Here is an 83,540-nt window from a genome sequence, read left to right as displayed (position 1 = left end):
CCGTCACATCGAAACGCGCCACACCCGAGTTCTACCAGCCCCACCGAACCCATCAGCGAGCGTCACGAAGATCCGAACCTCGAACAGCTCCTAGGTCACTAGGTGCGTCGCGGTGTTCGACATTGGACCAGCGGACGCCGTCGGCGTCGGTCGTTGCGCGGGCCGCGAGGTCGGCGACGAGGATGTCGGCGAACTCTCGGGTGTCGCCGCGTTCGACCTGGCGGTCGCAGGCGAGGGCGAGGACGCCGGCGGTGCCACAGCAGCGGCCGTTGTTGTCCCAGAAACCGGGGCGGATGCGTCGTGGGATGCCGGAGTTGACGACTGTGTGCCAGCAGCGGTCAGCGAGGGCGGGCCAAGCGGGATCGTCGGGCATCCCGTCCCGCGTCACCTCCGGGCGGCCCGGTTGCCCGGTTGTCAGTGCGCGCTGGTAGAACTCCTGCGTACCGACCCGACCAGCAGAGGAGACCCGTGGGCACCTGGGGAGCCGGCAACTTCGAGAACGACACGGCCGCGGACCACTTGTCGATCCTCACGGACCGGCTCATCACCGAGGTGGCGGACGCGATGGCCGGTGATCCGGTCGAGATCGAGCCCGACGAGTACTGGGGAGTCGCGGTGCCGGCCAACCTGGAGCTGCTGAGCCTTCTGGCGCGGCAGGGCCATGTGGGGGCGTCGCTGCCCGAGGCCGAGGTGATCGAGGAGTGGAAGAGGACGTACATGGCGGTGTGGGAGGGCTCCATCGACGGCCTGATGCCCTCACCGGGGCACAAGGACGAGCGACGCACCGTCCTGATCCGTACCTTCGACGAACTGGCGACGCTCAGGAGGAAGGAGGACTCGGACTGAGGACCGTCTCCGAATGAACGCCCACACGGCGTACAGGACGAGCGGCCTCTCCGCTCCACCAGCAGGTGCACCGTCTCCTGGTCCCGTCGGACCGGGCGTCGGACGTTCTGATCCCGCTGTAGATGCGGCGGGCTTTCCGCGATCTCGATGAAGAGGCCCATTCCTTCGGCCGCAGTACGTGTCAAAGGTCCAGCGGTAGCTGTTGGCCGCGGCTGTGCGGTCCGTGCGGCGGCTACGGCGTGGGTTTCCCGGCACCGCGCGGCCCGGCTGCCGCATCCCCTCCGTTCATGTGTCTGCCGGCGCCGTCCGCGACCGCGAGCACCTCTTCGTCAGGAGAGAAGGCCATGGCGGTGATTCCCCATGGGGTCAGATAGTGGGCTGCAGCGGGACCGCATGCTCTGGTGTCGCATATGCGCCTTCAGTGCTGGTCGACGGTCACTCTGTGTCGGTGCTCTACGGCATGATGCTGCTGTGAAAACCGAGATACTGATAGACGTCTGGCAGCGGCTTCTCGCCGACCCCCGCAAGTCGTGGGTACTGTTCGAACAGGGCACATGTGTCGTGCTGACCGCTCCGGACGGAGAGCTTGCCGAACAGGCCACCGAGATCTTGAAGGGGTTCGGCCCGGCGCATGCCGGCTCTTCGGCAGGGGACTTCGGGGTGATCGACCTCAAGGACGTCGAGGGATGGGTCGTCACCGGGCACCACAACGACGTCCTCACCTATGTCGGCCCTGATGAGCCGCAAGGTCAGTCGGAGATCTCTGTCGGGCTGTTCGGACGTTCCAAGCGCCATCAGGACGCCACCGAACTCCACGTCGTCCACGTTGAGGACAAGCGAGGCTCGGCGGACCCGGCGTGAGGTGGCTGCGCTTCACCGTCGATGGCCGCCCGGGGCGTACCGACTCCCGGTTGCGCTGACTTCCGTGACCAGGCGGGCGGCGGTCTAGTCGTGGCAGCCGAGTGCCCTTTGCAGGCTGGGGCTTAGACGTGTTCGGAGCGGGTCGGGGTCAGCTCAGTCGCAGGGCGAGGAGGGCGATGTCGTCGTCCTTGTCCCTGCCGAGGGCGTGGAGCAGCAGATCGCACAGCTTCTCCAGGTCGTCCGGACCGGAGACCACCATGGCGCGGAAGTCCTCAAGGCTCTCGCCGATGTTCCGATTGCGTTCCTCGACGAGGCCGTCGGTCATCAGCACCAATCGCGTGTTCGGCGCGGTGTTGTGAACGGTCGCGGGCGAGTGGGAAATCCCGAGGCCCAGCAGAGGGCCGTGCTCGACGAGGAATGCGGCGGTTCCGTCCGGATGGACGAGCAGCGGGGGAATGTGGCCCGCGTTGGAGACATGGATCCGGCGTCCACCGGGCTCGATCAGCACGATGCAGAGGGTGACCGTGACCCCTGGTCGCGAATGGGCCAGGAGCGTCTCGATGCGGTCCTGGATGTGGTGCGGCGGATGGCCTTCGAGTGCGTAGGCGCGCAGTGCGTGGCGCACCTCGCCCATGACCACTGCGGCGGCGAGCGAATGCCCCGCAACATCGCCGATGGCGACGAGGAGCCCGTCCGCGGTCTCCAGCGCCTCGTAGAAGTCCCCGCCGATTTCGGTCTGTGCGCTGGCGGGGACATAGCGGAAGGCCATCTCGACGCCGGCTACCGTCGGCAGCCCTTCGGGCAGGAACGTCTTCTGGAGGGTGAGCGCCAGCGAGTGTTCCTCCGCGTAGGAGCGCAGCGATTCGAGGGAGAGTGCGCAGGCGTTGGCGAGTTGCTGGATCAACTCCAGGTCATCCGTGCCGCGCACCGAATCGGTGGGGACGGCGAGGCAGAGAGGCGGGCGTCCTCTCTTGGTGCGGGCGACGATCAGTGTGACGTCTTCGCGCAACTGGTCGGCGGGCAGCAGTGTCCGCCAGAGCGCCTGGGGGATCTGGGCGCTCTCGGCTCCCGTACCCGTGCCCAAAGCCTGGGTGGTGAGCAGGTAGAGCGCATGGGGGTGGGAGGGGAGCAACCGGCAAGTCGCCTCGGGTCCCTCGGCCATGCTGTGCACAACCTGGTTCTGCGGTGTCAGGAACACCAGGGTGGCCGGGCAGGAGAGCAGTTCGGCGGCGCCGGTGGTGGCCGCGGCGGCGAAGGAGTGGAAACCCACCGCCTTGTAGACGTCGAGCGTGGTGTGGTTCAACGTCCGGAGCCGGTTGGCCAGCCGCTCGGCGCGCTGCCACGCCCGGGTGTAGCGCAGGGTTGCGGTAAGGGTGGCCAGTAGTTCATCGCGGTCGATGGGTTGGTTGAGGTAGGCGTCGGCACCGCCCTGGAGCCCCCTGGCGTGGTCCTCGGGGCTCATGATGGTGGCCGATACGTGGATCACCGGCACACCGGCGGTACGGGGGTCGGCCTTGATCCTCTCGCAGACCTCGAAGCCACTGATGTCCGGCAGGTTGACATCGATGATGGAGGCTTCCGGGAGCGGTGCGCCGGGCGTGGCCAGCAGTTCCAGCCCGCTGGTGCCGTCCGGCGCCTCGATGACGGTGTGACCCGCGCGTCGGAGCCAGCTGGTCAGGATGTAGCGGGTGGTTTCGTTGTCATCGATCACCAACACCGTGGCGGGCGCACCGTCGAGACCCATGTCGTTCATGCGATGGGCCCGTTCCGCTCCGGGCGTCGGGATGCAACGCGGTGCAGTCCGTCCTGGGGCATGTGATCGGTGCTGCGGTCGGTGAGGGGCTCCGGCCGGGTCGGACCGACAGGGATCTCGCTCGGGTCAAGATCGGGGAGACGGACCTCGACCCGGGTTCCACGGCCGGGCGTACTGGTCAACTCCATGGAGCCGCCGAGCAGTTGGGTGAGCGTACGGGCGTAGGGCAGACCCAGTCCGGTACCGGGTCTGCCCCGCTGGTGGGGGCCCGGTACCTGGTAGAACTCTTCGAACACCCGCTGCTGCTCTTCCACGGGGATACCGACGCCGGTGTCGGTGACGGTGAACGACAGCCAGGGTCCCGTCTGCTCCTTCATGGTGCGGACTTCGAGGTCGACCTCGCCCTCCACGGTGAACTTCAGTGCGTTGGAGAGCAGATTGCGCAGGATGCGGGTGAGCAGCACCTCATCGGTCACCAGGACCGGTAGCTCGGCCAGTGGCGGCAGCCGCAGGGCCACCGACTCCGTACGCATCGTGGAGGCAAGGGCGCCGCCGAGTTGCCCGATGACCATGTGCAGATCAACGGGTGCGAGCTGGGGCTCCAGTTGCCCCGACTCTGCCTTCGCCACATCCAACAGATCGTTCACCAGGGAGAGCAGCGTCTGGCCGGAGGATGCGATCAGCGAGAGCTGCCGGTGTTGATCCTCGTCGAGGCGGGCGGACTGAGGGTCGAGGAGCAGCCGGGACAGGGCGACCACCGCGTTGACGGGGGTGCGCAGCTCATGGCTGACATTGGCCCAGAAACGGGTCTTCGCCTCGCTGGCCGCGCGGAGCTGGCGGGACTTGTCCTCCAGTTCCGTGTGGAGTGCGACCACACCGCTGTTGGTGGTCTCCAGCTCCTGGGACAGCTCGGTGTAGAGGGCCAGCACCCCTCGGTTGGTTTCCTCCAGCTCCTCGTTGAGTCGGCGCAGTTCTTCGCGCTGGGCGCGGGTCTCCTCCAGTGTGGCGATCAGGTCCTGCGTCTGGGCCCGCAGTTCCTCGGCCATGGTGGCCGGAGCGGTGTGCCGCAGGGCGTCCCGCAGCTTTTCCTTGCGTACGGCGAGTCCGTCGCCGGCGGGAACCGGTTGCTCCAGGACGATCCGGTGGGGATCGCCGGGCAGATGGCGGACCTGGTGCAGCAGCCGGGACGCGAGCTGCATCGCCTGTTCCGACGGTGCCAGGCCGTGGGCCCACTGGAGCGTCACGGTGAGGAAGGTCTGCCCGTCTTCGTGCAGTTCGAAGGAGGCGGTCAGCTCGGTACTGCCGAGTCTGTCCCTGCCCAGTTCGCTGAGTGCCGTGGCCAGGCGGACTTGGTCCTGCCGTTCCATGCGAAGCGTCTCGGCAGCCACCTGGCCACTGCGCCGGAGGGAGAAGACATCCTGTGCTGAGGTGATGCCGAGCGTCACCAGGGCCGCAGGACTGTTGGCAGGCTTCACCACTACCACGCTCCCTTGGCGACCACGATTCCCGCGTCGTCCCGTCGCACGGCTGCTTCGCGCAGCAGCTGACCGGCAACCACGGAAGGAGTGTGTTGGAGAAGCCCGGGGAGGGCGTCCATGGTCCACCGTTCGGTCAGCCCGTCGGAGTGGAGGACCAGCGCGCTTCCCGGTATCAACGGCAGGTCGAAGGTGCGCAGCGTACGCATCTGGTGGCCCACGATGCCGGGCGCGGACAGCAGGCTCTTGCGTGTTCCCGGTGCGATGAGGAAGCCGCTGACGTTGCCCACGCCGCAGAACAGCACGCGCTGACGGTCGGGTTCGATCCGTACGACGGCGACCGCGCCACCGCGGGTTCCGCGCAGTGCTCCGTGGATTTCACGCAGGATCGATTCGGGGTCACGGACCGTCGTACGACGGAACGCGCCCACGGCTGCTTCGCTGGAGCGGGCCGCCAGAGGGCCGTGTCCCAATCCGTCGCAGAGCATCATGAGCAGCGCGGGTCCGGTCTCCGATGCGGTGGTGTCCACACGCGCCGCCCAGGCGTCACCGCAGACGGTCTCCCCGCTGATCGGCCGGGTGAGTCCGGCCACGACCGGTCCGGTGGGCACCGGATGTCCGGCGGCGGGCCGACTGCGCGGCCAGAACTGCGCCGCCATCACCGTGCCCCGACCCGGCAGCGAGTGGATGTCGAAGCCGTCAGCGAGTCTGGCGACCGCGCCCAGCCCGATGCCGAGCGTGCCCGCCGTGGAGACCCCGTCGGCCATCGCAGCGGACACATCGGCCATTCCCGGTCCCGTGTCCACGGTGACGAACTCGACGGCCGCAGTGTCACGGGTACGCAGTACGCGCAACAGCAACGCCCCGTCGGAGGCATGGCGTTGGAGGTTCGTCGACGCCTCACTGACGGCGAGCGCCACCTCGGACGCCCGATGGGTGTCGAAGCCGATCCGCCGGGCGAGTGCGGCAGCGGCTCCGCGTGCGGCTGCGGGGAACGCGGGATCGCTCCGGAACCAGGCGATGTCTTCGCACTCCAGCAGGGTCAGCGCTGTCACCGGACCCACTTGACCAGCGACACGGTGGTGCCACGCCCCACTTCGGTGTCGAGTGAGAACTCATCCACGAGGCGGCGCGCACCGCTCAGCCCGAGACCGAGGCCGCCGCCGGAGGTCCACCCATCGGTAAGTGCCAGGTCCACATCGGGGATTCCGGGCCCCGAGTCCTCGAATGCCGCGAAGGCTCCGGCCCGGCCGTTGCGGCGGACCAGTCCGATGCGTGCCAGTCCGCCGCCCCCGTACACGAGGGTGTTCCGAGCCAGCTCGCTGGCTGCGGTGATGAACTTCGTCTGGTCCACCAGTGAGAGTTTGCAGCGCTGCGCCAGCTCACGGGCGAGCCGTCGCACCCGTACCACGTCCTCGTTGGCCACGATGGGGAGCGACTGCGGCTCTTCGTCGTGCGTCCAGGGCGCGGTCATGGCCGGCCCGCGTCGCCCCGGCCCAACATGGCAAGCCCCTTCTCCAGATCGAGGGCGGTGCGCACGCCTCCCAGGGACAGTCCGAGTTCCACCAGGGTGATGGCGACCGCAGGGCGCATTCCCACAACGACGGTCTCGGCGTCCAGCATGCGCGAGATGGCCGCGATGGTCGCGAGCATGCGCCCCACGAAGGAGTCCACGATCTCGACGGCGGTGATGTCGATGACCACACCGCGGGCGGAACGGGCGACGATCTGCTCGGCCAGGTCCTCCTGGAGGTTCATCACCGTGTCGTCCTCCAGATCCACCTGGATCGACACGAGTAGGACATCCCCGATCCGCAGGACAGGTACGCGATCGGTCACGGCTGCCCGCCCTTGCGGGCCACCATCTCGACACCGGACCGGCGAAGAGCGAGCTGAAGCGCGTCCGCGAGGCTCGCCTTGGTCACGATGTCGCCGAACTCGATGCCCAGCGCCACGATGGTCTGGGCTATCTGCGGACGAATACCGGAAACCGTGCACTCGGCACCCATGAGGCGGGCCGCCACGATGGTCTTGAGGAGGTGCTGAGCGACCTGGGTGTCGACGGCCGGGACGCCGGTGATGTCGATGATGGCCTGCTCGGATCCGGTGTCCACCAGGGCTTGGAGCAGCTTCTCCATGACGACCTGCGTCCGCACGGAGTCGAGGGTGCCCACCAGGGGAACGGCGATCACTCCGTCCCACAGTTTGACCACGGGGGTGGAGAGTTCCAACAGCTGGTCGGCCTGGGCCGAGATGATTTCCTCCCGCGCCCGGGTGTAGGTCTCGATGGTGAAGAGCCCCAGGTCATCCAGGAGCCGACTCAACTTGAGATACGCACGTACGTCCTCCGCGGTGCCGCTTTCGAGTACGGGCTCCAGGACCTGCTTGAGGGCGAAGACACTCAGCGCGGTCTCGCTCGGGGTGAACCCCTGACGGGCACGGTTGCGCGACAATTCGGTCAGAAGGGCCCGCAACTCCGACAGGGCCTCGCCATGGGCATCCTCGGCTCCTGCCCGGAGGGCCTCGACGAGCGCCGCGTACAACTCGTGCAGTTCCCGGTCCAACTCGGCCCGGCTCACCCGGCCGGCTAGCCCCTCGGAGACCCTGGTGCCCCACTGTGCGGCGAAATCTTGACCATCCGCCGACAACAAACTCACCAGCCTGGCCGAACCACTCTGCTTCGCCACCACGGCCACTCCTTGAAAATCACCTGATGAGATCAGTTAGCGCTTGAGCAGCGTACGGCATGGAGAATGCCCGTTTGGATCCAGAACCACGATCCAGGAGCCCATGGCTGTCCGCTGCGCGCCCAAGGCAGTCGCAGGGTCTGATGACCGGTGGTGCGAAGGGCATCTCACGCATTCCCCGGTATGCGCAGCGCACCATGTGACGGTGCTCACGGCTGCGTCTGTCCTTCTGCACCCGTCACGCAGGCACGGGCCGTTCCGTGCCTGCGTGACGGGTGCAGAGGCTCAATGGACGCCCGACGACCGCTTGCCGCGCAACCGTGGCCTTGTCATGGCTGTTGTTTGCCACCGCAGGTGCTCTCGGCCTTGTGTCCGGTGCGCAAGAAGGTGAGGGCCTTCTCGGCGCAGGGTGTGCAGGGCAGGTCGACGTGTCCGCTGTTCGGGATGGTGAGCAGGGTGCCTCCGGTGGCGTGCCCGGCGTGTTCGGCCCATAGGTCCCAAGGCCCCATAGGTAGGGGACCCCCTGATGGAGGTGTCCGGAGGTCTGGAGCGCGCTGTTGCCGTGGGTGGCTTGCCTGTTCGGCGGTGGCTGCCAGGGGTGCCGGTTCGGGCCATGGCTCCTGGTCACAGGGGATGCCGTCGCTGAGGCCGCTCCACCCGCGCCGGGGGGCGAACCAGTCGCGGATGCTCGCCCATCAGCCCATCAGCCCGCTCGGCCGCATCCGGATAGACCTGGAGAGACCTACTGCCTGGTCAAGTTCCTATGGTCCGTCGCGTCCCCCAGCGAAGACGAGGTCGTCGACCGCTGGGGGGTGAAGGTGACCGGGAGGGTCCGGGGGCCGCGGAACGTCGGGGCGTAGCCCCAGTCGACCTCGTCGCTGGGGATGTCCAGGGTCAGGTCCGGCAGGCGGCCAAACAGGGTGGTGATCGCGATTTCCGTCTCCAGCTTGACCAGATGGCTGCCCAGGCAGGCGTGCGGGCCGTGGCCAAACGCCAGGTGCGGGCGGGCATCACGGGTGAGGTCCAGGGCGCCGGGGTCGGGGAAGCGGTTCGGGTCGTGGTTCGCCGCCGCCAGCGACAGCAGCACCACGTCCCCCTTTTCCACGTGGGCGTCCCCGATCGTCATGTCCTCGCCCGCGTACCGGTACTCCGCCACGTGGTCCGGCGAGTCCAGGCGCAGCAACTCGTTGATCGCCTGGGACCAGTTGATGTCGCCGCGGAGCAGGGCGGCTCGCTGGCCGGGGTCGCCGAGCAGGCGCAGGATGGTGGTACCGAGCAACTGGATCGTGGTGATGTGACCGGCGCCGATCAACGTCATGACCATCACCTCCAGCTCGTCCCCTGTCAGCGCGCCCGACTCGATCAACCGCGTCGGCAGGTCGTCCCCCGGGTGCGATCGTTTGTAGGCCGTCAGCCTCCGGACGTAGTCCAGCACCTCGGCCAGCTTCACCTCGTCACGCGGCTGCTGGAACTTCCCGCGGTACCACATGTCCAGCACGTCGGCGGCGGGCGCGCGCTCGGCTTTCGGGATGCCGAGCAGATCGTGCACGACGGCGACGGGGAGCTCCCGGGTGTACTCGGCGACGAGGTCCGCGTGCCCCCGCCCGGCGAACGACTCGACGGCGTGCGTGCAGGTCCGGGCGATGCGATCGCGCAGGCGGGACACCGCGGCGGGGGTGAACGCCGCGGCGATGAGTCGGCGCAGCCTGGCGTGTTCGGGATCGTCCAGATTGGACAGACCGGGTGGGTGGGGGTCGGGGTTGACCGGGGCGCCGCTGCCCAGGCGGCGGTCCGCCAGGCAGGCGCGGACGTCGTCGTACCGGGTCACCAGCCACATCCGGCCCGGGACGTGCGGGTCGTCGATGGGGCAGACCGGGTCGTGCTTGCGCAACCAGGCGTAGCCCGGGTACGGGTCGGCGGTCACGACGGCCGACCGGCGATCAGCAGCTTCTCCAGCGGGGACCCGGCGAGCGGTACGGCCCGCGTCTCGGTGAGCCCGGCCTCGCCCAGCCATGCCGCGAGGTCGGTGTACCGGTGCACGCCGCCGCCGTGGCCCTGCCACAGGGTCAGGTCGAACATGCCGAGGTACCCGGCCGCGGCCGGGCCCAACCCGGCCGGTGGTTCCCGGTCATGGTCGAGGATGGCGATGCTTCCCGTGGGGGACAGTGACTTCGCCGCGCGCTGGAATAGCTCGCGGCATTCCTCGGGGCGGTGGCCGTGCAGGACGTTGAAGAGCAGCACCAAGTCGTAGCCGGAGCCCAGGTCGTCGGTGAGGTAGTCGCCTGCCTGCGCCGTCACCCGGTCCGGCGGGGCGTCGTCACGGAGGGCCGTGATCGTCTCGGGCAGGTCGAAGACGGTGACCCGCACGTCCGGGCGGCGGCGGCACAGTTCGACGGCGTGGTCGCCGTGGCCACCCCCGATGTCCAGGACGGTCGCCGCAGGAGGCAGCGCGGCGGCGATGTCATCGGCCAGGTCCACGGCGGCGCCTGCGAGCATCCGGCGCAGGCGGGCCCCGGAGGCGGGGCGCTCGCTCAGCCAGGTGTAGAAGCCGCGGCGGGGGGTGCCGGTACGGATGGTGTCCTCGATGTCGGCCCAGTGCTCGAACAGGACCTCGTGCCAGAACAGTTCGGAGTCCACCGGGCCGGGCGACACGGCGGTCGTGACCCGTTCGGAGTCGCCGTCACGCCGCAGGTATCCGAAGGTCACCAGGACGTTCACCAGGCTGCGGACCCCGGCCGGGTCACCGCCGATCGTGGTGGCCAGCTCCTCGACGGACTGCGGGCCGGCTTCCAGGGCGGTGAAGACCCCGAGCCGGACACCGGCGATCATGGCCCGGTACCCGGCCGCGCCGAGCCGGTCCAGTACCGGAGCCGGGACACCAAGGGATTCTTCGGGCAATGGCATGATCATCCACTTCCGGAAAGCGCGCCGACACCGGTGAGGAAGTCCAGGTGCCTGCGCAGCATTCGCTCGTTGGCAGGGGGGAACCCCACCCCCGCCTCGGCCGCAGCGGCCCAGGTGCGGGAGCAGTCGAACCGCGGGTGCGGGCGGGGGCGTTCGGGCAGGGAGAAGGCGAGCGGGGCGAAAGGCCCGGCCGGGTCGGCGAGCATCCGCTCCCGCCATCGGTCGTACGGCACCACGTCGGTCGGGTGACCGGCCGAGGTGAGGGCGGCGGCGAGGGCGGCACGGGTGAGGCCGCCGTCGCCGTGGTAGTGGTGGTCCCGGTAGAGGTGGTCCGGGGCCTGTGAGAGCGCGACGATCGCCGCGGCCACCGTGTCCACGGGCACCATGTCCAGTACCTCGGCGGTGTCCGGGACGGCGCCGGCGGCGATGCATCCGATGAGCCAGCGGCTGAACGCGGAGCGCGGGTCGGCGGCGCCGGTGGCGGTGTCGCCGACGATGGCCGCGATGCGGTGGATCGAGACGGTCAGGCCGTGGCGGCGGGAGGCGGCGACCATGGCGTCGGCCACCCATTTGCTGAGGTCGTAGCCGCTGGTGAGACCGCTCGGGTCGGTGGGAGCGTCGGCCTCGGTCACGACGCGGTCGTCATAGGCGTCACCGAGGAAGACGCCGAGGGTGGAGATCAGGTGCAGGGGGGCGCTGCTGTCGCCGGCCAGGCGCAGGATCGCCGCGGTGGCGTCGACGTGCGCGGTTTTGAGGGCAGTGTAGGGCGCGGCGAAGTGCGGCACGGCGGCGTTGTGGTAGATCGCGTCCACGGTCGTGAGGGTGTCGTGATCCTCTGTGGACAGACCGAGGCCGGGTGCGGACAGGTCGCCGAGGACCGGGATCACACGGTCGGTGTCCGGCAGCCGATCGATCGAGCCCGGACGGACGAGGCAGTGGATCCGGGCGTCGGTCCGGGCCAGGAGCTGGCCGAGGAGGTGGCGGCCGAGGAAGCCGGTGGCGCCGGTGAGCAGGATCCGGCGCGGCGCGCCAGCCGAGGGGGCACCGGGTGGGTGGACGGTACGGAGCCGGATCTCGGGTGGGGGGACGGCGTCGGCGCGCAGCCGGTCGACCGTGGGCAGGTTCGCCGAGGCACCGTCATCGATGGCTGCCGCGAACGCCGCCACGGTGGAGGCGGTGAACAGTGTGCTCATCGGCACCGTGACGCCGAGGCGGTCACGGACGGCGGCCAGGACGTGGGCGGCGATGAGCGAGTGCCCGCCGATGGCGAAGAAGTCCGCGGCGCGGTCCACGTCGGACTGGTCGAGAACGGTGCCCCAGATGGCGGCGACGGCCCGCTCAGTGGCGGTCCGAGGCGGATCCGCCGGGGCGGTGTGGCTGGTAGGGGGTTCGGGGAGGGCGGTGTTGTCGACCTTGCCGTTGCTTGTGGTGGGAAGGGCGTCGAGGATGACCACGGTGTCCGGCACGAGATGCGCGGGCAGGCGGTCGGCGCAGAAGGCGCGCAGGCCGGGGACATCCGGGACGGCGACCAGCGAGTCGGGGGTGGTCGGATCGGGTGCGTTCCAGGTAGGTGTGGTCGAGGTCGGAGCGCCGACATAGCCGATGAGGCGGTCGCCCCTGGCCACCACCACGGCCTCCGCGACGGCCGGGTGCGCGGCGAGCACGGCGGCCACCTCCCCCGGCTCCACCCGGTTGCCGCGGATCTTGACCTGGTCGTCGGCACGGCCGACGAAGTCGAACGTGCCGTGCGGGTTCAGCCTCGCGAGGTCGCCGGTCCGGTACATACGGGCGCCGGGGTGGGCGCCGTACGGGTCGGCGAAGAACGCCGCGGCGGTCGCGGCCGGCCTCCCCCGGTACCCCCGGGCGGGCGCCAACCCTCCGATGTAGACCTCACCGACCACGCCGACGGGCACCCGGCGCAGCGCCCGGTCGAGGAGGTGGACGCGGACGTTCGGCAGCGGGCGGCCGATCGGCAGTCGGGTGGGGTGCTCGCGGCCGTCGACGGTGCGATGGCTGGTCGCGCAGACGGTGGCTTCCGTCGGGCCGTAGTGGTTGTGGAGGGGAATGCCGTGCTCCGCCCACGCGCGGACGGTCGCCGCCGGGACGATGTCGCCGCCGACCATCATGATCTCCAACGGGAGGCGTTCCCCGGCGAGATCGGCCACCCAGCGCTGCCAGAGGGGAGCTGCCGTGTCCACCGCGGAGAGTCGGTGCTCGACACAGAGCTTGAGGAGGTCCGGTCCGGTGAGGCCGCCCGGGTCGGGGTGGATGACCAGGGTGGCCCCGACCGCGAGGACCGGGAAGATGTCGCCGAACGCGGCGTCGAAGTGCGGGGGCGGGACCATGAGGAGCCGGTGCGCGGCGGTGAGGCCGTGCTCGGCGATGAACGCGGTGGTGAGGTTGAGGAGAGTGTCGTGCTGTACTTCGACGCCCTTGGGTTCGCCGGTGGAGCCGGAGGTGTGGACGACGTAGGCGAGTTGGGACGGGTGGATGGGCGTGGGTTCGTGGTGGCCGGTGGCGGGGAGGGTGTCGCGGGTCAGGACGGTCCGCGCGCCGCTGGCGGTGATCAGGGCGTGTTGGCGGGAGGGCGGCTGGGCGGGGTCGATGGGGACGAAGCATCCGCCCGCTTTGAGCACGCCGAGGATCGCGATGATCGCGTCGGCGCTGGACGGGATGGTGATCGCGACCGGGTCCTCGCTCCGGATGCCGGCCTCGCGCAGGTGGCGGGCGACGGCTGAGGATCTGCGGTCCAGGTCGCGGTAGGTGAGGGGAGCGGCGGCGAGGTCGAGGACGGCGGTGGCGTCAGGGGTCCGGGCGCTGCGGGCCGTAATGAGGTCCACAACGGTCGTGGCGGCCGGTCGAGTGTGGACGGGCAGGCCGGTGGACGGTGTGTCCGCTCCACTGGGAGGGGCCGGATCTGACCGGGTGTCGAGGGCGGTGTGGACGGCGCTGTCGGCAGGGGACAACAGGTCGAGGTGAGACAGCGGAAGACCGGGGTGACGGGCCACGGCCTCCATGACCGCCAACACCTGGTCGGCGATCCTGGCGATGGTGTCCGCCTCGTACCGGTCGGTGCGGTAGTCGATGAGGGCGGGCCAGTCGCCCTCGCGTTCCCTGATGTGGAGGGTGAGGTCGAAACGGCTGGTGGCGCGGTCGATCGGCAGCGGCGTGGTGGTGAGGCCGGTGAAGGTGACGGGGGCCGTCTCGCGGTTGAGGACCAGCATCGTCCGGAACAGGGGGTGGTCCTGCCGTGGGGTGGAGACCGTGGTGAGGATGTCGGCCAGGGAGATGTCGGCGTGGTCCATCGCGTCGACCACCATCCCGGTGGCGTCGGCGAGCAGATCTCGGGGGGTCGCTCGACGGTTCGTGCGGAGCCGGAGCGGGAGGGTCGTGACGAACATGCCGATCACGTCGTCCCCACCGGCCGGGCGGGTGCTGACCGGGGCGCCGACGACCAGGTCGTCACCGCCGTCCCGGGTGGAGGAGACGATGGCGAAGACGGTGAGGAGACCGGCGAAGGTGGTGGCACGCTCGCCCCGGCACCAGGTGGCGAAGCGGCGGGCGAGCCCGGCCGGGACGGTGAACCGGTGGGTGGCACCGGCGACTGCACCCGTGCGGCGGGGGTGAGCAGGACCGGATTCCGGGTGCGGCGGTCCGTCCGCCGTGGTGGCCCGGGCCGTGCCGTACGGGTGGTCCGGCGAGGGTCCGGAGGCAGGCGGGGCGTCGCGGAGCGTTTCAGCCCAGAATTCGGTGGTTCGTTGCCGTGGCTCCCCGGCTGCCGGCGCGGGGATCGGCAGTCCCGGTGCGCTGGTCTTCGTACTGAGCGCGGCCATCGGCCCCTGGACATCCGTGGCACCGGACCGGAGCGACGAGATCCGGTCCGCGGTGGTCAGGCTCGTCAGCAGGATCGATATCGATGTGTCGTCGCAGATGATGTGGTGCGCGGTGATCGCCAGGAGATGGGTCGTGGGGGAGGTTCTGATCAGATGGGCTCGCACCAACGGGCGCTGGGTCAGGTCGAAGGGGTGGTCGGCGTCGCGGGCGGCCAGGCGTTCGGCCTCTGGCCACGGGTCCGTGTGCGCGCTCAGGTCGGTGGTGCGCCAAGCCCTCGTCAGCAACTCGTCCCGGTAGGGCGCCGCGCTCAACTGCGGGGTGTCGTCATGGACGACGATCGCCGATCGCAGGATGGGATGGCTGGCCAGGGTGTGGGCGAACCTGGCGCGCAGGTCTGCTTCGTCGAGCGCACCCTCCAACCGGAACGCGGCGTGCACGACGTAGGCGCCGTTGTCCTGACCCGCCTGGTGGATGATCCACAGTCCGTGCTGCGGGCCGGACAGCCGTCCTGGTGCGGGCAGCGCCCCCGATACGTCTGAGCTGTCTGGGCTCTCCGGAACATCGGGATTGCTCTGGCCCGCATCGATCGCGGCGGCCAGGGTGGCGACGGTGGGGTTGCCGAACAGGGTTCTGATCGGCACCTCCACGCCAACCGACGCCTGGATCTTGGCGACGGCCTTCACTGCCGCCAGGGAATGGCCGCCGGACAGGAAGAAGTCGTCGTCGCGGTTCACCGGGCGAGCCAGCAACTGTGCGAAGATCTCGGCGATCGTGGTCTCCAGACCCGGGTGGGGAGCGGTGGCGGCGACACCCTCCGCAGGTGGGGGCAGAGCGCGTACGTTCAGCTTCCCGGAGCTGGTCAACGGGAACGCGTCCACGGACACCATCGCCGACGGCACCAGATAGGCGGGAAGGACGCGGCTCAGCCGCTCCCGCACCCTCGGCCAGCGGGGCCGCCCGGCGGCGGGGATCACATAGGCCACCAGGCGGTCACCGTCAGCGGCCACTCGGGCGTCGGCGACCTCCGGGTCCGCCCGCAGCGCCGCCTCCACCTCGGCCGGTTCCACCCGGTGACCACGCACCTTGAGCTGCGCGTCCACCCGCCCGACGAACTCCACGACACCACCCGGCCGGCGCCGCGCCAGGTCGCCCGTCGCGTACATGCGCGCGCCGGGGACCGGTGAGAACGGGTCGGCGACGAACCTCGTCGCCGACTGGCCGGGCGCGCCGAGATAGCCGCGCGCCAGCGGGAACCCACCCAGGTACACCTCGCCGACCACATCGTCGTCAACCGGTCGCAGGCCCGCGTTCAGCAGATACGCGGCCACGCCGTCGAGCGGGCCGCCGATGCCGAACCGGCTGCCTGGGTGCACCCGCTCGGCGGTCGACCAGATCGTTGTCTCGGTCGGGCCGTACGTGTTCCACAGCTCGGCCCCGCCCAGCGACCCGGCCAGCTCCGGCGTCAGCACCTCCCCGATCGACACCCGGACCCGCACGCAATCCGGCACGCCTCCGGCCGCCACCAGCACCGCCCACACCGACGGGGTGACCTGGACGACCGTGACCGCCTCGGCCATCAGACGCCGCGCCAGCGCGGGACCGTCCACAACGATCTCCGGCGGTATCGCCGCCACCCGGGCGCCCACGGTCAGCGGCCCGACCAGTTCCCACACCGAGATGTCGAACGCCGGGGAGACCATGGCCGCCACCACGTCCCCGGCGCCCAGCCCCACCAACGCCGTCGACCGGGCCAGCATCTCGGCCACCGCGCGGTGCGGCACACCCACCGCCTTCGGGCGGCCGGTCGAACCGGACGTGTGGAACACGTACGCCAGTGAATCGGGTGTGATTCCGGGATCGACGCGCTCGAACTCCTCCGGCAGGTCCGGGATCTCGGTCAGCACAACGCGGGCGGCGTCGGTGACGGCCCGACGCCTCGGCTCGGGCCACAACGGTTCCACCGGCACGTACACCGCGCCCGCCCGCCAGATCCCGAGGATGGCCACCACCAGGTCCGTGCCGCGCGGCAGGTCCACCGCGACCCATGCCTCCGGCCCGGCGCCCTTCGCCCGCAACACCGAGGCCAGCGCCGCCGAACGGCGCTCCAGCTCGGCGTAGGACAACTCACCCGCCGCAAGGCCGTCCGCGCCGAACCGGATCATCTCCAGCACGGTCGACGGCGCCGGAGCAGCGGCCGGCCCGGCCACCGACGCAGCCACCACCGAAGTCCCTGCCGTCAGTGCTGACAACCGGCCATCGGGGTCGGCGCACGCGCGCTCCACCAAGGACAGCAGCCGCCCCACGAAACCGTCGACCGTCGCACCGTCGAACAGGTCCATGTCGTGCTCGGTGACCACGGCCATCTCCGCGCCGCCGGACTCCACCATCAAGCTGAGGTCGACGTCTGCCGTGCCCGTGTCCGGCAGCATCCGGTCGACCCGCACGCCGGGGAACACCACCTCGGGCGGGTCCTGCATCACGAGGTGCGCCTGGCACAGCGGCGCGTGGCTCGGGTCGCGGGAGGCGCCGACCGCCTCGACGATCCGGTCGAACGGGACTGCCGCGCTGCCCAGTCCCGCCGCGACCGAGCGGCGGACCCTGGCCACCAGCTCGCGGAAGGTCGGATCCCCGCCGATCCCCACCCGCAACGGCACCGGGTTCACGAACATTCCGACGACGCCGGCGAACTCCGGCCCCGGCCGTCCGGACCACAAGGTGGCGACCACGATGTCGTCCTGACCCGCCGTCGTGCCCAACGTGGCGGCGTACGCGGCCTGCAGCACGACGAACCGGGTGGCGCGCGTGGCGCGGGCGAGGGCGTCGACCCGGGCGGTGAGGCCATCGGGAACGGCGTGGCGGCGCAACTCCCCCCGGAAGGCGCGCATCCTGGGGCGGGGCCGGTCGGTGGGCAGGGTGAGCAGGTCCGGCGCACCGTCCAGATCGGACACCCGGCGGGACGGGTCGTCGTCGACGCCGTCCGGCGGCGCTCCGGGATCCGGCAATGGCCGGGCCGGGTCGGCGTACAGGGCGCTGATCTCCCCGCACAGCACCAACAGTGACGTACCGTCGACGACCGCGTGATGCGTGTTGATCACCAGGACGTGGTCGGTCGGCGTGATCCGGCCCAGACGGATCCGGAACAGCGGCCCGGTGCGCAGGTCGAACGGCTCGCGTGCGGCCTGCGCGGCGAACGCCTCCGCGGCGGCGTCTGCGGATGCGGATGCGGATGGCACCGTCCGCACCACGACATCCGCGGCGCCCACCGGTCCCACCCGTCCGACCGGCTCGCCGTCGACCTCGTCGAATGTGGTTCGCAGCACCGGGTGCCGGGCCACCACCAGATCCGCCGCACGCTGGAGCGCGTCCACCGACACGGTGCCGGTCAACCGGAACACCGCCGGGTTGTTGTGCAGGGGTGCGCCGTCGGCGAACGCCTCAAGGAACCACAGTCGCCGAGCCCCGGGCGGGAGTGGGAACGTCATCGGTGCGCTCCCCGATCTCCGAACCGGCTCCGGTACGCCGCCAGATGCTCCGGGTTCGCCCGCAGGAAGGGTGCGTCGGCGGCCACCATGTGCCGTACCGCCAGCAACGGCAGCGGGCTGCGCAGCGGCCGGAAGTCCGCGTTCCACAGACCGGGCGCGGACGGCGGTCCCGGGTGGAACTCACCTATCATCAGGCCGCGTTCCACGAACCCGAGCTTCAGCTCCTGCTGCGTGCGGTCGATCTCCCCGGGCGTGACGTCCGGCAGCACCACCAGGACCGTGCGGTATCTGGCCTGCGGCCCCTCACGCGGCGGCAGGTCGGGGAACCAGTCGCGGTAGGCGGTCATCACAGCCCGCAGGTCCGGCCGTCCGGGGTGCACGGCGAGGAAGAGCCCGCCCCGTTCCAGCGAGACGGCCGTGTACGGGCAAACGTCGCCGCCCCGCCCCAGATCGGGGTGCGGTTGACACAGGTAGGACCGCGCCCAGGCCAGCACCACCTCGGCGGCGGCAGGCAGGTCCGGGTTCTCCGGCTCGAACAGCGCGACGTCACCCGCCGGGTGGCTCAACATCTCCCGCTCCGCTTCCGCCGCGCCGCAGCGAGCAACGTGACTGCGCCGAGCCCGACAAGTCCACCGAGGAGGCGGTCCTGGCGGCGGGCCCGGGCGAGCGCGTCGCCGTACGGGAGGCTGCTGTGGCTGATCATCGCGTACAGCGTCCGCCACCCGGGTAACAGGCGGCCGAGCGCGAAGTCGATCCGCTTGCGGGCCAGGAACACCGGTGACCGCACCTGGTCGCGCAGCTCCACGAAGTTGCGCGCGGACAACTCGGCGAGCACATCGGTGTGCGGGCGGCGGCGGGCCTCGAACGCGGCGAGTGCGTCGCCCAGGGAGTGCTCGGCGAGACACGCGTCGAGCACCGCGCAGTCCTCGAACGCGGCGTTCATCCCCTGGCCGTAGAACGGGAACACGGCGTGCGCGGCGTCGCCGACGAGGACGACACGGTCGTGCTGCCACGGCGCGGTGCGCACCGACACCAAGCTGCCCGGCTCGTGCGCGAGGAACTGCGTGACCAGGTCCGGTACGAGATCGGTCAGGTCGCCGAACTCCTCCGCCAGGAACGCCCCGGCCCGCGCCGGGTCGCGCAGCCCCGAGAACCCGGTGTCGCCGTCGAACGGCAGGAACACGGTGCCGGTCAGCGATCCGTCCGGGTTGGGGTGTGCCACCACCAGTCCCCGCCTGCCCGGCCACACATGCAACGCCTCCGGTCGGTCGACGGCCGGGATGGTGAACTCCCGGTAGCCCCAGTCCAGGTGCGTCTGGTGGAACTCGGCGCGCACCCGGCGGTGCAGATGGGTGCGGACGGTCGAGTACGCGCCGTCCGCGCCGACGACGAGATCCGCCGAGAACGTCCGGTCCGGGGTCTGCACCTCGGTACCGGCGAGGCCAGTGACGCGGTGCCCGAACCACAACCGCACCCGGGGAATGGATTCGGCGACGTCGAGCAGGGCGATGTTGAGGTCGTGGCGGCGGACCGAGTGCAGCACCTCGGTGTCGTCCGCGCCGTAGGGCTGGTAGGTGACCCGGCCGCTGTGATGGACGATCCGCCCGCTCATGGGGACCGATTTGGCCAGGGCCTCCTCAAGGAGCCCGATGTCGTGCAACGCCGCGCGTCCGCGTTCGGACAGCCCGACGCTGATCGACGCGGCTTCCGGGCCGTTCGTGCCACGCGGGTCGCCGCGCCGCTCCACCACGTCCACCCAGTGGCCACGGCGGGCCAGCCGGATCGCCAGCATGGTTCCGGCCATACCCGCCCCGACGATGACGATGTTCATGTCCGGCCCCTGGCCGAGTTCGCTGAGGCCACCGGGTCCATCGTGGACAGGGCTTTGGCGAGGTCGGCGAGTGTGGAGGCGTCGAAGATGGTGGCCACGGACGCGTCCACGGCCAGTTCGACCCGGATCCGGCTGACCAGCGCGGTGGCCATGAGCGAGGTGCCGCCGAGGGCGAAGAAGTCGTCGTCCGGCGCGACCGAATCCACCGACAGCACCTCGGCGAACAACCGGGCGAGGTCATCGGCGAGCGCGCCCGACGTCCGCGGCGCGGGCTCGGCGAACGCGGCCCGGTCCAGTTTTCCGTTGGGGGTCAACGGGAAGTGCCCGACCACCTCGATCATGTCCGGGACGAGGTAGGCCGGCAGCCGTTCGGCGAGGTGCGCGCGCAGGTCCGGCACGCGCGCCCCGCGCGGCACCACGTAGCCGACCAGGTAGGCGCCGAGCGGTCCGGAGCGAGCGACGACCGCCGCCCGCGCCACCGCCGGGTGAGCGCCGAGCACGGCCTCCACCTCGGCCGGTTCGACCCGGTGCCCGCGGATCTTCACCTGATCGTCGGCCCGGCCGAGGAACAGCAGATCACCGTTCGGCAGCACGCGGACCAGGTCGCCGGTGCGGAACATGCGCGACCCGGGCGGACCCCATGGGTCGGCGACGAACCGCTGCGCGGTCAGCCCGGGACAGCCCAGATAGCCCCGGGCGACCCCGGCGCCGCCGATATACAGTTCGCCCTCGGCGGCCGGGGCGCACAACTCGTCCAGCACCCGTAGTTCGGTGCCGGGGATCGCCGCCCCGATCGGCACCACCGGGCCGCCGGTGAGCGGCGCGCTCATGGTGGCGCACGCTGTCGCCTCGGTCGGGCCGTAGGCATTGATCATCCGGCGGGCGACAGACCATCGGGCGACGAGGTCCGGGCTGAGCGCCTCCCCCGCGACGATCAGACAGGCGACCGAAGGCAGCGTCATGTCCGGCTGGGTGGCGAGCGCGCTCGGAGGCATGCACACATGGGTGACGCCGTGCTTGGCGATGAACCGGGCGAACGGTTCGCCGGGCGGAAGGCCCTCGGGCGGCGCGAGAACGAGCGTGGCCCCGGTGAGCAGCGCCATACACAGGTCGGCGACGGCCACGTCGAAGCCGACCGATGCGTACTGCAACACCCGGGCACCCGGTCGGGCACCGAAGCGTTCCCGTTGGGCCGCGACGAGATGGGTGATCCCCGCATGGGGAACGACCACGCCCTTGGGCTTTCCGGTCGAGCCGGAGGTGTAGATGACGTAGGCGGCGCACGCCGGATCGGGATCTGCCACCGGGGCGGCGGACACCGCCGCGGCCTCCAGCGCCCGCAGCTCCCCCGGCGTCAGCACCAGGGCGGGACGGGCGTCGGCGAGCATGGCGGCCACCCGGTCCGGCGGTTGGGCGGAGTCGACCGGCAGATACGCGGCTCCCGCGGCGAGCACGGCGACGACGGCCACCACCATGTCCGCGCTGCGCGGGATCACGACGGCGACGATGTCTTCTGGCCCGACTCCACGGTCTCTCAGCGCGCCCGCCACCGAGGAGGCGCGGGCGTCGAGCTCGGCGTAGGAGAGCGTGCCGTCAGCGGCGACAACCGCGATCGACTCCGGAGCCCGGGCGACCTCGCGCCGGAACATACCCACCATCGTCTCGGCCGGTAAGGGATTCACCGTATTTAATCGCGCGTCCACTTTGGTTTCACACTCCGTGACCCACGGAAATCTATTAGGGGAACGAGGGGAACTCTGTCTCATGACACTGATCGGTGTCAACGCGAATCGGTGTCTCCGCGATGCTTACCTCGGTGCTCGTCCGATGCGCCGACCACAATGGCAATTATGAGAATTTGCTCATGGAAATTCTGTGACGTAGGTCTGTTCGGCGCTACAACCTGGCCAGTATCTTGTAGCCGCTTCCCGAGACCTGATCAGTTACGCGCTGCCGAGCGTGACCAAGTCATGCTCGGAAATAGGTTGGCCCATCTGGAGGAGTTCGGATGAGCGGGACATCGCTGGGTACGCAATTGAAGGACACGCCGCCGACGTTCGTGCCGGTCGACCAGGTAACCGAAACGCTTCTCGTGCGGGTCGCCGGCCCCAGTCCCGACCACGTCAGCGCCCTGGCACAGTGCCCGGACGACCTCCCGCCGATCCTCGTGCACCGGCCGACCATGCAGGTGGTCGACGGCGTGCACCGCCTGCGTGCGGCCAAGCTGCGCGGGGACGCCACCATCGGTGTGCGATTCGTCGACGGCACCGAGGAGGACGCTTTCGTGCTGGCCGTGAGCGCCAACGTGACCCAGGGGTTGCCGCTGGCGCTGGCTGACCGCACCGCCGCCGCCTCCCGGATCCTCACGTCGCATCCACACTTATCGGACCGTCTGATCGCGTCGACAGCCGGATTGTCCACCAAGACGGTGGCCGCGATCCGGCAGTGTTCAACCGGGGAAATGACTCAGTTGAACACCCGCCTCGGCCGTGACGGGAAAGTGCGGCCACTCGACGCCTCCCACGGACGCACGATTGCGAGTCGGGCGATTTCGAACAATCCAGATCTCTCTTTGCGAGCGATCGCCCGAATCGCCGGAATATCGGTCGGCACCGCCCGGGATGTCCGGGAAAGAATGCGCCGCGGCGAGGATCCCATTCCGCCGCGGCATCGCCTTTCCACCGGACATCGCACGGAAAGCAACGCACCGGAAAACAAGGCACCGGACAACGACATCGGCGGTGACAACGGTGGTGACAACGTCACCAACGGCACGCCTCGCGCCGAACGAGATCGGTTCCTGCTCTCGCTGCGCACCGATCCGTCGTTGCGGTTCTCCGAGATCGGCCGCGCACTCCTGCGACTGCTCGACGCCAACACCCTCGACGCCGCGCAGTGGGACCGACTCGCCGCCGCCGTCCCCCAGCGCTGGTCACCGGTCGTTGCTGACCTCGCCATGGACTGCGCTGCTGACTGGTCGGCGCTCGCCTGCCGAGTCCGCGGCCAGGTCAGCGTCAGCGCGTGAGTCCGGTGCGCACGCCACGGCGATCGCCGCCGCGGCCTGGACCACCGCGAACATCGCGAGCACCGGAAGCAGCGACGACGAGTCTCCGGTGATCGCGACCGCGATGAGCGGCAGGAAACTGGAGATCGTGACGCCCACTTGGTAGGTCACGGCGATCGCGGAGAACCGCACCATGGTCGGGAACAGGTCCACCAGGAACGCCGCCAGGCCACCGTAGATCGCGCCGTGCGCGATGGTCAGCGCGGGAATGAACACCAGGGCGACCAGCGTCGGATCACCCGAGGACAGCCAGGCGCCCGCCGGGATCATCGCCACCACCGCGACCACATAGCCGAAGATCATGACGGGTCGGCGGCCGAACCGATCGGACAGCGCGCCGAACACCGGCAGTGTCACGCACTCCGCCAGGGCCGCGATCATCAGACCGGTCAGCACGGTCGACCGCACCTCCGGCCCGGCCTTCGCCGCGTGCGCCACCAGGAAGACGGTGAACATCGCGATCACCGACCCGGTGCCGAGCGAAGCGAGAATGCCGATCAGCACGCGGCGCGGCCACCGCCGCAGCACCGTGATCACCGGTACCCGGGTGGCGCGGTTCTCCGCCTGGCCACGCACGAACTCCGGTGACTCCTCGACCCCAAGCCGGACCCAGATGCCGATGCCGACCAGGACGCTCGATGCCAGGAAGGGCAGCCGCCATCCCCAGGTCAGGAAGTCCTCCTCGGGCAGCTTGGAGATCAGCACGAAGGTCAGGTTGCTGCCGAACAACGCCACCGCGAAGCCCATCGCGGGCCAGCTGCTCAAGAAGCCGCGGCGCTCGGGCGGGCCGTGTTCGGTGCTGAGCAGCACCGCGCTTCCCCATTCGCCGCCGATGCCGATGCCCTGCGCGACGCGCAACGTCACCAACAGGACCGGCGCGAGGACACCGGCCGTCTCATAGGTGGGCAGCAGGCCGATGCCGAACGTGGCGATGCCCATGACGAGCAACGTCCACACCATCATCGACTTGCGGCCCACCCGGTCGCCGAAGTGGCCGAACAGCAGGCCGCCCAAGGGGCGTGCGACGAAACCGGCCGCGTAGGTGGCGAACGACGCGAGCACACCGCCGGCAGTCGACGTGCCCGGGAAGAACAGCGGGCCGAACACCAGCGCGGACGCCGTTGCGTACAGGTAGAAGTCGTACCACTCGATGGCGGTGCCGATCGTGCTCGCGACCAGGACCCGGCGGACCGAATGAGGCGCCGCGGTCACCCCTGGTGTCACGCGTCCTCATCGGACACGAGGACCCGCCCACCGAGCTCGTTGGGATCGGTGGCGAGGTCGTAGGCCCATACCTGTTGCCCGTCCGCCTCCCAGATCACCTTCCGCCCGTCCGCCCGCACCGCGTGCAGCGCCTTCAGGTCCGGGTAGTCGTCCGATGCGGCGGCCCGCTCCTGTGGGAAGTAGGTCTCCGAGTACGCCTCGCGGGATGCCCCGGTGCCGTTCGCGAAGAACTCGGTGAGCGAGGCACCGTCCGACGACCGCGGGTCAAGACCGAGATGGTCGAGCACCGTCGGCATGATGTCGACCAGCCGTACCTGGCTGTCCACGCTCATCCCCACCGGCACCCCGGGGCCGCTGATGATCATCGGCACATGTTGGGTCGCGTCGAACAGCAGACAGCCGTGGCCCTCCTCGTACGGGTGGCCGAGGTCGCCGGCGTGGTCGTTGGGGTACCACCCGGCCAGGTCCTCGCCGTGGTCGGAGAAGCACACCACCAGCATCGATTCGATGTCGTGGCCCATCTCGGCGATGCGGCGCAGCAGGAGCTGGACGTAGTGGTCGGTGTAGGCGACCTCGCCTTCGTACGGGTTCGCCACGTCGACGCCGACATCCTCCGGCGGCTCGTACGGCCAGTGCGCGTCGAAGAAGTGCGCGAACAGGAAGAAGGGGCTGTCGCCGTCCAGTGACTCAAGCCAGCGGGTGGCGCGGTCGACCACGACCGGCGCGCGCTTGAGCGCCAGCCCGCGCAGCTTCACGTCGCCGACCGACAGCGGGTCCCGGCCGTCCGGCAGCAGGGGGATCTCGTCGTCGTAGAAGTCGAACCCGCGGTCAATCCCGTACCACTTGTTGAGGCCGGGGCAGGAGACCACCGCGCCGCTCGTGTACCCGGCCGCCGACAGGCATTCCGCCAGCGTCGGCACTTCCTTGTTGAGCGATTCACGGAACAGGTGCCTGACCCCGTGGCGGGGCGGCTGGAGCCCGGTGAACACCGTGGCGTGGCTGACCGGTGTCAGGGGGCACGACGAGATCGCCTGCGTGAAACTGACCCCGTTCGCGCGCAGCCGCTCCACACCGGGGTACTTCCCCGAATAGGCCACGTCGGCGCGCACGGTGTCCAGGGAGATGAACAGGATGTTCGGCTGTGTGGTCAACGGGATTCCCTCTGTATTTCTCTGTCGACGCCAGCGGCACCGAAGGCTAACAACGGGCTCCCCGCGTACGACAACGATGAACAGTGCGGCTTGAACACCCGTGCCGAACAGCACATCCCGCCCCTACAGTTACCTGGCGGAGCGTCCACGACCATGACGCGAGGGAGAATTCACATGGCGCGCAAGTTATCCCTGGCCCTGGAGCTGTATGCCGACGCCAACGGCTCCGTCGACCAGCGCTACATCGAGCAGATGCGCAATCAGGACACAGAACCGGTGCCGGTCGATCCCACGCTGCCGAGGTTCACCCTCATCGTCGGGCCCTCGCCGTTCACCATGCCGCGCGGTTGGGAGTTCTTCCTCACCTCACCCTACGAGGGCGCGACGTACATCTCGACCGTGCTGCACAACGCCGGGTACCCGGTGCGCATCGTCGACGTCCGCTACACACCGAACCCGTTGCAAGCGGCGTACAAGCAGATCATGGAAGGCACCGACGTGCTCGGTGTGTGCACGTTCGAGGACAACTTCCCGTTCTGCCGCGAGCTGATGGCGATGGTCCGCGAGTCGAACCCGGACATGCCCATCATCTGCGGCGGCTCACTGGTCACTTCCCTTCCGGCGATCTTCATGTCGGACACCGCCTGCGACATCGCGGTGATCAGCGAGGGCGAGATCACCATCCTGGAGCTGATGGAGAGCTACGCCCGCGGCTCGTGGCAGCAGGATCTCCCGACCATCAAGGGCATCTGCTACCGGGACGAGAACGGAAAGACACGCCGCACGCCGCCGCGCGGCCAGATGATGGATCTGGACGCGCTGCCCAGGATGCGCCTCGACCTGTGGCCTCAGGCGCGGTCGCCGCTCGGCATGCAGCCACAGGTGATCTCGTCCTACAGCCGCGGCTGCAAGATGGACTGCTCGTTCTGCTACCGCACCACCCCGCAGGTGCGGGCGAAGTCGCCAGAGAAGATGGACCGCGACCTCGATTGGCTGAAAACCCAGTACGGCGTGGACTTCTGCTTCTTCGTCGACCTCACGTTCAGCTCACACCGCGGCCAGACCATCGAGATGTGCGATGTGATCTCCCAGCACGATCTGCGGTGGACCTGTCTGACCCGGTGCGCCGACATGGACGTACCGCGCATCGACGCGATGCGGGACGCAGGTGCCGACATCATCCTGTACGGCGTCGAGTCGCTGGGCCGCGAGGTGTTGCGCGAGGCACGCAAGGGCAGCAGCGAGAACCTGACCGTCCGCGCGATGCGCACCACGTTCGAGGGCGGCGTGCGGTTCGGCTCGCTGCTCATCGTCGGTCTGCCGAACGAGACCGAGGAGTCCCTGTCGGACATGGTGCAGTTCGCCGAGCAGTACAACCATGTGACCCGGGTGAAGTACCTGTCGGCCATGCCCGGTACGACGGTGTACCAGGACGCGAGGCAGAACAAGATGATTCGCTCCGAGATCGACCACCTGAACTGGCTGTCGGTCGAACAGGCGCTGCACGAGGACGAGTTCCTGAACGTGAGCGGGCTGCCCGAGCAGGTCTGCCGGGACGCGTACAAGCGCGTGTACGACGCCTATCAGCCCGGCCCGGTGATGGACTTCCAGCACTGGCCGGAGCACTTCGAGTACTTCCACCCGCAGCCGGCCGACGGCACCGAGCGGTCGACGTCGTACGCCGGGACCGGCTGGCGCACGGAGTGGAGTTCAGCCGCCGCGCCACTGGTTCCAGGCTCCGAACAGTACACACTGGACAAGGTCGCCGACCCGGAGGTGGCCGCGGTCGGGAGCACTCTGATGGACTGCGGCGCGAAGAAGCTCGCGGCCGGGGTCTGACCGGTGTCCACTCAGGACGGCCCGATCCTGATCATCGGGACCGAACGGTCCGGGTCGAACCTGCTGCGGCTGGTGCTCGACGCGCACTCGCGCATCGCGGTCCCGCACCCGCCGCACTTCATGCGGTACCTGTCCGGCATCCCGTACAACGGTGATGTCAACGCGATGGTGGGTGACGCGATGCGGTTGTTGCGCTACCACATCCACCCGTGGCCGCATGTGATCGACCGGGCCGCCGTGACCGAGGCTGCCGTGAGTGGAAAGACGCCGTCGCTGTTCGGGGTGGTGTCGGCGATCTACGACCAGTACCGCATCGCGGAGGGCGCGGCCCGGTGGGGGTGCAAGAGCACCTTCATGGTCGAGCACGTCGACGACGTGCTCGACCAACTCCCGGACGCGCGGTTCCTGTGGCTGGTGCGCGATCCCCGCGATGTGGTCGCATCGGCGAAGCGGGCCGTGTTCGGCTACTGCCACCCGTACCGCATGGCGCTGCGGTGGAAGGCCGAACAGGAGCTCGCCCGCGCGGCCCTGGAGCGGTGGGGGCCGAAAGTGGTGCACCTGGTGCGGTACGAGGACCTGGTGTCCGCGCCCGACCGGGAGATCCGGTCGATCTGCGACTTCATCGGTGAGGAGGTCGAGCCCGCGATGCTGGCGCACCACCTCAGTGGCAACGCCCGTGTGACCGCCTCGCTTTCGGCCTCCTGGCGCACTGCGGGCGACCCGATCACCACGACCAGGATCGGCGCCCACCGGCGGGGTTTGTCCGACCGGGAGCGGCGGCAGGTGGAGAGCGTGGCCGCGCGGGCGATGGAGACGCTCCGCTACCCGTTCGACGGGGCCTCGCTGGACGAACGGGCTCCCGGTCCGCTCGGCGTCGCGCTGCGCGGGTTCGCGGTGCGGCTGGCGGTGGAGGCGCGATCGCTGTGCACCGACCGCAATCACTTCCGGCGCTGGCGGCGCGACGCCGTCGTCCGCTGGCTGCGCCGTCGTGCGACGCCGGGCCATGCCCTGGTTCTGTCAGGAGAGAGCAGATGAACGAAATGGGAAGCGTCCGCACGCACTTCGCCGACCGCGCGAGAACCTACGACCGGTCCAGTTCGTGGTGCACCGACGACGCACTCGGCGAGCTGATGCTGTCCACGGCCGCGCCCCAGCCGGGCGATGCGGTCCTGGATGTGGCATGCGGTACCGGACTGGTGTCAAGGCTGTTCGCCGGGCGGGTGCGACGGCTGGTCGGCGTGGACATCACGCCGGAAATGGCCGAGCAGGCGCGCGACATGCTCGACGAACTGGTGATCGCCCCGGCGGAGAAGCTGCCGTTCGACGACGGCACGTTCGACCTCGTGGTGTGCCGTCAGGGGATCCAGTTCATGACGCTGCCGGACGCGGTACGGGAGATGGTGCGGGTGACCCGGCCGGGTGGGCGGGTCGTGCTGACCCACCTGTGCGCCTACGGGGACGACGACCGCGACGACTACTTCGAGATCCTGCGGCTGCGCAACCCGGCCCGGCGGCACTTCTTCCGGCCCGGCGATGTCGAGGCCCTGCTCGCCGGCGCGGGATGTGACCCGGTGCGGTCGCAGCGGTATGTGTCGGTGGAGGACGTGGACGTGTGGTCCGACAACGGCGCGATCGACGAAGACGCGCGGAAGGCCATCCGGGACCGCTACGGAAGTGCGTCCGCCGCGTTCCGCGCACGGCACGCGGTGGCCGAGGCGGACGGGCGGATCACCGACCACATGCTGTTCGTCATCGCCTCGGGAACGAGGGTCTGACATGGAACCTGAGCAGTCCCTTGCAAACGGCGTGCAGAGCGCGTTCCTCGCCGAGGCGGCCACCGCGGCTCGGTACACCTACTTCGCACAGGTCGCCGAGATCGAGGGTCACACCGAGGCGGCCCGGGTGTTCGGCGAGCTCGCCGAGAGTGTGGCCTGCGCCGCCCACGGGCACCTGGATGTGCTGCGTGACCTGCTGGGCGGCGACGATCCGAGCACCGGCCACGCGCTCGGCGACACCCGCCGCAACCTCGCCGCGGCGATCAGCGGCGACCTCGGGGAGGCCACCGAACGCTACCCCGGCCTTGCGGCACAGGCGCACACGGAAGGCGTGGCCGATCTGGCGAGCTGGCTGGAGACACTGTGCACGCTGAAGAAGACGCACGTGGACCGGCTGGAGCAGGCCCTCACCGGGCTGACCGAGCCGCGGTTCGCCGGAAACGGAGCGCCATGACCACCGAATACACCGCCGAGGCGATCACCGTCTACTCCGGGCTGGAGGCGGTGCGCCGCAACCCGTCGATGTACGTCGGATCGACCGGCTCGGACGGCGCCCACCACCTGGTGCTCGAACTGATCGACAACGCCGTGGACGAGGCCGCAGCCGGGCACTGCGGCGCGATCTCGGTGGAGTTGCACGAGGACGGCTCCTGCTCGGTCACCGACGACGGCCGGGGCATCCCCACTGATCCGCACCCGGAGGCCGGGATCCCGGCGTGTGAGCTCGTGCTCACCACGCTGCACTCGGGGGGCAAGTTCGACCACTCCTCGTACGCGACCTCGGCTGGGCTGCACGGCGTCGGCCTGGCCTGCGTGAACGCATTGTCGGAGTGGTTGCGGCTGGACGTGTGGCGCGACGGCGCGCACCACAGCGAGTCGTTCGCCCGGGGCTCGATCGAAACCCCGCTCAAGCGGGTCGGCGACAGCGTCCGCCGCGGCACCCGGGTGTGGTTCCGCCCGGACCCGGAGATCTTCTCCTCGTGCGTCCTCGACACGGACCTGGTGCACGCCCGGCTGCTCGACATCGCATACCTGCACCCGGGTCTGCGGGTCGATCTCACCGACCACCGCACCGGGCGGCACGAGTCGCTGTGCGAGACGACCGGGGTGCGGGGCCTGCTCGCGTACCGCGCCCGCGACGCCGAGAAGGTGCACGCCGAGCCGGCCACCATCACCTGGGCCGAGGACGGGTGCGTGATCGACGCCGCCGTCCAGTGGACCGAGGGGTACGCGGAGCAGATCTTCAGCTACGTCAACACCATCCGCACCGACCTGGGCGGATCGCATGTGGACGCCCTGCGCGGCGCGCTGGCCGGGGTGGTGGCCGACCACCTCGGCCCGTCCGCGGACAAGATGACCGTGGTCGACATCCTGGAGGGGCTGACCGCGGTGATCGCGATCCGGATCCCGGACGCGCGGTTCGACGGCCAGACCAAACGCACCCTGCGCAACGACGACGCGGGCGCCCGCGTGTTCGACGTCGTCACCGAGCAGGCGCGGCGGGCGCTGGCAGCCGACCCGGAGCTGGCCCGCCGCATCGCCGAACGGGCCATCGACGCGAGTCGGGCCAGGCTCGCCGCGCGGCTGGCCGGGCGGACGGCCCGCTCCCGGACCCGGGCGGTCGAGGTCGACTACGCGGTCTACCAGAAACAGTTCGGGATCCGCTCGAAGGACTGGCACGACTCGTGCTCCTGGCTCACCGACGAGGACCTGCTCGGCAAGCACGCGGAGCTGTGCGCGGTGCCGCAGGACGCGCGGATGCTGGACGTGTGCTGCGGCAGCGGTGTCGTCGGCGGCGCGTTCCGCGGCCGGGTCGGCGAGATGGTCGGGCTGGACCTCACCCCGGAGATGGCCGCGCTCGCCGCCACCCGGCTGGACGTCGTACACCAGGGCACCGTCTACGACCTGCCGTTCCCCGACGCCAGTTTCGACCTCGTGGTCACCCGGGAGGTGCTGCATCTGCTGCCCCAGCCGGAGCGGCCGGTGTCGGAGATCTTCCGTGTGCTGCGGCCGGGCGGCCAGTTCATCGTCGGGCAGATCGTGCCGTACGCGGACGTGGACGCGTTCTGGATGTTCCGTGTGTTCAAGAAGAAGCAGCCACTGCTGTACCAGATGTTCCGCGAGGAGGACTTCCGGGCGTTGCTCACCGGCGGCGGGTTCACCGACGTACGGATGGAGGAGTACTTCCTCTGGGAGTCGATCGACCGCTGGATCGATACCCACGAGACGACACCGGCGAGCCGGCAGGAGATCTACCGCCTCTACTACGACGCGCCGCGCGAGGTACGCGCCGTACACCCCTTCGAGGTGCTGCCGGACGGCTCGGTGCGCGACCGGTGGCGGTGGTGCGTGTACTCGGTGCGGAAACCCGATCATGCCTAGCCGCACCGTGGATCGCCCGGTCGCCGAGGTCGTGCGCGGGCTGGAGTCGCTACGACCGCTGCGGGGCACGCCGGTGCCGCACTTCCGTGCGAAGGTGCGCGATCTCGTCGTTGTCGCGTCGAGTTCGCGGGGCGGGTCGAGCATGCTCACCGAGCTGCTGCGGTCCTCGCCGCACCTACTGCACCTGCGCGCCGAGCTGAATCCGTTGCTGCGGCTGGTCGGCCTCGACCACCCGCACAGCGGCACGGGATCCGACGTGCTGGACGCGGCGCACTGGCACGGGCTTTCGCCGCGGTCCCAGGCGTTGTTCGAGGCAGAACTGGCATTGGACGCGGGCTCGCCCGGCACCGGCGTGGAGAACCTGGCGGTGGACGCGGCGTGGCGGCTGGTCATGCAGTGGCCGGGGCTGGGCCTCGATCCCGTCGACCTGGTGCGGACCGCCGAGGCGGTACTGGACCGTGATCTCCCCCGGTTCACAAGGGCGTTGATCAGTATGGTCGGCGTGAACCCGTGGTACTACGACCTTCTCGGGCAGTCACCGGGACCACGACCGGCCGGGCCGCCCGGTGACATGTTGCTCGAAGAGCCGCCCTTCGTCCTCCCCCGTCCGTGGCGGCCCGCGAACGAACACGATGTCGCCACGAAACCACTGGTGATCAAGACCCCGGGCAACGCCTACCGGCTCGACTTCCTGCGGGCGGCGTTCCCCAACGCGCGCCTGTGGGTGCTGCACCTGACCAGGAATCCGGCCGCTTCGATCAACGGTCTGGTCGACGGGTGGCTACACCACGGGTTCCACGCGTACCGGCTGGACGAACCGCTGCGCATCGCCGGATATGCCGACGTGCGGCCGGCCGACCGGCACTGGTGGAAGTTCGACCTACCACCCTGCTGGCCCGCGTACACCGCCGCCGCCCTGCCCCGGGTCTGCGCCCACCAGTGGTTGTCGAGTCACCGTGCGGTGCTCGCGCACGGGGCGGATCACACGGTGCGATTCGAGGACCTGATCAGCGGTCCGCACGCCCGTGCGGACGCCGTCGAGCGGATCGCGGACTGGCTGGGGATCCCGTTCGAAGGGCCGCTGAAGCAGGCCGCGACCGACGGCATCGCCGCCACCGTGGCCACCGCCGCGCCACGCCCCGGCCGGTGGCGGGCGCGCGAGGAGGAGATCCGGTCCGCACTGAGCACCGACGTGCTCACGATGGCGGAGAGGCTTGGCTATGTCGATGACGACCACTGGATCTGAGCTGAGCACCCACGGCGGCCCGGGCTGGGTCCCCCGGGTGGCGTCGCATGTGGACGAAGTCGCGGCCGGGAGTGTGTGGGCGCCGTGCGGGTACCGGTCCGAGACGGCCGCACTGCGGTCAGTGCTGCTGGTCCGCCCGCCGGACAGCATCGCCGCCGTACGACAACCCGGGGCATCGCTCATGCTCGGGCCGGTGGATCTCCCGGCGATGCGGGCGCAGTGCGACGCGCTGGCGGACCGCCTGCGGGACCACGGGGTCGAGGTACACCTGACGTCGCCCGCGGCGACGCCCAACGTGGTGTTCGCGCGGGACCTGTTCTGGATGACCCCGGCCGGGGCGGTGGTGGCGCGGATGGCGTCAGCGCAGCGTGCCGGCGAGGAGCGGCATGCCGCGCTGGCGCTGGCCGAGGCCGGGTTCCCGATCCTGCGCACGGTGTCCGGCACCGCTGTGTTCGAGGGCGCCGACGCACTGTGGATCGACCCGTCGACGGTGATCGTCGGTACCGGGTTCCGCACGAACGCGGCCGGCGCGGCAGAGGTCGCCTCGGCGGTCGCGGAGCTGGGGGCGCGGGTGGTGACGGTGCCGCTGGCGCCGGGCGTACAGCATCTGCTGGGGACGGTGGTGTTCCTCGACTCGTCCACTGCCGTCGTCCACCAGGCGGCGACCCCACCGGAGTTGGCGGCGTTGCTCGCCGAGTACGGCTATCGGGTCATCGCGCTGCCGCCGGACGAGGAACTGACGGTGCGGCGCGGGATGAACCTGCTGGTGCTCGCGCCGGGGCGGGTGCTGATGCCCGCGGGCTGCCCGGGAATCCGGCGGACGCTGGAGCGGGCAGGTATGGCCGTCGACGAGATCGACATCGGCGAGTACCTGCGGGCAGCCGGCGGGATCGGCTGCGTGACCGGGGTGGTGCACCGTGAGCACTGAGAGCCGGTCACTTGGCCGATTACTGAGGCGGGTACACCGTGGGGTCGTCCAGCGGCAGCTTCAGCCAGGAGATCATCTGCCGGAGCTGGTGGTACGCCGCGAGCCGCTGCTCGTCGGAATCGGCCTCCTCGGCAGCCGCGATCGGCTCCCACAGGCGCGGCACCATCACGGGCCCGAGTTCGAGCAGGCCGCCGCTGCCGCCGGTGGCCCACTTCGCCAGTACGTACCGGACGATCGCGCCGACCGGGATGTCCAGGTTCCGGGACATCCCGCGCACGGTCTCCAGCGGGTCGAGGAGCCCGTAGTCGACCACCTCAGCCTTGAAGTTGGCGTGCGGGTCCTCCGGGGACCAGCACCGTTCCCATTGGCGCAACCGAACCGCCGGCGTACCGGTCGCGTCGTAGGCCAGGTCATCCATGTCGCCATCCATGCCGCCAGCCTAAGGGCGGCACCGAGCTTGTCCGACCGGGCAGGGATGAACACCGAAGTGAGGGAAGGAGAATCCAGTGAACGAAAACCTTCGTGAGGAGCAAGTCGCACTCGTTCCGACCGACTCGGGCGCCGCGACCAGCGGCACCGTTACGGCCGACGACGAGGCGATCCGCCACCAGCTGCGTAGCCTCGGCTACCGCATCTGACCGAACCGCCCCGGCCCTCCCACAGGGGGCCGGGGCGTCCCCGTAAAGGAGGCCGAACAGGCCCGCCGTGCACTCGGCGAGGCCGTGGCGTTCGATGCGCAGCGGCAGCTGGGATGCCTCGGGCGGCTCGTACGGGTCATCCACCGCAGTCGCCTCGGCCATTCCGGCCATTCCGGTTATCCCGGTTACCCCGGTGAGCTGACCGGTGTTCGCCTTGGCGTGCTGTCCCTTCACGTTGTGCCGCACGCACACCTTCAGCGGCGCTCCCCTCACACTTCCCGTCACACTTCCAGGGAGCCGATTCCGGCCGCCGCGTGGGCGACGCCCACCTCGTCCCAGGCTGCCTGGTGTGACGCGATCACCGGTACCAGCACGATGACGCCTTGCCGGGCTGACATCATCGCCCGCCCCCGCCCGCCGGACGTTCTGGCTCCGGTCGCGTGCGCCAGCACCCGAGTCCGGGAACAGGTCGCGTCGTGGAACACCTCCGTTCAGCACCTGCGCCGGCCCGGGCAGCCGCGGACTTGCCCGAGCTGGGCAGGCCGGTGAACCAGTCGGACCTCCCCCACGCAGATGGCCCCGGACCACCTTTTGCGAGAGGTCATCGTGCTGAAGGGCGGGAGTGTTGACCATCCGGCGACGCGTTGTAAGGTGCGGCAACTGGGAGGCGGCATGGCTGAGATGACCAACCCGTTCGACGACGAGAACGGAGTGTTTTGGGTGCTGCGCAACGACGAGGACCAGCACTCGCTGTGGCCGGAGTTCGCTCCGGTGCCAGCCGGGTGGCAAGTGGTGCACGGCCCGGACGGCCGGGCGGCATGTCTGGCCCACGTCGAGGAGAACTGGACCGACTTGCGTCCGGCCTCCCTGCGCCGCGCCATGGACGACTCGACCAGGTGAGCTACCGGCTGGAGGCCCGTTCCTCACAGTGACGGCGGTAGTGAGCCGCTTCGCCACCTGCATCGCACTCCACGTCCGCCCGCCGTCGAAGAACACCTCGACGGTGGGCGTGCGCCGCGCCGATTTCCGCGGTTGAACGTCGGAGCCAGTTGAACAACCACATTTCACACGGTGTACGGCGTGCAATCGCCCGCGGAAACCTGGCGGCCTGGCGGCATAGGGGCAGAACAGTGAGTCAGTCCACACTTCCGTTACCACGACCACGACCACGACCACGTCCACGTTCAACGGAGAAGCGCGGGCGCGCGCTGATCGTGCAACAGGGCGCCTGGGACATGCCCAAGGAATCGATGCCGCTCGCCGCCGGATATCTCACGGCCGCAGCACAAGCCGATCCGGTGGTGGGACCCGAGTTCGACGTGCGCATACAGAACTTCCGCGGTGGAGAATCGCTCGGCTCGATGGCGCGCACGATCTTCTCCGGGGTTGTGCCGGACGTGCTGGCGTTCTCCGTCTTCGGCTGGAACTTCAACCAGTTCGGCGCGCTCGCCGAGACCTACAAGTCGGTGCGCCCGGACGGTTGGGTCGTCTTCGGCGGAACACACGTCGCGCACCAAGCGGAACGCGTCTTCCGACGCTTCCCCGAGGTCGACGTCGTCGCCAACGGCGAGGGCGAGTTCACTTTCCGCGACCTACTGCTCGCTGTTCTTGAGGAGAAGTCGCCGTACGACCTCGCGCAGGTCCCGGGAATCTCCTACCGCGACGAGGAAGGCACGATCCACACCACTGCCGAGGCACCGCGCATCGACGACCTGGACAGCATTCCGTCGCCGTTTCTCACCGGTGCCATCCCACTGCTCGACCACAACGGCCGGTTCCCCTACGACGTTGCGCTGATGGAGACCAACCGCGGCTGTCCGTACAAGTGCTCGTTCTGTTACTGGGGCGGCGCGGTCGGCCAGAGGATGCGCGACTTCTCCCGCGAACGGCTGCGCGCGGAACTCGACCTCTTCGGTTACCACCAGATCCCGACGGTGGTGTTGTGCGACTCGAACTTCGGTATGCGCCAACCGGACGCGGAGTTCGTCGAGGACCTCGTCAGGACGCGCGAGAAGTACGGGTTCCCGCAGTCGTTGGAAACGTCATGGGCGAAGAACAAGTCCAAGACGTTCCACAACATAATCCGCCGGATGAAGGCCGAGGGATTCCAGAGCTCGTTCACCGTGGCGCTACAGACACTGGACGACACGGCGTTGCGTGACATGGGCAGAAGCAACATGCGGCTCAACGAGTGGAAGGACCTGGCGGCATGGCTCGCGGCGGAGGGACTCGACGCCTACGCCGAGCTGATCTGGGGCGCCCCCGGTGAGACGGTCGACTCCTTCCTGACGGGCTACGACAGACTGTCCGAACACGTGTCCCGCATCGCCGTCTACCCACTGTTGCTGCTGCCCAACACGAGCTACACGGAGAACCGCGAGGTGCACGGCTTCGTGACCGTGCGCGGTGACAACGACGATTTCGAATACGTTCTCGCCAACCGCACCGTCACGGTCGCGGAGAACACGATGATGCAGCGATTCATGTTCTGGGCCCGGATGATGAGCGAGAACATGTACTTCCGGCACATCTGGGTACCGCTGCGGGAGCTCGCAGGGCTCACCCAGAGCGCCGTACTACTGATCCTGTCGGACTGGTTCCAGGACTCGACCGATGCCGCCGTCGCCGAGTTGCTCGGCCACGGCCGCGAGTTCACCGACTCCGGTCTGATCGTCGAGTCGCTGCACAAGCTCTACGCCGACCCGCGGTTCGCGCCGATCTTCCAGCGGTGGTGGGATGAGGCGATCCTGCCGAAGGTGCCCGGGCAGCACCGACCACTGCTGAACGAGATCTTCCGCTACGACAATGTGACCCGCCCGATCTACTCCGGAGCGGGTGCCGAGGACGCCGAGGTGCGCAGCATCGACGGCCTGCCGCACTACGTCCGCAGCGGGCTGCGGTTCCAGTACGCGATGCCGCACATCCTCGACGCCATCCGCGCGAGCCGGCCGTTCGACGACAAGCCCTCACCGGTCGAACTGACGCTCGCGTATCGCGTCGGCTTCGACGACTACCTCGACAACCACGAACTCGCGACCTACTACTCCGGTCGTTGCCTTGAGATCCGGGAGAGCTGACAGCACAACGGACGGGCACCACGTATGGCAACGCGTCCACCCGCTGATCCTGCCTTCCCGAACTCCAGCTTGGTGCCAACCAGGACTAAATGATGTGGGATGGGGAGCGGCCTTCTGAAGGGGTCTCAAGCGAGCTTGCCCAGTCGTGGCGAACGGCTTCCGGAGGGGCAACTGAGCTCTCACTCTCCGGCAGCCCGCTCCGAGGGATGGGGGCTCGCTCCCGGCCGCTCCAGTTCACACTCTCTCCGACATACCGGTACTGATGGCACTCATGCCCCTCGGGCTGCTGTCATCGCCCCGTGGGACACAACTCGATTCCCTTCGGACACCGCGCTCCTTGCGACGCATCGGCGACACCGCGCATTAGAGTCCTCGGTATGCGTGTATTGGTCACCGGAGGTGCAGGTTTCATCGGCTCGCACATCGTGGCTGCGCTGGCTGACCGCGGTCATGAGGCGGTGGTGCTGGACGCTCTGCTGCCGTCGGCCCACGACGCCCGGACGAGGCCCGGACCAGGGGTGATTCACGCGGACGTACGGGATCGGGTCGCGATGGCGGACGCCTTGCGCGGTGTGGACGCGGTGAGTCATCAGGCGGCCATGGTGGGATTGGGCGGCACGGGGTTCTCCGACGGGCCGGACTATGTCAGCTGCAATGACCTGGGGACGGCTGTGCTGTTGGCGGCAATGGCGGAGGCGGGCGTCCACGATCTGGTGCTGGCCGGGTCGATGGTGGTGTACGGCGAGGGGCGCTACGACTGCCCCCGGCATGGTTGGGTCCGGCCGGGTCCGCGCGCGACGGCGGACCTGGAAGCGGGTCGTTTCGAACCCCACTGCCCGGACTGCGGTGCGGAGCTCGTCCCCGGTCTGGTGGGCGAGGACGCGCCGGCCGATCCACGCAATGTGTACGCGACGACCAAACTGGCCCAGGAGCATCTGGCGGCGGCGTGGGCACGGGCGACCGGAGGGCGAGCCGTCTCGCTGCGCTATCACAATGTGTATGGGCCGGGGATGCCCCGGGATACTCCGTACGCGGGGGTGGCCTCGTTCTTCCGTTCGGCACTGGCACGAGGGGAATCCCCCAGGGTTTTCGAGGACGGCAGGCAACTCCGGGATTTCGTCCATGTTCGGGATGTGGCCGCCGCGGGTGCGGTCGCACTGGAGGCCCTGTCCGGTCGCGAGCCGGGGGCACTGTCCGTCTTCAACACTGGCAGCGGGGAGCCACACACGGTTGGGGAGATGGCACACGCCTTGGCCAGTGCTCACGGTGGCCCCGAGCCTGTCACCACTGGCGAGTTCCGGTTGGGCGATGTTCGGCACATCACCGCCTCCTCGTGCAGGTTGAACGGCGAGCTGGGTTGGCGGGCTCGGGTCGGGTTCGTGGAGGGGATGACGGAGTTCGCGCGCAGCGGCCTTCGGGAATCGTGCGGTGGGACACCACAAGACTCGTGGGTGAAATGACGGGAATGGTCATCATGGGTTCTTAGGGTGGGTGGGTGACCGAACCCAGCCCTGCGGCGGTGGATGTCGTCCTTCCTTGTCTGAATGAAGCGGCTGCGCTGCCCTGGGTGCTGGCGCGCATCCCACCGGGCTGGCGGGCCGTTGTCGTCGACAACGGCTCGTCGGACGGTTCCGCCGGGATTGCCGAGGCCCATGGTGCGACCGTGGTCTACGAGTCTCAACGAGGTTTCGGCGCCGCTTGCCACGCGGGGCTTGAAGCGGCCACCGCCGACGTTGTCTGCTTCTGTGATTGCGACGCCTCCCTCGACCCGGGACTGCTGCCTGCCCTGGTGCGCGAGGTGGAAGTGGGGCGAGCCGAGTTGGTGCTCGGGCGGCGACGCCCGACCGGTCAGGGTGTCTGGCCCGCGCATGCCCGGGTGGGGAACCTGGTGCTCTCCCGGATGGTGCGCCAGCGGACCGGGCTGCGGTTGCGTGATCTCGGACCCATGCGCGCCGCGCGCCGGGAAGCTCTGCTCGATCTGGGTCTGACTGACCGGCGCAGCGGCTATCCGCTGGAGATGGTGGTCCGTGCCGCGGATGCGGGCTGGCGGGTGCGGGAGGTGGATGTGCCCTATCTCCCCAGGGCGGGGAAGTCGAAGGTCACCGGGACCTGGCGGGGCACGTGGCAGGCGGTAGAGGACATACGGGCGGTGCTGGCCCTGCCGCCGATGCCCAACCGACGGGATGTCCCGTGACCACGCTCCTGGTGATCGCCAAGGCACCTGTTCCGGGCCGGGTGAAGACCCGGCTGACCCCGCCCTACTCCCCACGTCAGGCAGCCCTGCTCGCGGAGGCGGCTCTCGCCGACTCGCTGGCCGCGGTGGCGGACGCCCCCGTACGGCGGCGGATCCTGATCCTTGACGGGGTGCCCGGCAGGTGGCTCCCGGATGGTTTCGAGGTGGTGGCGCAGTGCGCCGGGTCGTTGGACGTCCGACTGGCTGCCGCCTTCGCGCTCTGTGCCGGACCGGCAGTGCTGATCGGCATGGACACCCCGCAGGTCTCCCCCGCTCTGCTCGCCCCGGCTCTCGCGAGGGATGCCTGGCGGGGGTGTGACGCATGGTTCGGACCGGCGGTGGACGGCGGCTTCTGGGCTCTGGGGTTCGCCGTACCGGAGCCCGAGTTGGTGCGCGGGGTGCCGATGTCCCGGCCGGACACCGGCAGGGTGCAGCGAAAACGTCTGGTCGACGCCGGTCTCACCGTGCGTGATCTGCAGGTCCTGCGTGATGTCGACACCTCGGAGGACGCGCTCGCGGTGGCCGCCGAGGCGCCGCACACCCGATTCGCCCAGGCCCTGGCCCGACTACCCCGGGCCGGAGGGAACGCACCGTGAACCGTGCCCGAGCTGTCGAGACCTCGACCCTGTGGACGCGGCAACCGCCGACGGTTGCACGGGGGACGCGCCCGGCGCATGCGGAGCCCCTGCCACGGGAGCAGGACTCGTGATCAGTGCACGCATCGTGCGTACCGGTCTGTTGCTCGCCGCGCTGGTCGCCGTCCTGGTCCTGACCATCCGCTACGACGGTTACCACGGCGATCCGGCGGGGCTGTTCTGGTGGTATGTGGCGTGCTGGCTGCTCTTTGCCGGAGCCCTGTGGTCACTCCGTCGGGTCTCCGCTCGGCATGCGGCAGCCGTGGCACTCCTCGGCGGCATCGCGGTGGCGGCCACCGGGTTGACGGCCGCACCGCGTACGAGCACCGACTCCTTCCGTTACGCGTGGGACGGTCGGGTACAAGCCGCCGGTATCTCCCCCTACGACCACACGCCTCGCGATCCGGCGCTGGTCTTCCTCCGCGACGGCTGGCTCTTCCCTTCCGGCGCCGCGTGCGCCGAGCCCGACATGACACGTATCGCGGGCCCCAGCGGTCAGGTCCGCTGCACTCGGATCAACCGGCCCGGAGTGCACACCATCTATCCGCCCGTCGCCGAGGGGTACTTCCTGCTGGTCCACTCCGTGTCGCTGGATGGTTCCCGGCACAAGCCGCTCCAGGTGGGCGGGGCCCTGCTCTCGATCGGGACCACGGCCGCCCTGCTCCTCGTGCTACGGCGGCGGGGTGATGTCCGGTGTGCGGCGTACTGGGCCTGGTGTCCGGCGATCCCGGTCGAGGCGGTCAACAACGCGCACATCGATGTGCTGGGCGCGCTGCTCACCGTTGTGGCGCTCGGTGTCGTTGCCCGGCACCGTGGCTGGGGCGGGGCGCTGCTGGGCGCCGCCGTCGCGACCAAGTTGCTGCCCGTGGTGGTGGTGCCGGGCGCGTTGGGCGGGGTGCGACGGGTGCGGGACGCAGCGGCCGTCCTGTTGCCCGCTGCTGTAGTGACCGCGATGGTCTATCTGCCGTATGTACTGGTGTCCCAGAAGTCGGTCCTCGGCTATCTCGGCGGATATGTGGCCGAGGAGGGCTACGACGACACGTCCTCCGCCAAGAACCGTTTCGCCCTGTTGCGTCTGGTGCTGCCGGACGACTGGACGCTGCCCGTCCTCGCGGTGGTGTTGGCGTCGGTGGTGTGGTGGGTGGTGTGGCGTGGTGACCCGGAGCGGCCGTGGAGCGGTGCCCTGCTGGTCACCGGCAGCGTCTTTCTGCTGTTGACGCCGGGCTACTCCTGGTACGCGCTCCTGCTCATCGCCCTCGTGGCTCTCGACGGCCGCTGGGAGTGGCTGACGGTCGCGCTGGCGGGTGCGGCCAAGTACGTCTTGGCGCCGGCGTTCGACGACGGGTACGCGGTGGGCACCACCGCCTATGCGATCGCGGCGTGCGCGGTACTCATGGGCTGGGCGGTACGCCGCTCCGATACGGGCGGGGAGTTCCGGGGCGGACGCCGAGCCACGGCGATGTCCATGGCTCCGGAACCGACCGGTGGACCCGGCCCATGCAGCCGGACGGGTGAAGGCTCCGAGTCCTGAGCGCCGATGCCCAGGGCCCACCCGAACAGCGCAGTTGGCTTCGCCGGTCCGCCACCCGGTGCGCACACTGGCCATGATGAGCCCTCCAGCCTCTTCCACACGGTGTGTCGCACCGCCCGGGCAGACCCGCTGCCCGCTGGCGCGGGGGCTGCCGTGAGAGATCCCTGGACCGGCTCCGCCTACGGTTCCGCGCTGCTGGCAGGCCGGGGTCGACTGTTCCTGCGCGGCGCGAACGGCTGGCTGCTGCCACTGGAGCTCGACCGTTGGTGTGCCCAGGCGGACTCGTGTGACCTGGCCGTCCTGCGGCGCTGCGAAGGGCCGGTGCTGGACATCGGCTGCGGCGCAGGACGGCTCGTGGAGGCGCTCACCGTGCGTGGCCACCGCGCCCTGGGCGTCGATGTCTGCTCTTCGGCCGTCGCCTCAACGCTCCGGCGTGGTGGGCAGGCCCGTCTCGGGTCGGTCTTCGATGCACTTCCCTGTGAGGGACACTGGGGTACCGCTCTCCTGATCGACGGGAACATCGGGATCGGCGGCTTCCCTCCCGCGCTTCTCGAACGGACTCGTCAACTGGTCCGCCCCGGTGGTCTCCTGCTCGTCGAGACCGCCGCCGACCACATCGACGCCCGGCACCGCGTCCACATCGACGACGGCATCGGGAGGCGCGGCGCGGCGTTCCCTTGGGCCAGCGTCGGACGCCGGGCGCTGGTCCGTTACGCACTCACCGCGGGGTGGACGGCCAGGGACCACTGGACCACATCCCGTGGACGTCACTTCTCCGCTCTGGCAGCCGTGCCCTGAGTCCGTACCTGGACCGCTCACTCCGGGCCGGCCGACCGGCGCATCCGGGTCAGCAGGCAGATCGCGGACACCGCGAACAGAGCGGCTGTGATCAGCAGCCATCTACCCAGGAACACGTCGGCGGGCAACCCTGTTGCGGCCGTGTAGTGGGGCACCCGGCGCAGGATCAGCGGCCACCAGACGAGCAGCAGCAGCCCTGAGAGGAAGACGGGTACCCGCAGGTAGTTCACGCTTAGACAGCGGCGGGCCGGGGCCGTGTCCGACGATGGGGCGTCGGACCCACCGCGTTTCGGCGCTCGTCGGCCCGAGCGCGGACGACACAGGCGCTGTGCCAGCCGATCGGTGACGGAGTAGGCGGGCAGAAGGAGCAGATCGTGGATGAGGGCGGCTCCGATGAACCAGATCAGTACGCCCAGTGTGTCGCCTTGGAGCAGCCGCACCCCCGCGTACAGGGCCAGTGCGAAGGACGCGAGAACCAGCAACAGGTGCAGCGGGGAAGCTCCGTAGCGGTCGCGGATGGAGCTCATACCGGTTCTCCGAAGGTGAGGCGGTTGACCCATTTGGTGTTGTGGACCCCGGGCGCGCCGGGGACGATGATCCGGGCCGGGTAGCCGTGATCGGGCGACAGCACCGCGCCGTTGACCCGCAGGGCGAGTAGTGATCGCCGGTCGCGGACCTGGTTGTCCCGGAGGACGGCCGACGCGAACGCGCCTCCCCGCTGGACCGACTCCACCAGGACCTGTGGTGGGTCCCTCTCCAGTCCGACCAGCGCGGCCAGATCGACGAGCCGTGCTCCGCGCCACAGCTGATCTGTCGTCGACCAGCCCTCCACGCAGGCGATCGGGAGCGCGGATTCGTACTGGGGTAGGGCGCGCAGCTCGTCGAGGGTGAGGACGGTCTGACGGCCGCCGCCGCGCACGGTCAGCCGCCAGGCGGCGCCGGTGTCGCTGGTACGGATACCGAGGGAGGCAGCGGTCTTGTTGATCTGAAACCCGTTCGGGCCCGTCCCGGGGTCCTGGCCGTGTGGGGCGAGCACCGCCGTCCTGCGGAACCAGCCGCCCACGCTCTGCCCCATCGTGACCAGCAGCAGCAACCCGGACCCCGCGCCGACCAGAGCCACGGCACCACGGCGGGACATGGTCGGCGCTGCCGGACGCGGCGACACGAGGGCGGCAGACCGGTCCACGGCAGCGGCGGTCCCCGCCCGGTCGGTGCGTACCGCACGCAGTGCTCTCGGCAGCCGGAAGGCCACATGGACCACGAACGCACCGATGAACACCCACGCGCCATAGAAATGAAGGGTGTAGAACGAACCCGGGAAGATGTAGTGGAGCTGCACGTTGAGGATGCCGGTGGCGAACTCGAACAGAGCACCGCCCACCAGCAGGAGCAGTGACAGCCGTTCCACCGCATGGCTGAGCGAGCGCACCGGCGGCCAGGAGAACAGCAGGGGGATGACGGACCACAGCTTCGCCAGCAGTACCGGCACGAGCACGATCCCCAGGGTGACGTGGATGCCCTGGGTCACCCGGTAGATCCAGTACGGCGAGGTCGGCCAAGGGAACAGATAGAAGCCGAGCAGCCCCTTGTCGGGCGTCTCGTCGTTGGTCCGGGCCAAGTCCGGGTTGTAGGAGGCGTACGACAGCAGCCCGGTCACGAACAGGACCGTCACACCGAAGAGCAGAATCAGCCCGAACACGGCCGTCAGCCACGGCCCCCGCAGCGGACTGCGCCAGAACTCGGGACGCGCCGGACCTGGCGGAGGCCCCCCAGCGGTGACGAACCGCGACATCAGCCGCCGTCCACCGCCCGGAGTTTCGCCGCCCTGCTTCCGGGACGACGCCCCTGTTCGCTCGGAGCCATCCGCATCGCCCAACGGCTCTCCTCGTCGCACAACCGCCTCCTGTTGAGCCGAGGCGGGAACGACGGATCCCCGTCGGCTGGTGCGGGCATTCGCTCCGTCCAGGTGTTCACCGGGACTTTGACGTTCCGGGGGAACGCCGAGCGCATCATCGTCAGAAGCCGGCCCTTCGCCAGGCGATGTGTCCCTCCTTGGGGACCTGGATTCCGGCTCCAAGGGCTCCTTCCCCTCCTCACTCCTGTCCACAGATGCCCTTCTTCTCTCGAACAGCCCGACGGCGATGTCGACCCACCCGGCCCACGCTGACGCATGAGCGGGCTGCCCGAGGACAGGCAGTCAGGCGTGCCCCGTCATCTGCCACCGATGTCACCCGTCCGCTCCCCCGGCTGACGACCATCAAGGTGCACGGCGGTAGGCAGCCGACGGAGGGATGGGGCGCCGGGCGTATCGGGTGTCGATGTCGCGGCGGTCGAAGCGGTGGAGCCCTGCCGTGACAAGTGCCGCGGAGGCGAGAGGGAGGGCGGTGGCGTCGGCAACCGCAGGGTCTCGCAGGAACGTACCTAAACACGTCACATCTGAGCGTCGGTCCGAGCGCCCTTTCTCAGGACCGTCCAAGCCCGTCGTGCGGGGTGACGTCCGGGCACAGGGGCACTCCACGGCCCGTGCGACGGATGTCCCCGGAGCAGTGTCACGGGGCCGGGATCGGGATCGGGATCGGGATCGGCTGAGTGAGGTTCACCGGGTTGCCGTCCGGGTCCTGGATGTGGGCGACGCGCTGTCCCCAAGGCATGTCGTTGGCACCGCCGCTGACCGAGCCACCGAGTGCCTCCACCCGGCCGAGCGTCTCGTCGACGTCGTCCACACCGATGCTGAGCAGGATCCGTGGCTCAGCGTCGGTCCCCGGGTCCGCCTTGGTCACCAGCCCCAGGTCGGTGTCGCCGATGCGCAAGCCGATGTAGAAGACCGGGCCTTCCGCCGGTACTCGGAAGATCTCCTCAGCGCCGAACAGCTCGGTGTAGAAGCCGAGCAGAACGTCCTGGTGGGCGGTAAGGATCACTGGCTGGATGGTGGACATGGCACTCCTGTCGAGAACGGTTCTGTCGCTGGGTAGACCGTTCCAGGACCGTGAACTCATCGGCGCAAACACCACGCCGGGCGATCCCAACACGGACAGCCGCGCACGATCAGCACGAGCACCCGCGCATCAAGGTCACACCACCTCGCCGGCCAGCCACTTCACGATGGCCGAGCTTCGCTGAAGCTCGCTTCAGTTGCCGCGTGATCGTCCTGCCCGAGGCTGGGAGTGTTCCGCCCCGGACCCGCCGTGTCCCACCAGCGTGGCCGCGCTCACCAGAGGCAACGGCTAGCGAACAACGTACGTCTTCTACCCTTGGGAACCAGTGCCTCCCGCCAGCCGTACCGCCCGGAGCGCGATGTACAACTCGGCACAGGAGTCCGCGTCCGTGGTCCGGCGACCGGTCAGGGCGGCGATCTGATTGAGCCGGTAGAGCACGGTGTTGCGGTGACAGTTCAGCTGTTCGGCGGCCCGCGTGGTCGAACCCCCGGCGGTGAACCAGGTCTCCAAGGTGTCCAGCAGCAGTGTCCGCTCGGCGTCGGGAAGGCCGAGCAACTGGCCGAACACCGTACGTGTCACCTCCGCCGCGATGTCAGGTGAAGCCGCTGCCAGCAAGGCGATCGGCGAACTGCCGTAGACGTGCGTTCCGTTGGTGCCGGGCGGCAGGCACTGGGCCGCCATCTGGGCCTCCCGCCAGGCGCTGGGCGCCTGCGCCGGAGAGGTGAAGGGGCGACTGACACCGACGCGGGACATGGCCGACCGGGCGAGCTGCTCGCCTGCCGTGGTCGCCGCGTGCTCGTTCGGAAGGGCGAGCAGCCCGACCCGGGTGCCGATCTGCTGGATCCACTCCGAGCCGATCCCCGCGGTCCGCAGTCGGGTGTCCACGGCGGGAAGGGGCTCGGTGCCGTCGTTGATCTCGGCGCACACCACCAGGAAGGGGCCCTGCCGGTCCAGGCCCAGTACCCGCACGGTTTCCCACGCCCCGGCGCCGTTCCCTGCGCTGCCGTCGAGGAGGGTGGTGAGCATGACACTCCGGGCCGCCGCGTCCCGGCGTGACTGCTCCTCCACGGTGGTCCGGTACGCCTCGGCGGCGGCGCCCGAGCACTCGTCGATCACCACCCAGATACCGGACGCCATGTGGAGCAGCTTGGTGGCGCTGTCCTCCGCCATGGCCATGGCGAGCAGTCGGTCCCAGATGAAACGCCCGGCCAGCCGGAAGGCATGCAGCAGAGCGGCGAGGGGGATGCCCTTCTCCGCCTTCAACCGACCGGCGGCGCGGGGTGCGTCCAGCGGCGTGGGGCGCCCCTGGAGCGCGGTGAGCATGGTCCGCAGATTGTCGTGCACGGCGTTGTGCAACTGATCATGGCTGAGCAGGGTGCTCTCGACGTACTGGTGTTCACCGCTGAGGATCTCGGCGGTGAGCTCGTCCGTGAGGTGGTCCACCGAGGCGAGCAGCCTGCCGACCAGCTCCGCGATGTGCTCGTCGGCACCCAACGCTGTCGTCATGGGATGAGCGTAAACCCTTGCCGATTGTGCACAGGCACAATGAGCGGCCCATTTTTCCCGCCCACCGCCTATGGCGGTGTGCCCGTATCGCAGCAAACATACCGGTCAACGACGCTCCCCATGATCCGCAGATGTGGCGTTCGCACAGTCGGAGCGGGATCAGGGGCCGGATCAGAGCTGGTCAAAGGAGATCGGATGAACACCTACGACTACGTCGTCGTCGGGGCGGGTTCCGCGGGCTGTGTTCTCGCCGCTCGGCTGTCCGAGGACCCCGGGGCACGGGTGGCGCTGATCGAGGCGGGCGGACCCGACACGGCCCAGGAGATCCATGTGCCTGCCGCCTTCAGCCAACTGTTCAAGAGCGACCTCGACTGGGACCTCGACTCCGAGCCCGAACCGGGCATCGGAGGCCGTCGAGCCTACTTGCCGCGCGGCAAGGTGTTCGGCGGATGCAGCTCGATCAACGCGATGATCTACATCAGGGGCAACCGGGCTGACTACGACGGCTGGGCGGCCGACGGTGCGGACGGCTGGTCCTACAACGATGTCCTGCCCTACTTCCGGCGCTCCGAGGACAATCTTCGCGGCGCAGACGCCTTCCACGGCACGGGCGGCCCGCTGACCGTCTCCGACAGTAGGTCGAACCATCCCCTGGCCACGGCCTTCGTGGAGGCCGCCATCAGCGCCGGGCACCGGCGCAACGACGACTTCAACGGCGAGAGCCAGCTCGGCGTCGGCCCGTACCAGCTCACCCAGCGCGACGGAATGCGGTGCAGCACATCCGTAGCCTTCCTCCACCCGGCCATGGGGCGTCCGAACCTCACGGTCCTGTCCGGAGCACGCGCCGACCGCGTGGTGATCGAGAACGGCCGGGCCACCGGTGTGGAGGTGACCCGGGACGGCGGCACCGAGGTGATCACCGCGGCGCGCGAGGTGATCGTCTCCGCCGGTGCGTACGAGTCCCCGAAGCTGCTGATGTTGTCCGGCGTGGGACCAGCCGACGCACTCGCCGCCTTCGGCATCCGCGTACGGGCCGATCTGCCGGTGGGAGAGGGGCTTCAGGACCACTACATGACCCTGTTGAACTTCCGCACCGACACGGAGTCCCTGATGACGGCGGCGAGCCCGGCCAACGTCGAACTCCTCCAGGGCCAAGGACGGGGCCCGCTGACATCGAACATCGGCGAGGCGGGCGGCTTCTTCCACAGCCGCGACGGCCTGGCCGCCCCCGACGTGCAGTTCCACATGGCCCCCGTCCTCTTCCACGAGGAGGGGTTGGGTCCCGTCACCGAGCACGGCTTCGCCTTCGGGCCCTGCGTTCTCGCGCCCACCAGCCGCGGACGGGTGACCCTGCGCTCCGCCCGTCCGGACGCCGCACCCCGCATCACCCACAACTACCTGACCACCGCCGAGGACCGGGCCGCCATCGTCGCCGGCATCCGCATCGCCCTGGAGATCGCGGCGCAGGCTCCGGCCGCGAAAGTCATCAGCGGCCCCTACGACGTCCCAGACTCCAACGCCGACTCCGACCTGCTCGCCTGGGCCCGGCGTTCGGGGATGACCCTCTACCACCCGACATCAACCTGCGCCATCGGCCGTGTCGTCGATCCGGAGCTGCGGGTGTACGGCGTGGACGGGCTGCGGGTCGTCGACGCGTCCGTGTTCCCGTCGGTGCCGAGGGCCAACACCAACGCGCCCACCATCATGGCCGCCGAGAAGGCCGCCGACCTCATCAAGGGAGCCGTGTGATGACGACATCGTCACCCGCAACCGATCAGCGAGCGGCGGCCGACCGTGCCATCGCCGACCTCGTACGGGGCGAGTCGGTGTGGGCCGCCCGCTCACTCGCCCAGCGCCGGGAGCTGCTGGAACGCGTACACACCGCGGTCGGGGAGCAGGCGGCGGCATGGGTGAGCGCCGCCGCCGCGTACAAACGGCTCCCCGAGGGCAGCCAGCTGATCGGCGAGGAATGGATCACCGGTCCCTACCCCGTACTGACCGGAACCGGGGCACTGGCCGCGAGCATCCGGGCGCTGGAGGCGGGCGGCAGCCCCGTCGACGCCTTCACGACCCGCCCGGCCCCCGGCGGGCGGGTCGCCGTACGGGTCCTGCCGCACAGCGTCTACGATCGGCTGCTGCTCAGCGGGTTCAGCGCCGAAGTGTGGATGCCCCCGGGCGTGACCACCGAGGAGATCCGGAGCCGCGCGGGCCTGGCCCTGCGCCGACCGGAGGAGACCGGCGGCGTCGGAGTGGTCCTCGGCGCGGGGAACATCACCTCCATCCCGGTCCTGGACGTGCTCTACGAGCTCTACGCCCACAATCGGGTTGTCGTCCTGAAGCTCAATCCGGTCACCGACGGACTGCTCGCGGTGTTCCGGGCGGTGCTCGCCCCGCTGATCGACATCGGTGCGGTCCGTGTCCTGACCGGTGGGCCCGACATCGGCGCCCATCTCGTCCATCACCCGAGCGTGAGCCACGTCCACATGACCGGCAGCGCGGCGACCCATGACGCGATCGTCTTCGGCACGGGCACCGAAGGCACGAACCGCAAGCGCGCCGGGACCCCACTGCTCGACAAACCGGTGACCAGCGAACTGGGCGGCGTCTCACCCACCATCGTGCTCCCGGGAACCTGGTCAGACGCCGATCTCCGCTTCCAGGCCGAACACGTCGCCACCCAACGGCTCCACAACGGCGGCTACAACTGCGTGGCGAGCCAAGTTGTGATCATCAGCTCCCAGTGGGCCCAGAAGGACCGTTTCCTGGTGCATCTGCGAGCGGCACTGGCCAAGGCCCCGGACCGGCCGGCCTACTACCCGGGCAGTGACGACCGGCTGGCGGGAGCGCTCGCCGAGTACAGCGGCGCACGCCGGATCGGTGCCCGCGTCCTCATCGAAGGGCTCGACGCCGGGGCGCCGGAACCCGCTCTGACCACGGAGTACTTCGCTCCGGTGCTGGGCGTCCTCGAACTGCCCGGCGCCCCGGGAGGATTCCTGGACGAGGCGGTCCACACCGCGAACGAGAAGTTCGCCGGAACCCTCGGGGTCAACCTCATCGCCCACCCCCGTACCATCGCCGCCCTCGGTCCCGCCCTGGACGATGCGATCGCCCGGCTGCGCTACGGGACGGTCGCCGTCAACGCCTGGACCGGTGTCGGCTATCTGACCGCCACCGCCAGCTGGGGCGCCTTCCCCGGGCACACGATCGACGATGTGCAGAGCGGCATCGGCGTGGTCCACAACGCCGTCCTCCTGGACGGACCGGAGCGCACGGTGGTGCGCGGCCCGTTCCGCCCTGCACCGCGCTCGCTGCTGACCGGTGAGCCATCTCTGTCCCCGAAGCCGCCGTGGTTCGTGACCAATCGGACCGCCGCGACAACCGGACGGCTGCTCGCGGAGTTCGCTGCGGCGCCCCGTTGGTCTGCCCTGCCCGCGATCTTCGCCTCCGCACTGCGCGGCTGATCCCCGTCCGTACTGCGCCAGACACCGAAGGAACACCATGCTCAACTTGGCCGTACTACTGGAGGACACCGCCCGCGAGCACCCGGATCGCGACGCCCTCGTCCTCGACGGCACCCGTTTGACCTACGCGGAGGTCAATGAGGCGGCAACCCGGGTCGCGGCAGGGCTCGCGGCCCGTGGGATCGGCCGCGGCGACCGGGTCGCCCTGAGCTGCCCCAATCTGCCCTCCTTCCCCATCGTCTACTTCGGCATCCTCAAGGCCGGGGCGACGGTGGTGCCCCTGAACGTCCTGCTCACCGATCGCGAGATCACCTACCACCTCCAGGACTCGGGAGCGAAGGCGTACTTCTGCTTCGAAGGCACCGACCGACTCCCAATGGGAAGGGCAGGCCGCACAGCCTTCGACGCGGTCCCCGATTGTGTGCACTTCGTTGTGATCGAAGCCGGCACGGAGGACGCTTCCGCCCCCGCAGCGGCGCCCACACTGGCGGAGTTCACCGCAGAGGCACCCGCCGGGTTCGACACCGTACCCACCGAGGAGACGGACACGGCGGTCGTGCTCTACACCAGCGGTACGACCGGCAGCCCCAAGGGCGCCGAGCTGACCCACAGCAACATGGTGCAGAACGCGCTGCTCTCCAATCGGCTGTTCGGTACCTCTCCCGACGATGTGCACCTGGTGGCCCTTCCGCTCTTCCACTCCTTCGGGCAGACCGTGCAGCTCAACGCGGGCTTCGCGAGCGGCGCAACGGTCGTGCTCCTGCCCCGCTTCGAGCCGGGTGCCGCACTGTCCGCGATGGAACGCGAGAAGGTGACCTTCTTCGCCGGGGTCCCCACGATGTACTGGGCGCTGCTGACCCACCAGACGGCCGAACCGTTCGATCCGACCGGCATCGCCCGGAACCTGCGGATCAGTGTCTCCGGTGGCTCCGCCCTACCGGTCGAGGTGTTGAAGTCGTTCGAAGAACGCTTCGGTGTGCCGATCCTCGAAGGCTACGGACTCTCCGAGACCAGCCCGGTCGCCACCTTCAACCGCCGGGACCAGGCCCGCAAACCGGGGTCCATCGGCCGTCCGGTCTGGGGCGTCGAGGTGCGGATCGTACGGGACGACGGAACGGAGGCCGAACCGGGCCAGCCGGGTGAGATCCGCATCCGCGGCCACAATGTGATGAAGGGCTATCTCAACCGGCCGGAGGCGACCGCGGAGGCAATCGACCGGCACGGCTGGTTCCGCACCGGCGACATCGGCCGCAGCGACCCCGACGGCTTCCTCTTCATCATCGACCGCACCACCGACCTCATCATCCGGGGCGGCTTCAACATCTACCCCCGCGAACTGGAGGAGATGCTGCTCACCCATCCGGAAGTGAGCCTGGTGGCCGTCGCCGGAGTACCGCACCCGAGCCATGGCGAGGAGGTGAAGGCGTACGTCATCCGTGCACCGGGAGCCACCGTCACCGAGGACGAACTCATCCGGTGGTGCAAGCAGAACATGGCCGCGTACAAGTACCCCCGGATCGTCGAGTTCCGTGACACCCTCCCGATGACCGCGACCGGAAAGATCCTCAAACGGGAGCTGTCGACCCCGCGCTGAACCCGGGCGGAGGCGGGCGCAAAGCAGCGCGCTCACCGGTGCCCGTCGTCCGCAGCGGCATCCGCTGCCCCGCGGCTGCCCGGTCGAACAGCCGGCGGGCCGCGGATCGCGAGCGACAGCGGAGTCCGTTGCGAACGGTGATCAGGTAGATCTTGGATCCGCCGTGGTGACGGGTGCAGGTCAGCTCGTGCCCGAGTCCTGTGGATGACTTCCGGGGCCGTCCTGTGGATGACTTCCGGGGCCGAGAGACGGGCCGGCAACGGCAAGCGGCGTGGGAGAGAGGGCGGCCTCCTCCTCTCCGGCCTCCAGGAGGGTATCGGCGGCACCCACGATCAACGGGTCCGGCCGCCCCACCGCCGAGTCGTCCTTGCGGTCGTAGTCGATGCGCGCCAAGAGGCTCCGGATCGCCTCCAGTCGTGCCCGTCGCTTGTCATTGCTCTTGACGACGGTCCAGGGCGCGTGCTCGGTATCAGTCGCCCGGAACATGTCGACCTTGGCGGTCGTGTACGCGTCCCACAGGTCCAGCGAGGCCAGGTCGGTTGGCGACAGCTTCCACTGCCGCACCGGGTCCACCTGCCGAATCGCGAAACGGGTGCGCTGCTCGGCGCGCGAGACGGAGAACCAGAACTTCACCAGCAAGGTCCCGTCGGCCACCAGCATGTGCTCGAACGCGGGGCACTGCTCCAGAAACAACTCGTACTCATCCTGGGAGCAGAAGTCCATCACCCTCTCGACCCCTGCGCGGTTGTACCAGGAACGGTCGAAGAAAACCATCTCACCGGCGGTCGGCAGATGGGCGACATACCGCTGGAAGTACCACTGGCCGGCCTCCTGGTCAGTCGGCTTGTCCAAGGCGACCACCCGAGCCCCGCGTGGGTTGAGCCGCTCGGTGAACCGCTGGATCGTGCCACCCTTGCCGGCGGCATCTCTCCCCTCACAGACCACCACCAGCCGAGCCCCCGTGCTCTTCACCCACCGCTGAAGCTTCAGCAGCTCGATCTGTAGGACCCGCTTGGTTTGCTCGTACTCGCGCCGCCCCACCTTCCGGTCGTACGGATAGTTCTCCCGCCAGGTCCGTATCGGGGCGCCCCCCGAGTCCAGCAGCACCGGCTGTTCCGGCCGCTGAACATCCACGCTCAGCCCCTCCAGCAGGTCATCGGCCTTGGGCTGCAACATCTCTCGCTCGTTCACCTCCCGCTCCTACCCCGCCTGAACGCAATACTCGTCCTGGCAATGGGGCATCCTGATGTCAGCGTTGTGCCGTGCCACGACCCGGCCACCGAGCCTCGGGTACACATCTCGGTCGATGTCACGACCGGTGCGCTCGGTGATCACGCTGCCAACTCCACAGCCACGCGGACCAGAACCTCACGGACCCCTTCGACAGCTACCCGACCGCAGCCCTGTACTACCAACGCGCCCGAACACTGACCGCACTCAAGACCACCCGGCAGCCGGCCGCGCCTATCACGCCTCACTCCGCGCCCCTCAGTGACGCCCCCGCCGAGGCCAATGCCCGGGAACTGGCCTGGCGGCCAGTCCGCCGTCAGGACCGGCGCCGCCAGGTGCGGCGGGAGTACCCCCGCCCGGCTCACGCCTGTCGCGGGGCCTGCGGTTTCGGGTTTGAGTGAGGACAGGACACACGGCAGTTCTGCGGACGAGAGCCGCCTGCACTCGGACGAGCGGCCCCGGGCGTCACCCACCCCGACGGCAGCCGAACCCCACACCGCGTACGGCATGCGGGTGCCATGAGCGGTGCGGAGCCGAGGAGGCAGCGATCCGCGCCCGGGAAAGGACCTGCTGACCGTGACGGTCGTGAACGATGCCAAGGAGACAGGTGATGAGCACCGACGCACTACAGGATCTGTATGAGCGGGCCCGGGCGGAAGACGGCGGTCTGGTGGTCTACGCCGGTGGGGACGCCCCTGAGCAGGCGCAGATGTACACGGCCGGCTTCACCGAGGCGTTTCCCGGCATCGACATCGAGGTGACCGTCGATCTGAGCAAGTTCCACAACGCTCGGATCGACGCACAACACATTCGTGGTGACAACCGCGTCGACGTGGTGCACGTCCAGACCGTCAACGACTTTCCCCACTGGAAGGAACAGGGCCTGCTCCAGCCGTTTCGCCCCGAGGGCCTGGACCAGGTCGACCCGGACTTCGTCGACCCTGACGGCACCTACTACGCACTGTTCGTCTTCGCGTTCTCCAACGTTGTGGACACCAACGTCATCCCGGAGGATCAGGCGCCGAGGGAAGCGCTCGACTATCTGCGTCCGGACCTCAAGGACCGGATCGTACTGACGTATCCGCACGACGATGACGCCGTTCTCTACCAGTTCGACCGGATCATCGCCCGGCACGGCTACGGCTGGCTGGAGAAGCTCCTGGCGCAGAACCCGCTCTGGGTCCGGGGCACTGCGACGCCGTTGGCGGTCATCGGCTCCGGTGAGCGCGCGGCGACCTTCACCTCCTTCTACTACCTCAACCCGCCCGAGGGCGATTCCATGAGGTTCATCCTGCCGAAGGAGGACTTCTTCCAGGCTTGGTATCAGACCGGGGCCATCCTCAAGGACGCGCCGCACCCCGCCGCAGCGAAGCTGTACATGAGCTATCGGCTTTCACGGCAGGCACAGCAAGCCTCTGCCCAGTGGCCGGCTCGCCGGGACGTGCAGATTCCCGGCTGGCAGCCGATCAACGAGTATCGCAACACCGATCCAAGCGGCTTCCGTGACTTCATGCTCGACCGCGCACGGGTGGAGCGTCTGCGAGGGATCATGGAGGACTTCATCGGCCCCGTCCAGGGCGACAACCCCACCGGAGTCGATCGAACCTGGCACTGATCCTCAAGCGACCGGCTTGCCGGACATGACATTCGTCCGACCCGAAGCCGGTGCTCACCGAGGACAACCTCGTGGTGAACATCGACACCGCGCTGTCCTACCAGGTCACCGCCCCGCGGGCAGCTGCCTACGAGGCCGTCGACCATCTGTAGGCGATCGATCTAGCTCACTGTGACCATGCTGCATCACATCGTCGGCGGCTTGGACCTGGAGGGGACGCTCCCCCCCACATGAGGAGATCCACGCCCGGCTTTGTGCAGTCCTCGACGACGCCACCGGTCGATGAAGCAGCCGGGTCCTCCGCGTCGACGCGGAGGCCAAGGCCGCAACATCACCCCACCCGCCATGCCGAACTCAGGGGCCAGGCGAGTGATGGCCGGCGCGGGCCCGGGTGACGAGGGCGAGCCCGGGTGACGAGGGCGGGCCCGGGTGACGAGGGCGGGCGTCAGTTCAGGAAGTCGGCGACGGCGGCCATGTACGCCCTGCGTTCCTCGATGTGCGGCATGTGGCTGGACGCGTCGAAGCGGATCCAGCGGGCGTTCGGGATGCGTTCGACGAAGGGACGCACGGTGTCATCGCCCGCTTCGTCGAACGCGCCGTTGATCACCAGTGTGGGGACGGCGACGGCGGGCAGCCGGTCGACGATCGACCAGCCGCGCAGGGTGCCGACCACGTGGAACTCCGTCGGGCCGTTCATGGTGTGGTAGACGGTCGGGTCGGTGGCGATCCACTCGAAGGTACGGGCGACCTCAGCGGGTTGCGGGTCGACGCGGCAGACATGGCGGCGGTAGTACTCCGCGGACGCCTCACCGTACGCCGGCGAGTCCGTCGTCCCCGCCTCTTCATGCGCGGCCAGGGTCTCCTGCACCGCCCGTGGCAGTGCCTCCCGCAACCGGGCCGCCTCGGCGCTCCACAGCTCCATCGACGCGGGCGAGTTGGCAATCACCAACCGGCGCAGTCCGGCGGGCCTGCGTACCGCGTGCTCGGCCGCCAGCATGCCGCCCCAGGACTGGCCCAGCAGGTCGTAGTCGGTGACTCCGAGCGTCTCCAGCAGCCGATCGAGTTCCCGGAGGAACAACTCCACGGTCCAGAACTCGTCCGACCGGTCGGGCAGATGGGTCGAGCGCCCGTTCCCCAGCTGGTCGTAGTGGATGACCGACCGATCGGGCGACACCAGATCGGTGAGGTTCAGCAGATAGTCGTGGGTACAGCCCGGCCCGCCGTGGACGACCACCAGAGGTCGCGCGGAACGTCCTTTGGATCGGGCGTCGGTGGTGACGCGGTAGTACGTCCGGTGGCCGTCGAATTCGACGGACCCTTCCTCGACATGGTGCACACCAATTCCCTCACGGTCGAAATCATCAACGGTCGAAATCTGATTCTCCCGATGCCCGCGCGCGGAATCCATGGGCTGGTGTTCCTGAACAAAAACGGGGCACTCACGACTGCCCGGCCAGCCCTACTCACGCGCACTCAACCACTGTGACCAGGTGCTACCCACCTCCAGGGAATACCGAACCCTTCCACCGAAGCCCTCATGGTTTTCGTTCAGTAACAGAACCCATTGCACCTGAACGAACGCCTGCGCATACTCCTTCTCATCCCACCCCCGAGTACGAGCGGCGGAGAGAACGCACCATGTCATTCCTGATCGGCTCCGATTTCAAGCGACCGGATTCCGAAGTCGTCGACGCTTTCACCCGCGTCGGCACCGCAGCCCTGGGACACCTCACGGACTTCGGATTCCCGCGCGGGCTGCGCCCGGTGGCGCCGTGCGGACCGTTCGCCGGACCGGCGCTCACCGTCAAGATCCCCCATGTCGACTCCACGGCGGTGCACCGCGCGATGAGCCTGATCCGGCCCGGCGATGTGGTGGTCATCGACCAGTCCGGCGACGACCGCCGCTCCAGCTTCGGCGGGACCCTCGCCGGTATCGCGGCGGACCTGGGCGCGGTGGCCGCCGTGTGCGACGGTTCGACCAACGACGTGGAGGAGATACGGGAACTGGGCTTCCCGGTCTACTCCCGCGGAGTCACTTCGCTCACCACCCGGGTGTTGTCGTTGGAGGGCCGGATCAATGTGTCGGCGGTGTGGTCGTCATGCCGGGCGACATCGTCTTCGGTGACGGGGACGGCATCGCGGTCGTCCCGGCCGAGGAGGCGGCGGAGATCGCCGGCCGGCTGCTGCGGTTCGAGGACGAGACCGCGCGGCTGGATCTACGCGGCGGCGTCCGGGCAGGCACGGCCCTGGCCTCCCTGACCGGCGCCGACCGTGGGGGCCTGGGATGAGCGCGGGTAAGGGGATGCTCGTCCGCTGCGTCCAACTCCATTCCGGGCTCGATCCCGCCGGCAATCTGGACTCGGTCCTGACGGGGATCGGCGGGGCCCGGGCCGACGGGGTGGACCTCCTGGTCTTTCCCGAGACCACCGCCAGCCGTTCCGACGAGCCGGGCACCCGGCTCGTCGCGGAACGGTTGGACGAGGGGTTCGTTGCGGCGGTCGTCGCAGCGACGGCAACCGGTCGGCTGGACGGTCCAGGCGGGCCCCCCGACCACGCCGAGGCCGACCATGGCGGCGCGGCGGGCGGGCCCACCGTGGTCGTCGGCACGGTCGAGACGAATCCGGACGGCCCGCCGTTCAACACCCTCGTCGCCGCCCGGGACGGCCAGGTGGTGGCGGTCTACAGGAAGGTCCATCTCTATGACGCCTTCTCGTTCGTCGAGTCGGCGACCATCTCGCCCGGTGACGGAGTCCTGGAGACATTCCAGGTGAAAGGTTTCTGCATCGGGATGGTGAACTGCTACGACCTCCGCTTCCCGGAGATCTCGCGTCTGCTCGCCGACCGGGGCGTCGATGTGCTGCTGGCCCCCGCGTCCTGGGTCGTAGGCCCGCTCAAGGAAGAGCACTGGACGACCCTGTGCCGGGCCAGGGCACTGGAGAACACCTGCTATCTCGCGGCAGCGGGGCAGGCCGGCGGCAATCGCATCGGCCGCAGTCTCGTCGTCGCCCCGGACGGTGTCATCCGGGCGATGGCGGGCCCCGAGGTCACCACCCTGACCCACTTCCTCTCCCGCGCGGCCCTGGATCGGGCCCGCCGGGAGATGCCCGTCCTGGCGCAGCGCCGGTTTCGCGTCGACCCGGAGCTGATCGCACGGACCGCATCGGCCCACGGCGTCCATGGCCCGGTCCCCCTCCCCCGTACCACCCACACCCCGAACCCTGTCGCCCGCCTTGCCGAAGCGGCGGACCACACGAGCAGAAGAGGTTGAGGAGCATGCGCACACCACGCCGGAGAACCATCACCGCGGCCGTACTGAGCCTGGCCGTGACCGCGGGCCTGGCGGCCTGCACGAACGAGTCCGGGGCTGACGCGGGCGACCGCACCCCCCAGAAGACGGCCGCGGTCGACCAGGCCCTGCACGACGCCCTGCCACAGAAGGTCAAGGACGCGAAGAAGCTCGTCGTCGTCATGCCCGGGGTCAACCCGCCCTGGTGGAAGAAGAACGGCGCCCACTACACGGGCGCAGCCGCCGAGTTGACCGGCAGGCTCGGCCAGGTCCTGGGCGTCAAGCTTGAATACGTCCCGGTGAACGACCTCGCGGGCGCGTTCGCCGCCGTGGCCTCGGGCCGGTACGACGCCGGGTTCAACCCCTACGGCGACACCGGCAAGGCCACCAATGTCGAACTCGTGGACGTGGTCCGCGAGGTCGTCCCCTTCCTCGTCCCCCAGGGCAACCCGAAGAAGATCAACACCCTGACCGAGATGTGTGGCCGTTCGGTCGCGGCGCTCGGCCCCGCCGGGATGGGCTCGGCCTACGCGGTCCTGACCGACCAGTCGAAGAAGTGTGAGAGCGCCGGGAAGCAGGCGGTGAACATCGTCGCCCCTGAAGTCGGTCCCCGAAGGCGTCCTCGCGGTCAAGTCCCGGCGAGCGGACGCCTTCTTCGCCTCCGGCGCCCCCCTGTCGTTCTACGCGTCCACGTCGGACGGAGCGCTGGAGCTGGCTGGGAAGGAGACTGCGAACGGCTTCGACAACCTCTTCCAGGGAATGATCCTCCCGGTGAAGTCGCCGCTGACGCCCACCGTCCTGGCCGCGTTCCAGAAGCTCTTCGACAACGGCGACTACGACCGGATCATGAAGAAGTACGGGCTGACCGAGCAGATGATCGACGCCCCGGGTGTCAACCTCGCGAAGACCGGGAGCTGACCGGTGCAGACCGCCGGCGCGGACGCCGCGCCCACCACCGACCGGAGCGCACCCGCCCCCCGAGCCGATATCGCGGATGCCCGCCGGGCGCCCCAGCCCTGGACCTGGGTCACCGCGCTGCTGGCCGGAGTCCTGCTCGCCCAGCTCGGCACCATGATGGTGCGCAATCCGAACTTCGAGTGGGACGTCGTCGCACGCCACCTCTTCGACACCCGGATCCTCCACGGCCTGCTCGTCACCTGCTATCTGACGATATTGGCGATGGCCATCGGTGTGGTCTTCGGCGGCGTGCTCGCCGCCTTCCGCATCACCGCCAACCCGGTGCTGCGGGCATTCGCCGCCGGCTACATCTGGGTCTTCCGGGGCACGCCGCAGCTCGTCCAGCTGATCTTCTGGTTCAGCATCGCACTGCTGATGCCGAAGATCGGCATCGGGATACCGTTCGGGCCCGTCTTCTGGGAGGCGGACGCCAATGCGGTGATCACCCCCTTCTTCGCAGCCGTCGTCGGACTGGGGCTGCACGAAGCGGCGTACCAGGCCGAGATCTACCGCGCGGGCCTCCTCGCCGTCGACGAGGGACAGACGGACGCGGCGCGCTCGGTCGGCATGAAGCCGATGACGATCTTCATGAAGATCAGGCTGCCGCAGGCGATGCGGTTCATCGTGCCACCGACGTTCAGCCAGATCATCGGGATGACCAAGGCGACCTCCCTGGTCAGTGTGATCGGCGGCGCCGAACTGCTCTTCTCCGCACAGGAGATCTTCAGCGACACCTTCCAGACGATCCCACTGCTGATCGTCGCCTGTATCTGGTACCTGGTGCTGACCACGGTGCTGAACTTCTTCCAGTACTTCATCGAGGCGTACTACGCGAAGGGCGCCACCCGCGCCGTGCCGACGAACGCCGGGACCTGGATCGCACGGCGGGTCTCACGACTGCGCCCTCGCGGCCGGGAACGAACGGAGGCGAACCCCAAGTGAGTGATCTTCCCCTGCTGTCGATCCGTGATCTGCGCAAGCGCTACGGCGCGACCGAGGTGCTCCGCGGCATCAGCCTCGACGTGTCCCGCGGCGAGACCGTCGCCGTCCTCGGCGCATCGGGCTCCGGCAAGTCCACCATGCTCCGGTGCGTCAACCACCTGGAGCGGCCCGACAGCGGGTCGATCTCGCTCGGTGGGGAACTGGTCGGCTTCACCACCACCCGTCGCGGACCGCGCATGCTCACCGAGACCGAGATAGCCCGCCAACGCAGCCGTACCGGAATGGTGTTCCAGAACTTCAACCTGTTCCCGCACTGGACCGTGTTGCGCAATGTGACCGAAGGCCCGGTCCGCGTCCGCGGCCTGGACCGCAACGAGGCACGGGAGCTGGGCCTACGCTTGCTGGCAACGGTCGGGCTCGAAGATCGGGCGTCGTCGTACCCGAAGCACCTGTCGGGCGGGCAGCAACAGCGGGTCTCCATTGCACGGGCCCTGGCGATGGACCCCGAGCTGCTGCTGTTCGACGAGCCGACATCCGCCCTGGACCCCGCCAATGTCGGAGAGGTGACCTCGGTGATGAAACGGCTCGCCGACGGCGGTTCGACCATGGTCGTGGTCACGCACGAGATCGGCTTCGCACGGGCCGCTGCCTCCCGCGTGGTCGTCATCGCGGACGGGCTGGTTGTGGAGGACGGCCCCACCCACCAGGTGCTTGACGCGCCACGCAGTCCGGTGACCCAGGCGTTCCTGGAGAACACGCTGTACGGGACGCGGACCACCGCGGCGAACGACCAGTGAACCGGTGATGAGGGCACACGAAGGCGGCCAGGGCCACGAACGGCGAACGAGCAGGCGGCGATGACGGCGACAGCGCACGGCACCAACGACGGAGCACCGGACCACGACGTCCGACCCAGACCCGGGAATCCCCCCGGACTGACCCGGCTGACCACGGGCGTCCGCGACCCCTCCGCCCGAGGCATCGCCTCGCACGTCGCGGAGCTGATCCGCTCCGGGGAACTGACGCCGGGCGACCGGCTCCCGCAAGTACGGGCGCTCGCCGGCGTGCTACGGGTGAGTCCCGCCACGGTGTCATCAGCGTGGGCGCTCCTGAAGAAGCGGGGGCTCATCGTGGGCACCGGCAAATCCGGCACCCGAGTCACCGGCCCCGTCGGCCTGGTCACCCACATCGAACCCGCGTCGATCGTCCCCGCCCGATCCGACCTGCGATTGCTCTACCCCGATCTCGGGCTGCTCCCACTCCTCGCACCCGCCCTGGCGAGCGCCGCAGACCTGCCCGGCCTGGACGAGTACTACGACTCGCCGATCCTGCCCGCGCTGCGCGCGGTGGTCGAGCCGGGTTGGCCGTACCGGGCAGAGGCATACGCCGTCGCCAACGGCGCTTCGGACGCTGTCTGGACGGTGCTCCAGTCGCTGTCCGTCCCCGGCGATCGCATCGTCGTGGAGAGCCCGGGCCAGCCCCAGATGCTGCACCTGATGAACGATCTGGGGCTGACCGTCATCGAGGTGCCCTATCTCGACGACGGTCTGTCGGCGGCGCGGCTCGCGGATGCGCTCAAGACCCGTCCGGTGGCGGTGTTCTTCCAGCCGCGGGCCCAGATCCCTACCGGATTCGCCACCGTCGAACGCCGGGCCCGGCGAATCGCCGCCCTCGTGGGGCGGCAGCCTTCGACGTTGTCGTCGAGTACGACGATCTCAACTCACTGTCGTCGAGGGAGTTGTACAGCGTCGGACAGCACCTGCCTGAGCAGACCATCCACATCAAGTCCTACGAGAAGTCCTACGGCCCCGACCTTCGGCTGGCGGTCGTCGGCGCACCCGCGGCCCGAATGAGCCTGATCCACGCGCAGATCCGGCTCACCCGGCAATGGACCTCCCGCATACTCCAGAACGCGCTGGCCTGGCTGTTGGGGGACGAGCGGACCAGCGACGGCATCGCCCGCGCCCGGGACGTGTACGCCGAACGGCTGTCGGTGCTCACAGGGCTCTTGCGGGACCGCGGTGTGGAAGTCACCGGCTCCGACGGATTCTGCACCTGGATACCGGTGCGCAGCGAGGCCCGCGCGGTGGAGTACCTGGCTGCCCATGGTGTGCTGGTGCTGGCCGGCGCCACCTCCTATCCCTCGCGCGGCCCCGCCCACATTCGGGTGGCGACCTCACGCATGGAACCGGCACTGAGCCACCGGCTCGCCGATCTCCTGGCCGAATCGACCACGGTCCCCGACTGACCCGCCGCTCCCGGGCCCGCAGGGGCGTCCGTCCCCGACCCGTTCCAGGTCGCGGACAGCTCGGGTTCTGGAAGCTCCCGAGCTGTGCAGGCGCTGCCGCGGGGAAGGGGAGGGAGTCCGGCTCAGGTGTTGGACGCCGTGGCGGAGCCGTCGCTGCGGGGGTCGGTCGCCGCCTGGAAGCAGCCCTCGGGGGTGCGGCGTACGAGTTGCCCGTGGCCGACCTGTTCGTCCAGGTCGCCCAGGATCTCGGTGCGACGGCCGTTGCCTCGCAGGGCTGCCACGGCGACGTCGGGCATGGTGCTCTCCGCGGAGGCCACCCCGGCGGGCTCGTCGACTCCGAGGCCGCCGATCACCCAGCGGGGGCGAGCGAGCGCGGTCGCCGGGTCGTCGCCCGCGTGGAGGCGCAGGGCGAGCTGGGTGTGGATCTGAGGCTGGGCCTTTCCGCCCATGGTGCCGTGGGCGCCGGTTACGGTGCCGTCCCGGCGGGTGAGGACCGGCATCAGGGTGTGCGCGGGCCTTCGGCCGCCGGTCAGGCGGTTGGGCGAGTGGGGGGCGAGGTCGAAGAAGGAACCCCGGTTGTGCAGGACGATGCCGCTCGCCGGGTCGAGGATGCCGGAGCCGAAGCTGTGGAACAGGCTCTGGATCAGCGAGACCGCGTACCCCTCCTCGTCGGCGGCGACCACGGCGACGGTGTCACCACTGGGTCGTGCCGCAGCCGCCCGCTGGGCCGGCCCGGTCTGTGGGCGGGGGCGCGGCCGGGCGAGGATCTCGGCGGCGAGCGCGTCCAGATGTGCCGTGCCGAGGAGTTCGTCGACGGGCACCGGTACGTGCCGCGGGTCGGCGAGGTGGGTTTCGCGGTCGCGGGTGATCGCGTCGAAGACCTGGGCCGTCAGATGGGCGTCGGCACCGAGGAGATCAGCGTCTGACGGCAGGCGCTCGATGAGCCCGAGGGCCTGGAGCAGATGCAGGCCCTGGGAGTTCGGCGGGGCCGTCAGATACTCCTCGCCGCGGAAGACGGCGGACAGTGGCGGAGTCGTTTCGGTGGTGTGGCGGGCGAGGTCGTCCATGGTGATCGGGGAGCCGAGTTCACGCAGCCGGGCGACCACACTGGCGCCGAGAGCCCCTTCGTAGAACGCTTTCGGACCGTCCGAGGCCAGTTGCGCCAGCGACTCGGCGAGCGCGCTCTGGCGCAGGGTCTCCCCTGCGGTGAGCGGCTTGCCACCGGGGAAGAAGACGGCACGCATACCGTCGTCACCGAGCAGTTCACGGGCTTCCTCGCGCAGCGCGGTGGCCACACCGGGAGCAGTGGGAACTCCGTTGCGGGCGTAGGCGATGGCCTGGGTGAAGAGCTGCTGCCAGGGCAGTTGACCGGCGAGTTCGGACAGGGTGGCCCAGCCGGCCACGACGCCGGGGACGGTCACGGAGTGGGGGCCGGTCACCGGCATCAGCGGACCCTGCAAGGCGTCCGGATCGGCGGCGAGCGGGGCGGCGCCGCTGCCGTTGACGGCGATCACCTGTCCGTCGGGCAGGGCGACGAGCGCGATGAGGTCGCCCCCCACGCCGCACTGGTGCGGGTAGACGACGGTGAGGACGATCGCCGCGGCGAGTGCCGCGTCGACGGCGTTGCCTCCATCACGCCGGATGGCGTCGCCCGCATCGGTGGCCAGGGCATGGGGGGTGGCCAGGCCGTACGAACGGGTCTGGGTGGGCAGGGGCTGGGGCATGGTGAGGGCTTTCCTGAGTACGGCGGCGGACGCCTGGTACGGCGCGAGTGAACGGACAGGTGGGGCGCGTTCCCTGATCAGTGATCAGGACGGCGTCGGGGGGTCGTCGAGCCCACGGCCGAGCGCGCCGATGATCATGCCCTGGACCTCACTGAGGTGGTCGGCCATGGCCTGCGCGGCAGCGTCGCTGTCGTGGCTGATGAGGGCCGTGAGGATACGGCGGTGTCCCCGCAAGGAGGCGGCCAGACGTTCGGTGCTCTGATACGCGGGGTCGCGCGACGGTCCCACCCACTCATTGGTGGCTTCGAGGAGCCGGGTGAGCATGGGGTTGTGGGCCGCCCGGGCGACGGCGACATGGAACTCACCGTCCAACTCGATGAGCGCGGCCAGATTCTCCCGGTCGCGTTCACGATCGGCCCGGGAGAGCAGTTCGGCGAGCTGTTGGAGATCGCTTTCGGTGGCGCGCACCGCCGCCCGCGCTGCGACGGGGGGTTCGACGGCCGAGCGCAGATCCATGACCTCGTGCACCAGACGCGCGGCGTTGGTCATGTCACCGAGCTGACGGGGGTGCAGGTCGGGCCGGTTGACACCGGTGACGATGGTGCCCCGGCCGGGTTTGCGGTCCACGAGCCCGCGCAGTTCCAGCTCCCGCAGTGCCTCACGTACGGAGGTGCGGGAGATGCGGAGTTCCTCGGCCAGCTCACGCTCGGCCGGGATGCGCTCGCCGGGAGCCAGCCGCCCCTCCTCGATCAGTCCTTGGAGCCGTCCGGCGAGCCGGTGGGGCCCGAGACTGGCCTCGGGAGCGATCAGGGTCCAGTCGATGGGCACCGGGTGACCTTTCGTCGGATCGGGTGGGTGAGGGACCTGCGCCTCGGGGTCGCCGCGTTGCGCCGGGGCTGTCCCGGCACGGCGCGGCGACCCCGGGCGCTGCGGTGTCAGTCGTTGAACTCGACGGTGAGCCAGTTCTCGAAGCAACTGCGCCGGGCCAGGCTCATCACGCCGATGGTGGCGCGGCCACCGAGTCCCGCCTCGGGACCGAAGACATCACGGAAGAGGTCGGTGGAGCCCGATGACACCTTGTGCACGTCTTCGAATTCCGGGGTGGTGACCACGAAACACAGCGAGCGTACAAGGGAAGTCACGCGGTTGAGCGAGCCGAGGGCCAGCCGTATCCCGCCCAGGCAGTTCAATGCGGTCAGCCGAGCGGCCTCGTACCCCTCATCGATGGTGACGTCCGCCCCGAGGCGCCCGGGGTGGCGGACGTTGCCGTCCGCGTCGTCCGCGGTGTGCCCTCCCAGGAACAGCAGGTTGCCGCTGATGTGGTGGGGCTTCATCGAGCCGTAGTCGCCGCCGTAGTAGGGCCGGGCGGAGAAGTCGGGGATGACGAGACCGAGTTCACGAACGCGGCTCTCGGGGTCTGTGTACGCCATGTGCTGTGCCTTCGGTGATCGAGCGGCCCTGCCGGTGGGCCAAGATAGTCAGATGGTCCGACCAAGTTGGTTTATTGTTCGTACACGTATTCCCCCCTGTCAACCCCTTTCGCCGCCCGGTCGCCGTGCGGCGACGGCCACCGACATGAAGGGCCACCCAGCGTGCTCACTCACCCCGGCGATCTCCCGTCCGGCCCTGCCGTCCCCGGCGAAGCTGCCCAGAAGCCGCAGGCGGGCGGGCCCTCGACCCCCGCCCCCACACGGCCCGCAGGCCGGGGGGACAAGCTGCTCGCCGATCTCCTCCCGCTCCTGCTGACCGTCGCCGCCGGCGCCACGGACGCCCTGGCCTACCTCGGTCTCGGGGGCGTCTTCACCGCCAACATGACCGGCAACCTCGTCCTGTTCGGCATCGCGGGGGCGCACGACATCGATCTCTCCGTCGCCCGCGCCTCGGCCGCCACACTCGCGTTCACGGCCGGCCTGATCCTGACCTTCCGGCTCACCCGCGACCTGCCCACCGGCGGCCTGTGGCCGCGCCGCATCTCGGGCACCCTCGCCATCAGCCTGCTGTGCCAGGTGGCCTTCCTCGCCGGCTGGATCGCCGTCGACGCCCGTCCGGGCAAGGTGTGGGACATGGCGCTCGTCGCGCTCTCGGCACTGGCGATGGGCATCCAGACCGCGTGCGCGCGACGGGTCGCCGTCGCCGGGATCACCACCACGTTCGTCACCGGCACGCTGACCGCGATGGCCGAATCGGCCGCGGGCGGCTCCGCCCGGCACCTCATACGCCGCCTCTGCGTCCTGCTCGCGTTGGTCGTCGGCGCCCTCGGGGGCGCCTTCGTGCTGAGCCGGCAGCCGACCGCCGCGGCGGCGATCGCCCCGGTGCTCGTCGCGATCACACTGCTGCTGGCAGCCCGACTTCATCGGGTGCAACGAAATCCGCAGTAAGAAGGCCGATCCAATGATGATTTCCCTTGAATCTGCGGAAAATCCACCCGAGACCGTTGACAAACAGGTTCAACGACCCTGAGCTTGGCCACACGAGGCCGCCCTTGCCGGAGGGCCTCAAGGCCGACCAAGCCGCCCCGCGTCGTTCTCGTACGACGCCCCCGCCCCGCTGCCCGGCGGCCTTCCCCCAAGGACTTCCCGTGACTTCTTCACGTGCGGACGTCTCTGCCCCCGTCCCCCTCGATGTCTCCTACACCGACGACCCCCGTGTCGTGAAGGAGGCGACGAACGAGGACTACTCCACCCATATCGTTCCACTCACCTGGCGCAGTGGCCGCCTATCGCTGACCATGACCTGGTACGCGCTGGTCAGCGGCATGTTCTACCTGGTCACGGCCGCCACGCTGGCCGTGACGGTCGGCACCGTCAACACCCTGATCGGCATCCTGCTCGCCGTCGCCGTCTTCGGAGCGGTCAACTACTTCTTCTCCGCCTACGCGGCCCGCACCGGACTGACCGTGGCCCTGATCTCCCAACGGGTCTTCGGGTACGTCGGCTCCGTACTCGCCCCGCTCGTCCTGGCGGCGACGGCCATCTACTACGCCGTCTTCGAGGGCTCCGTCATCGCCCACGCCCTCCATGCCTATACCGGTGTCCTCGACATCAAGGTCTGGTACGCGATCTCGATCCTCAGCAATGTCCCCATGGCCATCGGCGGGGTACGGCGCTGGCTCGACAAGTTCAACGGGGCACTGCTGCCGCTGTACTGGACCGGCCTGATGATCGTGATCATCCTCGCGGTACGGGAGTACCCGCCCTCCGGCTGGCTGACCCACACCCCCGACATCACCCCCGACCTCGGGGCTCCGGGCTGGATGTACGCGTTCTTCGTCTACATGGGCGTGTTCGTGTTCATGATGTACACGATCGACTTCGGCCGCTTCGGCAAGCCCAAGGACAGCCGCTACCACGGCGTCGTCACCTTCGGCCCCGTCTTCTACCTCTTCTGCTACTTCATCAACGGAATGATCGGCATCTTCCTGGTCCTGGTCGCCAACAAGGCGGGCGCACCGACCGAGACGGCGATCGGCGACACCATCGTTGGCCTGATGGGCGTGTGGGGACTGGGCGTGGTCTGGCTGACCCAGTCACGGATCAACACCGCCAACTACTACGTGGCCTCGACCAACCTGGAAGCCACGATCGCCCGGCTCTTCCACATCCGCATTCCACGAGTCGCCGCCCTCGCGTTGGCCAGCATCGTCACCTACCTGATCATGCTCACCGATGTGCTCAGCTACGTGCTCACGGCACTCGCATGGCAGGGCGCGTTCGTCGTCGGATGGGTCGGCATCATGCTCACCCACATCGTCCTGCACCTCCAGGGCGACCGTGACGGCCTGCCCGAGTTCCGCCCCGGACGCGTCGCCACCATCGCGCCGGGAGCCGTGGTGTGGCTGGTGTCCTCGCTCACCGGCATCATGGTTCTCGAATTCACCGGCACCTTCGGCACCACCTGGTCCTCGCCGCTGACCTTCGTCCTCAGCATCGTGCTCTACCTGCTGGCGCTGCGCGTCGCCAACTCCCCCGTGCTGCGCCGGGGACACGACCCCCGGGACGAAGTCGACGACATCTGGGAGACACGGGTGCGCTGCCACCGCTGCGACCACTCCTACATCGCAGCGGAGATGGACCGCGACCCCTCCGCCGAGGGCAGCCCGGCGATCTGCGCGGACTGCGGAGGCCGCAGCCGCACCTTCCGCCGCGCGGTCCTCGCCGAGGCGAGGGCCCTCCGCAGCACGTCCACCCACGGCGGTCACACCGGGACCGGGGGCGGCACGGGCGCACCCGACACCTCCGAACCGGCCGCGGCAGGTACCTCGTAGGGCTTAGTCGGGCAGTGTCACAACTGTCACGGGCCGGTCGCCTAGCAGGCGCCGGCCCGGGCGGTGATGAAGTGCCGCAGGAGCAGAAGGACCCGGTGGAAGGTCAGGCCCTGGCGGGAACGTCGAGCAGGCCAGCCGGCAGGGAGTGTGTTCGCTGTGGTTGCGCAGAAGCCCCATTAACCGCCCTACGGAGGTGGTAGAGGAGAGGGCGCGGGTTCCCATGGTGGCGGGTCCGCGCCCTCGATCAGGCGGGCCGGTCAGAGGCTCAACCAGCCCTTGCCGCCCTTCTTGCCCTTTCCTGGTTCGCTGCGCTTGTTGGTGACGGTCACGGTGATGGGCTGGTCAACGTTGTCCGCGGTGATCTCGTAGGGTCCGCTGACGGGGTCGGCGGGGAGGCGGTATCCGTCGGGGGCGTCGGTCTCCAGTACGTAGTACTCACCGGTCGGCAGGCCGGCGAAGGTGCAGGCGCCGGCCTGGTCGGTGGTGCAGCTGTTGCCGATCTCGGTGTCGGCGGGGGTGGTGTCTGACGCACGGGTCTGGAGTCCGGCGATGCCGTTGGTCTCCTCCCAGAGTTCGAACACGGCGCCGGCCAGCGGATCGCCGTTCTTCTTGTCGATCTTGCGAATCTTGATCTTGCCCTGTTGGGGGGTGACGATGATCGTCACGGTGGCGGGGTCGCTCGCGATGGTGTCCCCGGCGGGGTCTTCTCCCGCTGCCTGGGCGCGGTTGGCGACCTCGCCTGCCTGGCCGTCGGCTTCGGTGATGACGTAGCTTCCGCGGCAGGTGGTGGAGCTGCCCGGGGCGAGGGTGGTCGCGTCGCAGGTGATGTCGGTGACGTGGTCGTCGATCACACGCACACCGGTGAGGGGTTGGCCGCCGCTGTTGGTCACCGTGTAGGTGTATTCGACGGTGTCGCCTACGAGGTAGGGGCCGGGGTCGGTCACCTGCTTGCGCAGGGTGATCGCGGGGCCTCCGGTGATGGGGATGGTGGCTTGGGCCGGCGGCGAGGTGACCGGTCCGCCGGGCGCGGTGCCGGTCGCTGTGGCGATGTTGGTGACCGATCCAGCGTCCACATCTGCCGCGGTGATGGTGTATGTGCCTTGGCAGGTGGTGCTGTCGCCGCTCTCGCCTGCCGGCTCCAGGGTGGTCGCGTCACAGGTGATGCCCGTGACGCGGTCGTCGTTGACCTGAACTCCGGTCACCTGCTGACCGCCGGTGTTAGTCACCGTGTACGCATACCCGACCTGGGTGCCGACCGTGTAGGGGCCTGGGGTCGTGACCTGCTTCTCGATGCTGATCCTGGCCGGCCGGGCGATGGGCACGGTCTCGCTGGAGGGCGGGGAGACGACAGGATTGCCTCCCGATGTGCCGCTGGCGGTCGCGGTGTTGTCGATCGACCCAGCGGCCACGTCCTGTGCTGTGACCGTGTAGGTCGCCGTGCAGGTGACGGTCTCGCCGACCGCCAGGGTGGTGACCGGACAGCTCACCGGCCCGATCTTGGGGTCGGTCACCACCAGCTGGGTGATGGTCGCTCCACCGGAGTTGGTGACCACGAAGTCGTAGGGGACCTCGGTGCCCTCCTCCAGCACGCCGGGCAACGGCTGGTGAACCTGTTTGACCAAGTTGAGCGCGGGCAACGGCTGATCGGTGTGGACGGACACATTGCGGATCAGGTGCACATCCGTGAACAGCCCGGTGGAGCCCGCGAAGCCGAACTTGTAGGTGTCCGGCACCGGCACAGGCGCCGGAGTGGCGATCACCTGCTGGAAGCCCTCGCCATCGTTGAAGTCGATGGCGACGGTGAGCACCGGATTCGGCGCCGGGGTCAGATGCACGTTCACCCGACGCCGAGAGGGCTCCAGCGCGGCTTCCGCCTCAGCGGGCGTCGCATCCGGGGGCAGGACCGTCAGCGGCCCCTGCAGTTCACCGGGCAGCGTCGAGGGCCATGGGCCCGTGGTGGAGAAATTGCTCGTGGTCGCGGTGAGGAAGCAGTAGCCGAAGATGCCGTCGCCCGGACCGCGGACGGTCACCATGTTGGCACCGGGGGCCGGGATGCGGAACTCCGTACCGGCCGGGGAGCGCTGCGCACAGCCGTTGCCGCGCTGTTCCCAGTCGCCGAAGTAGTTCCCCAGGACGTCGAGCCCGATGCCGAGATAGCCTCGGTCCACGCCGGGTAGGAAGGCGTTGGCTGGGTTGTCGTCGGGAAGTTTCTGCGCGTATCCGAGGCTGCCGCCGAAGGCTCCCGGGTGGGTGAGCGAGGTGGCTCCGTCGACGAGAAAGAAGGAGATTCCGTCGGCGGGGGTGGCCGGGGTGGTACTGCCGTACTGCCACTGGTCGAAGGTGACGTCCAATCCCTGGGCTGCGGGCAGCGCTTGGTCGTACAGGACCGCTCCGGCCTGGTCGTTGGAGGCGTCGGTCAGCTGAAGGTACCCGTTCGGGGCGCCGCCGGTCGGGGGCACCGGGCCCGTCTGGACCGCGGGACATCCGCCGAGCGGATGGTTACCCGGGCCGGGCGGCGCTGCCGCCGGGGCGCCCGTCAGGCAGGCAGAACCCACCGCGACAAAACTGGGGTCGGCCGAGGCCCCGGTGAACGTCTCCTCCACCAGCGGGGTGGAAACAGCCCGAGGCCGCCCTGACTCCGGGAGGGCAACCGCCTGGACGGTACCCGCAGCCACGACCCCCGCGAGAGCCGCCGCGACAACTGCCGTCACACGCGAAGATCTTCGCCGACGTGTGTCGGGGATCTCTCTTTTTCTGATCATGGTCGCCACAGGTACCGCTGAAGGCAGCACTGCCAAGCAGAACACACCACACCTAGACCCCGAGTCAGTCCAGCGCCACACTCACCACACCCAGACGGCCCACACCCGCCGACAGGCACGAATCCCTGCTGGAGTGGGATGGCTCGTTCAGTAGCAGCGGTGTACCGCCCTGCGCAGAAGGTGCTCGCGCTCCCCCGTCGGGGATATCTCCGTGTGCAAACGCTGCTACCTCGACTTCTGCGAGCCCTTGAGAGTTCCGCGTTGGCCGCGGGCGAGTCGGGCGGCTCAGGCGTCAGTCGGCTCTGGCTGGTGAAGTGAGCTGCCGTTGGTCCCCCAAAGCCGCTCCAGGCAGGCCCACGGCCAAGCCGGATAGAGGTCCGACCGCGTCCAGATCGCCGGGCGGCACCTCAAGAAGGTCGTCCCCGAACTCGGTGGGTCCGATCCCTTCATCCTCCTGTCCACCGACGACCTGGACGGGGACGTCGAATCGGCCGTCGCCGCCCGGCTCGACACCACCGGCCAGACATTCAACGCCGCCAAGCGGTTCGTGGTCGTCAACCACATCCATGACGCATTCCTCGAACGGTTCACCGCCAGACTGCTCGCCAGTGAGACCGGCGAGCCCCTGTCGTCAGCCGCCGCGGCCGAGGACCTGGGCGTCAGGTCGACGCGGCTGGCGCACAGGGAAGCCAACCCCTGCACAGTGCCGGCGCGGCGCGGTGCCTACTTCCCCGCCGGGGTCCTCACCGGTGTTTCACCACCGACCTCACCGGGCCCGAGAAAAACTGTTCGGCCCGGTGGCCATGGTCTTTCCCGCTGTCGACAAGGAGGACGCCGTACGGGTCGCCAACGACACCCCCTACGATCTCGGCTCGTACGCCTTCACCACCGAGCCCACGCAAGTCGAGGGTGTTGCCAACAAGAAGCCCATCAGGACCGTTGCTTGAGATCCTCCCCATCCTGATCGGCTCACGAACCGACAGCGCGACCCGAACCGGTCTCCTCTTCCAGCACCCGGGCGGGAAGGGAGAGCACAAGGACATGGGCATAGCACCGCTGCAACGCTGGACTCAGGACAGTCCAAGTCTCAGAGCGAATCTTCCGTCCAGAAGAGGGCGGACGTGAACGGTCGGCCGGTCATGCGTCCCTTGGCGAGGGCATGGGTGACGAGTCCGGTTTCGTGCCAGAACGCGAGATCCGACGTTGAGGACCTTTACCGCTCCCCCGATGGAACCGGCATGAAGTGCCGGTAGACCTTGAAAGTGATGCCCACGCTTCGGTGTCCCATCCACTCGGCCACATCAGTGATCGGGATGTTGTGAGTGAGGCAGTTCGAGGCGAAGAAGTGGCGGAAGCCATCAGCCTGCGGACTCGGCGCCGGTTATGGGCTTAAGTTCCATCCGGGCCTCGACCAGGGCCGGCCCGGACAACGTCTGCCCGTGCGAATGGGTCGACACCTGTCCCGACAGTTCCAGGAGCTCAGTGCGCAGCCCGCTGCTCTCCTTCGAGTGATGCTGGCGGTGGATCAGCAAGCGGTCTGCGGTTCGAGGCGGGTCCGGGTGGTGGGCGGCGCGAGGTCGTCAGGGGAGTCTGACCGCGAGGGAGTAGATGCGGGTCGACTGGTATCTCGGCCTGCTGTTGTTGTCAGCCACCAGGTACAGGGCGCGTCTGCCTCGGTAGGTTCCGGTTATCGGTGGGCCGAGGGCCATGCCCTCGACGTTCTCCATCAGGGGGTTGGGCTGGCCTTGTCGTTTCTTGAGGTCTCCGGGTGGGCAAGAGGCGAGGTCGAACAGCAGTTCTTTGTCCACGAGCCGGTCCTCGTGTCCCGTGTCGAGGATCTGGCCGTCGACGTTGGTGGCTCCGTCGAGATCGACTTTGTAGACTCTGACGCCGCTGCCGAGTCCGTTCATGTAGCCGCGTTCCAGGGCGAGCAGGCGTGTGTCGTCGACCGCGATCAACTCGGTGAGGTAGTAGCCCTGGTCGGTTGGATAGCCGTACTGGATGCTGGGTGTGTAGTGGCTGCCGGACTCGCCCCGGTAGCTCTGGATGCGCACCCGGTGCGCCCCGCTCTTGCCGTCGTCCCCGAGGAGGGGGCCCTCCATTCCCGCGAAGAGGTGTTTTCCGTCCGGGGTCGCGGTGAGCGATTCGAGGTTGCGGGTACCGTCGGCCCGGCCGCCCGGGGCAGGCGGCGGGCGGAAGACCTTCGGCAGCGGGAGCGGCTCACCGAGCTGCCTGCCGTCGCTCAGCCGGAAGCGCCGGATGGAGGGGCCGCGCTCCTCGCTCACCAAGATCGTTCGGCCGTCGCGTTCGATGACCAGGCCCTCCCCGTCAAACTTGGGGAAGTCCCTGCCTTCGGGCGTGTACAGGGTCCTCGGTTGGTGTCGGACCTCGGGTCTGAGCGTGTGAGGGGCTTCGCGGCCGAGGGTGAGCCGGAAGACATGAGTCCCGCCTTGGTCACGGACCGCGATGGCCTCCGTGCCCTCGCCGGTCAGGGCGAGCGCGGAGAGCTGCTCAATCGCGGTGCCGTTGTATTCATTGGTCCCAGACTCGTCGAGACGGTCGGAGACGTCGAGCAGTACGGCCCGGTCCTGGGAGCCGCAACTGCCCGGGAAGTCACGGGGCTGCGAGGCATGGCGCTCCCACCCGAGGGTGGTGCCCACCCCGAGCCCGGCGCCGGTGAGCAGGATGCCGGCTCCCGCGAGCAGTAGCCGCAGGCGGCTCCAACGGGAGGGAATGGGGACGTGGTTGGCCGGCCGGGGGCAGTTGCGGATGAAGGGGAGGTCGCCGACACCGTTCTGGTCTTGGGCTTGGGGCGCGGGTAGCGGAGGTTGCCGGATCGCGAAGGAGTCCTTGAGGAGCCGGTAGATCTGATTGAGGGTGAGCGTCTCGCGTTCCCCGTGTCCGGGGTCGCCTTGTTGGAGGATGTCGAGGAGCGCTCCGGTGAACGCGGTGTGTGTCTTGAGCAGGGGCGCGTGGGCCCGTTCCCGTTCGGTGGTGGAGGTGAGGACGTAGGAGCCCTCGATCTCGATCTGCCGCCTTCTGGGGACGGTCTCCTCGCCGTCCATCTCACCGAGGGCCTTGCCGCTGTAGCAGCAGTCGAGGACCACGACCCTGCGTTTGACGCTCCCTCTGGCCTCCAGAAGGAGGCCCCGGAGAACGCTGAACGCGAGCGAGGTCTCTCCCCACCCGTGCTTCGATGCCGGCAGTGCCAGATGGAGTTCGTCATCCAGTTCGAGCAACCCATGACCCGCGTAGTAGACGAGGATGGTGTCCTCGGCCTTCTCCACAGCTTCCCGGATGGGGCCGGTCAGCTCTCCCGGAGTGCGTGGATTGGGCACCACCCAGCGCCGATCATCAGGCACCCCCCAGATCCCGGGATCCCCAAGGGCCCGGTCGAGGTCCTCCACATTGCGTCGTACGGAGCGCAAATCTGGAAGGGACTCGTAGGTATCGACGCCGATCAGGACGCAGGCTGAGCGGGCGGGGTCGATCCGGGGAACGGAGGCCGTGTCGCCCGCTGTCACCGGGCGCCCGCGGGGGTGTCGTCGTCGTGGAGCTGTTCCAGGGCCCGCCGGATCCTCTCCTGGTCGCGGAGGTCGGCGGCGGTGAGCGTGACGGTGATGCCCCCGCGTCGGAAGGTGACCGAGGTACGGGCGGCGTGGGCGTCCCGCCAGGCGGCGACGGCCACGGCGAGGGCGCCGTACTGCGCCACGGTGTCACAGACGAAGCGGACGGTGTCGAGTCCGCCACCCATGTCTTCGGGTCCGGGGGCCGTCCGCAGGTCCGTGATGACGATGCCGGCAGACCGCAGCTCTGCGTCGGCGCGCCGCAGCCACGCACGCAGAGAGCGGAACTCCCTGGAGGGATTTTCCACGACCAAGTCGATGTTCATGTTGTGCCCCAAAGGCGCTCGGTGTCGCGGTGGACGCTGCCAGAGTTGTCTGGCCGCCACGCGGGTTCACCGGATACGCCACCCCTTCGTGCAGTGCCGAAGGTTCGACGCAAGCTGATTCGGGTGACCATGGCCGAGGGCTCAGCCTTCTGGGAATGGGCCGCCCTCGAATCCTCTCCCAGGGAAGAGGGGCTTGACTTGCTCATCTGGTGTACCTCGGGATCGTGCCGGAGGTTCTTCACTGCTCGGCAACCGAGTCAAGCCGTGTCCCCTGCACGCACGATCGAAGTGAGTTTTAGTCTCTGTCGGCGGCCAGGCCATGCATCTCTGCACCGGCCTAGGCGGTGTTTGATGCCTCTTGTCTGGAACGGTGGATCAGCGCCGTTCCGGGCAGGAGTTCCGGTCATGGTGCGTCGGCATGAACTGACGAATCCTCAGTGTGAGTGCATAGCATCGTTGTTGCCGGAAATCGGCGGGCCGGGTGGTCGGTGGGCTGATCACCGGACCACCGTCAACGGGGTGTTCTACCGGACACGGACCGGGATTCCCTGGCGTGACCTGCCCGAACGCTACGGATCTTGGCAGACCGTCTACGAACGCCACCGCCGCCGGTCGGCCGACGGCACATGGTTGAAGATCCTGCGAGCGTTGCAGGCCGGCGCCGGTGCCACCGCGTCGGACGTGGACGGCTCGTGGGCGGTCAACACTGACTCCACCACCTGTCGGGCCCACCAGCACGCGGCCGGAGCCCGGCACGACCCGCCGACCGACCACCCCGAAAAAGGGGCGGAACCCGTGTGGACCCAGAGGGGCGCGAGGCCCTGGGACGCTCTCGGGGCGGACTGACCACGCGCGTCATTCCCCTCCTGGTCGAAAGCGGTCGTCTCGGTGGACGGCACCGAGGTCGCGGCGGACTCCGGGCATCTGGAGTACCGCTACTACGTCAACTACCTGCCGCGCGGCTACGGCGGCGGCACGCCATCACCCCTGGAGACCTCCAAGTACGGCTGGGGCGAGATCCCGACCGGCCCAATCACCGATGCCGCGTTGAGCCGTGTGATCAGCGCGGCATCGGGGCGCACCAAGGTGACGCGGACGGTGCTTGCGGACGCGGCGAAGGAGCGGGCCAAGGGCCGGCTGACGCTGCTGGCCGGTGACTTCAACGAGCCCTCGCACCGGGACTGGACCCACCGGACCCGAAACCTGTTCGACCACAACGGCACCGTCATCAACTGGTCCACAACGAGGGCGATCGAGGACGCCGGATTCCGTGACAGCTATCGCGTGATCCACCCGGACCCCGTCCACCAGCCGGGCTTCACCTGGCCGAGCGACAATCCGGGCGCCGACGTCAGTCAACTCACCTGGGCACCGAGAGCCGACGAGCGGGACCGGATCGACTTCGTCTTCTACCACCCCGACCGGCGGATCCGCCTACTCGACAGCGTCATCGTCGGACCGTCCAGCACCATCGTGCGCAACAAACGAGTGAAGGAAACGGGCAGAGAAAGATTCTGGGAGCCCACCTGGACCTGGCCAACCGACCACAAAGCCCTCCCCAGCACCTTCCGCCTAACCACCCGCTGAGCAGGCCCGCGCCCGGCCAAGCTCGCTTCCTCAAGAAGACCGCCGACCCCGAAGGGATGACCGCAGCGAACCTGCGGGCTCATCGACGGGAGCCAAGGAGTATCGAACTGCCTCTGAGGGTTGGACAGGAGTATCGCTGACAGCACCGTCCACCTTCGTCACCAACTAGCTTGATTTTACCTGTGGTTGACGTTGTCCCGGCCTATGATTAACGCTCGTCGCGCAACGGGCGGAGGGCGCATGCGCAGGGCGAAAGGCTTCTGGCGCGACGGCGCCGCAGTGATCGTCGGGGTCCACACGTACGATCACATGACGGACGTTGATTCGATCCGCAACAACCTTCTTGACCTACACGCATTGCTCACCTCCCCGAATTTCGGAATTCACGAGGATAGATGCTTCGTTGTTGACAATCCGACCGGCGCGCGAAGCGTGCACGATGCTATTGAGAAAGCGGTCAACTCAGGGGCCCGAAGTATAGTCTTCTACTACGCGGGGCACGGTGTCGCCCATGGCACAAGCGGTCGACTCCTGTTGTCACTTGCCGATTCCCGTGCACATGCATACTTCACGTACTTGAAGTTCGATGATCTCCGTGAGCAGATCGCCGAGTCGGGATTCGACAGGCGCCTAGTGATACTAGACTCCTGCTATAGCGGGGCGGCACTGGACACTCTATCGCTGGACACCTCCGGATCTCTGGCTATCAAGGGCACCTACGTTATGGCCTCTTCGGATGCGACGGTGGAGTCCGCCGCCCCGCCCGGAGCCCAGTACACCACCTTCACCGGAACCCTCCTCCACTTCCTCCGTACCGGTCTGCCTGGTGGCCCGAAGGTCATGGATGCCGAGTCCCTGTACTTGGCTGTTAGGGGAGCCCTAGAAGAACGGGGTCATGCACAGCCCGTCCGCCAAGCCCGCGGTGAAGGCGCACAATTACTCCTGCTACTCAATCCCGCGTACGTCGAAGCCCCTGCCTTCAGCGACCGCTCGGGCCAGCCGATCATTCCGAGCCCGGCCACACCGCCAGAGGACTACTTCCGCCAGCACACGGTGCCGCCCTCCAGTCGATGGACACCGCTCAGAAGAGTTGCGGCCGTGCTGGCAGTCCTCTTCGACATTGTGGCTGCTATCGGGTTCCTGGGTCCGGTAGATGGACTGGCCCCAGCAATCATTATTGCCGGGGCGCTACTATTCCCCCTCTCATGGGACGCGCTCCGTTTCGATGGCGGCAGTCAACCCTCAAAAAGCAACTTCGGTTGGCGACCAGCTTCTCGGCTCGCTGTTGTGACGCTGATCCACGCCGGGTGCCTCACCCTGTGGGGCCTGGCTGAAGATCACCCCCCTACCTACGAAACGGCCGGCGCCGCAACAGGAAGCCTTTTCGTCCTGATCCTCTGCAACACTCTGATGCGCATCCATCGAAAAGGGGAACCCATCTCCTTGAGTGGAGGTTCGGGAACTCCACGATCTTTGCGTGTCGTCTTCGTTTCGTGGGGGTCAGCATCGCTTGCCTGTTTCCTCTTCAGTGCGTTCTCTGCAAGCGGCGAATCAAAGGAGGCAGTAGCGGCCAGTGACACGCTTATGAACGTGGCATTCGTGGGGGGTCTCGGGCTGGCGTCGGCCTACGCGCTCCAGTCGTTCATCTATCGCCGCCTACTGAAGGGAAAATGAGATGGGGCAGGAGATCGTTCTGGAGTCGCCCACGACGGACCCACGAGCGGCCGATTCGCTGCGCCGGTGGCTAGTCCGGGATGGAGCCGCACTTCGCGCTACATATCGAGCGGGCGGTCCGGTACGGGAGGGAGTCCTCGCCGATGCTGTAGCGGTGGTAGCCATCGTCATCTCCGGTGTGCTCGCGCTGCCAGCGGCCATCGATTCCGTTCGCCGCTGGTTCGCGACCCAGCCCCCTTCGACCGGGCCGATCATCCTGCGACGGGGAGCAGTTACGATCGAAATCTCGGGTAGCGAGGACGTGGAGACCCTCGGTCGATACGTCCGGCTGCTGGAGGCCACGGAGCCGAACACCGACAGCCGTTTGACTGATGGCAGTTCATCCCCACCGCCGCCCGCACCCGGGGACGCAGCTCAGGAATGAGGGTAGCCCCCGCCGCCCACCCCTTGCGCAGGCCGGGGTGGACGGCGACGGGGTGGTTGAGATGGCGTTCGCCGGCGACGGAGCTCTGGATGCTGGCGGCGGCCACAGCGCGGTGAGCATCAGACCAAGCCTGTTCCTCTCACGCGTCGACGCCACCAACCCCCAACAGGACCCGGATCTCCTCGGCGAACGGCGCACACAACAGCAGCGCCACTGCTCGCCAGAATCCAAGCAATGGCTCTTCAGCGGCAACTTCATCGGCTACTTCCTCGACTCCCTCATAGCCTGCGACCCCACGACCGACATCATCTACGCCTTCCCGGAGGGCACCGATCGGTACCTCCCGATCCACCGGGATGCAGAGTCACTCGTCTACTCCCTGTGCGCACTACAGGAGTTCCGAAAAGAGAGGCACACCACCGAGGACGCACTCGCTCTGCAAACGCGTTCAAAGATCGAAGACTTCGACGATCTTCCCTTCCACGACCCTGGCTCAGAATGCGGCATCATTCTTGAGGAGATCGCCGAGGGAGCATGGTGACGGAGACAGCAGGTTCCCCAGGCACAGCACATCGCAACACGTCACTGAAGCCGCCACGGCCCCAAGGATGGCCCTCGATGAGTACGGCAAACGACGACCGTATCGCCCTCGACCTCCTCGACGCCCACCTGGAATGCCTGTGGCGGGCAGCCTGCGAACTTGAGCGGGGAAACCGGGCCGTCGTCCCCGAGGTACCGCGCGGGCTGGGCGGGCCCGCTGCGGACGATGCGGCCACGGAACTCCTGCGTTGGGGGTACGGAGAACTGACCCGCATCCCGCGCTCACCGGCCGACGTGTTCGCCCGCAGCGTCGGCAGCTCACTCATGGAACTGCGGCGGCGCCGAAGCCCCTGGAACGCGGCGGCCCTGCGCCTGCTGGAGGACCCGTACGTCTTCCTCGCCACCGGCCCGCGCCAGCACAAGGACTGGGCCGAGGACGTGCTCCAACTGATGCACCGTGAGGTCCCGGACCCACGCGGGTGGCTACGGATCGACGCCGACCGCAACAACAACGCCCGCAACGACGTGCCTGCGTACCCCTTCGAGCCGCCGCCCGCCGCCGGGTTGCGGGACCGCCTCCACCCGCTGGAGCCGACGGGGGCGGTCACCGCGCTCGCCGTCATGGCGGAGGAGTGGGGCGACGACCGCCCCGTCCGGGACCGGCCTGAGCGCGACGCCCTGCTGGCCGACGCACAGTTCCTGCTGGACCGCTACAGCCCGGACGCCCAGTTCTGGACAAACGCCCTGGACGCAGCCTCGGACCCCGCCCGGGACTTCGTCCAGGCCGGCCTCAAAGGGACGAGGGTCCACGGGTTCATCACATGCGAGTACATCAACGGGCTCGACCTGCTCGAAGAACTGGGCCTCATCGCCGTGTCAGACAACGAGGTCGGCGTCTTCTGGTCCATCGGCGCGTACTAACACCCACTCCCCAGGCACGCAGACCCGTCCAACGCCCTGACATGTCACTCCTGGGCGGATTCATCCGGTCATCTGATCGTTGGACCGGGTGTGCCGTTGGCTGATGCCCAGGGGCGCAGATCGAGCCCTCGTCGCCTGATGGGACACCGCAACACGGTGACCAGTGGTGGATCACGATGCGATCCCCTGGAAGGCGGTATCGCAGATGAGACGCACACGGCTCGGCCTGCGACCGCCCCTGGGGCAAGCTGGAGGTCCTCTCAACAACTGTGGTGGCGTTGGCAGTCGTGGTCCCGACAGGCCAGGTGGCCGCTGCGCTTCGGGCTCGATCACCGGGTGTGGCTGTTCGCGCTGATTGTCGTTTGCCAGCGGGGCCATCGGGCGAGCGGCCGTATCGCCACCCAGACAGCGTGACCGTCGCCCGGCACAACGGCCGGACGATGCGTCACATCACAAGGGAGCAAACGTTGCCTGATCCGGCACTAGCGGGACGGGACTGGCGGAACGGGACTGGCGACGATCTGCATCATCCCCCCGGAGAGCACCCGCTACGCACCCACGCGAACACTCTCGTACCTGCAGAAGGTGCTGGCGGCACGCTACTCGTGGTCGAACAGTTCGAGGAGGTCTTCACCCTCTGCCACGACCTAGCAGAGCGGATTGCGCCTATTGACCGGCTTCTTGCGGTCACAGTGCCGGGACCGAGCAGTCGTGTTGCAGGTAGTGGTGGCCGTGCAAGCCGACTTCTACAGCTGCTTCCCGCGGGACTAGACCCCCCAGTCCGTTCTCCCAGGCCCAGGCGGCGACGCGTGCCCCTCTCCTGTGCCCATGGTTGTCCTAGGATCGGGCGATGGGATTCCGACGGGACGTCAGAGCGCAGAACATCCGCACGGCAGCAGAGGACCGGATGAAGACCGGGCACAAGATCTTCGCCCACCGACTTCAGATACCGAGCGAATCGCGGGACAACATGAGCGTGCTCGCCGACGCGATTGAGGACGTCGAAGTGCTCGGCTGGGCACTGGACAGGATGGAACCCGATCCCTTCGTGGGCGAGAGCGCGATCGGTACCAATGCCTCGTGGCTGCTCGTCTTCCGCTCCCGGATCTGAGCCATCGCCTGGCCCGACCGTGCAGTCGGCGTCGGAGCTGCTCTACGCGGGGTGTACCGGTGGGTCTCCCTGCGGCCAAGTGGATGGCGGAGGTCGATGCGTTCGCTCTGCGTTCCGACACCGAACTGCTGCTGACGAGCCGTCGCGTTGTCACGGGCCGACTGGCCCAGGCAGGCTCCGACTCTCAGTACCGCTACTGATCTTTTCGTAAGTTGGTGGGTGTGGTGGGCATGTGGGTGGAGGCTGTTGGGGTGGCGTATCAACCTTCCCCTTCGGTTGCTGGCTTCTCCCTTTCTCCTTTGTCGCGACCTCAGTTGGCGGAGGCGTGGCGTGTTCGGGCGGTCGAGTTGTTCGAGGGCGGTGTCTCGAATGCGGAGATCGCGCGGGCGGTGGGGGTGTGTGCCGAGAGTCTGCGGCGTTGGCGTCGGGTGCGGGAGGAAGGCGGTGCTTCGGCCCTGCGCCGGCGTTCGGCCACCGGACGTCCGCCCAAGCTGGACGACGCCCAGGTCGAGATGGTCCGGGCCGCGTTGGAGCAGGGTGCCCGGGCTCATGGTTTCGAGGCTGACCTGTGGACCTTGGAACGGGTCGGCGTGGTCGTGGAGCGGGTGACGGGGGTGGTGTTGTCGAGGGCGTCGGTGTGGCGGTTGCTGACCGGTCGGCTGGGATGGAGTCTGCAACGGCCGGAGCGTCGGGCCGTCGAGCGGGACGAGTCGGAGATCGCCCGCTGGATCGCACACGAGTGGCCGCGCATCAAAAAGGGGCCGTGAACACACGTGCCTGGATCGTGTTCCTCGACGAATCAGGCGTCTGGCTGCTCCCTCAGATCCGCCGCACTTACTCACCCCGGGGTCGGCCCCCGCTGCTGCGGCACCGGCTGAACTGGAAGCGGGCGTCGATGGCCGGAGCCTTGGGATACCACGCCACCGACCCTGCCCGCGGGGCCCGCCTGTGCTTCCACCTCAAGCCCGGCAGCTACGACACCGCCGGGCTCATCGAGGTCCTTGAGCAGATGAAGGTGTTCTACCGCAGTGAGCGGGTGGTCCTGGTCTGGGACGGCCTGTCTGCCCACTGGAGCAGGGCGATGCGGGCCTGGGTAGCCGAACAGGACTGGCTCACCCTGGAACGACTACCCGCCTATGGTCCCGAGCTGAATCCGGTGGAACTCTTGTGGTCCTCACTCAAGAAACGTGAACTCGCCGATGTTGCCGACGCCACCGAGCAGGACATCCACCGCATCAACGCCAACTCACAACTGCCATGGTCATTCCTCGCCCACACCGGCCTGACCATCCACCCACCACACTCACCGAACTTACGAAAAGATCAGTAGTGCCGGACACTCGGGCCCTGGCGGGCCTGGCTCAGCCACTGAGCTCATGCCCCTTGGGCCGTCTCCTTGTGATGGTGCCCGGTTGTCGGAATCCGTCGTCATGGCCCCGGCCGGAGCCGTGACGTCTCAGCCGAACGAATTCCGGAACGTCTCTTCGAATGCGGCCTGCACAACGGCCTCGACGGATTCCCAGCTCAGGTTGTGCTGCTCGGCCTGGCCCTCCAGCTCTTCCTTCACTTCGTCCCAATGCCACTCGTACCAGAAGCCGACATCGTTGGCGACTGACTCCCAACCTCCCGATTGCCGGTGCGAAAAGTCGCCACCCCGCCCTTCCGCCTCCTCGCGTGCCACGCCGACCAGTTCGGCCATGGCCGCCGACTCGGCGTTCGATTCTCTCTGCAGGTGTTCTTCCATGACTCCACTCTGATTTCTTCAGCTCGAACGGCTCGTCCTCGCCTCCCCCGCCGCCACGAGAAGGGCTGGTGGAGTGGATGACCCTCGTCGCCCTGCACTCACGCCCCAGCGGGGCACCCGCCAAGGCCGAACCACGAACCAGGCGGTGTCCGCGGCTGGCCGTCACAGGAGCCCACGACGTCTTCCTCCCACCTCAACGACTGCGCCGCGCGGTCCGCGACAACCTCGGAACCGAGCTACAGGTCATCACCCATACCGTGCACCTCCTCGTCGAGGAACACCCCGAACTCCTCGCCAACCTGGCCAGCGCCAACCCCAGTTCCGCCAAAGAAGGCACCAGCGACGGAGACGCCGGAACAGCACGGTAGACCGTCGGGCAGGCGGAGAGCCGCGCACCTGCTGTTATGCCGATGGCCCGGTCAGTTGCGCGGCGATGATGATGTTGCCGTACAGATCGGCGAAGTGCAGGGACCGACTGGTGTCGTCCTCCTGCTCGCTCCAGACGCGTGCCCCGTGCTCGTGTAGTCGTCTGCTGACGTGGTCCAGGTCGTCGGTGTACAGGACGAGCAGGGGCTGGCCGCCGCACTGCTGGCCGATCAGCTCGCGTTCTCGGTCCGTGGTGGCCGTCATTAGCCACAGCCCGGCCGGTTCCTGGCTGGGCAGGCCGAGGTGCAGGTAGCGGTAGCCGTCGGTGGCCTGGTCATGCAGCACGGTGAAGCCCAGGACATCCCGGTAGAACGCCAGAGCCTCATCGGTATCGGCGACCAGGACCACCACACGGCCCAGTGCGGAGAACAGGGGTACCTCGAAGGAACGAGTCATGGCACGGACCTTAGGAGCTGTTCGAGGTTCGGATCTTCGTGACGCTCGCTGATGGGTTCGGTGGGGCTGGTAGAACTCGGGTGTGGCGCGTTTCGATGTGACGGAT

73 protein-coding genes and 4 pseudogenes are annotated in these 83,540 nt (G+C 68.8%); 45 read left to right on the top strand and 32 right to left on the bottom strand.

Annotated features, from left to right (window positions below):
- Positions 1–52: 52 nt before the first annotated feature.
- Positions 53–373 carry a hypothetical protein gene (locus tag ACFXJL_RS32165; RefSeq protein ID WP_384698392.1) on the bottom strand — a complete coding sequence of 107 codons (321 nt, stop codon included), beginning with the start codon at positions 371–373 and terminating at the stop codon, positions 53–55.
- A 95-nt stretch (positions 374–468) separates the two neighbouring features.
- Between ACFXJL_RS32165 and ACFXJL_RS32160 the strand changes: the two genes are divergently transcribed.
- Both ACFXJL_RS32160 and ACFXJL_RS32155 read left to right on the top strand, forming a co-directional pair.
- Positions 469–846 carry a DUF4259 domain-containing protein gene (locus ACFXJL_RS32160; RefSeq protein ID WP_384698389.1) on the top strand — a complete coding sequence of 126 codons (378 nt, stop codon included), beginning with the start codon at positions 469–471 and terminating at the stop codon, positions 844–846.
- A gap of 471 nt (positions 847–1,317) precedes the next feature.
- Positions 1,318–1,707, top strand: a complete 390-nt coding sequence (locus ACFXJL_RS32155) for a hypothetical protein (protein WP_358878551.1) — start codon at positions 1,318–1,320, stop codon at positions 1,705–1,707.
- A gap of 148 nt (positions 1,708–1,855) precedes the next feature.
- Here the strand turns inward: ACFXJL_RS32155 and ACFXJL_RS32150 are convergent, their stop codons facing one another.
- The 13 genes from ACFXJL_RS32150 to ACFXJL_RS32090 form a co-directional block, all read right to left on the bottom strand.
- On the bottom strand, positions 1,856–3,460 hold the full coding sequence (locus ACFXJL_RS32150; RefSeq protein WP_384639533.1) for a SpoIIE family protein phosphatase: 1,605 nt from the start codon (positions 3,458–3,460) through the stop codon (positions 1,856–1,858).
- The gene (locus tag ACFXJL_RS32145) at positions 3,457–4,938 is read right to left on the bottom strand and encodes a sensor histidine kinase (protein WP_384698384.1); all 1,482 of its coding nucleotides are present in this window, start codon (positions 4,936–4,938) and stop codon (positions 3,457–3,459) included. The genes ACFXJL_RS32150 and ACFXJL_RS32145 overlap by 4 nt, the downstream gene beginning before the upstream one ends.
- Positions 4,938–5,999 (bottom strand): ATP-binding SpoIIE family protein phosphatase, encoded by a 1,062-nt coding sequence (locus tag ACFXJL_RS32140; RefSeq protein ID WP_384698381.1) that lies wholly within the window; start codon positions 5,997–5,999, stop codon positions 4,938–4,940. The genes ACFXJL_RS32145 and ACFXJL_RS32140 overlap by 1 nt, the downstream gene beginning before the upstream one ends.
- Positions 5,987–6,409: an anti-sigma regulatory factor gene (locus tag ACFXJL_RS32135; RefSeq protein WP_384698378.1), complete on the bottom strand. Its 423-nt coding sequence runs from the start codon at positions 6,407–6,409 to the stop codon at positions 5,987–5,989. Before ACFXJL_RS32135 ends, ACFXJL_RS32140 begins: the two co-directional genes overlap by 13 nt.
- Positions 6,406–6,774: an STAS domain-containing protein gene (locus ACFXJL_RS32130; RefSeq protein WP_329025996.1), complete on the bottom strand. Its 369-nt coding sequence runs from the start codon at positions 6,772–6,774 to the stop codon at positions 6,406–6,408. Before ACFXJL_RS32130 ends, ACFXJL_RS32135 begins: the two co-directional genes overlap by 4 nt.
- Complete coding sequence (locus ACFXJL_RS32125) at positions 6,771–7,622, bottom strand: STAS domain-containing protein (protein WP_384698375.1); 852 nt, start codon at positions 7,620–7,622, stop codon at positions 6,771–6,773. The genes ACFXJL_RS32130 and ACFXJL_RS32125 overlap by 4 nt, the downstream gene beginning before the upstream one ends.
- Positions 7,623–7,951: 329 nt before the next feature.
- Positions 7,952–8,131, bottom strand: coding sequence for a hypothetical protein (locus tag ACFXJL_RS32120; RefSeq protein WP_384698372.1), 180 nt, complete (start codon positions 8,129–8,131; stop codon positions 7,952–7,954).
- Between the two features lie 233 nt (positions 8,132–8,364).
- Complete coding sequence (locus ACFXJL_RS32115; RefSeq protein ID WP_384698369.1) at positions 8,365–9,546, bottom strand: cytochrome P450; 1,182 nt, start codon at positions 9,544–9,546, stop codon at positions 8,365–8,367.
- Complete coding sequence (locus ACFXJL_RS32110) at positions 9,543–10,526, bottom strand: class I SAM-dependent methyltransferase (RefSeq protein ID WP_384639514.1); 984 nt, start codon at positions 10,524–10,526, stop codon at positions 9,543–9,545. Before ACFXJL_RS32110 ends, ACFXJL_RS32115 begins: the two co-directional genes overlap by 4 nt.
- A 2-nt stretch (positions 10,527–10,528) precedes the next feature.
- Positions 10,529–17,842: an amino acid adenylation domain-containing protein gene (locus ACFXJL_RS32105; RefSeq protein WP_384698365.1), complete on the bottom strand. Its 7,314-nt coding sequence runs from the start codon at positions 17,840–17,842 to the stop codon at positions 10,529–10,531.
- On the bottom strand, positions 17,839–18,411 hold the full coding sequence (locus tag ACFXJL_RS32100; protein WP_384639508.1) for a DUF6875 domain-containing protein: 573 nt from the start codon (positions 18,409–18,411) through the stop codon (positions 17,839–17,841). Before ACFXJL_RS32100 ends, ACFXJL_RS32105 begins: the two co-directional genes overlap by 4 nt.
- Complete coding sequence (locus ACFXJL_RS32095) at positions 18,405–19,673, bottom strand: FAD-dependent oxidoreductase (RefSeq protein ID WP_384698362.1); 1,269 nt, start codon at positions 19,671–19,673, stop codon at positions 18,405–18,407. Before ACFXJL_RS32095 ends, ACFXJL_RS32100 begins: the two co-directional genes overlap by 7 nt.
- Positions 19,670–21,331, bottom strand: coding sequence for a non-ribosomal peptide synthetase (locus tag ACFXJL_RS32090; RefSeq protein ID WP_384698359.1), 1,662 nt, complete (start codon positions 21,329–21,331; stop codon positions 19,670–19,672). Before ACFXJL_RS32090 ends, ACFXJL_RS32095 begins: the two co-directional genes overlap by 4 nt.
- Positions 21,332–21,681: 350 nt before the next feature.
- Between ACFXJL_RS32090 and ACFXJL_RS32085 the strand changes: the two genes are divergently transcribed.
- On the top strand, positions 21,682–22,698 hold the full coding sequence (locus ACFXJL_RS32085) for a ParB N-terminal domain-containing protein (protein ID WP_384698356.1): 1,017 nt from the start codon (positions 21,682–21,684) through the stop codon (positions 22,696–22,698).
- Here the strand turns inward: ACFXJL_RS32085 and ACFXJL_RS32080 are convergent.
- Positions 22,606–23,961 (bottom strand): MFS transporter, encoded by a 1,356-nt coding sequence (locus tag ACFXJL_RS32080; RefSeq protein ID WP_384698353.1) that lies wholly within the window; start codon positions 23,959–23,961, stop codon positions 22,606–22,608. The two genes, ACFXJL_RS32085 and ACFXJL_RS32080, sit on opposite strands and share 93 nt — an antisense overlap.
- On the bottom strand, positions 23,958–25,112 hold the full coding sequence (locus ACFXJL_RS32075; protein WP_384639498.1) for a sulfatase: 1,155 nt from the start codon (positions 25,110–25,112) through the stop codon (positions 23,958–23,960). Before ACFXJL_RS32075 ends, ACFXJL_RS32080 begins: the two co-directional genes overlap by 4 nt.
- Before the next feature lie 174 nt (positions 25,113–25,286).
- Between ACFXJL_RS32075 and ACFXJL_RS32070 the strand changes: the two genes are divergently transcribed.
- The 7 genes from ACFXJL_RS32070 to ACFXJL_RS32040 are packed head-to-tail and all read left to right on the top strand — an operon-like array spanning position 25,287 to position 33,282.
- Positions 25,287–26,951 carry a B12-binding domain-containing radical SAM protein gene (locus ACFXJL_RS32070; RefSeq protein ID WP_358878536.1) on the top strand — a complete coding sequence of 555 codons (1,665 nt, stop codon included), beginning with the start codon at positions 25,287–25,289 and terminating at the stop codon, positions 26,949–26,951.
- 3 nt (positions 26,952–26,954) lie between these two features.
- On the top strand, positions 26,955–27,986 hold the full coding sequence (locus ACFXJL_RS32065) for a sulfotransferase family protein (RefSeq protein WP_384698349.1): 1,032 nt from the start codon (positions 26,955–26,957) through the stop codon (positions 27,984–27,986).
- Complete coding sequence (locus ACFXJL_RS32060; RefSeq protein ID WP_358878534.1) at positions 27,983–28,726, top strand: methyltransferase domain-containing protein; 744 nt, start codon at positions 27,983–27,985, stop codon at positions 28,724–28,726. Before ACFXJL_RS32065 ends, ACFXJL_RS32060 begins: the two co-directional genes overlap by 4 nt.
- 1 nt (position 28,727) lies before the next feature.
- Positions 28,728–29,180, top strand: coding sequence for a rubrerythrin family protein (locus ACFXJL_RS32055; RefSeq protein ID WP_358878533.1), 453 nt, complete (start codon positions 28,728–28,730; stop codon positions 29,178–29,180).
- Positions 29,177–31,108: a methyltransferase domain-containing protein gene (locus ACFXJL_RS32050; protein ID WP_384698345.1), complete on the top strand. Its 1,932-nt coding sequence runs from the start codon at positions 29,177–29,179 to the stop codon at positions 31,106–31,108. Before ACFXJL_RS32055 ends, ACFXJL_RS32050 begins: the two co-directional genes overlap by 4 nt.
- On the top strand, positions 31,101–32,354 hold the full coding sequence (locus ACFXJL_RS32045; RefSeq protein ID WP_384698342.1) for a sulfotransferase family protein: 1,254 nt from the start codon (positions 31,101–31,103) through the stop codon (positions 32,352–32,354). The genes ACFXJL_RS32050 and ACFXJL_RS32045 overlap by 8 nt, the downstream gene beginning before the upstream one ends.
- Positions 32,335–33,282: a dimethylarginine dimethylaminohydrolase family protein gene (locus ACFXJL_RS32040; protein ID WP_384698339.1), complete on the top strand. Its 948-nt coding sequence runs from the start codon at positions 32,335–32,337 to the stop codon at positions 33,280–33,282. Before ACFXJL_RS32045 ends, ACFXJL_RS32040 begins: the two co-directional genes overlap by 20 nt.
- 19 nt (positions 33,283–33,301) lie before the next feature.
- Here the strand turns inward: ACFXJL_RS32040 and ACFXJL_RS32035 are convergent, their stop codons facing one another.
- Positions 33,302–33,712 carry a DUF6027 family protein gene (locus ACFXJL_RS32035; protein WP_358878529.1) on the bottom strand — a complete coding sequence of 137 codons (411 nt, stop codon included), beginning with the start codon at positions 33,710–33,712 and terminating at the stop codon, positions 33,302–33,304.
- 76 nt (positions 33,713–33,788) lie between these two features.
- On the opposite strand from ACFXJL_RS32035, the gene ACFXJL_RS32030 reads away from it, so the two are divergent.
- The 8 genes from ACFXJL_RS32030 to ACFXJL_RS31995 all read left to right on the top strand — a co-directional run bounded on the left by ACFXJL_RS32030 (position 33,789) and on the right by ACFXJL_RS31995 (position 42,194).
- The gene (locus tag ACFXJL_RS32030; protein ID WP_358878528.1) at positions 33,789–33,920 is read left to right on the top strand and encodes a hypothetical protein; all 132 of its coding nucleotides are present in this window, start codon (positions 33,789–33,791) and stop codon (positions 33,918–33,920) included.
- Between the two features lie 681 nt (positions 33,921–34,601).
- On the top strand, positions 34,602–34,820 hold the full coding sequence (locus ACFXJL_RS32025; RefSeq protein ID WP_358878622.1) for an MbtH family protein: 219 nt from the start codon (positions 34,602–34,604) through the stop codon (positions 34,818–34,820).
- A 314-nt stretch (positions 34,821–35,134) separates the two neighbouring features.
- Entirely contained in the window at positions 35,135–36,997 is a 1,863-nt protein-coding gene (locus ACFXJL_RS32020; RefSeq protein ID WP_384698335.1) for a KedN5 family methylcobalamin-dependent radical SAM C-methyltransferase, read from the top strand.
- Between the two features lie 377 nt (positions 36,998–37,374).
- Positions 37,375–38,457: an NAD-dependent epimerase/dehydratase family protein gene (locus ACFXJL_RS32015; RefSeq protein WP_384698332.1), complete on the top strand. Its 1,083-nt coding sequence runs from the start codon at positions 37,375–37,377 to the stop codon at positions 38,455–38,457.
- 35 nt (positions 38,458–38,492) lie between these two features.
- Entirely contained in the window at positions 38,493–39,191 is a 699-nt protein-coding gene (locus ACFXJL_RS32010) for a glycosyltransferase family 2 protein (protein WP_384698329.1), read from the top strand.
- The gene (locus tag ACFXJL_RS32005) at positions 39,188–39,826 is read left to right on the top strand and encodes a DUF2064 domain-containing protein (protein WP_384639474.1); all 639 of its coding nucleotides are present in this window, start codon (positions 39,188–39,190) and stop codon (positions 39,824–39,826) included. The genes ACFXJL_RS32010 and ACFXJL_RS32005 overlap by 4 nt, the downstream gene beginning before the upstream one ends.
- Positions 39,827–39,935: 109 nt before the next feature.
- On the top strand, positions 39,936–41,396 hold the full coding sequence (locus ACFXJL_RS32000) for a glycosyltransferase family 87 protein (protein WP_384698326.1): 1,461 nt from the start codon (positions 39,936–39,938) through the stop codon (positions 41,394–41,396).
- A gap of 153 nt (positions 41,397–41,549) precedes the next feature.
- Positions 41,550–42,194 (top strand): class I SAM-dependent methyltransferase, encoded by a 645-nt coding sequence (locus ACFXJL_RS31995; RefSeq protein WP_384698323.1) that lies wholly within the window; start codon positions 41,550–41,552, stop codon positions 42,192–42,194.
- Positions 42,195–42,211: 17 nt separating this feature from the next.
- On the opposite strand, the gene ACFXJL_RS31990 is transcribed toward ACFXJL_RS31995, so the two are convergent.
- From ACFXJL_RS31990 to ACFXJL_RS31975, 4 genes are all read right to left on the bottom strand, one after another.
- Positions 42,212–42,721, bottom strand: a complete 510-nt coding sequence (locus ACFXJL_RS31990) for a hypothetical protein (RefSeq protein ID WP_384698320.1) — start codon at positions 42,719–42,721, stop codon at positions 42,212–42,214.
- Positions 42,718–43,986: a molybdopterin-dependent oxidoreductase gene (locus tag ACFXJL_RS31985; RefSeq protein WP_384698318.1), complete on the bottom strand. Its 1,269-nt coding sequence runs from the start codon at positions 43,984–43,986 to the stop codon at positions 42,718–42,720. Before ACFXJL_RS31985 ends, ACFXJL_RS31990 begins: the two co-directional genes overlap by 4 nt.
- Before the next feature lie 757 nt (positions 43,987–44,743).
- Positions 44,744–45,130 (bottom strand): VOC family protein, encoded by a 387-nt coding sequence (locus ACFXJL_RS31980; RefSeq protein WP_384698315.1) that lies wholly within the window; start codon positions 45,128–45,130, stop codon positions 44,744–44,746.
- Between the two features lie 309 nt (positions 45,131–45,439).
- Positions 45,440–46,636, bottom strand: a complete 1,197-nt coding sequence (locus ACFXJL_RS31975; RefSeq protein WP_358878519.1) for a helix-turn-helix domain-containing protein — start codon at positions 46,634–46,636, stop codon at positions 45,440–45,442.
- A 195-nt stretch (positions 46,637–46,831) separates the two neighbouring features.
- Here ACFXJL_RS31975 and ACFXJL_RS31970 point away from each other — a divergent pair, with 195 nt between their 5' ends.
- The 3 genes from ACFXJL_RS31970 to ACFXJL_RS31960 are packed head-to-tail and all read left to right on the top strand — an operon-like array spanning position 46,832 to position 51,691.
- On the top strand, positions 46,832–48,385 hold the full coding sequence (locus ACFXJL_RS31970; RefSeq protein WP_384698312.1) for a GMC family oxidoreductase: 1,554 nt from the start codon (positions 46,832–46,834) through the stop codon (positions 48,383–48,385).
- Entirely contained in the window at positions 48,385–50,097 is a 1,713-nt protein-coding gene (locus ACFXJL_RS31965; RefSeq protein WP_384698309.1) for an aldehyde dehydrogenase family protein, read from the top strand. The genes ACFXJL_RS31970 and ACFXJL_RS31965 overlap by 1 nt, the downstream gene beginning before the upstream one ends.
- Positions 50,098–50,134: 37 nt before the next feature.
- A complete protein-coding gene (locus ACFXJL_RS31960) occupies positions 50,135–51,691 on the top strand; it encodes a long-chain fatty acid--CoA ligase (RefSeq protein WP_384698306.1) in 1,557 nt (518 codons plus the stop codon).
- 180 nt (positions 51,692–51,871) lie between these two features.
- On the opposite strand, the gene ppk2 is transcribed toward ACFXJL_RS31960, so the two are convergent.
- Complete coding sequence (ppk2, locus tag ACFXJL_RS31955; RefSeq protein WP_384698401.1) at positions 51,872–52,867, bottom strand: polyphosphate kinase 2; 996 nt, start codon at positions 52,865–52,867, stop codon at positions 51,872–51,874.
- 664 nt (positions 52,868–53,531) lie between these two features.
- Here ppk2 and ACFXJL_RS31950 point away from each other — a divergent pair.
- Both ACFXJL_RS31950 and ACFXJL_RS31945 read left to right on the top strand, forming a co-directional pair.
- Positions 53,532–54,536 carry an ABC transporter substrate-binding protein gene (locus ACFXJL_RS31950; RefSeq protein ID WP_384639417.1) on the top strand — a complete coding sequence of 335 codons (1,005 nt, stop codon included), beginning with the start codon at positions 53,532–53,534 and terminating at the stop codon, positions 54,534–54,536.
- 29 nt (positions 54,537–54,565) lie between these two features.
- Positions 54,566–54,819 (top strand): annotated as a pseudogene (locus ACFXJL_RS31945) (SPFH/Band 7/PHB domain protein); the annotation flags it as partial.
- A 162-nt stretch (positions 54,820–54,981) separates the two neighbouring features.
- On the opposite strand, the gene ACFXJL_RS31940 reads toward ACFXJL_RS31945, so the two are convergent.
- Positions 54,982–55,944, bottom strand: a complete 963-nt coding sequence (locus tag ACFXJL_RS31940; protein ID WP_384698303.1) for a proline iminopeptidase-family hydrolase — start codon at positions 55,942–55,944, stop codon at positions 54,982–54,984.
- Between the two features lie 230 nt (positions 55,945–56,174).
- On the opposite strand from ACFXJL_RS31940, the gene ACFXJL_RS31935 reads away from it, so the two are divergent.
- The 7 genes from ACFXJL_RS31935 to ACFXJL_RS31905 all read left to right on the top strand — a co-directional run bounded on the left by ACFXJL_RS31935 (position 56,175) and on the right by ACFXJL_RS31905 (position 61,969).
- A complete protein-coding gene (locus tag ACFXJL_RS31935; protein ID WP_384698300.1) occupies positions 56,175–56,795 on the top strand; it encodes an RraA family protein in 621 nt (206 codons plus the stop codon).
- A 25-nt stretch (positions 56,796–56,820) separates the two neighbouring features.
- Entirely contained in the window at positions 56,821–57,804 is a 984-nt protein-coding gene (locus ACFXJL_RS31930; RefSeq protein ID WP_384698297.1) for a nitrilase-related carbon-nitrogen hydrolase, read from the top strand.
- 789 nt (positions 57,805–58,593) lie between these two features.
- On the top strand, positions 58,594–58,740 hold the full coding sequence (locus tag ACFXJL_RS31925) for a hypothetical protein (RefSeq protein ID WP_384698294.1): 147 nt from the start codon (positions 58,594–58,596) through the stop codon (positions 58,738–58,740).
- 3 nt (positions 58,741–58,743) lie between these two features.
- Positions 58,744–59,721 carry an amino acid ABC transporter permease gene (locus tag ACFXJL_RS31920; protein ID WP_384698291.1) on the top strand — a complete coding sequence of 326 codons (978 nt, stop codon included), beginning with the start codon at positions 58,744–58,746 and terminating at the stop codon, positions 59,719–59,721.
- A complete protein-coding gene (locus ACFXJL_RS31915; RefSeq protein ID WP_384698288.1) occupies positions 59,718–60,518 on the top strand; it encodes an amino acid ABC transporter ATP-binding protein in 801 nt (266 codons plus the stop codon). The genes ACFXJL_RS31920 and ACFXJL_RS31915 overlap by 4 nt, the downstream gene beginning before the upstream one ends.
- Before the next feature lie 60 nt (positions 60,519–60,578).
- On the top strand, positions 60,579–61,574 hold the full coding sequence (locus tag ACFXJL_RS31910; protein ID WP_384698285.1) for a GntR family transcriptional regulator: 996 nt from the start codon (positions 60,579–60,581) through the stop codon (positions 61,572–61,574).
- Positions 61,571–61,969, top strand: a complete 399-nt coding sequence (locus ACFXJL_RS31905) for an aminotransferase class I/II-fold pyridoxal phosphate-dependent enzyme (protein WP_384698282.1) — start codon at positions 61,571–61,573, stop codon at positions 61,967–61,969. The genes ACFXJL_RS31910 and ACFXJL_RS31905 overlap by 4 nt, the downstream gene beginning before the upstream one ends.
- Before the next feature lie 122 nt (positions 61,970–62,091).
- On the opposite strand, the gene ACFXJL_RS31900 is transcribed toward ACFXJL_RS31905, so the two are convergent.
- The 3 genes from ACFXJL_RS31900 to ACFXJL_RS31890 all read right to left on the bottom strand — a co-directional run bounded on the left by ACFXJL_RS31900 (position 62,092) and on the right by ACFXJL_RS31890 (position 65,123).
- The gene (locus ACFXJL_RS31900; RefSeq protein WP_384698279.1) at positions 62,092–63,693 is read right to left on the bottom strand and encodes a gamma-glutamyltransferase family protein; all 1,602 of its coding nucleotides are present in this window, start codon (positions 63,691–63,693) and stop codon (positions 62,092–62,094) included.
- A gap of 84 nt (positions 63,694–63,777) precedes the next feature.
- On the bottom strand, positions 63,778–64,521 hold the full coding sequence (locus ACFXJL_RS31895) for a FadR/GntR family transcriptional regulator (RefSeq protein WP_358878506.1): 744 nt from the start codon (positions 64,519–64,521) through the stop codon (positions 63,778–63,780).
- A 107-nt stretch (positions 64,522–64,628) separates the two neighbouring features.
- The gene (locus ACFXJL_RS31890) at positions 64,629–65,123 is read right to left on the bottom strand and encodes a RidA family protein (RefSeq protein WP_358878505.1); all 495 of its coding nucleotides are present in this window, start codon (positions 65,121–65,123) and stop codon (positions 64,629–64,631) included.
- Positions 65,124–65,285: 162 nt separating this feature from the next.
- Between ACFXJL_RS31890 and ACFXJL_RS31885 the strand changes: the two genes are divergently transcribed.
- Positions 65,286–66,071, top strand: coding sequence for a YoaK family protein (locus ACFXJL_RS31885; RefSeq protein WP_384698275.1), 786 nt, complete (start codon positions 65,286–65,288; stop codon positions 66,069–66,071).
- 200 nt (positions 66,072–66,271) lie between these two features.
- Positions 66,272–67,957: a hypothetical protein gene (locus tag ACFXJL_RS31880; RefSeq protein ID WP_358878503.1), complete on the top strand. Its 1,686-nt coding sequence runs from the start codon at positions 66,272–66,274 to the stop codon at positions 67,955–67,957.
- A gap of 257 nt (positions 67,958–68,214) precedes the next feature.
- On the opposite strand, the gene ACFXJL_RS31875 is transcribed toward ACFXJL_RS31880, so the two are convergent.
- The gene (locus ACFXJL_RS31875; RefSeq protein ID WP_384698272.1) at positions 68,215–70,668 is read right to left on the bottom strand and encodes a SpaA isopeptide-forming pilin-related protein; all 2,454 of its coding nucleotides are present in this window, start codon (positions 70,666–70,668) and stop codon (positions 68,215–68,217) included.
- Between the two features lie 442 nt (positions 70,669–71,110).
- Here ACFXJL_RS31875 and ACFXJL_RS31870 point away from each other — a divergent pair.
- Both ACFXJL_RS31870 and ACFXJL_RS31865 read left to right on the top strand, forming a co-directional pair.
- Positions 71,111–71,293: pseudogene (locus tag ACFXJL_RS31870) on the top strand (aldehyde dehydrogenase family protein); the annotation flags it as partial.
- A 229-nt stretch (positions 71,294–71,522) separates the two neighbouring features.
- Positions 71,523–71,666 carry a hypothetical protein gene (locus tag ACFXJL_RS31865; RefSeq protein ID WP_384698398.1) on the top strand — a complete coding sequence of 48 codons (144 nt, stop codon included), beginning with the start codon at positions 71,523–71,525 and terminating at the stop codon, positions 71,664–71,666.
- A gap of 255 nt (positions 71,667–71,921) precedes the next feature.
- On the opposite strand, the pseudogene ACFXJL_RS31860 reads toward ACFXJL_RS31865, so the two are convergent.
- The 3 genes and pseudogenes from ACFXJL_RS31860 to ACFXJL_RS31850 form a co-directional block, all read right to left on the bottom strand.
- A pseudogene (locus ACFXJL_RS31860) lies at positions 71,922–72,076 on the bottom strand (site-specific integrase); the annotation flags it as partial.
- Positions 72,077–72,299: 223 nt separating this feature from the next.
- Complete coding sequence (locus ACFXJL_RS31855) at positions 72,300–74,243, bottom strand: esterase-like activity of phytase family protein (protein ID WP_384698269.1); 1,944 nt, start codon at positions 74,241–74,243, stop codon at positions 72,300–72,302.
- On the bottom strand, positions 74,240–74,611 hold the full coding sequence (locus ACFXJL_RS31850) for a hypothetical protein (protein WP_384698266.1): 372 nt from the start codon (positions 74,609–74,611) through the stop codon (positions 74,240–74,242). The genes ACFXJL_RS31855 and ACFXJL_RS31850 overlap by 4 nt, the downstream gene beginning before the upstream one ends.
- A gap of 129 nt (positions 74,612–74,740) precedes the next feature.
- Between ACFXJL_RS31850 and ACFXJL_RS31845 the strand changes: the two genes are divergently transcribed.
- The 10 genes and pseudogenes from ACFXJL_RS31845 (at position 74,741) to ACFXJL_RS31800 (ending at position 82,198) form a co-directional block, all read left to right on the top strand.
- A complete protein-coding gene (locus ACFXJL_RS31845; protein WP_384698395.1) occupies positions 74,741–75,457 on the top strand; it encodes a transposase in 717 nt (238 codons plus the stop codon).
- Between the two features lie 42 nt (positions 75,458–75,499).
- Positions 75,500–76,198, top strand: a complete 699-nt coding sequence (locus ACFXJL_RS31840) for an endonuclease/exonuclease/phosphatase family protein (protein ID WP_384698263.1) — start codon at positions 75,500–75,502, stop codon at positions 76,196–76,198.
- 240 nt (positions 76,199–76,438) lie between these two features.
- Positions 76,439–77,872: a caspase domain-containing protein gene (locus ACFXJL_RS31835; protein WP_384698260.1), complete on the top strand. Its 1,434-nt coding sequence runs from the start codon at positions 76,439–76,441 to the stop codon at positions 77,870–77,872.
- Position 77,873: 1 nt separating this feature from the next.
- Complete coding sequence (locus ACFXJL_RS31830; RefSeq protein WP_384698257.1) at positions 77,874–78,296, top strand: hypothetical protein; 423 nt, start codon at positions 77,874–77,876, stop codon at positions 78,294–78,296.
- A gap of 37 nt (positions 78,297–78,333) precedes the next feature.
- Positions 78,334–78,837: an SUKH-4 family immunity protein gene (locus tag ACFXJL_RS31825; protein ID WP_384698254.1), complete on the top strand. Its 504-nt coding sequence runs from the start codon at positions 78,334–78,336 to the stop codon at positions 78,835–78,837.
- Positions 78,838–78,914: 77 nt separating this feature from the next.
- Complete coding sequence (locus ACFXJL_RS31820) at positions 78,915–79,757, top strand: hypothetical protein (RefSeq protein ID WP_384698251.1); 843 nt, start codon at positions 78,915–78,917, stop codon at positions 79,755–79,757.
- 850 nt (positions 79,758–80,607) lie between these two features.
- On the top strand, positions 80,608–80,868 hold the full coding sequence (locus ACFXJL_RS31815; protein WP_384698248.1) for a hypothetical protein: 261 nt from the start codon (positions 80,608–80,610) through the stop codon (positions 80,866–80,868).
- Between the two features lie 50 nt (positions 80,869–80,918).
- Positions 80,919–81,068, top strand: a pseudogene (locus ACFXJL_RS31810) (epimerase); the annotation flags it as partial.
- A 99-nt stretch (positions 81,069–81,167) separates the two neighbouring features.
- Positions 81,168–81,635 (top strand): winged helix-turn-helix domain-containing protein, encoded by a 468-nt coding sequence (locus ACFXJL_RS31805; protein ID WP_384698245.1) that lies wholly within the window; start codon positions 81,168–81,170, stop codon positions 81,633–81,635.
- Positions 81,632–82,198, top strand: coding sequence for a transposase (locus ACFXJL_RS31800; protein WP_384698242.1), 567 nt, complete (start codon positions 81,632–81,634; stop codon positions 82,196–82,198). Before ACFXJL_RS31805 ends, ACFXJL_RS31800 begins: the two co-directional genes overlap by 4 nt.
- 126 nt (positions 82,199–82,324) lie before the next feature.
- Here the strand turns inward: ACFXJL_RS31800 and ACFXJL_RS31795 are convergent, their stop codons facing one another.
- Complete coding sequence (locus ACFXJL_RS31795; protein ID WP_384644944.1) at positions 82,325–82,612, bottom strand: hypothetical protein; 288 nt, start codon at positions 82,610–82,612, stop codon at positions 82,325–82,327.
- Between the two features lie 68 nt (positions 82,613–82,680).
- On the opposite strand from ACFXJL_RS31795, the gene ACFXJL_RS31790 reads away from it, so the two are divergent.
- Positions 82,681–82,980: an alpha/beta fold hydrolase gene (locus ACFXJL_RS31790; protein ID WP_384698238.1), complete on the top strand. Its 300-nt coding sequence runs from the start codon at positions 82,681–82,683 to the stop codon at positions 82,978–82,980.
- Positions 82,981–83,014: 34 nt separating this feature from the next.
- Here the strand turns inward: ACFXJL_RS31790 and ACFXJL_RS31785 are convergent, their stop codons facing one another.
- Positions 83,015–83,434 carry a VOC family protein gene (locus ACFXJL_RS31785; RefSeq protein ID WP_384698235.1) on the bottom strand — a complete coding sequence of 140 codons (420 nt, stop codon included), beginning with the start codon at positions 83,432–83,434 and terminating at the stop codon, positions 83,015–83,017.
- Positions 83,435–83,540 lie beyond the last annotated feature (106 nt).

Origin of the sequence: Streptomyces sp. NPDC059256, from assembly GCF_042753785.1 — a bacterium.
GTDB lineage: Bacteria > Actinomycetota > Actinomycetes > Streptomycetales > Streptomycetaceae > Streptomyces.
Note: the sequence above shows the minus strand (reverse complement) of the source record. Positions and strands in the feature narration are given on the sequence as shown.

Coding starts and splice junctions, on each gene's coding strand:
- ppk2 (WP_384698401.1), bottom strand. CDS start 52,867: ATGTTGCAGCCCAAGGCCGATGACCTGCTGGAGGGGCTGAGCGTGGAT.
- ACFXJL_RS31820 (WP_384698251.1), top strand. CDS start 78,915: ATGAGTACGGCAAACGACGACCGTATCGCCCTCGACCTCCTCGACGCC.
- ACFXJL_RS31835 (WP_384698260.1), top strand. CDS start 76,439: ATGCGCAGGGCGAAAGGCTTCTGGCGCGACGGCGCCGCAGTGATCGTC.
- ACFXJL_RS31965 (WP_384698309.1), top strand. CDS start 48,385: ATGACGACATCGTCACCCGCAACCGATCAGCGAGCGGCGGCCGACCGT.
- ACFXJL_RS32120 (WP_384698372.1), bottom strand. CDS start 8,131: ATGGGGCCTTGGGACCTATGGGCCGAACACGCCGGGCACGCCACCGGA.
- ACFXJL_RS31980 (WP_384698315.1), bottom strand. CDS start 45,130: ATGTCCACCATCCAGCCAGTGATCCTTACCGCCCACCAGGACGTTCTG.
- ACFXJL_RS31910 (WP_384698285.1), top strand. CDS start 60,579: ATGACGGCGACAGCGCACGGCACCAACGACGGAGCACCGGACCACGAC.
- ACFXJL_RS31975 (WP_358878519.1), bottom strand. CDS start 46,636: ATGACGACAGCGTTGGGTGCCGACGAGCACATCGCGGAGCTGGTCGGC.
- ACFXJL_RS31850 (WP_384698266.1), bottom strand. CDS start 74,611: ATGAACATCGACTTGGTCGTGGAAAATCCCTCCAGGGAGTTCCGCTCT.
- ACFXJL_RS31865 (WP_384698398.1), top strand. CDS start 71,523: ATGGTCTTTCCCGCTGTCGACAAGGAGGACGCCGTACGGGTCGCCAAC.
- ACFXJL_RS32105 (WP_384698365.1), bottom strand. CDS start 17,842: ATGACGTTCCCACTCCCGCCCGGGGCTCGGCGACTGTGGTTCCTTGAG.
- ACFXJL_RS31900 (WP_384698279.1), bottom strand. CDS start 63,693: ATGCCCCAGCCCCTGCCCACCCAGACCCGTTCGTACGGCCTGGCCACC.
- ACFXJL_RS31890 (WP_358878505.1), bottom strand. CDS start 65,123: ATGGCGTACACAGACCCCGAGAGCCGCGTTCGTGAACTCGGTCTCGTC.
- ACFXJL_RS31930 (WP_384698297.1), top strand. CDS start 56,821: ATGAGCGCGGGTAAGGGGATGCTCGTCCGCTGCGTCCAACTCCATTCC.
- ACFXJL_RS31985 (WP_384698318.1), bottom strand. CDS start 43,986: ATGTCGCGGTTCGTCACCGCTGGGGGGCCTCCGCCAGGTCCGGCGCGT.
- ACFXJL_RS31935 (WP_384698300.1), top strand. CDS start 56,175: ATGTCATTCCTGATCGGCTCCGATTTCAAGCGACCGGATTCCGAAGTC.
- ACFXJL_RS32095 (WP_384698362.1), bottom strand. CDS start 19,673: ATGAACATCGTCATCGTCGGGGCGGGTATGGCCGGAACCATGCTGGCG.
- ACFXJL_RS32040 (WP_384698339.1), top strand. CDS start 32,335: ATGACGACCACTGGATCTGAGCTGAGCACCCACGGCGGCCCGGGCTGG.
- ACFXJL_RS31845 (WP_384698395.1), top strand. CDS start 74,741: ATGGCCGAGGGCTCAGCCTTCTGGGAATGGGCCGCCCTCGAATCCTCT.
- ACFXJL_RS32150 (WP_384639533.1), bottom strand. CDS start 3,460: ATGAACGACATGGGTCTCGACGGTGCGCCCGCCACGGTGTTGGTGATC.
- ACFXJL_RS32070 (WP_358878536.1), top strand. CDS start 25,287: ATGGCGCGCAAGTTATCCCTGGCCCTGGAGCTGTATGCCGACGCCAAC.
- ACFXJL_RS32035 (WP_358878529.1), bottom strand. CDS start 33,712: ATGGATGGCGACATGGATGACCTGGCCTACGACGCGACCGGTACGCCG.
- ACFXJL_RS31970 (WP_384698312.1), top strand. CDS start 46,832: ATGAACACCTACGACTACGTCGTCGTCGGGGCGGGTTCCGCGGGCTGT.
- ACFXJL_RS32050 (WP_384698345.1), top strand. CDS start 29,177: ATGACCACCGAATACACCGCCGAGGCGATCACCGTCTACTCCGGGCTG.
- ACFXJL_RS31830 (WP_384698257.1), top strand. CDS start 77,874: ATGGGGCAGGAGATCGTTCTGGAGTCGCCCACGACGGACCCACGAGCG.
- ACFXJL_RS32060 (WP_358878534.1), top strand. CDS start 27,983: ATGAACGAAATGGGAAGCGTCCGCACGCACTTCGCCGACCGCGCGAGA.
- ACFXJL_RS32015 (WP_384698332.1), top strand. CDS start 37,375: ATGCGTGTATTGGTCACCGGAGGTGCAGGTTTCATCGGCTCGCACATC.
- ACFXJL_RS32135 (WP_384698378.1), bottom strand. CDS start 6,409: ATGACCGCGCCCTGGACGCACGACGAAGAGCCGCAGTCGCTCCCCATC.
- ACFXJL_RS31940 (WP_384698303.1), bottom strand. CDS start 55,944: ATGGATTCCGCGCGCGGGCATCGGGAGAATCAGATTTCGACCGTTGAT.
- ACFXJL_RS32055 (WP_358878533.1), top strand. CDS start 28,728: ATGGAACCTGAGCAGTCCCTTGCAAACGGCGTGCAGAGCGCGTTCCTC.
- ACFXJL_RS32090 (WP_384698359.1), bottom strand. CDS start 21,331: ATGGTGGGTATGTTCCGGCGCGAGGTCGCCCGGGCTCCGGAGTCGATC.
- ACFXJL_RS31905 (WP_384698282.1), top strand. CDS start 61,571: ATGAGCCTGATCCACGCGCAGATCCGGCTCACCCGGCAATGGACCTCC.
- ACFXJL_RS32025 (WP_358878622.1), top strand. CDS start 34,602: ATGACCAACCCGTTCGACGACGAGAACGGAGTGTTTTGGGTGCTGCGC.
- ACFXJL_RS32085 (WP_384698356.1), top strand. CDS start 21,682: ATGAGCGGGACATCGCTGGGTACGCAATTGAAGGACACGCCGCCGACG.
- ACFXJL_RS31960 (WP_384698306.1), top strand. CDS start 50,135: ATGCTCAACTTGGCCGTACTACTGGAGGACACCGCCCGCGAGCACCCG.
- ACFXJL_RS31950 (WP_384639417.1), top strand. CDS start 53,532: ATGAGCACCGACGCACTACAGGATCTGTATGAGCGGGCCCGGGCGGAA.
- ACFXJL_RS31815 (WP_384698248.1), top strand. CDS start 80,608: ATGGGATTCCGACGGGACGTCAGAGCGCAGAACATCCGCACGGCAGCA.
- ACFXJL_RS32100 (WP_384639508.1), bottom strand. CDS start 18,411: ATGTTGAGCCACCCGGCGGGTGACGTCGCGCTGTTCGAGCCGGAGAAC.
- ACFXJL_RS32165 (WP_384698392.1), bottom strand. CDS start 373: ATGCCCGACGATCCCGCTTGGCCCGCCCTCGCTGACCGCTGCTGGCAC.
- ACFXJL_RS31785 (WP_384698235.1), bottom strand. CDS start 83,434: ATGACTCGTTCCTTCGAGGTACCCCTGTTCTCCGCACTGGGCCGTGTG.
- ACFXJL_RS32110 (WP_384639514.1), bottom strand. CDS start 10,526: ATGCCATTGCCCGAAGAATCCCTTGGTGTCCCGGCTCCGGTACTGGAC.
- ACFXJL_RS32045 (WP_384698342.1), top strand. CDS start 31,101: ATGCCTAGCCGCACCGTGGATCGCCCGGTCGCCGAGGTCGTGCGCGGG.
- ACFXJL_RS31795 (WP_384644944.1), bottom strand. CDS start 82,612: ATGGAAGAACACCTGCAGAGAGAATCGAACGCCGAGTCGGCGGCCATG.
- ACFXJL_RS31990 (WP_384698320.1), bottom strand. CDS start 42,721: ATGAGCTCCATCCGCGACCGCTACGGAGCTTCCCCGCTGCACCTGTTG.